Origin of the sequence: Bartonella sp. CL63NXGY (assembly GCF_042194905.1) — a bacterium.
Classification (GTDB): domain Bacteria; phylum Pseudomonadota; class Alphaproteobacteria; order Rhizobiales; family Rhizobiaceae; genus Bartonella.
Genome location: NZ_JBHINK010000007.1, coordinates 1 through 102965, shown reverse-complemented (window position 1 = coordinate 102965; position 102965 = coordinate 1). Strand labels below are relative to the sequence as shown.

78 protein-coding genes, 2 tRNA genes, 2 other RNA genes and 3 pseudogenes are annotated in these 102965 nt (G+C 37.2%); 51 read left to right on the top strand and 34 right to left on the bottom strand.

The features are described 5' to 3' along the window. Window positions 1-89, top strand: a pseudogene (locus ACFIK0_RS05400) (DNA helicase); the annotation flags it as partial. A 187-nt stretch (window positions 90-276) separates the two neighbouring features. Here ACFIK0_RS05400 and ACFIK0_RS05395 read toward each other — a convergent pair. Beyond that, window positions 277-353: transfer RNA gene (locus tag ACFIK0_RS05395), tRNA-Met, on the bottom strand. 163 nt (window positions 354-516) lie between these two features. Here ACFIK0_RS05395 and ACFIK0_RS05390 point away from each other — a divergent pair. Both ACFIK0_RS05390 and ACFIK0_RS05385 read left to right on the top strand, forming a co-directional pair. Further along, window positions 517-1473, top strand: a complete 957-nt coding sequence (locus tag ACFIK0_RS05390; RefSeq protein WP_375643469.1) for a Gfo/Idh/MocA family protein — start codon at window positions 517-519, stop codon at window positions 1471-1473. 49 nt (window positions 1474-1522) lie between these two features. Further along, the gene (locus ACFIK0_RS05385; protein WP_375631199.1) at window positions 1523-2641 is read left to right on the top strand and encodes a DegT/DnrJ/EryC1/StrS family aminotransferase; all 1119 of its coding nucleotides are present in this window, start codon (window positions 1523-1525) and stop codon (window positions 2639-2641) included. 325 nt (window positions 2642-2966) lie between these two features. On the opposite strand, the gene ACFIK0_RS05380 is transcribed toward ACFIK0_RS05385, so the two are convergent. From ACFIK0_RS05380 to ACFIK0_RS05370, 3 genes are read right to left on the bottom strand one after another with little or no spacing between them, the layout of a single operon-like run. Then, a complete protein-coding gene (locus tag ACFIK0_RS05380; protein WP_375660011.1) occupies window positions 2967-3233 on the bottom strand; it encodes a hypothetical protein in 267 nt (88 codons plus the stop codon). Beyond that, complete coding sequence (locus ACFIK0_RS05375; protein WP_375631197.1) at window positions 3223-3609, bottom strand: hypothetical protein; 387 nt, start codon at window positions 3607-3609, stop codon at window positions 3223-3225. Before ACFIK0_RS05375 ends, ACFIK0_RS05380 begins: the two co-directional genes overlap by 11 nt. 27 nt (window positions 3610-3636) lie before the next feature. Continuing rightward, window positions 3637-4233 carry a DUF1134 domain-containing protein gene (locus tag ACFIK0_RS05370; protein ID WP_273790821.1) on the bottom strand — a complete coding sequence of 199 codons (597 nt, stop codon included), beginning with the start codon at window positions 4231-4233 and terminating at the stop codon, window positions 3637-3639. A gap of 213 nt (window positions 4234-4446) precedes the next feature. On the opposite strand from ACFIK0_RS05370, the gene chpT reads away from it, so the two are divergent. Beyond that, a complete protein-coding gene (gene chpT / locus ACFIK0_RS05365; RefSeq protein WP_375663621.1) occupies window positions 4447-5085 on the top strand; it encodes a histidine phosphotransferase ChpT in 639 nt (212 codons plus the stop codon). A 223-nt stretch (window positions 5086-5308) separates the two neighbouring features. On the opposite strand, the gene ctrA is transcribed toward chpT, so the two are convergent. Then, window positions 5309-6010: a response regulator transcription factor CtrA gene (gene ctrA, locus ACFIK0_RS05360; protein ID WP_273790819.1), complete on the bottom strand. Its 702-nt coding sequence runs from the start codon at window positions 6008-6010 to the stop codon at window positions 5309-5311. 564 nt (window positions 6011-6574) lie between these two features. Here ctrA and ACFIK0_RS05355 point away from each other — a divergent pair. After that, complete coding sequence (locus ACFIK0_RS05355) at window positions 6575-6961, top strand: flagellar export protein FliJ (RefSeq protein WP_273790818.1); 387 nt, start codon at window positions 6575-6577, stop codon at window positions 6959-6961. Window positions 6962-7123: 162 nt separating this feature from the next. On the opposite strand, the gene ACFIK0_RS05350 is transcribed toward ACFIK0_RS05355, so the two are convergent. Next, on the bottom strand, window positions 7124-7399 hold the full coding sequence (locus ACFIK0_RS05350; protein WP_273790817.1) for a DUF1153 domain-containing protein: 276 nt from the start codon (window positions 7397-7399) through the stop codon (window positions 7124-7126). Between the two features lie 391 nt (window positions 7400-7790). Here ACFIK0_RS05350 and mnmA point away from each other — a divergent pair, with 391 nt between their 5' ends. Then, a complete protein-coding gene (gene mnmA / locus ACFIK0_RS05345) occupies window positions 7791-9014 on the top strand; it encodes a tRNA 2-thiouridine(34) synthase MnmA (RefSeq protein ID WP_273790816.1) in 1224 nt (407 codons plus the stop codon). A 280-nt stretch (window positions 9015-9294) separates the two neighbouring features. On the opposite strand, the gene ACFIK0_RS05340 is transcribed toward mnmA, so the two are convergent. Continuing rightward, on the bottom strand, window positions 9295-10104 hold the full coding sequence (locus ACFIK0_RS05340) for a TrmH family RNA methyltransferase (RefSeq protein WP_375655117.1): 810 nt from the start codon (window positions 10102-10104) through the stop codon (window positions 9295-9297). Window positions 10105-10873: 769 nt separating this feature from the next. Between ACFIK0_RS05340 and ACFIK0_RS05335 the strand changes: the two genes are divergently transcribed. After that, a complete protein-coding gene (locus ACFIK0_RS05335) occupies window positions 10874-11782 on the top strand; it encodes a cation diffusion facilitator family transporter (RefSeq protein ID WP_375663620.1) in 909 nt (302 codons plus the stop codon). A 1297-nt stretch (window positions 11783-13079) separates the two neighbouring features. Here ACFIK0_RS05335 and ACFIK0_RS05330 read toward each other — a convergent pair. Beyond that, window positions 13080-13919 carry a DUF1460 domain-containing protein gene (locus ACFIK0_RS05330; protein ID WP_375623436.1) on the bottom strand — a complete coding sequence of 280 codons (840 nt, stop codon included), beginning with the start codon at window positions 13917-13919 and terminating at the stop codon, window positions 13080-13082. Between the two features lie 768 nt (window positions 13920-14687). Between ACFIK0_RS05330 and ACFIK0_RS05325 the strand changes: the two genes are divergently transcribed. Continuing rightward, complete coding sequence (locus ACFIK0_RS05325; RefSeq protein WP_273790812.1) at window positions 14688-15908, top strand: MFS transporter; 1221 nt, start codon at window positions 14688-14690, stop codon at window positions 15906-15908. Window positions 15909-16798: 890 nt separating this feature from the next. Here ACFIK0_RS05325 and carA read toward each other — a convergent pair. Next, window positions 16799-17995 carry a glutamine-hydrolyzing carbamoyl-phosphate synthase small subunit gene (carA, locus tag ACFIK0_RS05320; protein ID WP_273790811.1) on the bottom strand — a complete coding sequence of 399 codons (1197 nt, stop codon included), beginning with the start codon at window positions 17993-17995 and terminating at the stop codon, window positions 16799-16801. A 258-nt stretch (window positions 17996-18253) separates the two neighbouring features. Between carA and ACFIK0_RS05315 the strand changes: the two genes are divergently transcribed. Then, complete coding sequence (locus tag ACFIK0_RS05315; protein ID WP_273790810.1) at window positions 18254-18706, top strand: GatB/YqeY domain-containing protein; 453 nt, start codon at window positions 18254-18256, stop codon at window positions 18704-18706. 677 nt (window positions 18707-19383) lie between these two features. Here ACFIK0_RS05315 and ubiC read toward each other — a convergent pair. The 4 genes from ubiC to ACFIK0_RS05295 form a co-directional block, all read right to left on the bottom strand. Next, window positions 19384-19890: a chorismate lyase gene (ubiC, locus tag ACFIK0_RS05310; protein WP_375663619.1), complete on the bottom strand. Its 507-nt coding sequence runs from the start codon at window positions 19888-19890 to the stop codon at window positions 19384-19386. Window positions 19891-20986: 1096 nt separating this feature from the next. After that, window positions 20987-21238, bottom strand: coding sequence for a GlsB/YeaQ/YmgE family stress response membrane protein (locus ACFIK0_RS05305; protein WP_273790808.1), 252 nt, complete (start codon window positions 21236-21238; stop codon window positions 20987-20989). A gap of 858 nt (window positions 21239-22096) precedes the next feature. Further along, entirely contained in the window at window positions 22097-23788 is a 1692-nt protein-coding gene (locus ACFIK0_RS05300) for a Na/Pi cotransporter family protein (protein WP_375663618.1), read from the bottom strand. Window positions 23789-23858: 70 nt separating this feature from the next. Further along, window positions 23859-25076: a mechanosensitive ion channel family protein gene (locus ACFIK0_RS05295; RefSeq protein WP_375631190.1), complete on the bottom strand. Its 1218-nt coding sequence runs from the start codon at window positions 25074-25076 to the stop codon at window positions 23859-23861. A gap of 135 nt (window positions 25077-25211) precedes the next feature. Between ACFIK0_RS05295 and dnaG the strand changes: the two genes are divergently transcribed. The 3 genes from dnaG to ACFIK0_RS05280 all read left to right on the top strand — a co-directional run bounded on the left by dnaG (window position 25212) and on the right by ACFIK0_RS05280 (window position 30630). Beyond that, a complete protein-coding gene (gene dnaG / locus ACFIK0_RS05290; protein WP_375663617.1) occupies window positions 25212-27149 on the top strand; it encodes a DNA primase in 1938 nt (645 codons plus the stop codon). 390 nt (window positions 27150-27539) lie between these two features. Beyond that, window positions 27540-29555, top strand: coding sequence for an RNA polymerase sigma factor RpoD (rpoD, locus tag ACFIK0_RS05285; RefSeq protein WP_273790804.1), 2016 nt, complete (start codon window positions 27540-27542; stop codon window positions 29553-29555). Window positions 29556-30168: 613 nt separating this feature from the next. Beyond that, window positions 30169-30630, top strand: coding sequence for a YcgN family cysteine cluster protein (locus ACFIK0_RS05280; protein ID WP_273790803.1), 462 nt, complete (start codon window positions 30169-30171; stop codon window positions 30628-30630). A gap of 27 nt (window positions 30631-30657) precedes the next feature. On the opposite strand, the gene ACFIK0_RS05275 is transcribed toward ACFIK0_RS05280, so the two are convergent. Beyond that, window positions 30658-31401: an SIMPL domain-containing protein gene (locus ACFIK0_RS05275; protein ID WP_273790802.1), complete on the bottom strand. Its 744-nt coding sequence runs from the start codon at window positions 31399-31401 to the stop codon at window positions 30658-30660. 169 nt (window positions 31402-31570) lie between these two features. Here ACFIK0_RS05275 and ACFIK0_RS05270 point away from each other — a divergent pair. Both ACFIK0_RS05270 and ACFIK0_RS05265 read left to right on the top strand, forming a co-directional pair. After that, window positions 31571-31647, top strand: a tRNA-Ile gene (locus ACFIK0_RS05270). 1699 nt (window positions 31648-33346) lie between these two features. Further along, the gene (locus ACFIK0_RS05265) at window positions 33347-33529 is read left to right on the top strand and encodes a hypothetical protein (protein ID WP_273790801.1); all 183 of its coding nucleotides are present in this window, start codon (window positions 33347-33349) and stop codon (window positions 33527-33529) included. Here the strand turns inward: ACFIK0_RS05265 and ACFIK0_RS05260 are convergent. Next, window positions 33453-33767 (bottom strand): helix-turn-helix domain-containing protein, encoded by a 315-nt coding sequence (locus tag ACFIK0_RS05260; RefSeq protein WP_007347852.1) that lies wholly within the window; start codon window positions 33765-33767, stop codon window positions 33453-33455. The genes ACFIK0_RS05265 and ACFIK0_RS05260 overlap by 77 nt on opposite strands. Before the next feature lie 706 nt (window positions 33768-34473). On the opposite strand from ACFIK0_RS05260, the gene ACFIK0_RS05255 reads away from it, so the two are divergent. Then, the gene (locus tag ACFIK0_RS05255; protein WP_375631187.1) at window positions 34474-34758 is read left to right on the top strand and encodes a hypothetical protein; all 285 of its coding nucleotides are present in this window, start codon (window positions 34474-34476) and stop codon (window positions 34756-34758) included. Window positions 34759-35025: 267 nt separating this feature from the next. Further along, window positions 35026-35337, top strand: coding sequence for a hypothetical protein (locus tag ACFIK0_RS05250; RefSeq protein WP_273790799.1), 312 nt, complete (start codon window positions 35026-35028; stop codon window positions 35335-35337). 754 nt (window positions 35338-36091) lie between these two features. Here the strand turns inward: ACFIK0_RS05250 and ACFIK0_RS05245 are convergent. Then, window positions 36092-36271 carry a DUF1508 domain-containing protein gene (locus ACFIK0_RS05245; protein ID WP_273790798.1) on the bottom strand — a complete coding sequence of 60 codons (180 nt, stop codon included), beginning with the start codon at window positions 36269-36271 and terminating at the stop codon, window positions 36092-36094. Between the two features lie 392 nt (window positions 36272-36663). Further along, complete coding sequence (locus tag ACFIK0_RS05240; protein ID WP_273790797.1) at window positions 36664-37203, bottom strand: helix-turn-helix transcriptional regulator; 540 nt, start codon at window positions 37201-37203, stop codon at window positions 36664-36666. A gap of 360 nt (window positions 37204-37563) precedes the next feature. Here ACFIK0_RS05240 and ACFIK0_RS05235 point away from each other — a divergent pair, with 360 nt between their 5' ends. Further along, window positions 37564-38616 carry a DUF475 domain-containing protein gene (locus ACFIK0_RS05235; protein ID WP_375663616.1) on the top strand — a complete coding sequence of 351 codons (1053 nt, stop codon included), beginning with the start codon at window positions 37564-37566 and terminating at the stop codon, window positions 38614-38616. Between the two features lie 440 nt (window positions 38617-39056). Here the strand turns inward: ACFIK0_RS05235 and pncA are convergent, their stop codons facing one another. Continuing rightward, window positions 39057-39665 carry a bifunctional nicotinamidase/pyrazinamidase gene (gene pncA, locus ACFIK0_RS05230; RefSeq protein ID WP_375663615.1) on the bottom strand — a complete coding sequence of 203 codons (609 nt, stop codon included), beginning with the start codon at window positions 39663-39665 and terminating at the stop codon, window positions 39057-39059. A gap of 46 nt (window positions 39666-39711) precedes the next feature. Further along, the gene (locus tag ACFIK0_RS05225; protein WP_273790794.1) at window positions 39712-40248 is read right to left on the bottom strand and encodes a hypothetical protein; all 537 of its coding nucleotides are present in this window, start codon (window positions 40246-40248) and stop codon (window positions 39712-39714) included. 161 nt (window positions 40249-40409) lie between these two features. On the opposite strand from ACFIK0_RS05225, the gene ettA reads away from it, so the two are divergent. From ettA to ligA, 25 genes are all read left to right on the top strand, one after another. Then, complete coding sequence (gene ettA, locus ACFIK0_RS05220; RefSeq protein WP_375643447.1) at window positions 40410-42059, top strand: energy-dependent translational throttle protein EttA; 1650 nt, start codon at window positions 40410-40412, stop codon at window positions 42057-42059. Window positions 42060-42733: 674 nt separating this feature from the next. Further along, window positions 42734-43672, top strand: a complete 939-nt coding sequence (locus ACFIK0_RS05215; RefSeq protein ID WP_273790792.1) for a methyltransferase domain-containing protein — start codon at window positions 42734-42736, stop codon at window positions 43670-43672. Window positions 43673-44355: 683 nt separating this feature from the next. Continuing rightward, complete coding sequence (locus ACFIK0_RS05210) at window positions 44356-44577, top strand: hypothetical protein (RefSeq protein ID WP_375660735.1); 222 nt, start codon at window positions 44356-44358, stop codon at window positions 44575-44577. Between the two features lie 1697 nt (window positions 44578-46274). Beyond that, complete coding sequence (locus tag ACFIK0_RS05205; protein WP_375631184.1) at window positions 46275-46652, top strand: hypothetical protein; 378 nt, start codon at window positions 46275-46277, stop codon at window positions 46650-46652. Between the two features lie 1357 nt (window positions 46653-48009). Then, the gene (locus ACFIK0_RS05200) at window positions 48010-48519 is read left to right on the top strand and encodes a lytic transglycosylase domain-containing protein (protein ID WP_375631183.1); all 510 of its coding nucleotides are present in this window, start codon (window positions 48010-48012) and stop codon (window positions 48517-48519) included. An 83-nt stretch (window positions 48520-48602) separates the two neighbouring features. Further along, window positions 48603-48993: RNase P RNA component class A (gene rnpB, locus ACFIK0_RS05195), an RNA gene on the top strand. A gap of 264 nt (window positions 48994-49257) precedes the next feature. Beyond that, window positions 49258-50256: a 16S rRNA (cytosine(1402)-N(4))-methyltransferase RsmH gene (rsmH, locus tag ACFIK0_RS05190; RefSeq protein ID WP_273790788.1), complete on the top strand. Its 999-nt coding sequence runs from the start codon at window positions 49258-49260 to the stop codon at window positions 50254-50256. Beyond that, window positions 50253-50657 (top strand): hypothetical protein, encoded by a 405-nt coding sequence (locus ACFIK0_RS05185; RefSeq protein ID WP_273790787.1) that lies wholly within the window; start codon window positions 50253-50255, stop codon window positions 50655-50657. The genes rsmH and ACFIK0_RS05185 overlap by 4 nt, the downstream gene beginning before the upstream one ends. Further along, window positions 50657-52399: a peptidoglycan D,D-transpeptidase FtsI family protein gene (locus ACFIK0_RS05180; RefSeq protein ID WP_375637659.1), complete on the top strand. Its 1743-nt coding sequence runs from the start codon at window positions 50657-50659 to the stop codon at window positions 52397-52399. Before ACFIK0_RS05185 ends, ACFIK0_RS05180 begins: the two co-directional genes overlap by 1 nt. Window positions 52400-52422: 23 nt before the next feature. Then, entirely contained in the window at window positions 52423-53874 is a 1452-nt protein-coding gene (locus ACFIK0_RS05175; RefSeq protein WP_375631181.1) for a UDP-N-acetylmuramoyl-L-alanyl-D-glutamate--2,6-diaminopimelate ligase, read from the top strand. Next, a complete protein-coding gene (gene murF / locus ACFIK0_RS05170; RefSeq protein ID WP_375631180.1) occupies window positions 53871-55292 on the top strand; it encodes a UDP-N-acetylmuramoyl-tripeptide--D-alanyl-D-alanine ligase in 1422 nt (473 codons plus the stop codon). The genes ACFIK0_RS05175 and murF overlap by 4 nt, the downstream gene beginning before the upstream one ends. Before the next feature lie 21 nt (window positions 55293-55313). Next, complete coding sequence (mraY, locus tag ACFIK0_RS05165; protein ID WP_273790783.1) at window positions 55314-56384, top strand: phospho-N-acetylmuramoyl-pentapeptide-transferase; 1071 nt, start codon at window positions 55314-55316, stop codon at window positions 56382-56384. 4 nt (window positions 56385-56388) lie between these two features. Then, complete coding sequence (gene murD / locus ACFIK0_RS05160) at window positions 56389-57783, top strand: UDP-N-acetylmuramoyl-L-alanine--D-glutamate ligase (RefSeq protein WP_375663614.1); 1395 nt, start codon at window positions 56389-56391, stop codon at window positions 57781-57783. A 145-nt stretch (window positions 57784-57928) separates the two neighbouring features. Continuing rightward, window positions 57929-59083: an FtsW/RodA/SpoVE family cell cycle protein gene (locus tag ACFIK0_RS05155; RefSeq protein ID WP_375662970.1), complete on the top strand. Its 1155-nt coding sequence runs from the start codon at window positions 57929-57931 to the stop codon at window positions 59081-59083. Beyond that, a complete protein-coding gene (murG, locus tag ACFIK0_RS05150; protein ID WP_375662971.1) occupies window positions 59076-60212 on the top strand; it encodes an undecaprenyldiphospho-muramoylpentapeptide beta-N-acetylglucosaminyltransferase in 1137 nt (378 codons plus the stop codon). The genes ACFIK0_RS05155 and murG overlap by 8 nt, the downstream gene beginning before the upstream one ends. Then, window positions 60196-61623 carry a UDP-N-acetylmuramate--L-alanine ligase gene (gene murC / locus ACFIK0_RS05145; RefSeq protein WP_273790779.1) on the top strand — a complete coding sequence of 476 codons (1428 nt, stop codon included), beginning with the start codon at window positions 60196-60198 and terminating at the stop codon, window positions 61621-61623. Before murG ends, murC begins: the two co-directional genes overlap by 17 nt. Beyond that, entirely contained in the window at window positions 61601-62578 is a 978-nt protein-coding gene (gene murB / locus ACFIK0_RS05140; protein WP_273790778.1) for a UDP-N-acetylmuramate dehydrogenase, read from the top strand. Before murC ends, murB begins: the two co-directional genes overlap by 23 nt. 237 nt (window positions 62579-62815) lie before the next feature. Further along, on the top strand, window positions 62816-63736 hold the full coding sequence (locus ACFIK0_RS05135) for a D-alanine--D-alanine ligase (RefSeq protein WP_375631176.1): 921 nt from the start codon (window positions 62816-62818) through the stop codon (window positions 63734-63736). Continuing rightward, window positions 63724-64635 (top strand): cell division protein FtsQ/DivIB, encoded by a 912-nt coding sequence (locus tag ACFIK0_RS05130; RefSeq protein WP_375663613.1) that lies wholly within the window; start codon window positions 63724-63726, stop codon window positions 64633-64635. The genes ACFIK0_RS05135 and ACFIK0_RS05130 overlap by 13 nt, the downstream gene beginning before the upstream one ends. Continuing rightward, complete coding sequence (gene ftsA, locus ACFIK0_RS05125; protein ID WP_273790775.1) at window positions 64632-65933, top strand: cell division protein FtsA; 1302 nt, start codon at window positions 64632-64634, stop codon at window positions 65931-65933. The genes ACFIK0_RS05130 and ftsA overlap by 4 nt, the downstream gene beginning before the upstream one ends. Before the next feature lie 63 nt (window positions 65934-65996). Beyond that, window positions 65997-67769, top strand: a complete 1773-nt coding sequence (gene ftsZ / locus ACFIK0_RS05120) for a cell division protein FtsZ (protein ID WP_375660020.1) — start codon at window positions 65997-65999, stop codon at window positions 67767-67769. Window positions 67770-67984: 215 nt separating this feature from the next. Continuing rightward, window positions 67985-68869: a UDP-3-O-acyl-N-acetylglucosamine deacetylase gene (lpxC, locus tag ACFIK0_RS05115; protein WP_375663623.1), complete on the top strand. Its 885-nt coding sequence runs from the start codon at window positions 67985-67987 to the stop codon at window positions 68867-68869. Between the two features lie 158 nt (window positions 68870-69027). Continuing rightward, window positions 69028-69921 (top strand): outer membrane protein assembly factor BamD, encoded by an 894-nt coding sequence (locus tag ACFIK0_RS05110; RefSeq protein ID WP_375663612.1) that lies wholly within the window; start codon window positions 69028-69030, stop codon window positions 69919-69921. Between the two features lie 6 nt (window positions 69922-69927). Then, window positions 69928-71589 carry a DNA repair protein RecN gene (gene recN / locus ACFIK0_RS05105; RefSeq protein WP_375663611.1) on the top strand — a complete coding sequence of 554 codons (1662 nt, stop codon included), beginning with the start codon at window positions 69928-69930 and terminating at the stop codon, window positions 71587-71589. Between the two features lie 112 nt (window positions 71590-71701). Then, window positions 71702-73861, top strand: coding sequence for an NAD-dependent DNA ligase LigA (gene ligA / locus ACFIK0_RS05100; protein WP_375663610.1), 2160 nt, complete (start codon window positions 71702-71704; stop codon window positions 73859-73861). 395 nt (window positions 73862-74256) lie between these two features. On the opposite strand, the gene ACFIK0_RS05095 is transcribed toward ligA, so the two are convergent. The 4 genes from ACFIK0_RS05095 to ACFIK0_RS05080 all read right to left on the bottom strand — a co-directional run bounded on the left by ACFIK0_RS05095 (window position 74257) and on the right by ACFIK0_RS05080 (window position 79191). Further along, the gene (locus ACFIK0_RS05095; protein ID WP_375663609.1) at window positions 74257-74952 is read right to left on the bottom strand and encodes a hypothetical protein; all 696 of its coding nucleotides are present in this window, start codon (window positions 74950-74952) and stop codon (window positions 74257-74259) included. Window positions 74953-75859: 907 nt separating this feature from the next. Continuing rightward, on the bottom strand, window positions 75860-77686 hold the full coding sequence (locus ACFIK0_RS05090) for an aminopeptidase P family protein (RefSeq protein ID WP_375663608.1): 1827 nt from the start codon (window positions 77684-77686) through the stop codon (window positions 75860-75862). Window positions 77687-77713: 27 nt separating this feature from the next. Continuing rightward, a complete protein-coding gene (locus ACFIK0_RS05085; RefSeq protein WP_273790768.1) occupies window positions 77714-78583 on the bottom strand; it encodes a 50S ribosomal protein L11 methyltransferase in 870 nt (289 codons plus the stop codon). Between the two features lie 26 nt (window positions 78584-78609). After that, the gene (locus tag ACFIK0_RS05080) at window positions 78610-79191 is read right to left on the bottom strand and encodes an SCO family protein (protein WP_273790767.1); all 582 of its coding nucleotides are present in this window, start codon (window positions 79189-79191) and stop codon (window positions 78610-78612) included. A 135-nt stretch (window positions 79192-79326) separates the two neighbouring features. Between ACFIK0_RS05080 and ACFIK0_RS05075 the strand changes: the two genes are divergently transcribed. Continuing rightward, window positions 79327-79956 carry a DapH/DapD/GlmU-related protein gene (locus tag ACFIK0_RS05075; RefSeq protein WP_375643457.1) on the top strand — a complete coding sequence of 210 codons (630 nt, stop codon included), beginning with the start codon at window positions 79327-79329 and terminating at the stop codon, window positions 79954-79956. Window positions 79957-80012: 56 nt separating this feature from the next. On the opposite strand, the gene ACFIK0_RS05070 is transcribed toward ACFIK0_RS05075, so the two are convergent. The 5 genes from ACFIK0_RS05070 to ssrA all read right to left on the bottom strand — a co-directional run bounded on the left by ACFIK0_RS05070 (window position 80013) and on the right by ssrA (window position 84013). Continuing rightward, window positions 80013-82352, bottom strand: a complete 2340-nt coding sequence (locus ACFIK0_RS05070) for an ATP-dependent helicase (protein WP_375637651.1) — start codon at window positions 82350-82352, stop codon at window positions 80013-80015. Window positions 82353-82472: 120 nt separating this feature from the next. Next, window positions 82473-82724, bottom strand: a complete 252-nt coding sequence (locus ACFIK0_RS05065) for a ribbon-helix-helix domain-containing protein (RefSeq protein WP_273790764.1) — start codon at window positions 82722-82724, stop codon at window positions 82473-82475. Window positions 82725-82734: 10 nt separating this feature from the next. Beyond that, entirely contained in the window at window positions 82735-82917 is a 183-nt protein-coding gene (locus ACFIK0_RS05060; protein ID WP_273790763.1) for a DUF4169 family protein, read from the bottom strand. Between the two features lie 8 nt (window positions 82918-82925). Continuing rightward, complete coding sequence (locus tag ACFIK0_RS05055) at window positions 82926-83477, bottom strand: SspB family protein (protein WP_375631167.1); 552 nt, start codon at window positions 83475-83477, stop codon at window positions 82926-82928. A gap of 179 nt (window positions 83478-83656) precedes the next feature. Beyond that, window positions 83657-84013, bottom strand: a transfer-messenger RNA (tmRNA) gene (ssrA, locus tag ACFIK0_RS05050). Window positions 84014-84110: 97 nt separating this feature from the next. Here ssrA and ACFIK0_RS05045 point away from each other — a divergent pair. After that, complete coding sequence (locus tag ACFIK0_RS05045) at window positions 84111-84416, top strand: DUF2853 family protein (RefSeq protein ID WP_375660748.1); 306 nt, start codon at window positions 84111-84113, stop codon at window positions 84414-84416. A gap of 68 nt (window positions 84417-84484) precedes the next feature. Here ACFIK0_RS05045 and ACFIK0_RS05040 read toward each other — a convergent pair whose 3' ends face one another. The 3 genes from ACFIK0_RS05040 to ACFIK0_RS05030 all read right to left on the bottom strand — a co-directional run bounded on the left by ACFIK0_RS05040 (window position 84485) and on the right by ACFIK0_RS05030 (window position 90024). Then, window positions 84485-85792 carry an MFS transporter gene (locus ACFIK0_RS05040; protein ID WP_273790760.1) on the bottom strand — a complete coding sequence of 436 codons (1308 nt, stop codon included), beginning with the start codon at window positions 85790-85792 and terminating at the stop codon, window positions 84485-84487. A 654-nt stretch (window positions 85793-86446) separates the two neighbouring features. After that, a complete protein-coding gene (locus ACFIK0_RS05035; RefSeq protein ID WP_273790759.1) occupies window positions 86447-87757 on the bottom strand; it encodes an MFS family transporter in 1311 nt (436 codons plus the stop codon). Between the two features lie 959 nt (window positions 87758-88716). Then, window positions 88717-90024: an MFS family transporter gene (locus ACFIK0_RS05030; protein WP_375643461.1), complete on the bottom strand. Its 1308-nt coding sequence runs from the start codon at window positions 90022-90024 to the stop codon at window positions 88717-88719. 213 nt (window positions 90025-90237) lie between these two features. On the opposite strand from ACFIK0_RS05030, the gene ACFIK0_RS05025 reads away from it, so the two are divergent. The 7 genes from ACFIK0_RS05025 to ACFIK0_RS04995 all read left to right on the top strand — a co-directional run bounded on the left by ACFIK0_RS05025 (window position 90238) and on the right by ACFIK0_RS04995 (window position 99211). Continuing rightward, complete coding sequence (locus ACFIK0_RS05025) at window positions 90238-91032, top strand: thymidylate synthase (protein WP_375663622.1); 795 nt, start codon at window positions 90238-90240, stop codon at window positions 91030-91032. Continuing rightward, entirely contained in the window at window positions 91029-91538 is a 510-nt protein-coding gene (locus ACFIK0_RS05020) for a dihydrofolate reductase (RefSeq protein ID WP_273790757.1), read from the top strand. Before ACFIK0_RS05025 ends, ACFIK0_RS05020 begins: the two co-directional genes overlap by 4 nt. Window positions 91539-91657: 119 nt before the next feature. After that, a complete protein-coding gene (hflK, locus tag ACFIK0_RS05015) occupies window positions 91658-92797 on the top strand; it encodes an FtsH protease activity modulator HflK (protein ID WP_273790756.1) in 1140 nt (379 codons plus the stop codon). A gap of 2 nt (window positions 92798-92799) precedes the next feature. Further along, on the top strand, window positions 92800-93738 hold the full coding sequence (gene hflC, locus ACFIK0_RS05010; RefSeq protein ID WP_273790755.1) for a protease modulator HflC: 939 nt from the start codon (window positions 92800-92802) through the stop codon (window positions 93736-93738). A 151-nt stretch (window positions 93739-93889) separates the two neighbouring features. Next, a complete protein-coding gene (locus ACFIK0_RS05005) occupies window positions 93890-95413 on the top strand; it encodes a Do family serine endopeptidase (RefSeq protein ID WP_273790754.1) in 1524 nt (507 codons plus the stop codon). Window positions 95414-96268: 855 nt separating this feature from the next. After that, entirely contained in the window at window positions 96269-97141 is an 873-nt protein-coding gene (gene miaA, locus ACFIK0_RS05000; protein ID WP_375643463.1) for a tRNA (adenosine(37)-N6)-dimethylallyltransferase MiaA, read from the top strand. A 270-nt stretch (window positions 97142-97411) separates the two neighbouring features. Further along, complete coding sequence (locus ACFIK0_RS04995; protein WP_375643464.1) at window positions 97412-99211, top strand: acetolactate synthase 3 large subunit; 1800 nt, start codon at window positions 97412-97414, stop codon at window positions 99209-99211. A gap of 1153 nt (window positions 99212-100364) precedes the next feature. Here ACFIK0_RS04995 and ACFIK0_RS04990 read toward each other — a convergent pair. The 3 genes and pseudogenes from ACFIK0_RS04990 to ACFIK0_RS04980 all read right to left on the bottom strand — a co-directional run. Further along, window positions 100365-100724, bottom strand: coding sequence for a hypothetical protein (locus tag ACFIK0_RS04990; protein ID WP_375637646.1), 360 nt, complete (start codon window positions 100722-100724; stop codon window positions 100365-100367). Between the two features lie 162 nt (window positions 100725-100886). Beyond that, window positions 100887-100988, bottom strand: a pseudogene (locus tag ACFIK0_RS04985) (integrase); the annotation flags it as partial. A gap of 1764 nt (window positions 100989-102752) precedes the next feature. Further along, window positions 102753-102965 (bottom strand): annotated as a pseudogene (locus tag ACFIK0_RS04980) (hypothetical protein); the annotation flags it as partial.

Genomic DNA, 102965 nt, shown 5'->3' with positions numbered 1-102965 from the left:
TTATAGCAAAACAACGCCATGGTCCGACAGGAATCGTTTCCCTTGCCTTTCAATCCGATTTTACACGCTTTAGTGATCTGGAAAAATAGGAGCAGAAAAACGCGTTAAAGAGAGCTTTAAATATCCTTTGAAAGGCATTTGAAGACCCTTTGAGAACACCTTTAAAACTCTTTGAGAAAAAATAAATTGGTACAAAACCTAGTGTCAAAATATACAAAACCCGCTGGCAAGCTACAGCTACACTGCTGACAAACTAAACACACAATAAAAAAGTAATGGTAGCGGAGGAGGGATTTGAACCCCCGACACAAGGATTATGATTCCTCTGCTCTAACCTACTGAGCTACTCCGCCAAAATAAGCAATCATAATTGTCAATAATTATATCTTTTGCGGATATAAGGGGTAGAATAGTAAGATGTCAAGCATCGTTTTTAAGCTTTTCTCTTGTCATTCTATATTATCCTCGATATGTAAAAGTGTAATTTTATATGATAAAGTAAGGTAAGGCATGAAAATGGTGCCACGTGTAGCGGTTTTAGGATGCGGTCATTGGGGTGAAAATCATATACGGACACTCCACTCTCTCGGAGCTTTAGCAGCAGTTTCTGATATTGATAATGATCGTGCTGCTAGTTTTGCAACACTGTATGGTGTAGAGGTTGTTACACCAGATGATCTTTTTACTCATCGAGATATTGATGCGTTGGTATTAGCGTTGCCGCCACAATTGCATACGCAAAATGTGCTCCGTGCTGTTAAAAATGGTAAAGATGTTTTGGTGGAAAAACCAATAGCCTTGAATGTTTCTGATGCTAAACGCCAAGTTCAGGAGGCTGAGGCCTATGAGCGAGTTTTTATGGTGGGCCATATTTTACGTTTTCATCCGGCTTTTGAAAAAATGTGTGAATTGGTGAAAAACGGAGATGTGGGAGATGTGCGATATATTTATTCTCATAGATTAGGCTTTGGAAAATTTCACACACACAGTGATGCTTTATGGGATCTTGCCCCTCATGATCTCTCAATGATTTTGGCGTTGACAGGATGCGAACCTTCCGAAATTCGCGGTGAGGGGGCTGCTGTCGTTGATCAGATTTCTGATTTTTCTCATATTCATATGATTTTTCCAAATGGTGTGCGTAGTCATCTTTTTACTTCACGCTTAAGTTCTTATCGTGAGAGGCGTTTAACTGTTGTTGGAACAAAGGCTATACTCGTTTTTGATGATATGGAACCGTGGAGTCGTAAATTGGCAATGCACCATTTTGCCGTTTGGAAAGAAAATCAAGAGTGGGCTTTTAGCATGGATGAGCTGAGTTATATTGATGTTTGTGAAGACTTGCCGCTTACTTGCGAATTACGGCATTTCCTTCATTGTATTGAAACGCGTCAATCACCTCGTACAAATGGTGATGATGCTATTGCTGTTTTACGGATTTTAACAGCTGCTGATGTCAATTATGATAGATAAAAGAGATAGGTAGCGCTTTTGCATTCTTGTGATGATCAATGGAGTTAATATGCAATTCATCGACCTTGGGGCGCAGCGTGCGCGTATTGAAGATAAAATTAATTCTGCAATTGCGCATGTAGTCGCTAGTGGTAAGTATATTTTGGGGCCAAAAGTAACAGAATTTGAAGAGAAATTGGCAGAATATCTTGGCGTTAAACATGTGATTGCATGTGCTAATGGAACAGATGCTTTGAAGATGCCTCTTATGGCTAAAAATATTGGTCTAGGGGATGCTGTTTTTTGTCCTAGTTTTACATTTTCAGCAACGGCTGAAGTGGTTGCTTTGGTGGGGGCTGAACCTGTTTTTGTCGATGTTTTACCTGATACATTCAATATTGATGTTGAAAAACTTTCTCACGCTATCGAAATGATAAAAAAAGAAGGACGTCTAAAGCCAAAGGCTATTATTGCTGTTGATTTATTTGGGCTTTCTGCTGACTATGTGCAAATTGCTCAAGTGGCTGCCAAGGAAAATCTTTTTGTAATTGAAGATGCTGCTCAATCTATGGGGGGGAGAAGCGGTAATACTATGTGTGGTGCTTTTGGTGATGTGGCTGCTACAAGTTTTTATCCTGCAAAACCATTAGGATGTTATGGCGATGGAGGCGCTATGATGACCAATGATGATCATTTTGCAAAACTTTTACGCTCTATTTTGTTTCATGGTAAAGGTGAAACGCAATATGACAATGTACGTATTGGTATGAATTCGCGCCTAGATAGCATTCAGGCTGCAATTTTACTAGAAAAGTTTGTGATCTTTGAAGATGAAATGGAAAAGCGTGTAGAAATTGCTCAACGCTATTCCAATGGCTTAAGAGATATTGTTACAGTTCCAGAAATAGGAGAAAATATTCGTTCTGCTTATGCACAATATACGATTAAGGTAAAAGAACGGGATAAATTAAAAGATTTTTTACAAAAAAATTCTATCCCTACAATGATTTATTATAAAACTCCTTTACATCAACAGCCAGCTTATAAACACTTCCCTTATGTAAAAGATTCCCTTTCTGTTTCAGAATCTTTAGGAGAGTGTGTTTTAAGTTTACCAATGCATCCTTACTTGACACAAACGGATCAGGATATGATTATCAAAAAAATAAGAGATTTTTATCACTCTTGAGAGCGTATTTTTATCCTTAAAATTATGGTCAAATCTCTATTGGTGATCCATCTTAGAAGGTATTTTTTGTTAGAGTGTGTGACCAATGTCTTTGGTATTATTTGCTTTCTAGAACCTATGAACTGTTGTTCTTTAGAGCGGAGATATGATTAGCAAGTGAATCTGCTAGACAAGAAGATATTTTTTAACAGAACGGTATGGGCTAAAAAACTTTGTCCTTTAGCTTAGCAGAAAAGTCACGTTTAATAAAAAGGATTTGGGTTATGAAAGTTACAATGAACCTTTGTTGATTTTACTCTTCATTTAAGGTGTTTTAAAAGATAACTTATTTAACAGGGCTTTTGGAGAGAAAAGTTATTTTTTTGCGAATACGTGAGGCTAGGTCATTTTTGTTTTTTGATTTTTGAATCAATGTGTTGATGGGTGATGTATTCCCCTCTTGTAGCGCTATTTGAGCTGCCAATGTTGCTGCAAGTTCTTTTGTTTCTTCACGGAGTTCTTCCAGCAATTGGTGGTTAGCAGTCGGGTCAAGCTCATGAGTTTGGATTTTTTGTAAGCGTTGCTGATAGAGTGCGATTTTTTCACGCATCATTTTTCTTTCCTTTGAAAGTGTGTAGTGTGGCGATATTTTGTTTGATTGCTATCGCTTCTTTGGTGAGAGTATCTTTTGTGGGGAGGCATAGCCGATAAAATTGTTCTGTTACTTGGCTCAGTTGTATTTTTTGTTGGGCATATTTTTTTTGCAAAAATTCATACTTTTGTTGGTTGTTTGCTAATTCTACAGCATGTTGTGCACGAAGAAAATCGTGATTTGCTTCTATTTCCGCGAGTGATAATGGCATTTTCGCACAAACATCTTTATACGCAAAATGAACGGCTTTCCGCCAAATAAAAGGAGATAAAAGCACCAGTAACCAAGAAGTGAAAGCAACTCCGAGTATAAAAAAAAGAAATGATTGAATAAGCATAATACCCCTTTTCAAATAAGAATACGTTTAAAATGGATTCCATGTCGGTTTAGGTGTTAATTTTAAATATCCTACATTGATACCAAGGCGTGCGCCGACTCCTGTGCGTATTGGGATTAACAAGGTATTATGGTATTTTAGGACATGAAAACCAACACCTGCAATTAAATAGGCCGAACCTGAAATACCACCATAGCGTCTCCATAAATTATTTATGCCATTAAGATTGTAAACTAAGATCATTAAACGGGAGCCTTGGCCGCCAAAATCCCATCCTACTGAGGGACCTTGCCAAAAAACTTTATGTTGACCATAGCTTTTGGTAAAAACCCTTCCTTCGCCATAGGTTAATCCAGCAAAAAAGGCACCAGAAGCTTCTTCTCCTAAAATATAGGCATTGGGATAACCGTATTTTGAAAAAATATTTTGAATTGCAACAGCCAAACCACTGGCTGTTTTTCCAAAAAAAATATGACCAGAATCAATAATTTCTTGGAGTGAATAATGAGGCTCGTTTTGCTCTATTGGTTTTAGTTGAGCATGTGTGGTGTTTATGGTGATGAATAAAAGGAAGATTAAAGATATAATATTTTTGTACCAGTATTTGAGCAGAGAGAGAGCCATGGAGTTTTCTCCTTTTATTAGTGATAAACAAAAAGATAATATTAGAATTTTCATGCTATTCAAATAAAAAATAAGATATAAGGTTATTTAAATTCTTGAATTTATTTCTGATTTTTTAGCATGATTGTTAATATTTCCTATTATGCATCAGATGTTAAGAGTTTTTCTTTAAAATAAAGTTTGTTTTTTTGAATCTAGGAGTTTTCAATCATTATGACGTTAGATATTTCTTTGAAGCCTATGGATCTTGCTGCTTTGCTTTGTAGTCGTATTTGCCATGATTTGATTTCACCTGTGGGGGCTATTCAAAATGCAATGGAGCTTTATGATGAAGGAGGAGCTGAAGAAGATGCTTTACAATTGGTGCGTTTATCCGTTGCAAGTGCTGCTGCACGTCTACAATTTGCGCGATTGGCTTTTGGTTTTGCTGGTGCAAGTGGAGGACAAATAGATACACGGGCTGCAGAGCAGGTTGCTCAACAATATATGAAAGAAGAAAAAGCAACATTAAAATGGCAAGCTTCTTCTTTATTGTTAGAAAAAGATGAAGTTAAACTTTTGCTTAATTTATTATTGATTGCAAATGCAACAGTTTCTCGTGGTGGTGAAATTGTTGTTATGATTTTGCAAGAAGAAAATAAACGTTCTTTTCGATTTGAGGTTTTCGGTAGAACTCTCCGTATACCCCCTCATTTTCTTGCGTTATTCCGTGGAGAAGTTCAAGAAAAGCTTGTTGATGCACATGTCATCCAATTTTATTACACAATGTTACTTGCTCAGATGACAGAGATGAAAATAAATATTGATGAAAGTGATGGTTGTATTGTTTTAGAAAGTATAAAAAAGCTTTGAATAAGAGAGAAGCGCTTAAGCTGTGTTGGGAAAAGTGGCTTCGATTGAATTTATGAGCGATAAGGTTATATGTGTAAATTTGGTGTGGTTACTTCTTAAGCTTTAAGCGCTTTCTATATGAGATTTTTGGTGTGCGAGTTTTCTACTTTTAACAGAGAAAAGATCTCGGGAAAAAATCTCGGCCCGCTAGACTCCGAGATTTTACAATGTGCATGTTCACTGCTTAAGCGGTTTTTCGTACGTTCTCTTCAACTGGATCACGTAATACATAACCACGTCCCCAAACTGTATCAATGTAATTTACACTAGAAGAGACTGCTTCCAATTTTTTCCGCAATTTACAGATAAAAACATCGATAATCTTTAGTTCTGGTTCATCCATTCCACCATAGAGATGATTGAGAAACATTTCCTTGGTAAGGGTGGTACCTTTGCGTAAAGAGAGAAGCTCTAACATTTGGTACTCTTTACCGGTTAAATGAACAGGGCGCCCTGCAACTTCGACAGTTTTTGTGTCAAGGTTAACGGTGAGATCTCCGGTAACAATAACCGATTGTGCATGTCCTTTAGAACGACGAACAACTGCATGGATACGTGCAATGAGCTCATCTTTATGAAAAGGCTTCGTCATATAGTCGTCTGCTCCAAAGCCAAAACCACGAACCTTGTCTTCAATGGCATTCATACCAGAAAGGATTAAGACAGGAGTTTTTATTTTTGCCAATCTTAGAGTCCGCAAGACATCATACCCTGACATGTCAGGCAAATTCAGATCAAGCAAAATGATATCATAATCATAGAGTTTTCCTAAATCGATACCTTCTTCACCCAGATCAGTGATATAAACATTAAAGTTAGCCGACTTTAACATCAACTCAATGCTTTGAGTAACTGCTCTATCATCTTCAATTAATAATACGCGCATTTTAGATCCCTCACTTTGCTCCTTCACGAATCATAAGGAGCATTTCTATTTTATATCAGTTAGCAAAACCACTGTTATAAAAACAATTCATTAAATCAAACACTTATGACAAAGTGTTTATGAACATTTCAGTAGTACGCGTAACAATCACTACTAAATTCCCCACTATCCATGATAGTGGTTAACAAAATATTTTTATTTTTGAAAGAGGCTACAAAATTATTTTAGAAAAATCCCATATTTTTTAACATAATAAACAAAGAAGGGCTTTTTCTATAAACTTTAACTTAAAAAAAATTGTAAAAGAGCGTTATAAATTACTTTTTTACAATTTCAGTGTTTATTTACTGAGCTTTAAACCTCTTCATTTATAATGGGGGGAAAAGTTAAAGAAATAGTTATTGCTCTTTAAAGCAGATTGTATTTTCAGATGCTTTAATGCAAGGCAAAAATTATTATAATTTCAAGTTAATAGACTGTTTTTGTCGGATAGACATATAACTAAAAGATATTTATTGGGTGTGAATGCGAGTTTTGAGTTGGCGCAATCAAGGAGTAGTGAGTATGAAGCCACGAGAAAATATGGTGCGATTGAGGATGTTTCAAGTGCGTGGAAAGCGCCGTGAAATTGCACAGCTTGAGATGATGATCGCAGAATTTGAACGAATGGTGTTAGAGTTGGAAGCACAGATTACTCATGAAGAACGTAAATCTGGAAACAATGATGTTCACCATTTTGCTTATTCTGCTTTTGCGCGTGCAGCGCGGCAAAGACGTGATAATCTGATCAATTCAATTCGTGATTTAGAACTTCAAAAAACAAACGCTGAAATTGCTCTCCATGAAGCTAATACAGAGCTGCAACGTGCACAGCTTTTGGAAGCACGAGAAAAGAAGATTGTTGCGGATGATAAGGATATTTTGATTCAATCTAATTCAATGGTTGGCTAATTCAATGGTTGGCTAATGCAATGGTTGGCTAATAAAAGCAATTATTGAAGAATCCATTCTTTCAGGTTTATCTTTTGGATATAGTATAAAACAGCCAAACTTTTATCAAGTTTGGCTGTTTTATAGATTGCTTTATGTTATCAAATCGTAATCAATGGCAACTTAATGCCTGTAGTGTTGAATCTTGGTCGTTCGTAATCCCGCTAAACCGTGTTCATCGATTAAACTTTGCCATGAAAGAAATTCTTCTACAGTCAAAGTATAACGGTGGCACGCTTCGTCAAGACTTAACAATCCACCTCTGACAGCCGCAACAACTTCAGCTTTGCGACGAATCACCCAGCGCCGTGTTGTTTGCGGCGGTAGGTCGGCAATTGTAAGCGGACTTCCATCTGGCCCAATAACATATTTCATTTGTGTTTTTATCAAGTTGCTCATTCGTATCCTCTACCTTTAGTCAAGGACTTGATTCGTTTATAGAGCATGAAATTTAAAAAAGAGCTAAAAGCGCTGAAAGAAAAAATTAATAAAGTGATTGGGTATGTAAAAAGAAGCTCAAGTTGAAGTGTGTAGAAGAGATTCTTGCAATATTTTACCGGATTTTTCAAAAGAGCAAAAAAGGATTTCTCCTAAACGATTGCCATTATGCCTTATTTCCATCATTCTTTTTTTGTTTGCAGCAGCTCTTAAGAAAATAATGCCTATGGTTGTGGAAAGGATAAAAAAATAATATAAAGACAATCAATCGTGTAAAAGTGCTGAAGAGCGTGCATCAGAATGTCAACATATGGGTAGCCATTAAACAGAGCATTAAATAGAGAATGAATACATGTTTTTAAACAGTCTTGATTTACCAGGACAACCTGAGGATTCTCGCATTGTTGTTGCAATGTCGGGGGGGGTTGATTCATCGGTTGTTGCAGGTCTTTTGAAAAAGGAAGGATATAATGTTATTGGCATTACGTTGCAGCTTTATGATCATGGGGAAGCAACGCATCGGGTGGGGGCGTGTTGTGCAGGACAAGATATTGAGGATGCACGCCGCGTTGCAGAAACACTAGGAATTCCTCATTATGTTCTTGATTATGAAAAGCGCTTTCGCGAAGCTGTTATTGATCCTTTTGCAGAAAGTTATGCTCATGGAGAGACCCCAGTACCATGTATTGCATGTAATCAAACGGTTAAGTTTGCTGATTTATTAGCAACGGCACGCGAATTGGGGGCAGATGCTTTGGCTACGGGACATTATATTCGTTCGCGTTCCAACGGAGTGCATCGAGCACTCTTTCGTCCTCTCGATAATGATCGTGATCAGAGTTATTTTCTCTTTGCAACGACACAAGAACAGATTGATTATTTGCGTTTTCCACTTGGTGACCTTCCAAAAGCCCGCGTTCGTGAAATGGCAGCAGAAATGGGCTTTGTGGTTGCCAATAAGCATGATAGTCAGGATATTTGTTTTGTTCCACAAGGAAAATATTCAGATGTTATCGCAAAACTGCGTCCAGAAGCAGCTAATCCTGGCGTTATTGTCCATATTGATGGAAAGATTTTAGGTAAACATTCGGGAATTGTTAATTATACGGTTGGTCAACGTCGTGGTATTGGGGTATCAACGGGTGAAGCGCTTTATGTGGTTTATCTCGATGTGGAAAATGCACGTGTTATTGTTGGACCGCGTGAAATGTTAGAAACGCATAAGCTTTTTTTACGTGATGTGAATTGGCTTGGTGATGAGTCGTTAGATAATTTCCCTTCTCAAGGTATTGAGGTGGCTGTAAAGGTGCGTTCAACGCGTCCTCCTCACCTTGCGCGCTTACATTATAAAGAAGGTATTTTTTCCGTTGATTTATTGGAATGTGAAAATGGTGTGGCACCAGGGCAAGCTTGCGTTCTTTATGATGGAAATGGTCATGAGGCGCGTATTCTTGGGGGAGGATTTGTAACACATTCAGAACGTGCAGCTGATACTGAAATGATGTTGAAGCGCGTTTTATGCAATCTCGAAACAAAAGATCCTGTTTCCTCAGAACTAAAAACAACAGCTTTATAAAGCATAGTAAATTGATTTATAATGATATTTTTTAATCTTAAACTTGAATGAGAGACTTCCGGAAGATTTTCTCATTGAAAGTTTGTTTTATGATTGAATCCATCAAAATTATATCTTCTGCACGTCATAAGCGGGGTTAGGGTGTGGAAAGTGATGATAAAGAAAATGTAAAAATGTTTTTTATCAATGCTTTCAAAGGCTAGGGGACGGCAATATTATTGGAGACTGATAGATAACATACAACATTGGGTATGTTTTATAACTTGAAGTGTTATCATCTTTAGTGGTCAAAGTTGGTAAAATGAGCAAGTGCAATACCTGAGGCTGTGGCAACATTAAGGCTGTCAAAACCGTCAGTCATGGGAATACGTAAGGTGTTTGATTGTTGTAGTATATGGGGTGGTAAGCCATCGCCTTCTGTTCCAAAAATAAGTGCCATTCTTTTGGTTTTGTTGGCTTGCTTGAGAGTGTGTGAGGCAGAAGGGGAGAGTGCATAAAGATGAAAGTTTTCATCGTTTAGAGCAGCTATAATGTCATCTATATCAGCGTTTTGCGTATAGGGTACTTTTAAAGCAGCGCCGGCAGACACTCTTATTGATTTGCGATAAAGTGGATCGCATGAGGTTTTGTCGACAATAATGCCATTACTGGCAAAGGCTGCTGCATTACGAAAAATTGATCCCATATTATCGTGATTCGAGATACCACATAAAACAAGAATCAAAGCTTTTTCAGGAAGATGTTGTAAAAAACTTTGTAAGGATGGCAGTATTTTGCGTTTACCAATACCCAGAACGCCACGATGAACATGGAAGCCGGTGATATTATCCATAACTTTTTGTGGAACGCAATAAATGGGACATAGAGGCTGTGTTTTTTCTAAAAGCGGTAGAAGTCCAGAGAGACGGTTTGCTACGATGAGCAGTGAGATGGCAGAAAACTCTTTCGAATGTAGTAATGCGGACAATGTTACTTTGCCTTCAGCAATAAATTGATGTTGCCGTCCAACAAGATCTTTTTCACGGATATTATGATAGGCTTTTAGGCGTGGATCATCTGTTTCATTGATTGTTGTGATATTCAAATGCATGCGAGATTTTTAGTGCTTTTTTCTTATGATTTCCAGATGTTAGAATTTGTTTTATTTAAAAAAAAGAGATAAAAAAACATTATTTTAAAACTTATGGTAGAATTTGTATTGACAATATGCAACCATAGGTATAATGTAAAAATACTGATACGGAATCATATATTTTTTCTCGTATCGGGTGCAGTGTCTTGGGTCCCCGCTATTTCCCAAGTTCTGTATGCCCTTAATTTCTAAGGGAAAAGAATCTGGGTCCCCAATGCCCAGATTCTTTTTTTTTTGAGGGTAATCATTGTTCTTCTTTTTATATCTAAATTTTTTAGTAAATCATATTTTAAAATCCAGTTGACCTGTAAAGTTACCGTAGAGTGCTAAGATATTTTTTCTAAGGTGCAACGATGGCTTATAAATGGGGTATAATGCACATCATAAGACTGAAAAATAATGCATGATCATGATAGATTTGAGCAAAAACAAGTTTTTCGTTTATGAGAAGTGAGATGGCTTTAAGTTATTCAGAAAACGATTAATAATGAAGGTTATGTGTTTGATTGCTCTTGGGAAAGCTCTTTTTTCTATTATTTTCTCTCTTCTTTATTTATTGGTGCTGTTCGTGTAACTGAGCAGTTTTTACGATAATAATGGTGAGCTGAGGCGTTTATTGTATGATGAAGCTTCTGTAATATTGAGGAAAGATCGTCGTTATGCCAAAAGTATAATGATATGGTTGAAAATATTAATTCCCTATTTCGTGAAGAAAAGGATGAGGTTCATGGATGTAAAAATCAATATACAAAGCTTGACTTTATACTCTATTTTTATTGCGTGTATTGTTTTTGCTTTGAAATATTGGACATATCACATCACAGGTTCGGTTGCACTTTATTCTGATGCATTGGAATCAATTGTTAATATCCTTGCGTCATTGGCAGCATGGTGGGCTGTTAAAGTGAGTATGAAGCCAGCAGATCATGATCATCCCTTTGGGCATCATAAAGCGGAATATTTTTCCGCAATTCTTGAAGGGGTACTCATTATTATTGCCGCAATTGTTATTTTAAGAGAAGCATGGATAGCTCTTTCTACCGTTAAATTGTTGCAGAAACCTGGAATATGGCTTGTTATTCATCTTATTGCAACTGTCATAAATTGTATGTGGGGAATGGTTCTTATTTGGCAGGGAAAACTCCATCGCTCACCGGCTCTTAAAGCTGATGGAGTGCATTTTATAACAGATGTTTTTACGTCGCTTGCAATTTTAATTGGTTTGATTGCTGGTTTTATCGGGGGATGGGGAGCTTTAGATCCAATTTTAGCGATAATCGTTGCCGTTAATATTCTCTTACAGGGCTGGAAGGTGATTAGAAATGCTGTTCAGGGATTAATGGACGTTGGCGTTGAATTGAATGAAAGCATGCGGATTCGGGAACTGATTTCTGCAAATGCATCGGGTGCGCTTGAGGTCCATGATTTACGGACGCGTGTTGCTGGGAGGGTTACTTTTATAGAGTTTCATTTGGTTGTGCCTGCTGTAATGCAGGTAGGAGAAGCACATAAAATTTGTGATAAAATCGAAGCTGTTCTTCAAAAAGAATTTGATAATGTGCGTATTTCTATTCATGTCGAGCCTGAAGATGAGGCAAAATTGCCTCCCGGTACAACGGTGATCCCTTTTATATAAAAAGATTTTTCAAATTGTCTGTTATGTTATGAGGACTGTTTTTTTATGATGGGGTGATTCATACCTCTCGAAAATACAATGATGCTCTTTTGTTGATTTAATTTTTGCATCAATCAAGTATACAAGGTTAAACAGAGTATTTAAGGCAAGATTTATTCTATTTCGTTAAAACACTGTCATTTAAGGTGTGGTGAGATAAGGCATATAAAATTTGATCTATTAAGTGTTTTTAGAGTATGGAGTAAATATTCAAAATAGGACTTGCCGGTGTATTCTTTTGTAAGTGAATCTCATGAAATGGTTAGCAGCTTAAATCCATTTAAGAAAACGGATCGTTTACAGACTGTCGGGAGTAGATGTTTCGTTTCTTAGGGCGAGGAGGAGTGAAGCCTTCGTAATAAGTTTAATGAGATTTAATTATAAATTTTGTATAAAAGTTATGAATAGGGTTTTAAAGTTTGTGATCATAGATTAATCGTCATTATTGTTGCTAATAAATGTGTTGTTTTATCGATACAATGTGTTCTGTTTAGAGTGTTCTTTATTGCATGAAGGATGGGGGACTCATTAAAAGATGAAAAAACAAAAATCATGCTCATAACTCTACTCTTTAAAGGATATTATTGTCGTTACTGTAGAAAATTGTAAAGCTGAACTAAAGAATGATGCTAAAGATAGAAACTGGTTTTTAATTGATGCCTTCATATTTTCATTCCAATCTGGCATCAAAATTTTACAAGGACTCGTACAGTACTGGTGCATCCTAATCATAATATGCTGCTATATCAGGGCTATTTTAATTTATAGATAATAACAAAAAGCAAAGACTTTATAAGGAAAAAAAAGCTATAAAGTCAAAAATTTATATGCAATAAATTAGAGAGGTAGATCGAATTTTTATAGAATACTTTATGAAACAACCACCAAACATATCTGGCTTTACTTTTACTTATTTTTACAAACGTTCGTTTGTGTCTTTTGCGTTATATTCGTAAAGATCAGATTAGCGGTAATCTAAAGATAACTCTTGGTTGAGAATATGAAAGGAAAGCGTGATACTATAATAGAGTTTTTTCTGTCTTTATCGTTCAACCAGTAAAAGTGATTACAAATCCGTAATTTCTCCAAAAATGATTTTGTCATACTTATAAACAAAGTTAGATCAAAACGACTTTTTTCTCTTAAAACTGTAAACAAATATATTGTATCCGTATAGCTTGAACGAAGTTAGATGTTTACCTGAATAACGACAGTATATATTTTAAGAATAGAGAAGATATTTCATATCGCTATGATGTTATTCAAGAGCTCTTAAAACAATGATTCCTGGTGTTTTTTCAACATAATTCATAAAAGGAGAATCAACGACTTTTTCGTTTTCTTTTCGTGAAGAAGCATTTCTTAACATTGGCCCTTTATCTGTCATGATAAAGAAGCCCACATGTGTTACATCCAATCCAGCAAGTTTCGTATAAATACCAATGAAATCACCAGACTGTAAACGACCTATAACCTCCTCATTAATAAAGTTACTTGGAATATACGTTATTGTGCGTTTCACAACTGGCAACCCAGGTAGATAGCTTCCACCATCAGCTTTTTTATTGAGATATTTTTCTATTTTTACCGCATGGGGACTTATTTCAGCGGTAATATCAGTGGCGAGTTTATATTCTCTATAAGCCCAATCCGTAAAAAAATGTTTCCGATTTAAAAAATGAACATTACCGTTAATATAACGCGTTTTTATGACGTTATTTATGAATTCTGTTTGGGATGTTGATTTGCGCAATGCTTCAACATAATCCAGATAAGTGAAGCAATCTAAGCCTCTAAAATCAATAATCAGTTTTTCTGGTGTATTTTCTGAGCCATGTAACATATTTGCTTGGTAAGGTGTCCCTAAAAAAGCTTCAGAAAGAAAGTCAATTAGTGCCCCTTTTTCCTGATAATTTGTTTCTGAACGTTTTTTGAGAAGAGCATTTAATTTATTTAGAGTATAGGGATCTAGGTTTACGTTGGTTGTTTGTTGTGTTTTTATTTTATTTTCTACAGTACTCTCTTGTGAATCAGAATCCTGAACATCACATCCTGTTACCAACATTAATATGAGAATTAATAGGGATATTTTTCGCATTTTATACACCATTTTGAATTAAAAATTCATGACGAACTATTTCTAAAAGTGCTATTTTTTAAATGCTTATCATGATCATCGTTAGATTTAATGCTAGCATACAATCATTAAGAGTATCAATGAATATAAAGATAAAATCATGGTTTTTAAGGTTACACAAATTGCAAACGATATGAATCTTTTCTAAGATTATAGAATTAAAGGATTTTTCTCTATAATATACTTATTTTTTAATCAAAATTATTGTCAAATAAATATTTTTAAAAATATGATGAGCTTTTTACGTTGTTAAGCTATTCTGGTGTTGCTGCTTTAACTTTATAGCATATTCTGAGGGTAAGAAAATTTTTTAAGAGCTTATCTTTTAAAAGGTTTCAATTACTATAGGATATCTAACGTATCCAATGGAATTGAGATTCCTGAAAACGGTGGGATGAGAGGGGAAAATGATGTCTGATAAAATTCATCGTAATGTCTCTAAAACTATTGGAAATACTCTGTGTTTCATGAAATTTTGTTCATGAGTTTGTCGCACAAATATTTTGTTCGTATAATGCAAAAAAAATTTTTATTCTTTGACAATGAGATAGCAACTAAAGATACACCAATTAAAACGTAATTTTACAGTTTTATCTTGACTCTTACTTAAATTTTTACTTTGTTATTATTTTGTATGTGAAAAGTATACGGTATAGAATACTTTTAAAAGGAAAAGGGAGTTAAAAGATAGCGGGGGAGTCATTGTATGCGTAAAATAGTGTGTATGTTATGCAAGACCAAATGCTCAATCCGAAATTTGTTCAGCGTGGGCTCATTTTAGTGTTCATCACTTTATTGTTAGATATTCTTTGTATTGCGATCATTTGTCCTGTTTTGCCTGAATATTTTTCTCAATTAACTGGAAAAGAGGTCAGTACATCTTTTGTAGAAAGAGGAAAATTACTTGCAGCTTATTCAGTGATGCAGTTTTTGTTTGCTCCTGTTATTGGCAATCTCTCTGATCGTTATGGTCGTCGTCCTATTTTGCTTCTCTCTATTATCTGCTTTGCTCTTGATAATCTCATATGTGCTATAGCATGGAGCTATTCTATGTTATTTATCGGGCGTCTTTTGTCAGGGATAAGTGGCGCTAGTTTTGCAACTTGTACAGCTTATCTTGCGGATATATCTGATGATAAAACCCGTACACGCAATTTTGGTTTGTTAGGCATTGCATCCGCATTGGGGTTTATTTTAGGATCGTTTATTGGTGGTTTTTTAGGTCAGTTTGGTCCGCGTATTCCGTTTTATTTTGCTGTTGGTTTTTCACTCATTAATTTTATTTTTTCTTGGGTTATGCTTCCAGAAACCCTTTCTTTATGGAATAGGCGCTTTTTTGATATTAAGCGGGCAAATCCCTTAGGTGCTTTTTGGCACCTGAAACAATATCCGATGGTTCTTTGGGTGTTATTGGTCTTTTTTCTTTATTGGTTTGCGGAATCTGTATGGTTAAGCATTTGGGCGTTCATTGCAAAAGAACGCTATGATTGGAGTTCTTTTTCTATTGGACTCTCCTATAGTGTTTTTGGGATAGGCCAATTTATTGTAGTCGCTCTCTTTTTGCCTTATTTTTCTAAACGATGGAGTGATTGGCATATTGTTATAGTGGGGCTTTTGTTTGCCTCCGTTGCTATGCTGGGCTATACATTCGCGACGCAGGGGTGGATGGTTTATATGGTTTGTATGTGTACAATGCTTGAATATCTTGTTCATGCACCTATACGTGCGATTGCTTCAGCGCAGGTACCGACAAATGTACAAGGAGAACTGCAAGGAGCGATGACATCTGTTATTTCATTAAGTTTAACATTTGGTTCTGTTTTTTATGTGTTTCTTTTTGAATGTTTTACAGATAAAAATGCACTGTTTTATTTTTCAGGTGCTCCTTTTGTTGGAGGCTTTTTTCTTCTTGTCGTTGCGACAGTTATTTTTGCCTTGCGGGTACGTTAATTTGTTGAGAGAGGCCGGTACGTACTATTTTGCTAGAAGAATGCACAAGATAAACAAAATGTATCATTTTATAGGCAGAAAGTTTTTTGTGATATTTGTTTAACAAAGTGTTATATAAAATATCGATATATCCTTCTCATTTAGTGCAAATAATTTTTTTTATTTTGTGATATTGTTTGTATAGGGGAGTCCGTATTTTTTCTATTGCTTGCAAATTAATATCCAGTGCTAATGCAGCAGCATATTGAAAACAAAAGATTAAAACGTATCTGCGTTAGATGTATCAGTATTGTATGAACAATTCCAAATTTTATATGGCAAATTGGAAGTAAATATTGCTTATATTTGTTGGCATAACTTCTGGAATCGAAAGAAAACCTCATTTTGGAAGAATATAAAGTTGTAAAATTGAAAAGATGTTTTCTGTTTTGCTATTACTTTTTTATTCGGCTTTACAGTTTTCAAAACCATCTACGGCAATATCTTTTAAAAAGTAGAGATTTGTTGCATTGTCTCACACTTTAATTTCTTTATTCTTTAGGAGGAGTTATGCTTCTCATGCAAAATAGAATGCTTAAAATTGTATTGTGAATCCAATGCTTATTTGAAGTTTAGGCACTTTTTTGAATGTTAGACACTTTACTCTTTTTAAAAATAGTTTTTATCGATACACTTACCTTGCTTGGGGGGAGAAGCCAATGATTTTGATGGATACGACCTTAAGAGAAGAGGAAGGAGAAAAATTTAAGCTATTCAGTGCGCTCTTTTTAGTTTCAGAATGATAAATAATAATACAACTTCAATAAGTTGTAGGTATAAAAATAATATAATTGTGCGTAGGAAGATGATATAATTTAAAGGAGAGAAGTTAAAAGGTGAGGCTTTTTATTTTAAGATATTTTTTTATAATTCATAATGAGATCACAAAAATGCTGAAAGAGGTAGTGGCTATCTTGTGGTCCAGGAGAAGCTTCGGGGTGATATTGAACAGAAAAAACAGGTTTTCCAATGATTCGAATACCACAGTTTGAACCATCAAAGAGAGAAATATGTGTTTCTTGAACATGTTGTGGTAAAGAGGAAGAATCTACGGTAAAACCGTGATTCATCGATACAATCTCAACTTTTCCAGTGTTAAGGTCTTTAACTGGGTGGTTGGCACCATGATGTCCTTGGTGCATTTTCACGGTTTTTGCACCAACCGTAAGAGCGAGAAGTTGATGACCAAGACATATTCCAAAAATTGGCAAATTATGATCAATTAATGTTTTAATCGTTGGAATGGCATATTGAGCTGTAGCTGCGGGGTCTCCTGGTCCATTAGAAAGAAAAACGCCATCAGGGTTCATTGCCAGAATTTCTTTTGCAGTTGTGTGGGCAGGCACAACAGTAATGCGGGCTTTTTGTGTTGCCATAAGGCGAAGAATATTACGTTTAATACCGTAGTCAATTGCAATGATATGAAGATTGTGCACATTGTTTGTACCGTATCCTTTATTCCAACTCCATGGTTTTTCATTCCATTGCATTGATGATTGAGATGTCACGTCTTTCGTAAGGTCAAGATTGACGAGACCGTGCCATTTTTGCGCACGTTTCTTTAAAGAAGGAATATCAAAGTTTCCATTAGCATCATGTGCAATGACAGCATTTTGTGCACCTTTTTCACGAATAAGAATTGTGAGTGCACGTGTATCAATACCACAAAGTGCAATAATTTTACGCGTTTTAAGCCATTGATGAAGATTTTCATTGGATCGATAATTTGAGGGATGTGTAATATCTGCTTTGAAAATAGCGCCAACAGCACCATGACAATTGAGAGGAGAGAGATCTTCAATATCTTCGCTATTTGCCCCTACATTTCCTATATGAGGAAAAGTAAAATTAACGATTTGTTGTGTGTATGATGGGTCGGTGAGGATTTCTTCATAGCCTGTGATGGCGGTGTTAAAACACACTTCAGCTTCAGCGATACCTGTAGCACCTGCTCCTTTGCCTTCAATAACGGTTCCATCTGCTAAGACTAAGAGGGCTGTCGGTTTTTTGATACTCCAAGGGTGGCTGGGTGAAGTTGCTTGTATCATAGTATGTATCCACAATTTATTCTCTGAAAGGTATAATGACCAACTTTACACAAAAATCATACCTTTAACAGATGCTGTGTATATTATTCTGGTAACGTTTCGCTTGAAATAGGCAGTATAAGTACATTCCATGAAGAGGTAAAGTCTTGTTTTAGCTTTTCGAAGATCGAGTCCTTAATTATTTTTTTATCTTCCATTGCAAGATGGATAAAGATTGGTTAAAAGGCATATTCTTCTTGAACAAAATTGGATAAATTTATGTTGCGTAACCAGATTGATGGGGCTCTTAGGGCTGCTTTGAAAGTGCAAGATAGTGCGCGTCTTGCTACACTTCGTTTAATGAATGCTGCAGTTAGGGATCGTGATATTCTTTATTATGATGAGGGGAAGCTAGAAGTGGATGATCAGCAGATACAGTCTGTTTTCACTAAAATGCTTCAACAGCGTGAAGAATTGATGCGAGCCTATAAAGAGTCTGGTTGCTTGGAATTGGCAGAGAGAGGACAAGCAGAAATAGAAGTTATTCGTGAATTTCTTCCCTATCAACTTAAGGAGATGGAAGTAGAACAGGTTCTTTGTGAAGCTTTAGCACAAACAAAGGCTGAAAAATTACGCGATATAGGTAAGGTGATGGCATGGCTTAAGGAACGGTATGCGGGGCAAATGAATTTTTCTAAAGTGTGCAATAGTCTTCGTAAAAAATTGCAATAGATCTTGTTAATTCAAGGGGATGGGAAAATATTTTTTATTGTGCGTCACCTTTATAAATCAGTAGGATTTTGATAAATATCATTTATTTTTTATATACATACTATTATCAAAAAAATATTTTTTTGAAATCAACGAAGTTTTTTTGGAGCTCATAGAGCAATAAACATTCTTTTATGTATTATATTTTTCTGTTCTTCAAAGCTGTTAGATCATTAAAAAACAAAAAGGTTATAGAGTTTTTACTTTTAAAAAAAGATCTATTATTTGCACTGTTAAAAATTTTAAAACAGGATGATTAAGTTAATTGATACAGATTTCCAATTTTGGGGAGTGTATTATTGTCTTTTTTGCTGTTTCAAAGCATTTGTTTGATAAAGAGTTACCATATTTAGAGTAGTGATTATTCGGTAAGAAATTTAAATATAGATGGTTTTATCAATATGGCGTGTATCTTTTTAATTCAAGTGCTGGTTTTAATGATAAGAAAATCAGAATTTTAGAACGTTTTTTCTAGGGAAGAGATTTTTAAAGCTGAGTTTATGAAATAAAAGGATATTTTGAAAAGAAATCTTTGTTTTTAATGTGTTCTTGAGATAATTTTGAAATTCTTTTCTCTGATTAAATCCCTTATAAGCTATATAAAATCTATAAATTATGCAGAATAAAATGAGTAACCTCTATTTGTGGGGATACAGTGGTGAATCTGTTAAAAATAGTTCAGTTAGCAACAATGGCTTACCCGTTAACCGCAAACGGGAACGGCGTGCCCATAGCGCACCTTGTTGACCAATATGAATGTAATCGCGGGTTAATTTGTCATTGTTAAATAAATAATGTCCTAGAGGTACAGTTCCCAAATGCATCAAGGCTTGATTGTGTAGGAGGGTTTCTTGTGGAATTACAGTGCGTCCAAGGAGCCAAGGTTTATTATCTCCCATTAATATGACTTCGCGTAGCCAATAACGCGCACTTTCGGGGAGATGCTCTGCTTCTTCTGTTAATTTATCTTGCGTAATAAAACATTCGCGTTGTGGTTGAACTTGGAGGCAGGTACAATATTTCTTTAATCGAAGCGTCATCGAGCCCGATTCCATGAGCCAATCGCGAACGTTTTCTGGTATTGGAGGATTTTGATCAGAGAACCACGTTAGAGGCGGTAAGATGGAATCTTCAAGATCAGACATCGTTTTACTCCACAGCTAAAGTCTTATTCCATATGTTATGTTGGGTTAAATAGATAGCTCTATTGTAATACAAGGAGTATAAAAGCAGCAAGATTTTAACAGGAAGATATCAAAGGGAAAGTCGATTGCAAAGGTCTTTAAAAGAAGACATGCGGGAAGTATATATTATAGGATTATTTTCATTAAAAAAGCAAAATAAGGTATTATGTTTTATCCAAGGCGCTTTCACAATGCGTTACGGAAATTTCTTTATCGCATGAGAGCAATGGGAAAAATGTTTCGTACTTTAAAATTCGTTTGTAACGCATATAAAGAAGAGCTAAAAATTCATCTATGCAAGATGATATAAAGAGGAAGTTTTAAGAGGAACAAAACTTTATTTTATACTTTAGAAAGTGAAGAGGTATTCAAATCTTTTGAATTGAGATGTAAAGGGGATCGTATTCTTTATAATCAAGAAATTTATATTAATGCATATATTTTTGAAAACTTTAAAATATATTATATTGTTAAAATTGTTAAAAATTACTTCACATAACATAATTTGTAGTAATTCTATAATAAAGTTACATTAATATTATTTCATATTTATTTTATATACTATTTTCTTTCATAGATTAGAAAAAATTCTTTATCATTTTGTTCTTACCGTCTCTTTTTATTTCTTAAGATGCAAAAAAGCTCTTCGAGTTTTCTTGGTAAAAAGGGTATTGTTGATAGAGTGTATAGGTATTAGCATTATACGGTAGAATTTTTAATCATCGTTAGTGATTTTTGTAACCTTATGAATTGTTATTACAGTGAGATATGCTGGATTTGCGCACGTGGTACAAAAATCAGTTCGTATTTCGTTAAAATAACGCAACATATCTCTCCTGATATGCGTAAGTTTATATAGGTATGAAATGGTGCGTTATAAAGTTCTTTACTGCATTTCGTTTTATAATACGGTGATGGTGTATGCCTAAAATCGCAGCTTAAGCATCTCATCATCATATCAAAATTGGTAACAACAAGTTACAAGGAAATATTTCAAACTCTGCTAGTTGTTTTCTAGTTTTGTATTGAATCCCAAAAGGTGTAAAAAATAAATACTCTATGATCGAATTTTTTGTCCTATCCATATAAGAATACAGGCTCCTATAAAACCTGAAATAAGATAGCCAAGCCAACCAGCAAAACTTACACCTAAAAGACTAAAAAGAAAGCTTGCTAGCGCAGCGCCAATAATCCCTAAGATAATATTTAACAATATTCCTGTTTGGCTTTTCATAATATACTGTGCAGCCCAACCTGCAATCCCGCCAATGACAATAGCTGCAATCCAGCCGATGTTTGCATTTTCCATGATACCCTCCTTTGCCTGAATTTAAATTGTAACTAGAGTAAACTTTGTAAAAATCAAGGTTTATTCCTTTTTTACCCAGTGGAAAGGACATTGCTTTTAGATATTTTACTTATTACTTTCCTTTATATTAAAATAATATTCACATTATGTATCATAATAATACTTAATAAGTATAAATATATAATACATTTTAATTTATAAACAAATTAATTAATTTAGAAATACGAATAAAATAAGAAAATATTAGTGAAAATGTTTTAATAACTCATAAAGTGTATTTATAAGCTTTTTAAAGCTCTCTCTTAAATTGAAAAAAACAACTGTGATTAAAGCAATAAGTAAAATGGATATTTAAAAGTTTGGAGCTTGCCAATTGATATCAATGATGTTTGAAATTAAAACTGCTTTGTTGACACGTTATAGCGTGGCTGTATAGGTTTAACCTCTACAGATCTTGATATAAATATTGCATTTTTGTGGGGTTTTGCATTCCTTATAGAGCATTTCTGTTTTGCTGCTACTGTGAAGCGATCCCCTTTTTACAAGGCGAGTTTAGGTTGGAACTATCATACTCTTGACCTACTCTTTATGTGTTTAACAGTCTTGGCTTTGAGATGGTTAGGCATTTTTATGTCTTTCTTCAAGAGTTCTATTCTACATGCTGCTTTGTTTGTAATGTGCAAGCAAATGACTTTGAGCAATTCATCATGAATAGATTTTAAATGAAAGAAATTTACGATGAAGAAAGCTCATTTAAATTGTCAAATAATAAGATGTTTTGATTAAATCAATATCTTGACCATATTCAAAATTAAATAATCGATGTGATGTGTGTTCTATTCAAGTTATTTGAAAAGTTTAAGTTTTTTCTGTTTGTTCTTCAGCAGGGGTGCGTAGACGAGAACTTTGAAGAAGTCCCTGTTCTTCTAAAATGGGGTAGATCATTGAGGTCAAAAGAGAGTTGATTTGTTTGAGGTCGCGCACAGTGTCGAGATGAAGACTGGATGATTCTACATTTTTGAGATCCCCTTCACGCAGACGTTTAAAATGTTTTAAACTCATCTCTTTTTCTAAGTTTCGTAGTTGATCTTTTTTTTGTACCAATAGGTGTGCAGTATGTGTATCACGTGAGACGAGAACGTTAAATGCTATATGCGCGTTGGCTAGTACAATGGCGTGGAAACGAAGGAGATCACTCCAGCCCTCGCTGCTGAACTGTAAACTTTTTTGTTGTTTCTTTTTAACCAGCATCAGCATATTATGAATAATGATATCGCCTGCTTGGTCTAATTTTATACAGGCGCCTAGAAGTTCTTGCGTTTGAAGAGCTTCTTCGTCAGATAATTTTTGTCCCGCTAATCGTGCAAGATAAAGTTTGATGGCGATATGTTTTTTGTCCAATATGGTGTTGAGTTGGTTGAGTTCACGAATAATATTGGGGTCAGGATTTTCATAAAGTCCCATGATTTTTTCTAGCATGATGTCTACAAGATCACAAATATGAATGACTTCACGCATGACATTTGAGAGAGCGAGAGTTGGGCGTTCAAGAACACTGTCATCAAGAGCTGTTTGATCGGATAAATTGAGCGTTTTGTTAGCTTGCATTTTTTTTGCACTTATATTCACGATCTGAGTGGTTAATTTTAAAACCCATTTTGAAAGTGGTATTCCAGCAAGGAGAATGAAAACATTAAAAATGATATGGGCGTTGATCACTTGAGTAGGGGCGTTATTGCCAAGCCATGTGATGGGAGGGTGAAAGGAGAGAAATAAGATAAGTATAAGGATTGAACCGGCCCCACGCATGAGTAAGTTTCCTAAGGGAACGAGGCGGGTATTAGGAGAGGCGTTGCGCGTTAAAAGTGGTGCTATAAGAGAAGAGCCAAAGTTGACACCAAGAACCATGACAACACAGAGTTGCGTATGAATAAGATCGTAATTGGCAAAATTGACCAGCAAAATGATTCCTGCGATGGATGAATGTAAGAGGTAGGTTAAGCCAGCAGCCAACAAAAAAGAGGAAACAGGATCGGTTGAAAGATAACGAATGATGCTAGGCAAAATTTCGCTTTCACGTAAAGGTTCTGTCGCTGTACTTATCATCTCTAAAGATAAAATCAAAAGACCAATACCGATGACAATACGTCCTATTTGACGCCATTCACGTTTTTCTGTTGTCATGAAGATACAAGTGCCAATTAAAAGACACAAGGGCACAACAAGAGTGAGGTCATAGGTGAGAATTTTTACAACGATTGCTGACCCTAATTCTCCTCCACGTACAGCCATAAGTCCTGCTACTCCAGAGACAAAACCAGATTCAACGAAAGAACCAACGAGGAGCGTTATTGCTGTAGAGCTTTGTAAAATCATTGCTGTAAAAAGTCCAAAACTTACAGCAAACAATGGTTTTAAAATGACGTGGCACATTTTATATTTAAGTCTGTCACCATAGGCGCGTTCAATTCCTGTGCGCACCATGCGTGTGGCCCAGAGAAGTAAAGAAATAGCGCCGGCAAGATGAAGGAGTACCAATGAACCATTCATGATACTTTATTCTTTCTTTGTTGTTGTGAATGTGGTTACTTCAAAATTAATAAATTGAAGTTTATTGTTTTTATTTCACTTTTGCTTTTAATACTTGATTAAAATCATAACCGCTTGGATTTTGAAAAACCTTTAGACCAAAACAGGGCAGAATAGAATAAAGGTGATCAAAAATATCGCCTTGAATTTGTTCATAGTCTATCCAAACGGTGGTGTTCGTAAAGCAATAGATTTCTAAGGGTAAACCATTTTCTGTAGGAGGTAATTGCCTTGCCATATAGGTCATATTAGGGTTGATATTTAGATGCTGTTGTAGATAAGCAAAAACATAAGCACGAAAAGTTCCAATGTTGGTTAAACGGCGCGTATTGGCTAAAACATCATGATTTTTATCTAATTGAGCATTCCATTGATCAATTTCTGCTACTTTTTGCGTGAAATAATTTTCTAATAAATTAAATCGAGAAAGATATTTTTGTTCTTCTTCTGTGAGAAAATGGATACTTGATTGATCAATAAAAAGGGAGCGTTTGATGCGTCTGCCACCTGATTCTTGCATGCCACGCCAATTTTTAAACGGGTCGGTCACAAGTTTACGGATAGGAACTGAGGTGATGGTGTTGTCGAAATTTTGAACTTTAACAGTATGCAAGGCAATTTCAATAACATCACCATCGGCACCGAGATTGGGGATTTCAATCCAATCTCCAACGCGAACCATATCAGTGGATGAAATTTGAATACCGGCAACGAGAGAAAGGAGCGTATCTTGAAAAATTAACATGAGAACCGCGGCCATTGCACCAAGACCGGAGAAGAGAATAAGAGGGGAGCGGTCAATCAATGTAGCAACCATTAAAATTGTTGCAACAGCAAAAAGTGCAATTTTAGCAATTTGAATATAACCTTTTATTGGTTTTAGTCGTGCTGTTGGTCGTTGTTCGTAAAGGATGTTAATGACATTGAGACAGGAAGAAATTGTCAGGACAACAAAAAAGATAATGAAGGCGTTGGCAACATTACCGATGACAGTGCTAAATGCATCGGGCAATGTTGGAATAAAATTAACACCAATTGAAAGAATAAAAGCTGAAGTGATATTTGCCATGTATTGAATAGCATTATTAATATCGATCGTTGTATTTTTGGGGAGAAAAGAAGAGAGTTTTTTTGCTCCGTGAATAAGTAATTTTCGTCCTAGAAAGTTCACTAAAAGGGCAGCTATAGTAAGAATAATAAGCCAAGAAATAGCCTCTAACCACGGATATTGAACAATAAATTCGATCACTTTTTTATTCTCCATTTCTAAAAATATATGCAGTTGAGGGTTTAAAATTTTACAACTGCTTAAGAGGAAGTATTGGAATTATGCTCTAAAGTCGTTAAATATGCAAAAAAGAATTTTCAAACTCTGTGAGAGATAATGCGTTTTCCGCCCGATTTCCTTAATGAACTGCGTACGAGACTCCCAATTTCAACAGTGATTGGGCAACGGGTGGATTTTGATCCTCGAAAAAGTAAGCCTTCACGGGGAGACTTTTGGTGTTGCTGTCCATTTCATGGTGAAAAAACGCCAAGTTTTCATTGTGATGATCATAAAGGGCGCTATTATTGTTTTGGTTGTGGTGTAAGTGGAGATATTTTTACCTTTTTGTGTGAGCTTGATGGATTGCACTTTTCAGAAAGTGTAGAGCGTTTGGCTGATTTTGCGGGAATAAAACTCCCTATTTTGGATTCACAAAGTCATAAACGTCAACTGGAAAAAGCTGACCTTTATGATGTGATGAAAATTGCTACAGATTTTTTCCAATATAATTTACGCGATAAAGAAAGTACGCAAGCACGTCGTTATCTGGATGCACGTGGTGTTACACCAGAGCTTGTAGAGCGTTTCCGCATTGGTTTTGCACCGGTAAGGCGTACAGCTTTGAAAGAAGCTTTGAGTGCACGGGGCATTTCAATAAAGCAAATGGAAGAATGTGGGCTTCTCTCAGTGCATGAGGAGAGCGCGGATTCTTATGACCGATTTAGAAATCGCATTATGTTTCCTATCGAAGATTTGCGCGGACGTGTGGTGGCTTTCGGAGGGCGTGCATTAGAGAAAGAGACACGAGCAAAATATCTCAATAGCCCTGAAACAGTGCTGTTTCATAAAGGAAATATACTTTATAACGCGGCAGCAGCTCGCAAAAATAGTCGCTTTGTTGGCGATGAAAAAATTCATTCACTTCTTGTTGTTGAGGGGTATATGGATGTCATTGCATTGACTAAAGCTGGTTTTGAAGGAGTCGTAGCGCCCTTAGGGACAGCATTAACGGAAGCGCAAATTGAGCTTTTATGGCAGATGGGGAAGGAGCCCATTTTGTGTTTTGATGGTGATGATGCTGGTTTAAAAGCTGCTTTTCGTGTTGCTGATCGTGTGTTGCCTCTTTTAAAGGCTGGGGTTTGTGTACGCTTTGTTTTGTTGCCACAAGGGAAAGATCCTGATGAAATTGTTTGTGCTGGTGGAGCACAGCTTTTTTCTTCTTTTTTGCAAAAGGCAATTCCTTTGAGTGAGCTTTTATGGTGGCGAGCTACCTATGGAAAGCATTTTGAAATTCCAGAGACACGAGCAGCGCTAGAAAAACAACTGAAACAACAAATTTTTACGATTAAGGATGAAGATGTCCGCCGTTATTATTTGCAAGATGTAAAAAAACGCCTTTTTGATTTTTTTCGTCCCTCTTTTTCGAAAAAAAAGGGGGGAGGGCGATATGATCAATCTTCACCAAATAGGACCTTTAAAGATCAAACCTTTTCTCTGTTAGCAAATTCTGAAATAGTACGAAATTCTTCGCAATCTATTCCTTTGCGTGAAGCAGTGATTTTACTCACTTTAGCTTACTATCCTGAGTTGTGGTATGAAAATTTTGAAATTCTTTCTGAGTTAGAATTAAAAAATACTCAATTGATAACTCTTCATCAAGCTATGTTGGAAATTCTTGGGGACCAACAGCTTCATGATAAAGAGACGATGGTTGCATTCTTAGAGAAAAGAGAACAAAAAGCTCTGTTAGAGCGTATGAAACATCTTGTGCAAAATATTGGTATGCGTATTATCCTTGGTGGAGCCCCTATAGAAGATGCACGTGCTATATTAAAACAAGCTGTCTACTTGCATCTTCAAGAACACCACCTACATAAGAGATTACAGGATATTGAAGAGCAACTTGTAGAAAATCCTAAGAGTGAGGTTTTTGATCTGCTTCGTGAGGTAAAAAATGAGCTGGAGCAGATGCAGGCAACAGAAGCGTTAATTGAAGGGTTTGGAAGTTGGTTGGATGAAAAAATAGACGGGAATACACAAGATACGATAAAATGATTCGCTTTTTTAATGCGAATCAGTCACTTAAATTTTAGATGAGGAACTTTATGTGGAGTGACATTTTTGTAAAGATGACAATTAAATTTTAGAAAAAGCGGGTAAATTTTAGGAAAAGCGGGAAATTGGTTCTTACGATAGGGTACAGAGATTATCTCAGAAGGGCTGAGAGGTGTCGGGGAAACTTCTGGAGTTTTCCCGCGTTTTTGTCTGGATGTCGAGTTTGTCTGGATGTCAGGGCATATACAAAATGTATTCTTTCCAATAGTAATCTCTTAAAAGGAAGTATATATGAGTAACTATTGGTAGATTTTAGTGAGAACAAACAAACTGGTCACATGGAAACTATGGTTACATGGAAACTGTGAAGTGATCGAGTGGAGTTATGGTATGGCAACAAAGGTTAAACAGAAAGATAATGCAGAAGTAACAAGCCAAGCGAGTTTGGATAGTCCTCTTCTTGATTTTTCTGATGATGCCATCAAGAAAATGATTAAGCTTGCCAAAAAAAATGGTTACGTAACAATGGATGAACTCAATGCAGTTCTTCCTTCTGACGAGGTTACATCCGAACAAATTGAAGATATCTTGGCGATGTTCTCTGAGATGGGGGTTAATGTTGTGGATGATGAGGATGAAGTTGAGTCTGAAAATTATGAAGAAGAAGTTACGGTAGAGGGTGGTGATTTAGTAGAAGCCTCTAGCCACGCAATTGCAACGACAACGAATAAACGCGAAGTAACAGATCGTACGGATGATCCGGTGCGTATGTATTTGCGTGAGATGGGAGCTGTTGAGCTTCTTTCGCGGGAAGGCGAAATTGCCATTGCTAAGCGTATTGAAGCAGGGCGTGAGACAATGATTGCGGGACTTTGTGAGAGTCCTTTGACTTTTCAGGCTCTTATTATCTGGCGTGACGAGTTAAAAGAGCAGCGTATTCTTCTTCGTGAAATTATTGATCTTGAAACGACTTATGCTGGTCCAGAAGCAAAGCAGGCTCCTATTATTGAGCGAAGTGAAGTTGATAAGACGGTAGAAGAAAAAATGTCTTCTGGTATACGTAATATGGGGGAGAGCGCAGGAGAGAGAAATATTGAAGACGATGATGAAGAAGACGATGACGATGTTAACTTATCGCTTGCTGCAATGGAAAATGAGCTTTGTCCTCAAGTTATGGAAACATTGGATTTTATTGCTCAAACCTATGTGAAATTACGAAAATTACAAGATCAGCATGTTGAAAGCAGTTTGGCAGAGCGTAAAGAGGGGGCCCTTACTTCTTCTCAGAAGAAGAAATATATTCAATTAAAGGGTGAGTTGATTCAAGCAGTAAAATCTCTTTCTTTAAACCAAAATCGTATTGAAGCTTTGGTTGAACAGCTTTATGACATCAATAAGAGATTGATTCATAATGAAGGTAAGCTGAAACGGATTGCCAATAGCTATGGCATTGGCCATGAGGACTTTTTAAAAGAATACCAAGGGCGTGAATTGGACGCAGATTGGATGAATTATATTGCTGCTTTGCCTACACCTGGTTGGAAAGAGTTTTCGGTGCGTGAAGCAAAAGAAATCCAAAAACTGCGAAGTGAGATACAAAATCTTGCGCAAGAAACGGCTATTTCGATTGGTGAATTTCGTCGGATTGTTATGCAGGTGCAGAAAGGTGAACGCGAATCAACTATTGCGAAAAAAGAGATGGTAGAATCTAATTTGCGTCTTGTTATTTCAATTGCAAAAAAATACACTAATCGTGGTTTGCAGTTTCTTGATCTTATTCAAGAAGGCAATATCGGTTTGATGAAGGCTGTGGATAAGTTTGAATATCGGCGCGGCTACAAGTTTTCAACTTATGCAACATGGTGGATTCGTCAGGCTATTACACGTTCAATTGCTGATCAGGCACGTACAATTCGTATCCCTGTTCATATGATTGAAACAATTAATAAAATCGTTCGTACTTCGCGTCAGATTCTCCATGAAATTGGACGAGAACCAACACCAGAAGAATTATCTAGCAAGCTTTCTATGCCGTTAGAAAAAGTACGAAAAGTTCTTAAAATTGCAAAAGAACCTATTTCTCTCGAAACGCCTGTTGGTGATGAAGATGATTCCCATTTGGGTGATTTTATTGAGGATAGGAATGCGTTATTACCAATTGATGCAGCTATCCAAGCTAATCTGCGAGATACGACAACACGCGTTCTTGCTTCATTAACACCGCGGGAAGAACGTGTTTTGCGGATGCGTTTTGGAATAGGGATGAATACAGATCACACGTTGGAAGAAGTAGGACAACAATTTTCAGTTACAAGAGAGCGTATTCGTCAGATTGAAGCAAAGGCACTTCGTAAATTGAAACATCCTAGCCGTTCACGAAAATTGCGCAGTTTTCTCGATTCTTAAATAAAGGAATTCTTGTGCATTTTAATAACTTCCTCTTTCTTCTTAATGAAGGGGGGGAGGTGCGTCATGTTGTACTTGGATACTTTCTTGAGAAAAACATGGGAAGAATTTGAATAATCTAGAAAGTTTGCGATGTTTAATGTTTTTCTTAGCTTTGGGGCTTTATACTTCTCTGTCTCAAAAGAATAGATATAGGGCAAAGGGTGTTTATGGAGTAGAGAGTAGGGGGGCTTTCAAGAAATGAACGATAAAAACATTACTTTGCGTATAGCGCAGCTCGTTTTTTAAGAAATGGGATCTATTAGGAATAAACTTATATTGCAACATACGGACTTTTTGATGAAAAATGTGTATTCTTTTGCGGGATTTTTCTATCATTTTAGGTGACGCATTTTATTCTTTGTCAGTTTATAAAGAGATTTTTCAATAGGTTATGTTCATTTATATGCGCTATTTTTTGAATATTCTCTTTTTATTCAGATAGATTTTAAGAACATGGTTTAAAGTATACATTGAGTTGAATCTTTTTAAGAGACAGAAATAGATGAAATTATAGAAATTAAACGTTTTATTTTTATAGATCGTCTTAATTAAAAAAGGTGTGTCTGAGTTTATGAGTGGAGAACTCCCCTTTTGGAAAGTAAAAAAATTAGAAGAGATTTCCATTTCTGAGTGGGAGAGCCTTTGTGATGGCTGTGGCCGTTGTTGTCTCCATAAAGTTGAGGACGACGATACGGGTGACCTTTATGCAACCAGTATTGCTTGTCGTCTTTTAGATGGGGAAACTTGCAGGTGTCGAGATTATGCTCATCGTAAATCAATTGTACCAGATTGTATGTCGCTAGACATTACGACAGTTAAAACAGCGCGTTGGCTTCCAGAAAGTTGTGCTTATAGATTAATTTATGAGGGAAAAGATCTTCATTGGTGGCATCCATTAGTATCAGGAGATTGTCAGACGGTACATACAGCGCGTATTTCTGCACGCGGACAAATAGAGGTTTACGAAGACGAATTATTATCTGAGGAAGAATATCTTTATCACATTACTGGTCTTCTACGTGAAGGCCAGTAATGTAATTTTTATACAACTGTTTGTGACTTAATCGATCGCAAAGACTACAGTGACGCTCACGTTATAATTTAACTCACCACCTGCAAAATTTGTATTTGCGTAGCTTACATCTGCTGCTCTACTCATGAGACGTGGTGTTGGGTGATAGTAATCATCCTTTTCATTGATTTCAATAATTTTTCCTAATTTTAAATCGGCCGCTTGCGCTATCGTTTGCGCTTTTTCAATGGCTTCAGTAATGGCTTTTTTACGTGCTTCTTGATAAAATGGCTTTGTATCTGCGTTGGTAAAAGTAATGCCGTTAACTGAATTAACACCTAGTGACATCGCTTGATCAAAGATTTTACCAGCATTGGTAAGATCACGAATGCGTACGGTTAAAGAATTTGAAACATGATAGAGTTTTTCATTATTCTTTTTTTCGTGCTGTTTATCAGAGGTTGACTGATAAATGGATAAGCCTGATGTTTGCAAATCATTTGCTTGGATACCATTGTTTTTAAAAGCTTTTATAATATCATTGATGGATTGATTATTGGAAGCTAATGCCTTTTGGGCAGTTTTATCATAGGTAACAACGGCTAGATTAATAATTGCCATATCCGGTGCGGCTTGACTTTCTCCGATTGCTGTCACTGTAATTGTTGCATTTTTCATTTTATTTTCTTCAGCATAAGCACGTACAGTCAACGATGTGGTTAAGAGTGTAAATGCTAATATAACTGTTTTAACCAGAGAACCCTTCAGTGGTTGAATTTTCTTTTCTATCATATCTATACCTTTATATTTGTCAGTTAATTATTCTCTCATTTTTAAGAGTTTTTGTAAAGAAATTAGAGCACTGAAAAAAAACCAATAGAAAAGAGAAAAAGATGGGTTATAATCTTTGTCAGCTCTTGTATCATAGGGCATTTTAGTTTAGAGAGAAACAACCTATGTGGGGCCTGTAGCTCAATTGGTTAGAGCCAGCGGCTCATAACCGCTTGGTTGGGGGTTCGAGTCCCTCCGGGCCCACCAATAGGGAAATATCCAATAGAAAAATGGATCGCTTATATAAAAGTTTTGAGATTCTACCTTTTTCGTTTTTTTTATTTATTTTCCTGTTTGTTCTAAAATCCTTTAGTCGTTGTTTGTTTCATTTTTTTTCTCTCAGTCACTTTAATATAAAGTGAGGGTATATTTTTTTAGTCTCATCAAAGAAGTTCTCTCATTTGCAACATTGTAGCATTTTGATTAACTGATATGTGTCGCTATTTACTTGCTTAATTCATATACTGTTTTGTACTTTTCTTGTGTGATGTGCTTCATAAAATAGAAGGCTAAAAGCTTCATTGGATAAATTTATTTATACTTGTTCTGCAAATAAACAGATCTCAATAAAACCAATTTTAAAGATTGGACCTGTTCAGAACAAATGGCTCAAAAAACATTTAGTGTAAATTTGCTTTTTTCTAAGTGATGTTAATGTCTTTTAGACGTTCGAATAGCATCATCGTGATGAAAGGTTGTATATAAGAGAATGTGATCTATAGGCGTTCATATGTATCATGGGGTCAACGATGATAACATTTGTTGATATTTTCTTTTTCCCAAGAAAGGAGTTCTATTTGATTTTTGAGAAATATTGTTCATAGTGACGGAGGCGTGTTCTTTGAAAAGAATTTCATCAATTGTTCTTTGAAAAATCAATTGAGTGATTGTTTCTATCGCTTTGCATCATCCCGATTTTATTGTAATAAGCATTTTATTATTCTGTAAGAAATGTTTTCTATGATATTAGAAAATTCGTTAAAATGCCATTTTCTGTCTTTGTGTATTTTTTTCTTAATGTCCAAATTATAGAGTTTTCATGTGATCCGAATTATTATTGAAGAGCAGACGTCTTTTTTAATTTTACTCTCATAAGGGATTGGCAATATTGCGGTAAACCTACCACTTTTTTGTATTGCTAACCTTTTTCTCGTATTGATCGTGTTTTATCTTTGTTATGAGTTTTCTCTCTTATGAAAAAGTATTGGCAGGGAGGGTGATTTTTTTTTGTAAAAGTACACTTCTTCTTCAAAATCATACTTTGACAATATAATTCTTCATTTGCATAAGGGAATTTCTCTCTTGTTGTAAATCTGCATACAATTTACCTACAAAGATTGTGCGTGGTGATTCGTTTTATTTTTTAAGAGTATCATTTTTGCTTATGATAGAGACTTATATTAGTATTTACAAAGTGCGTTTAGAGGGGAGGTTACCTGTAAACGTGTTACAGAGTTTTAGGTAGTGTGACTCTGTTTATAAGAATTTATTCCTATAACATTGTTATATTCTTGCTTTGCAATATTGTTAAAAAAACATAGATGGTGCTATGTAGAATAAATTGTGATGTATTTTTTTCAAAAAAGCTTTTTCGTGTTCTCTTATATAGAGTTCAGGAGTGTCTTCAGGGATATTTTCACATTAGTTTTCATTGGTCCGAATCGCAAGATCTGCGTAACATTATTCGCGTTTTTGATAGATTATACCAATTTTCATAAGTAAGGTCTGGATCGTGTGATGCCTTTTATTTCACCATGGTACATGACTAATAGAACTTCATCTGATTTTGTAAAATAAGTTTGTACACAATTGCTTCCATACTGCCTATTGCAAATATTTTTTTCTAAGGTATGAGATATATTTGAACGCTTTAGCGTTATATAGTTTGACTACATGGAGTATGACTATGAAGAATGATAAAAAATTTGAAACAACTTTATCTGATATTATTGTGAAATGGGAGTCTTTATCGACGTCTCAAAAGCAAGCGATATTGGATAAAGTAGAAAATTCTACAGATTCTGCTCATTCAACAGAACATTTAAGGCTTCAATCTTCTTTTTATCTCCAGACGAAATCAAAGTTATGAGTTTTAAATCTTCATCGGAGATGTTGAAACCAGTTATTACATATATGGCACTAGCATTTCCCAGTGTGTTCAAAATAGCCATGAGTTTATCTACAGAAGGCCTCTTTCCCCCATTTATCATTTGTTGGACGTAATTTTGTCCACAGCCTGCAGCTCTGCTTATTTCAATCATTGTTCGTCCGTCACTTTTTATCAATTCAACTAAGCGTTGGAACCAATCTTTTTCAGTCTTTGTCATTTTTAGACCTTTACATATTTACGCTATAGCGTTAATATTGCGTTGCGAATCCAGAATATATGATACAAGGAGCGTGAAAATATCCATGTGTAGCTCTTCGCTAAGGAAGCATATAGAGTTGTTTTTAACTAATAACAAAATGTCCCCATACACTTTCAGATTCGAATCAATAAAAATGGTTGCTTAGTTCCACGGTTGTGAAAAAGTAAATGTGTATACCAGAAAGGGCGATACACACTCGTATGTTTATGAGATTTCACTGTGATAGTATACGTAGCAGCATTATAAATCAAGATATACCCCAACATCAGAATTTGTAAAAAAATTCTGCGTTGAGGTAGTATGTGAATATAACGAAGCTTTAGAGCCTTAAGAGATAGGATAATGGCTGTAGAAAAAATGTAAATTCATAGGCAAAGAATACTGATTTCTCCTTTATTGTAATAAATTAGATCACTATCAGATGGTATATCGTATATATGCATTAAAAAATTGGGAAATATCAAAAAAGTGATCTTGGATATTTTATTAAACAGGAAGGTAATCTGATCCACAAAGGTGGTTGTTTGGTAGAATTATACATTCGATCAATGCCCTTGTTTACAATGATATTGTTATTTATAACAATGCATTAACATATGGTTGTGTAGTCGTTCGTAAGAGTTTGCATGTTTATGAAAAATAAGAACTTTATCGTTATTTGAATATGAGTGGAGATGCATATGTTTACGCTAATGCGGTCTTTTTTGATCAAGTTTTGAATGTTCAATGTATTGAATTTTATGGTGATACTCGTGATTGTAGAAAGGCTCGAGTTTATAATGATGCTTTAGTTTATGGTGATGTAAAGATTTGTGGGAAGGCAAAATTTTACAGAAATGCTGTGCTTTGTGACAGTGAAGATTTTTGTAATAATGAAAAACTTTCATATAGCCGCATTCCACATGGCGTAAAAAGGAAGATAGGAACGATTTGGGCAAGGCTTTTATGATTGCATTGCGTCGTTAGTTTTATTTGACGTTCCTTATTTTTTGTATTTTGTGTCAATAAATGTGTCGCAAATAATTGGTGTGAGTGTAGATTTAGCCGCTTTCAGAGATTTGTTTGCGCCATTGATCAATGCTTTAATGGAGAAAATAAGAATGCCGAGAGTGATTGTTCACACTTGGAACATGCAATTTATTGCATTCTTTTTTTGATTGAGGATGAAATAAATTGGTCAAGATGATCACTTGAGCGACAATTAAGGGAGATCCAAATGAGTGTAAACGAAATTTTATTGGGAGCAATGGTTGTTGTTTTGTTGTGCAGCGGGGTTATATTTCGGTTTTCTTTATATTATCGCAGTCAAGTGAAAATTTTAAAAGAGGAATCTAGAAGAATAAAGCATGAGTTTTTAAGAGATTCTATGAAGATGACTGAAGAACGAGATAGAGCTATTAGAGAGCAAAGTATGGTGATTAAAAGACGTGACCAAGCAATTGAAAAACTGAAAAAACAAATTAAGCAATATGAAAAAAATGAAAAGAAATATAAAAAAATGCTTAAATCTGAAGATGATAAAGAGTGATTGTATTCATATTTTGCATTAAAGGGTTTGAAAATGTGTTAGGAAGATTGGAATGACGAGAGAGATAAACTTTAATGAAGCCAATTATGGTGCTGATGGAGATATTGTATTAGAAGAGAATATTCAAGTTTACTCTGATTTTATGAAAACATTTAAGTTTATAAGACAGAGCGTCGTTGGTCATAAAATAAGAGTTTATGATGATAAACCAGTTTATAGGTAGGCTGGTTATTAAAAAGCGCGTCTATACAATCCAGAAATTTTATATTATTGCTGGAAACAATTTTGCACGTTCCTTTTAGATGTAAGGTATAAATGCTACGATAGTTTCAGCTAATAGGTATAAAAAATTGCATGATAATAGGAAGAAAGAGATATTTGCTTTTTATGAAGATGAAATGGGTAAGTCAGTTATGATTATCAGATACAGAAGAGGAATATGAACGTAAAAGATATTAATATCTTGTAGAGTAATTATATCTCTCATTGATGTTTATCTTCTCTTCATGTGCGTTTATTTTTTATGAAAAATACAAGACTTAAGAGATTTTCTTTTTGATAAAGGCTATAGAGATTTGTGTGTGATTGAAAATAAACACATAATCTGTAAGAATATGACTGTTATTTGTAAGCGTCAGAAATAATACAAAAAACGCCCTCTCATTGAGGGAAAAACAATCACTGTTCATTTATCACAAAAATAACTCAACATACCATTATACAAAATAAACGCTTGTTTTAATGGTAAAGAACGTTAGGATTGTAGTTCTCTAATAAGAGCCTTATGTGTAACTTCTTTTATTTGCTCAATATTGATTAGGATATCTTGTTTTGTTGGATAGCCTTTACTAGAAAAAGCAATTTTTTGTGCATCTCCTGAGATTAAACGCCAGTACCATTGATTGTGAACTCCTTGAAACACCTCAAAATACATGTTTCTCACCTCATAAAATAGCTGATAATTTTCAGGATAAATATTTAACTAATCCGTTTGTAAACATTAATGTATGTCTCTATAGGAAGTCGTCAATATATTCACCTTAAATTTTCTGACTTAAAAAAATAATTTCTATGAGAGCTATTATTCTTTTAACAAGAAAAAATTTCTTGTCAATAAGATATGAATGAGAATTTTATACTATAAAATTATTTTTTTTAATTTAAAGACACTATACTTTCACTTACAACGCAAATATTTTTATTGTCGTTACAGAAACAAAATTTATAAATTATACAAAATTTCACCAGCACGGATAAAGTAAAAAATACTTTTCTCCATACTGGTAGAGTTTAATCATTTCTTGTTTTTTCTTTTGAAATAAACGTTTATTGATTAGCTATAACCTCTTTTTGGGATACGCTTCGAATGAGTAAATCAATGAATAAGCTAAGGGTGTAAGAATTGGCCATTTTAGCTTTCATATCGATAAGAGAGGTTGTAGTTTTAGGGTTAAAACTATTTGATAAACCTTGTCTTGACAAATATTGCTGCAATTTTTCATAAGAACTGTCGATTTTTTCTTGATTTAGTTTTTCGTTACGATCACTATCGGCAAGTGTTTCTTCCAGTCCCTCGATTTTTTTAATAAAATAATTCCAGTCAAAATCACCTTTTGTATATTCGGTGTCAAACATTTTTCCTTGTCCAGTTAAAAGCCAATTAATATTGACACCGTATAACGTGCGGTATGTTTGTAAGACACTAAGATTGGGTTCTCTCTCTCCACGCTCATAAAAAGCAATGGAATTTTTTGTCATGCTAAAACTTTTAGCTAAGGTTTCACGTGATGGATCGCCTAAAGCAAGACGTACATAACGTAAACGTTTTCCAAATATGGTTTTTGATTCAGTTTCAGGACGTGCCACGAATTATCTCCCTCGGTAAATCATCATGGTATAAATCATTAAATAATAAAAGCACACTATGTATTAATATTCTATGATATAATGTCAATATTATAGCTTTAATTTCTTTTTATTTTTTTATTTTCGTGGATAGAAAGCAATCTTTCACTTATTGTATTGACAATTGATATTCACTTCAAAACAAAATTCCTTGTTTGCTACATTTGTCTCTTGCTTTTTTTGAGAGAATTTTCATGTAACTTTACCATATATATTCTATACACCTCTGCATTAATAGATGCAACTTTAAAGAGATGCAAACTTTGGATTTGTACTGGGTGTGCTTTAGATGAAGTAGAAAATAAACTTTGAGGAATGATCATGGCCCTATTACGCTATTTTGGGTTTGCTTTTTTTTTCACGATTATTGGTGTCTTTTTAGGAGGGGTTATTGGTTGGTTTGAGACGGAAAGTATTACTGGTTTTCTTAAATATTTTTTTATTTGCGTTGTTTTAGGAATTTTGGAAATTTCTTTATCTTTTGATAATTCTATTATCAATGCGCGTGTTCTTAGTAGAATGAGTCCATTGTGGCGTCGTCGTTTTCTTATATGGGGCATTTTGATAGCTGTATTTGGGATGCGAATTGTTTTTCCATTATTGGTGGTTGTCGTTGCTGTTGGGATTAATCCAATTGCGGCAGTCAAATTAGCGATATGGGAACCACATCGATATGCTGAAGTTTTAACCGATGCGCATATGGGGATTGCTGCTTTTGGAGGAACTTTCCTTATGATGGTTGGCTTAAAATATTTTTTTGATTCTGAAAAAGAGGTGCATTGGCTTAATGTTATAGAGAGACCTGCTCAAAAGTTTGGGGCGCTTGTTGGAATTGATATTGCAATTGTTTTGATTTTGATCTTATTTGTTTCAGGTCAGATTGACGCAGAAAATAAAATAACTTTTTTATTGGCATCCCTTTATGGACTTTTGACCTTTATCGGTGTTGAAGTTGTTGGTCATCTCTTGGATACTCCTCAAAAGACTTTAACAACAGTAGCTCACGGGGGAGTAGGGGCGTTTCTTTATTTAGAAGTTCTTGATGCTAGTTTTTCTTTCGATGGCGTGGTTGGTGCTTTTGCCTTTTCACATAACCTTTTTATTATTGCGATAGGTCTTGGTATCGGTGCATTTTACGTTCGTTCTATGACAATTATGTTGGTTGAATCGGGAACATTATTGCATTATCGTTATTTAGAGCATGGTGCTTTTTATGCAATTCTAGTTCTTGCAGTGATTATGTATCTGCAAACGATCATATCGGTTCCTGAAGTTTTAACAGGACTTGTGGGAATCTGTATTATTGGAATGGCATTATATTCTTCGATTCGTTTTAAGAATCGTCAATTGTATAAACATGTTGTGTCTAAGTAATGGAGATTTTCACGCTTTTGTTGATCGCATATCTTTGAATAAAAAGAGGTCTTTCATGCAAAATAAAATACTATTTTATTGCTTATTTGCGTTTTTTAAAGTTGAGTTCATTGCATGATACTACCCATGAAGGGAATAATGTACAATCTCTAGGATACTTTTTGACCTAAATATAAGACAGAAAGTTGATGTTATACTTTTTACCAGCTTTCAATATTATGACAAGCTCTTGCATTTAATGGGTCATAAGAAGCATTCTTACTGTTTTCTTGAATGATTTATTCATACATTGATTCTCTTTGTAACGTGTAAGAGAATGTTTTTGAAACAGGTTTGAAATGAGAGAATTTACGATATTCTGGACTCTTACTTAAATATGTGTAAAATAACTTATCCTTTATAAATCAGTGTATTATAATGGTAGATTAGAGAAGGATATTTTAAGAGACCATTAAAAGTTCTATACCAGCTTCGTTCATCGTTTTAAGCATAGTGTTTAGTGATCCGTTTACATCAATACCAGCACAGGCATTTAATGAAACACTGACTTTAAAACCGCATTGTATAGCGTGAAGAGCAGAAAATCCGACACAAAAATCAGTTGCTAAGCCACACATAATGAGCTTAGTAAAACCATGTTCTTTGAGATAAACTTGTAAACCTGTTGGTGTTTTTTGATCATTTTCAAGAAAAGCAGAATAGCTATCCATTTTTTGATTATAGCCTTTTCTAAGGATAAGTTGTGCCTTTTCTACTCTAAGAGATGGATGGAATTCTGCTCCTTGTGTTCCTCGTATGCAATGATCAGGCCAAAGTATTTGAGGACCATAGTCAAGAATGACTGTATCATAGGGCTTTTTTTCAGGATAGCAGGAAGCAAAGCTGCAATGGTTTTTGGGATGCCAGTCTTGGGTTAAGATAACGTGGTCAAAATGATTTATGAGATTATTGACGGCGGGTAAAATAGCATCACCTTGTGGTACGGCAAGTGCTCCACCTAGTAAGAAGTCATTTTGAACATCAATGACGATTAAGGCTTTTTTTTCCATAAATATATTCCTATACGAGATGAGCTTTTATCGTATTTTTAAAAAGCTATATATCGTCTTGAAGTTTTGAAATGATGTGCTGGATATTGATATTATTTTTATAATTATCAAGCCAAAAGAGGGGGATGGATAAGTTTTTACAATTGGTTTTATAGTTTTTTACGAATTGTAACCACGTACCAATGGGAAGTGCACTGTATTCATTTGTTGCTACGTGTTGATGCAAAGCTTTCATGATCATTGGGCTTGGGACGTCAGATCCCATAAGGCGGCGGTCGTTTTGTAAACGTAATTTAAGCCATATCAAGGCAAGGGGTGAGGTCCATTGCTTTCCGTAGCAAAAAATCGATGAAAAAAGAGAAGGATTTTTTACTGCGTAATATAAAGCCCATAAAGCGAGAAAAGAAGGCGCATAGAGAATTGCTTTTCTTTGTGGTACCATATTACATTGATAAGTTGGTTTAATACGATAAAAATACAATGTTATATCTGGTATGGAAAAGAGAGGTAATGTTTGATAACAGGTTTCAGGTACAGCTAAAAAGATTTGCTTTTTGCTTTTTAGGGAGATGTTTTTTTGCATTCAGGACCATACTGGGGCTTGTGAGATTGGAAAAAATGTACCAATATAAAGCGAAAAGCTTTTGATACGATGTAAGTGCTATTTACTGTACAGTTTCAAAAAGCAAAAGCAGTTTTTTCAAAATCCTAATCTTTAATATCGCACAATATAAAGAGAAATTTATGGCACGTCAATTTATCTATCATATGGCTGGGCTTAACAAGTCTTACGGCAATAAAAAAGTTCTAGAAAATATTCATTTGTCTTTTTATCCAGATGCAAAGATCGGTATTTTAGGGCCAAATGGTGCGGGGAAGTCAACTATTTTACGTATTATGGCTGGGCTAGATAAGGAATATACGGGAGAAGCATGGATTTCTGAAGGAGCACGCTGTGGTTATCTACCACAAGAACCTTTGCTTGATGCGAGCAAAGATGTGCGTGGCAATGTAATGGAAGGTGTTGCAGATAAACAGGAAATTCTTGAGCGTTATAACGAATTGATGATGAATTATAGCGAGGAAACGGCTGATGAAAGTGCACAGCTTCAGGACATTATTGACAGTCAAAGTCTTTGGGATTTAGAAAGTCAAGTGGAAATGGCTATGGCTGCTCTTGGTTGTCCGCCAGCCGATGGGGATGTAACAAAACTTTCGGGTGGTGAGAAGCGGCGTGTTGCACTTTGTAAATTGCTTTTGTCAAAACCTGATTTATTACTTTTGGATGAACCGACAAACCATTTAGATGCTGAAACGACGGCTTGGCTTGAGAGGCATCTACGTGAATATCCAGGGGCTGTGCTTTTGATAACCCATGATCGTTATTTTCTCGACAATGTAACGGGTTGGATTTTAGAGTTAGATCGCGGTAGAGGTATTCCTTATGAGGGGAACTATTCTGCTTATTTGGGGGCTAAAGCCAAGCGTTTGGCTCAAGAAGGCCGTGAAGAGGCAGCGCGTCAACGTGCTTTATCACGTGAGCAAGAATGGATCGCTTCTAGTCCAAAGGGGCGACAAGCAAAGTCAAAAGCTCGGATTAAGGCTTATGATGAGTTGGTTCAAGCAGCCCGTGAGCGCCGTCCTGGAGAGGCACAAATTATTATTCCTATTGGAGAAAGATTAGGACAGGTTGTTATTGAGGTTGATAATCTCTCTAAAGCTTATGGTGAACGTGTATTGATTGATTCTCTTTCTTTTAAACTTCCTGCTGGTGGCATTGTCGGCGTTATTGGGGCCAATGGTATGGGAAAGTCGACCTTGTTTAAAATGTTGACGGGACAGGAACAGCCCGATTCAGGTCAAATACGTATCGGTGAAACAGTTCACATGAGTTATGTGGATCAGAGTCGCGATTCTTTGGTGGGGGATAAAACTGTTTGGGAGGAAATTTCTGGTGGAAATGACATTATTAAATTAGGTAAATATGAGATGAATAGCCGCGCTTATTGCGGGGCTTTTAATTTCAAGGGGGCAGATCAGCAGCAGAAGGTGGCAAATTTATCAGGAGGGCAGCGCAATCGCGTACATTTGGCGAAACTTCTAAAAGAGGGGGGGAATGTGCTTCTTCTTGATGAACCGACAAATGATCTTGATACTGAAACATTAGGTGCATTGGAAGATGCATTGGAAAATTTTGCTGGTTGTGCAGTTATCATATCGCATGATCGTATGTTTCTTGATCGATTGGCAACACATATTTTAGCCTTTGAAGGTGATGGTCATGTAGAATGGTTTGAGGGTAATTTTGCTGAATATGAGGCTGATAAAGTTCGTCGTCTTGGGGCGGAATCTCTTAATCCTAAGCATGCAAATTATAAACCTCTTACACGCTAGAAATTTTTTTCTTATCTCAACTTTGTTGGAATAATAGTGTACTTTATTGCGTTTGTTATTTCATAAATAAAGTGTGTGTACTCTGTGTAAGTTTTTATTCATTAAACAAAGAGTAAGAGACACTTTATGAAATTATGACCTAAATAGGGTTATTCTACTCATGATATATAACCGGTTATTGCTTGTAAAATTGAAATGAAAAGGAGGGGATGAAGAGTATAGTACTATTTCTACAAATGCTCTGGTCATTGAGCATTATTATCTTTACTTAATAAAAATGCAAGCTGGCACTATCATGTTATTTATTTTTTCTCAATGGTATGCAGTTCTTGTTTTGAGGTGGGTATAAAAGATATTTTTATCCATATGTCCCCTCCGTTTATGAGCTGTAAGAGAATGATTTGGATTGATTTATCATGAATAGATTTGAAATGAGAAAAATTTACGGTATTCCGGTTTTTTATTCAAGTTAACAATGAATGAATTATTATTATAAATCAATGCATTCTCATTATAACGAGCTGCAGGGAGATAAGATCTGTTCGTTTTTTACATTAGCCTATTTTTTTCATAGTATGATAAAATAGAGAGAACAAAATAGATGAGAATATGCGTTGTATGCTTGACTTTTTTTCCTATAAACAAATGTTTATAGGAATGTTTAGGGGATAATTATGCAAAAAAGTGCAAGTTTAGATGCAATGATTGTGCTGCTGAAAGCGGTCGCAGAAGTAAGCCATTTACGTGTTCTTACGCTCTTGCGTCATGAAGATTTAACAATTCCTGATTTTATTTTTATTCTTGATCAGTCGCAAGCGTGTATATCACGATATTTACGTTTCTTGTACGAAGCTCGATTGATTGAGCGTTATCAGAAGGGAGATAGCCTTTATTTTAAGCTTTGTCATGATTTTTGGGGTAAAGACATTGTGATGGGTGTTCTTTCGGCTTTGCCAAAGCATGATGTGTTGTTAGCGCATGATTTAGAACGTTTGAAGGATGTCAAAAAGCAGCGTCAAAAAACGAGGAAGAAGCATTTCTTACAAAATACGTTGCAATGGGATGTATTACGGTCATCCTATATGGCAGATCAGGGTGTAGAAAACGCTTTACTTGAAATCATTGGCGATAAACCATTTCAGACGATGCTGAATATTGGAAGAGGTGGAGGCTCTATCTTAAAATTGTTTTCTAATCTTTATACGCATGCGGTTGAAGTCGTGCTTGATAGCAATGTTTTGCACTTGTCTGTTGGAGATACAACTTTTGATTTAGTTATTCTTCATTGGGTTTTACATTTTCTTGAAAATCCTGAAATATTCCTTCATGAAATATCAAGAGTTTTGCGTCCTCATGGCCGTTTATTGATTGTGGATTTTGGTTATCATGAAATTGAGCCTTCATATTCCGATCAAGCGCATATGCGTCTTGGATTTTCGGCTTTACAAATAGAACAATGGCTTAAAAATGCGGGACTTGTTCTAGAACAAACGGTTTGTCTTACTCCTATACAAAATGAAAACAGTGAGGAGGGTATGGTTACGCTTTGGCTTGCTCGTGATCCGCGTTTATTGGTTGACGATATCAAAGATAAACAAGTAGATTTTGCATAAATCGCGTTTGTTAACGTGCTTTATTCTCTGATTTTTCTCAAGGAATAGCGTAGAGATAAAACTTTATTCAATCATTGATAAGCTATTGTTTTTTACATTTGTATTATGTTTTTATATGGGAGTATTGGTGTTTTATAGCGGCGTGTAGGCTGTATAATGAAAGCACTTTTTATAGAGTTAAGCCTATGAGGACATTATTTAAGGTGTCTTGATATCATATTTATGTTATTAGCCAATATATTGATTTTAAAAGATCATTGATTTTTTTAGACTCAATGAGAGGTTTGAATACAGGAATATTTTTTCATTTCAAATTTCCTGTTTCAGAATCCAAAAGAGTCTGTTTGTCTGTTACAAAAGAAGGTATTTATCTTAATGATACCGTTTGTAAAAGAAAATACATCTTTGCGGCTGCAATATGATATAATGCCGCACAATATAATATAGTGATGGCTCATACCTTCATAAATGTCAAAGGTGGTGTGTCCAATAGTCTTAAAATATCTCTTTAAAACAGGTTCTTAGATAAGAAATGCCTTGGAACTTTTAGTGAGGAGTGCAAAAAGATGCTCTAAAAAGACGAAAAAGTAAAAAGGTGAGGCAATGCATGATTTTCATTATTTAAAATACAGCGTTATGAGCGTGTTTGAAAGTCGTAAAGGCAAATGAAAGGGATGGTAAAGATGGCAATAGTTTTATCTTTGGGCTTTTATGTTTCTTCCAAAATGAATGATGGCTTTTTTAAGATTTCTCAACCAGACGTAAATATTTTTACTCTAATTGGGCGTATAAAAGCTGGGATTTTTCACATGGCTCTCATTTGCTCTAATCTTTATCTCAAACATATTGCTATGTTTAGAGCAGGTGTTGATTTACAAGTAATAGAAAAAGTAAAAGCTTGGTAGATGACGCCATAAAATTACTCATAAATTGGTAATGGATTGGAGTGATATTCTGAATTTTAAAAACATTTTGTACAACAACGGTTATAATAACGCATCTGGCTTTACGTTTATTTCTTCCTATAAGCATTCATATATGGTGTTCATCTATGTGTTTTGCATTATATTCATAAAAATAAGATCGGCGATGATCTATGGATAGTCCGTGGCTGAAAGTAGGAAAGAAAAGCGTGATATTACACTAAAGTTTCGTATCTCTTTATCATGAGAAGTTATGAAGGTTATTAAATAAGTCCATTGTTCTTGCCAAACGTATTTTTTTCTTTTTATGTTTGCCGCTCATCTTATGACGCAGTCCGTGGGTATAGCGTAAAATTGATAGGGCACCATCGTCTTTAGTTTAAGTGAAAGTTGTAAGCCGGCATTATCGTTTTATGTTTTTTATCCATACGCTTCTTCTTGTTTGTGATGTGCGATAGTATGGCTATTCATTGCTTCAATAGACGAAGATTGAAAATAAGGGAACCTTACGTTCTTGAGATCTCTCATGTAAATTGTAAATGATGAGTTATGATTGTAAATCAATGAATTGTTTACGTTAGAAGAACAGACTATACAATTTTTTATCACAGAAACTACTGTGTGTATTATTTTACGGGATCATTTAAATGATAGAGATTAAGAGAAAATGTCTGCATTGATTTCGGTTTGTTATGTTAAAATGCGTTAGGGACTGTTGGTTATTGTAAAATGATTTATCGTTATTTGGAATGACGATGGGGCGTGATTCGAAACAAATACCTTCAGAGTTCTCATTTTTTCATAAGATTAAGCAGTTTAAATTCTTCATTGATTTTTACATGAGGGATGTAACAATATTTTAATGATCATTTACAGCAATTTTTTATAAAAATAGATAAGATTTTATTTCTCTAATTTATTGTTTTATATGAATAATTCATAGATTTCTTGCAAGAAGATGTTTTTCATTTTTTACGGTTATTTGTGTAAGATTTTAAAAATCTACGTTTTTCTTTTTGTGGTGATTGCTGTTGGAAAAATGATTCTACTTTTACGTAGTTTGATTTTTATAGGGTGGATACGTAGAAATTACTGTTTTTTTTTAAATTATGATCATCAGAGTTATGAAAGAAACTATTTAAAAGTTATAATGATCGTAGATTCTAATTGGTGCTTCTAGAAATAAAATTGCTTCAAATTGGGTCATTTTGAACTTTTTTTGCCTAAATTTAAACATTTTTAAATAATTTATAATTCTTTTATGTTTTTTTGCGTAGAAGATGATAAGAATTTCTTGTTGTTTAAAAAATTTTATTCCATAGCAAGAATATTGCATCGGCTATCTTAGTGGTTGATGTAAGAGGACAATCGGGGAACCTCCTCCCCCCCCCCCCGCGTGGATCCCCTAGATTGTCTGGCCTGACTGAGGATTTCCTCAGTCAGGCTTTTTGTAATTATTTTAGGAAATGTAAAGTGTTATTAGGGGGGAAGTGTAAGATCTGTTATTGTTTCGCCTATAGTACCTAAATACATAGAGGGGCGGGTCTTATTGGGCGGAGAGTGTTAGCGTATTCATTTTTAATAATTTGATTTTTCTTTATTGAGGCATTGTTGAATGCTATAAGGGGAATCATAAAAGGAATCTATGTTTGTATTCTGTGATCTTTAGGTAAGAGATAATGGGATCTTTTTCGCATCGTATTATTTTTATTTTATTCGTATTTTTTATTTTTGGCGCTGTCTTTTTTGCTTCTCGAAGTGGTGTTGTTTATCAGTTTTTTTCCGGTCGTTCTTCTTTTTCTTCTCAGAAGCTTGATGTAACAGAGGAGGAGTTGTTAGAGAGATTGTCCGTGTCTTTTCCAGATATTATCAAGCATCTTTCTAAGATGGACCCTCAACAGCAAGAGTTGTTTATTGCGCAGCTGCGTCGTGATGTAATTGCGCTTGCTGCTAAAAGTGGTCAGAGTCGTGAGCAGGCTCAAAAATCTGGTGAAACTGTTGCTATGGCTCTCTCAAAAGCGATTTCTCGTCCTTCCATTGCTAATGCTTATTTTTAGCTATTTTTTAATTGCGCTTTTGGGTTTTAAAGGAGAAAGAGCTTTTCGTGAAGTTTTGAAAAGTGTGAGGAGATAATCAATTTGTAAGATAATTAACAAATTTATCTTACTCAAAAGGTATGCAGTCGGAGTATAACGGTAATGTTGCAATCATTACAGGAGAGATAGAAAATCTATCAAGGGTATTGGTCAAGTTAATTGCATTATCAATCGCTACAATGACAAAAGCAGTATTGACTATAATAAAATACGTTAATCGCATTTTATATGCCAGTTATTTTTTTATTTGATATGAGAAAATAAAAATTTTTTAAAGGATTTAAGCTTTCTTTGTTCTACGGATTTTAGGATATTTATCCACTTGTATGATTTCTGAAATGAGGTGCAAGGCTGATAAGGTGATAGTCTGTGACAAAGAAAAAATATTTGAATGAAGATGAGAGGTCTATTTTTATTTAAAAAGGCGTTGGGGGTATTGAGTTTTCTAACATTTTTCAAAAAAACAGACACAAGTAATTGTTAGGCTTTATTGTAGAGACAAAGACGGATATAACTTCTTTAGTATATTGTTTTATAATGATAAATTATCATTATTATATTGAATAAGAATCTTAAGAATTGTAAAATTTTCTCATTTTAAATTTATTCATGGTGAAAAAATCAAAATTAGTTTCTAGTACACTACCAGTGGGAGGACTGTGTGGATAACAGCTCTTTTAAAAAGGAATTAAAAAGCTTCTTTGAGACATCTTGAGAGCTAAAAGTCTGTTGCAATATTTTGAATTGGTAAAGAGTATGATGGTTTTAGTATATTTATGAATTTTTTATGTGCGATAATGGGGGATTTGTTTTGTGATTTGTTGAGGTTTTATCGGATATAAAGAGTGCTGTGGGTGTTTTAACCAGAGAGAAGCGTTGATAGCGGTTTATATTTTTATGAAACTTTCTTGATATTGAGCATCTCCGGTAAAAAGATGCTCTTGTCTCTCTTACTTTGTGGGATTGATCCCAATAAAAAAATTAATAATCTTATGTAAAAAATATTACATCTAGTTAAGATGCTATTTTTTTAATATAAAAATTAAGTGATACAATAGCGATAGCAGCAATTTATAGATTATATCATTTTATTTAATACGCTATAAGATTAACCATAGTTTCTTTATTTTTTTATTTTATGATATAGAGAAATCTATGATTTCTGAATAAAGAGATATTCTTTTGTTACATGATTTTATCTTGAAATTGTCTTACTCTTTCCTTTTTCAAGCCGTTCTTTTGCTTTCTTTTTTTGTATAATACGTTTGCAAATTACTTGCGGCTAGAATTTGAGAATGTTTGAGTGAAGAGAAAGAAAATGCAATTTTTGAAAATCTTGTTAAATACAGCGTGTGCTGTATTTTTTGTATTTGACATAAGTTGGACTCATAGTGTCTTAAATGTTTCGGAATCAGGAGAAGCCTCAGTGATTGTTGCTCCTAAGATTCCTGATCGCCCTTATGAGTTTCTTATTCAGAAACTTGCGAATAAATATAATGTTCCCGTTAATTTAGCACATGCTGTTGTAAAAGTTGAAAGTAATTATAAGGCAGGTATAAAGGGGGCTGCTGGCGAAATAGGTTTGATGCAAATTAAACCCTCTACGGCACGAGGGTTGGGCTTTAGTGGTTCTGTACAGGATTTGTACGATCCTGCGACCAATCTTGAATATGGTATGCGTTATTTGGCACGGGCGTATAAACTCAGTGGTGGAAGTACGTGTGGTACAATCCTTAAATATAACGCAGGTCATGCTGCAAAAAAAATGAATTCCATTTCGGCGAAATATTGCGCAAAAGTGAAAACTTATCTGGCTTCATTAAAATAAAAACATCTGTTGAGAGAGGTTTGTCATAAAATATTTTAAGATGCTATTTTCATTGAGCAGAAAATGTTTTATAAATTAATGCGTCAGTCGGCTGGGCAGCCGCGCTTGTCTGATGCTGAAATATGGCAGGTGAGGAAAGTCCGGGCTCCATGGAAAGACGGTGCCGGGTAACACCCGGCGGGGGTGACCCTAGGGAAAGTGCCACAGAAAGTAAACCGCCTATTTTTATAGGTAAGGGTGAAAGGGTGGAGTAAGAGCCCACCGCGCATTCAGTAATGAATGTGGCAAGGTAAACCCCACCGGGAGCAAGACCAAATAGAAATGACGTGCAAAATTTAATTTGCAGCCGATTTCCGGGCGAGTCATTCGGGTAGGTTGCACGAGGCGGATGGTAACATCCGTCCCAGATGAATGGTTGCCATGTAAAGTGTAAGCTTTACTCTACAGAACCCGGCTTATAGGCCGACTGATATTTCATGATGATACGCGATATTTTATAAGATCAATTATATATGATCTTTTATGGAGTCTATGTGTTTGAAATGGACACTTGAGCAAAGAGTGTTTTAAAAAATTATAACATTTCTTTAAGTATAATGCGTTAGGATCTGTTTTGGGATAACTTTAGTTTTTTCGTTCATTGTGATTAATATGAAAGTTGAAGGCTAGGTTATTCTAAGATCAGTTGCCATGAGAGAGCTGTTGATTTGAGACAGCATAACTTCAAGACGGATTATTTTGATAAATCAGGATCAAAGAGCTGAACGCCATATTCCAGTGTTGTTGCAGCCAGTTTTGACTGGGCTTATGCCATTGGTTGGAGCAAAAGTAATTGATGGTACCTTTGGTGCTGGTGGTTACACGCGCGCTTTGTTAAAGGCAGGGGCACAGGTGATCGCTCTTGATCGTGATCCTCATGCTATCAGTGCAGGACAATCGCTTGTTGAAGAATTTTTTCCACGTCTTCGTTTGGTCCATATGGCATTTTCACAGCTCGATCGTGTCGTTGAAGAGAAGGTGGATGCAGTTATTTTGGATATTGGTGTCTCTTCAATGCAGCTGGATGAAGCAGAAAGAGGTTTTTCTTTTCAAAAAGATGGTCCATTGGACATGCGAATGGCTCAGACTGGTTTTACAGCCAGCGATGTTGTCAATCATTTAAAAGCAAGGGATTTGGCACGTATTTTTAAGATATTAGGAGAAGAGCGTTATGCGGGGCGAATTGCACGGATGATTGAAAAGCGTCGTGTTGTACAGCCTTTTTTGCGTACAGGTGATTTGGCGTATGCTATCGAAGCGTTGATAGGACGTAAACCGGGAGATCGTATTCATCCAGCAACACGTGTATTTCAGGCTCTTCGTATCTATGTTAATGATGAAATTGGTGAATTGGCATGTGGTTTATTTGCTGCTGAACGCGTTTTAAAAGCTGGAGGCCGTTTGGGGGTTGTCAGTTTTCATTCTCTTGAAGATCGTATGGTCAAAAGATTTTTTTCGGCTCGTTCTGGAGAATGTATGAGATCACGCTATCTGCCTGAAATGAAGGCTGCTCCAGCAACATTTTTTCCTTTGTTTAAAGGTGGGATCACGGCAACTAAAGAGGAGTTACAGAAAAATCCTCGTTCACGTTCTGCGAGGTTGCGTATTGGTGTACGGACTGAAGCAGAGGCTCTTGCAGCAGATATGAAATTATTTGGTTTAGCAGAGATTGCCAGTTTTGAAGGCAGCAAAAAATGACAGTTTTTCGTACATTTGATATGATTTTAGTGTTGATTATGATTTGTATGGCAGGACTTACTTATAAGGTAAAATATGATGTTCAAAAACGAATGAACGAAGTTCTTCATCTTGAGCATGAAATTGCTGCAGCAAAAAATACGGTAAGTTTGCTTCATGCTGAGTGGGCTGTGATGATAAGGCCTTCACGCATGCAAAAACTTGCGAAACGTTATCAGAAAGAACTTGGGTTAGAGGTTATACAGCCGCGTCAAATCGTGGAGTTTAAAGACATTCCGGTACAGGTACATGATCAAATTGAAGAAGTGATTAAACAAAATATCTTGGAAGATAATCAGGATATTTTGACAAATAATCGAGCTTCTCAGATCAATAGTGTTGTCCAAAAAGGCGCGCAGTAATGAAATCGACTTTTTTATTCTCACAGAAGAAAAAGCGCTTAAAGAATTCGTTGAATAATCATAATGTTTCTGTTCGTCGTCCCTATTCTAGTCGTCCACGTTTGCTTTTTTCGTTGTTCTGCTTTTTAATTTTATATGGAATCATGGGGGCTTGCCTTATTTCTTATGGGTTGGAAGGTGGACAGATTGAAGAAGCAAAGGGGCCAGGAATGCTTCAATTGATGGCACGGCCTGATATCGTTGATCGTAATGGTCGTTTATTGGCAACAGATATTAAAACTTATTCACTTTTTGCTGAGCCACGGCGTATTATTGATGTGGATGAAACAATTGAATTGCTCTCAACAGTTTTGCCTGATCTTAATTGGCAGGAAACCTATAAGCGCTTAAAAAGAAAATCTGGTTTTTCTTGGATACAGCGTGGGTTAACACCAATGCAGAAGACGCAAATTATGGCTCTTGGTATACCAGGAATTGGTTTTCGGACTGAAATTCGTCGTTTTTATCCTGATGGACCTGTAACTTCTCATATTCTCGGTATGGTGAATGTTGATAATCAGGGCATTGCAGGTATGGAAAAATACATTGATGATGCGGGGCTGAGTGCTTTGCGTGCCGCTGGTCTTGCCATGGAAGAATCATTAAAACAAGTTCAGCTTTCGATTGATGTGCGTGTTCAGTCAATTGTTCATGATGAACTTATTCAGGCTATGAAGCGTTATAAGGCAATTGCTGCAGGAGCTGTTATTTTAAATATACATACGGGGGAAGTTTTGGCTTTGGCATCACTACCAGACTTTGATCCTGGAAATCCTGTTGAAGCTTTAAAAAGTGATCGTCTCAATCGGATGACGGCAGGAGCTTTTGAAATGGGATCGATCATTAAAAGTTTTACGACCGCTATGGCTCTTGATTCCGATATTTTTCATTTAAACAGTATTATCGATGCTTCAAAGCCAATAAAAGCAAGTAGTGGCTATACTATTCATGATTTTCATGGAAAAAATCGACCCTTAACGTTATGGGAGGTTTTTATTTATTCTTCTAATATTGGTTCTGCTAAAGAGGCGTTGGCGATAGGGATTGATAAACATCGTGGTTTTTTGCAAAAACTTGGATTACTGGATCGTCTCACAACAGAGTTGCCTGAAGTTGCCCACCCTATTGTGCCAAATCATTGGAAGGATATCCATTCTATGACGATTTCTTTTGGGCATGGTATGGCAACAACACCCTTGCAAACAGCTGTCGGGGCTGCTGCTTTAATGAATGGTGGTTGGTTAATTGCTCCGACATTTTTAAAACGGCCAAAAGAACAAACTTTGCATCATGCAAAACGGGTTTTGCAGGCTAAAACAAGTCAAAATATGCGTTACCTTTATAAATTAAATAGTGATATTGGTTCTGGACGTAATGCAAAAGTTGAAGGTTATCGTGTAGGTGGTAAGACAGGAACAGCTGAAAAAGTTGAAAATGGAAAATATTCTAAAACAAAAAATTTTAATAGTTTTCTTGCTGCTTTTCCTATTGAGGATCCTGCTTATGTTGTTTTAACAATTATTGATGAACCAAAGCCTGCTGAGGGACAGCGTTCAGCAACAGCGGGGATGAATGCTGGACCAATGCTTGCTAATATTGTTCGTCGCACAGCTAGTTTTCTTGGTGTAAAACCCGATTTTAAAAAAGAATATGAGCCTCTTTTAAGTAAAAAGAGCAATTCAAGTTTCGTTAAACAACGGTAAAATGAATATAAAGGTGCGTTATCATGTTGTTGGGAACAGTTTTTACAGAATGCGTTGAAGATGAAAGTCTTTCTTCAATAGAAATAACAGGAATAAGTGCGGATTCTCGACAAGTTTTGCCAGGCTATGTTTTTGTTGCTGTTCAAGGAAAAAAAAGTGATGGAAGACACTATATAGATGATGCGATAAAGCGTGGTGCACGAGCAATCGTTACAGATTGTCATGCTGTTCTTGAGGATTTATCTGTTCCCATTTTACGTGTTTCTAATGTTCGTCATAGTTTAGCGTTGGCAGCAGCACGTTTTTACGGTTCTCAGCCTGAAACGGTCGTTGCTGTGACTGGTACAAGTGGTAAAACATCAGTTGTCTCTTTTCTTCGGCAAATTTGGACTTATGTTGGATTTTGTGCTGCGAGTATAGGAACGGTTGGTGTCGTTTCTCCTAAACGGAATGTTTATGGTTCTCTCACAACACCTGATCCGGTCGTCTTGCACCGTCTTCTTTATGAAATTTCTCATGAAGGTGTGACACATGCAGCTCTTGAAGCTTCTTCGCATGGGCTTGATCAAGGGCGACTTGATGGAGTCCGTTTAACGGCTGGTGCCTTCACCAATTTAGGGCGAGATCACATGGATTATCACACGGGGGTAGAGGATTATTTGCGGGCTAAAATGAGGTTATTTGATACACTTTTGCCTGTATCTGCTCCTGCTTTGATTTTTGCTGATGATGTCTATTCACAAAAGGTTATTGATGTTGTCACACAAGCGCGTCGCCGTGTTTTGACAATTGGTCGTAAGGGGCAATTTATCACGATTAATCGTGTCGAACATCAACGCTCAAAACAGTGTATTGAGTGTCGTGTGGAAAACAATATTTATACATTTGTTTTGCCTTTAGCTGGAGATTTTCAGGTAGCCAATGCGCTTATGGCAGCGGGGTTAGCAATTGCAACGGGTGCTTCACCTCGTAAGGTTTTTTCTGCGCTTGAAACTTTGCAGGGGGCACCTGGGCGATTAGAGTTTGTGGGAAAGACAGAAAATAATGCGCTTGTTTATATTGATTATGCCCATAAACCAGAAGCTTTGGAGCAGGTTTTGCTTTCTGTTCGTCCCTTTACGCAAGGGCGCTTGATCGTTGTTTTTGGTTGTGGAGGAGATCGTGATCAAGGAAAAAGACCTTTGATGGGAAAAATTGCGGCGGATAAAGCGGACATTGTTATTGTAACGGATGATAATCCTCGCACAGAAATGCCAGAAAAAATACGCAAGGATATTTTACAGGCGGTGCCAACAGCAATAGAGATAGCAGATCGTGGTGAGGCTATTTCTTACGCGGTGGAGCTTTTGAAAGTTGGTGACACATTAATCATTGCTGGAAAAGGTCATGAGGATGGCCAAATTATAGGGCAGACAACTTATCCTTTTTCAGATCGTCTGAAAGCGATAGAAGCTTTAGAGGACCGAAAGAAATGACAGCTTTATGGGATAAGCAAGCACTTGTTGCTGCAATTAATGGTGTTGTAATGGGAAGCATGCCAGAAACTTTTTCTGGGGTTTCCATTGATAGCCGTACTCTTGCGGAAGGGGATGTTTTTTTCTGCATTAAGGGGCATCATCTTGATGGTCATGATTTTGCTGCGCAAGCTTATGAACGAGGTGCAGGCGTTCTTATCGTTGCGGAACACCGTTTGAGGGATATGAAAAAGATATCGGCTCCACTCATTGTCGTTCCTGATGTTTTGCAAGCCTTAGAACAACTTGCACAAGCTGCACGCAAACGTTCAAGAGCTAAGATTATCGCGGTAACAGGATCAGTGGGAAAAACAACGACAAAAGAAGCTTTGAAACAAGCTCTTGCAACTGCTGGGAATGTTCATGCGAATCTCGCTTCTTTAAACAATTGCTGGGGGGTTCCACTCACTTTAGCGCGGATGCCTATGGAGAGTGATTATGGTATCTTTGAAATTGGTATGAATCATAGAGATGAAATTCGCCCTCTGGTCAAACTGGTTTGTCCGCATGTTGCTCTCATTACGCATATTTGTGCAGGACATATGGGTTTTTTCAAAGATCTTGAAGAAATAGCAAAGGCAAAAGCTGAAATTTTTGAAGGATTAGATGAAAAAGGAATTGCCATTTTAAATGCGGATAGTGATTTTTTTTCTTATCTCGTTCAAAAAGCAAAGAAATGCGGTGTAAAGAAGATCTTAAGCTTTGGTGAGACTAAAGATGCTGATTATCAAGCGCGAGGTATACGTCTTCTAACTGATAGTACTTCTATGATTGTGCGTATTGGGGGGCGGGATAGGGAGGTTCAAATTGGTGCTCCAGGACGCCATATTGTGCAAAATAGTTTAGGGGTTATTGCTGCTTGTGATGCTATGGGGGTTGAGTTAGAGCCTGTTTTTCTTTCTTTTCGCCATTTTTCTTCTCAAAAGGGGCGAGGTGTTCGTTATCAATTGTCTTTATCAAATGGGGGTGAATTTTATCTCATTGATGAAAGCTATAATGCAAATCCTGCTTCTATGCGTGCTGCACTTGAGCTTCTTGCTACAGGACCTGTAGGGAAAGAGGGGCGGCGAATTGCTATTTTAGGGGATATGCTAGAATTAGGGGAGTATAGTGAAAAGCTTCATCGTGATTTAATAAAACCAATACGTCTTTCCGGTGCTAATCCGGTTTTTCTATTTGGTGAGGCGATGAAATCTTTAGTCAGTGATTTGTCTACTGGTGTTAAGGTTCATTATGCTGAAAATATTGAGAAAATTTTACCGCTTCTTTTAGCAGAAATTTCTTCTGGGGATCTGCTTATGGTTAAATCATCCAATAGCCTTTGTTCATCAAATATTGTGACTGCATTGCTTGATCGCTATAAAGCGGTTTCTTCATAGTTTTAAGAGGTTTTTTGTACAATGATGCTGTTTTTTTCTTCGTTTAGTGATTGGCTTCCAGGTGTGAATGTATTTCGTTATATTACTTTTCGCACGATAGCGGCTATGCTTACTTCGGGACTTATCGTCTTTTTGTTTGGACCTAGCATCATTGCTTCTCTTAAATTGCGGCAGGGTAAGGGACAACCGATTCGTGCTGATGGTCCTCAAACACATTTTAAAAAGGCTGGAACACCTACAATGGGTGGATTGATGATTTTAACCGGCATTGTGGTATCGGCATTTTTGTGGTGTAATTTATCGAATATTTACTTTTGGGTATCGCTATTGGTTATGCTTTCTTTTGGGGCAATTGGATTTTATGACGATTATCTTAAGGTCACAAAACAAACAGACAAAGGATTTTCTGGGAAAGCACGGTTAAGCTTAGAGTTTTGTGTTGCCGCAATTGCGGCTTTTGTTATTCTGAAAATTGGCTCATCTGGATTCGCTTTGCCTTTTTTAAAAGATTATCTTATCAATTTGGGCTGGTTTTTTATTCCTTTTTCTGCGTTTGTCATTGTCGCGACGGGTAATGCGGTTAATTTAACGGATGGACTCGATGGGCTTGCTATTGTTCCTGTGATGGTTGCAGCTTTATCTTTTGCTCTGATTGCTTATCTTTCTGGTAATATGAATTTTGCTGATTATCTCCAAATCCATTATGTATCGGGTACAGGTGAATTGGCTGTTTTATTGGGAGCTGTTGTTGGGGCAGGGCTTGGTTTTTTATGGTTTAATGCACCACCTGCAGCTATTTTTATGGGAGATACTGGTTCATTGGCTCTTGGAGGACTCTTAGGGACTGTTGCGGTTGCTACGAAACACGAAATTGTTTTGGTTCTTATTGGTGGGCTTTTTGTTGTGGAAGCTTTTTCGGTCGTTATTCAGGTTGGTTATTTCAAATTAACAAGAAAACGCGTGTTTCTTATGGCACCGATACATCACCATTTTGAGAAAAAAGGCTGGACTGAAAGCCAAGTCGTGATACGCTTTTGGATTATTTCGATTGTTCTCGCTCTCATAGGTCTTTCAACACTTAAATTGCGGTGAGAATGTGATTTCTGTTGCGTGTTATAAAGGTCAAAAAGTTGCTCTGTTTGGATTGGGACAGTCTGGACTAGCAACGGCACAAGCATTGATGTGTGGTGGTGCAGAAGTGGTGGCGTGGGATGATAGTCCTTCAAGCGTGCAAATGGCTTTTCGGCACAATATTCCAACACGAGATCTCCGTTATGAAGATTGGTCAGAATTTGTTGCATTGATTGTAGCTCCTGGAGTTCCTTTAAGTTATCCTCAACCCCATTGGGTTGTTGAAAAAGCACGAAAAAAAAATATAGAAATTATCGGTGATATTGAATTATTTGTTCGGGCGCGCCATCAATTTTTACAGCATTATGGTTTTTGTGACAAAGACGTTCCTTTCATTGCGATTACGGGGACGAATGGGAAGTCAACCACAACATCTTTACTTGCGCATTTGTTGGAAAAAATGGGCTATGATGTGCAGATGGGGGGAAATATTGGAAAGGCAATATTGACGCTTAAGCCCTTTGTTAAAAAACGTATCTATGTGATTGAATGTTCATCATTTCAAATTGATCTTACTCCCTCTCTTCAGCCGACTATTGGACTTTTATTAAATCTCACACCTGATCATATTGATCGACATGGAAGTTTTGCCTGTTATGTGCAAACCAAAAGGCATCTGATTGCTCAGGCTTCTCAGGCTTTTATTTCAGTTGATGATGCAGCTTGCCGGGTTTTATATCAACAGTTACTTCATGAGGGGAAGCAAATTGAGGCAATTTCCAAGGATCATTTTGTTGAAAATGGTTTTTATGCAGATGGGACCAAGCTCTTTTCTGTTCGTCAAGGACAGCGTCATATGCTTGCAGATCTTGCTCCTATGGCGGTGTTACGTGGGAGTCATAATGCGCAAAATGCCCTTATGGCATTAGCAACGTTGCAGGCTTTAAAAATAACCGATCCTTCTATGAACAAGCATTTAGCAAGTTATAAAGGGTTGGATCATCGTATGCAGCAGGTGCGTAAAATGGGGGCGGTTTTGTTTATCAATGACAGCAAGGCGACTAATGCAGATGCAACAGCTCCTGCGCTTTCCACCTTTAATGATATTTTTTGGATTGTTGGGGGACAGGCAAAAAAGGGAGGAATAGAGTCTCTTAGAGAATTTTTTCCTAAAATTCGTAAAGCCTATTTGATTGGGAGCGCGGCGGAAGAATTTGCTCGCACTATTGGATCTTCTTTTCCCTTTTCTATGAGCTTAACTTTGAAAAATGCGGTGCGTGAAGCAGCTGTTGACGCAATAGGCTGTAAGGCAAAAGAGGTGACGGTTCTTTTGTCACCTGCTTGTGCAAGTTATGACCAATTTAAAAATTATGAAATGCGAGGCGAAGCATTTGTCTCTTTTGTGATGCAGTTACAATAAAAAAAGCATCAATTATAAAAAATATTTTTGCGTTAAGACTCCAGAATCTTTTTTTGTGTAATTTAGTTTTTAAAGTGTTTGTTAAACAGGCTGGGAACTCATATCACTTTGAGACAATTTATAAAATGGATAAGGTGTGTATATCATGGTGACGCGTGCAGATAGAGATCCAATTGCTAATTGGTGGTGGACGATTGATCGCTCTATCTTTGCAGCTTGTTTAATTTTAATGGGAATTGGCATTATGCTGTCTTTTGCTGCCAGCCCCATTATTACAAAAAAAATCGGAATTGCTGATAGTTTTTATTTTGTTCGGTGGCATATTATTTTCAGCATTTTAGCATTTTTTACGATGGTTACCATTTCTTTTTTTTCGCTTTCTAATATTCGTCGTTTATGTGCTCTTTTGCTCATTGTAACGCTTGCTCTTATGGTTGCAACCTTATTTTTGGGTCCAGAGTTAAAGGGAGCACGGCGATGGATTCAGCTATTTGGTTTTTCTGTACAGGCTTCAGAGTTTATGAAGCCAGCTTTTGTGGTTATGTCCGCTTGGCTTTTTTCGGAACAGATACGCAAGAGGGGAATTCTAGGTTATACGTTAGCGATTGTACTTTATGGCATTTGTTGTGTGCTTCTGGTTTTGCAGCCTGATATTGGACAAACAGTTTTAATAAGTGCAACATGGGGGGGGCTGTTTTTTATTGCTGGTGTACCTCTTACTATTATTTTTCTCTTTCTCATTTTAGGCGTTGTAGGAATTATTTTAGCTTATTTTTTTCTGCATCATGTGCGCGAGCGGATCAATGGTTTTTTGACAGGTGAAGGAGATACTTTTCAAGTGGATGTAGGACGTGAGGCTATTTTGAATGGTGGTTGGTTTGGGCAAGGTCCTGGGGAGGGAACAGTAAAACGTATCATTCCTGATAGCCATACAGATTTTGTATTTTCCGTTGCTGCTGAAGAATATGGTATTATTCTTTGTTTATTAATTATGATGCTGTTTGGCTTTATCGTTATGCGTTCATTGTATATAGCCATGAATACACGTGATTCCTTTATACGTCTTGGTATTACTGGCATAGCAATGATGATTGGCTTTCAATCAGCTATTAATATGGCCGTTAATCTTCACTTAATTCCTCCAAAAGGCATGACATTGCCTTTTATTTCTTATGGTGGTTCTTCGATGGTGGCGATTGCGTTTTCAATGGGCATTTTGCTTAGTTTAACACGTCGTTGGCCAGAAGCACGCCTTTCAGCTTTTTCTTCCTCTTCTGTCTTGGATACCCCTTATGAATGATAAAAAAGTTATTGTTTTGGTGGCTGGTGGTACAGGTGGACATCTTTTTCCTGCTGAAGCCCTTTCTGTTGAATTAAGGAAGCGTGGATATGATGTTCATTTAATAACAGATGAAAGAGCACGACCTTTTGTTCGGTGCTTTGATGAAGAGCATATTCATATCGTTTCATCGGCAACGTTTATACGACGTCATCCTTTTGCTCTGATAAAGACGTTTTGGTCTTTGCTAAGGGGAATGGGGCAATCGTTGGCGTTGTTTTATAAATTACGTCCTGTTCTTGTTGGAGGATTTGGGGGGTATCCGAGCTTTCCTCCTCTTTTTATTGCGGCTTTAACGAGGCGTGTGACATTTATTCATGAACAAAATGCTGTTATGGGGCGTGCCAATCGGGTGTTGGCAATTTTTGTGCGTGCAATCGCTGGTGGTTTGTTGTCGCCAAATGGCGCTTATGCTCATAAAATACTTTTGACGGGGAATCCTGTCCGTGAGGCTGTGTTGAAGGCGGCCAAAATTCCTTATCATTCTTCAGAGGGGGAAAAGCCATTTAATTTTTTGATTTTTGGAGGTAGCCAAGGGGCTTCTGCTTTTTCACATATTGTTCCAGAAGCTATTGCTTTATTCGATGATAAGAACCGTAAACGTTTACGAATTGTACAGCAAGTCCGCGGTGAAGCAGGAGGGTTGATCAAAATCTATCGTGATATGGGCGTACAAGCAGAGGTTGCTCCTTTTTTTGATGATATGGCTGAACGTATGGCACATGCTCATTTTATTTTGTCGCGCGCTGGGGCTTCGTCCGTTTGTGAGATAGCGGTGATTGGTAGACCTGCTTTGCTTGTTCCCTATCCCCATGCTTTAGATCATGATCAGGCTGCCAATGCAGCTCTGCTTGCTCGTGTAGGTGGTGCGCAAATTGTATCAGAAAAAGATTTGAATGCACAAAAGCTTTTTTCTCTTTTAATGCACGCTTGTTGTGCACCCCATTTATTGGAAAAACAAGCGCTTGCTGCAAAAAAAGTTGGGCAACCTCATGCAACCCGTTGCCTTGCTGATATGGCTGAATCCTTAATTGCAGGGCGATTGTTGTCAGATATAAAAGAGGAGCTTTTAAATGAAAATGCCACTTGATATAGGCGTTATCCATTTTATCGGAATCGGGGGGATCGGTATGAGTGGAATTGCGGAGGTTTTTTATAATCTTGGCTATAAAGTTCAAGGGTCAGATCAAGTTGAAAGTGCAAATGTTGAACGTTTGCGGAAAAAGGGAATTAACGTTCATATAGGTCATTGTGCTGAAAACTTAGGGAATGCAGAGGTTGTTGTTTTTTCTACTGCCGTTAAAAAAACAAATCCTGAGTATATTGCTGCAAAGGAAAGACATTTACCGCTTGTTAGACGTGCAGAAATGCTGGCGGAGCTGATGCGGTTTCGGCGTGCAATTGCGGTGGGTGGTACACATGGTAAAACAACAACCACATCAATGGTTGCAGCCCTTCTTGATGCTGGTCATTTTGATCCAGTGGTGATTAATGGCGGTATTATTAATGCTTATGGTACGAATTCTCGTACAGGAGATGGCGATTGGATGATTGTTGAAGCTGATGAAAGTGATGGTACATTTTTAAAGCTGCCTGCTGATATTGCTGTTATTACTAATATTGACGCTGAGCATTTGGATCATTATGGAAGTTTTGATGCTGTGCGTGAGGCTTTTCGGCAATTCGTAGAAAATGTTCCTTTTTATGGTTTTGCTGTTTTGTGCCTTGATCATCCAGAGGTTCAGTCATTGGCGGGCCGTATTGATGATCGTTGGGTGATCACTTATGGTGCAAATCCACAAGCAGATGTTCGTTTTCTTAATCTTTCGATGGATGGTCAAAAAACGCATTTTGATGTTCTTGTTCGCTCACGCAAAACAGGAAGAAAGATTGAGTTGAAAAATATGCTTTTGCCTATGGCAGGGCAGCATAATGTTGCCAATGCAACGGCGGCGATTGCTATTGCGCATGAACTTGGCATTTCAAATGAAGCTATAAAAAGGGGCTTAGCAGAATTTGGCGGAGTAAAACGGCGTTTTACGCGAACAGGAAGTTGGCGTGGCATTGAAATATTTGATGATTATGGACATCATCCTGTCGAAATAAAAGCTGTTTTGCGTGCTGCACGTGAGAGTGCAAAAGGGCGTGTTATTGCGATTGCACAACCCCATCGGTATTCACGGTTGTATCATTTATTTGATGATTTTGCTGCTTGTTTTAATGATGCAGATACAGTGTTGATTACGCCCGTTTATGCGGCTGGTGAAGAGCCTATTGTAGGATTTGGTTCTCAAGAATTGGTAGAGCATATTAAGATGGCGGGTCATCGTGATGTGCGCTTGATACATGGTTTGGAAGATGTTGTGTCTCTTGTCTCAAAATTTGCTCAGGCAGAGGATTATGTTGTTTTTCTTGGTGCTGGCAATATCACACAATGGGCTTGTGCGTTGCCTCATCAGTTAGCGGTATTGGATGGTCATGATAAATTTTCAGCACATTGATGGTGAGGCGCTATTGGCGCAATTGCAACCATTGTTGGGTGGCGTGAGAGGAAAACTTACACCTAATGTTGAGATGCGTAAGGTAACGTGGTTTCGCACGGGCGGATTGGCAGAGCTTTTTTATCAGCCTGTTGATGAAGAAGATTTGGCTCTCTTTCTTCAAAATTTGCCTGAATTTGTTCCTGTAACAATTGTCGGTATCGGTTCTAATCTTCTGGTGCGTGATGGGGGGGTTCCTGGTGTTGTGATTCGTCTTTCGCCAAAAAGTTTTGGGCAAGTGAAGCAGGTTTCTCCAAAAGGCTTTTTAGTTGGTGCTGGTGCGGCGGATAAACATTTAGCTGCTGCCGCTTTAGAAGCTGAGATTGCAGGTTTTCATTTTTATCATGGTATTCCTGGAGGTCTTGGAGGAGCTCTCAAAATGAACGCTGGTGCGAATGGTGTTGAAACCGCAGCGCGTGTTGTCGAGGTCTATGCGCTGGATCGTAAAGGGCAACGTCATATCTTGAGTGTGAAAGATATGCATTATTCCTATCGCCATTGTGATGTTCCTAAAGATTTTATTTTTACGGCTGCTTTATTGGAAGGAAAACTCGGCAATAAAGATGATATTCGTGCTGCTATGGATGAAGTTGCCCTCCACAGAGAAACAGTGCAACCTATTCGTGAAAAAACAGGGGGGTCAACTTTCAAAAATCCTGGGAATGGATCTGCGTGGCGCGTGATTGATGAAGCAGGGTGTCGTGGTTTACGGATTGGTGGCGCTCAAATGAGTGAAATGCACTGTAATTTTATGATTAATACAGGGCAAGCAACAGGATATGATCTTGAAGCATTGGGAGAAACAGTGCGTGCACGTGTTTTTGCAAATTCAGCCCACCTTTTACAATGGGAAATAGAGCGTATTGGTCAATTTGAGCGTGGTCGAAGTGTTTCTCCTTTTGATCCATTTCATTGATTTATTGTTCACTAAAAAAGTGAAAATAAAAAATTGAGTCATTTCAAAGAGATAATAAAAAATTCTATTAAGAATCAATAAATTAACAAAGAATCTCTTGCATCAGGCTTTTGAGTCTGATTCATTATGCAAAATGCTAGGTTATTGATTCGCAAGGATAAACTTTGTTTTTCCTGTATATGGTGCTGATGTATTCTATATAGACTACATATAGTATGCGAAAGAGGGTGATTTATTATGAAAGATAAACATATAGCTGTGTTAATGGGAGGTTTTTCTTCTGAGCGGTCTGTAAGTTTATCTTCAGGGGCGGCTTGTGCTGATGTTCTAGAGGTACAGGGGTATCGCGTGAGCCGCGTGGATGTTGATGCTCGTATTGCTTCTGTTCTTGAACAGTTGCAGCCCGATATTGCCTTCAATGCATTGCATGGTCCATTTGGTGAAGATGGCCGGATTCAGGGGATTCTTGAATATTTAAAAATTCCTTATACTCATTCTGGCGTGATGGCATCTGCTTTGGCAATGGATAAGGGACGTGCAAAAATTATCGTTGCAAATGTTGGGGTTTGTGTTGCTCCTTCTCGTATCATGAGCCGCTTTGCTTTGGGCCGAACGCATCCCATGGAGCCTCCTTATGTAATTAAACCTGTGTGTGAAGGATCAAGTTTTGGTGTTGTCATTGTCCAAGGAAATGAAGCTGTACCGCCGCATAATATTGGGGGAGCTGAGTGGGGATATGCCGATGAGGTGATGATTGAAAAATATATTCCTGGTCGTGAATTGACTTGTGCTGTTTTGGGGAATGAAGTGCTGGATGTGTGTGAAATTCTTCCCGATAAACACTTTCCATTCTACGATTATGACTCAAAATATAAAACGGGTGGTTCTCTTCACATTTGTCCTGCACAACTTTCACTAAATATTTACCAAAGTGTGCAAAGAATGTCTTTAGCAGCCCATCAGGCGATAGGGTGTCGAGGTGTTAGCCGTTCTGATTTTCGTTTTGATGAAAAAACGGGAGAGTTGGTTTGGCTTGAAATTAATACGCAACCCGGTATGACATCGACGTCTCTTCTTCCTGATATTGCAAAAGCGAGCGGCCGTACTTACGGCGATATTGTTCAATGGATGGTGGAGGACGCATCATGTATGCGTTGAATGTTAGTAAAATAAATGTTCCGATGGAGGTGCTTTCAGTGCCGGCTTTGCCACGTCTTTATCGTCGTTTTCTTCGGTTTATGTTTGAGTTTGTTTTTGTTAATATTCATATTCCACGCCATTTTGGCTCTTTTGCTGTTGTATGGTTTTTCTTTGTTACGGCTTTTTATGGACTTTCATCAAGTGGTCAGATGGCTGTGATCGTAAACACGATCATATTGGATAGTAGTTTTGTGGTCACTCATGTTGATATAAGCGGTAATAAGCGCTTGGCAAAGCAGGATATTTTTAAAATTTTAAAACTTGATGTTGCGCCTTCTATATTCACTTTTGATGTTGAAAGAGCGCGTTCTCTTTTGGAAAAACAGGCTTGGGTGCAATCGGCTAATGTTCAGAAAATTTATCCTAATAAAATGCGCATTTCCATCGTGGAGCGTGAACCCTATGCCATTTGGCAACATGATGGCATAATGGATATTGTTGATCATACAGGTCGTGTCATTGTGCCTTTTAAAGGGGAAATTGTTCGGGATTTACCTCTTGTGGTTGGGCAGGGGGCACAAAATGCTGCTAAAGTGTTTATTCAAGCGCTGTCAGTCTATCCGGAAGTATATGATCGTATTCGTGCTTTTGTGCGGGTAGGTGATCGACGTTGGGATCTTGTTTTGAATAATGGAATGCGCGTTATGTTGCCTGAAAATGGTGCTCTTGAAAGGCTTTCTTCTCTTTTTTCGTCCGGTACAATGCAAGATCTTTTATCTCGCGATATTCTCAGTGTTGATTTACGTCTTGCTGATCGAATTACTGTTTCTTTATCAGATGAAACGTTGGAGCGTTATCATGCTACTGTAGCAGAAGAAGAACGTATTTTAAAAGCGCGAAAGGCAGGAAGCCTATGATGCTACTCAGATCACATCATTTGAAGGGGCGTAAAACACGTTTTTTAACGGTACTTGATGTCGGTTCAAGTAAGATTGTTTGTCTTATTGCTTGTTTGCGTCCTTTGAAGCATGCACACTATTTACATGGTCGTACACATTCTACGGAAATTCTAGGCTTTGGAGTGCAGCGTTCACGTGGTATTAAATCCGGTGTTGTCATGGATATGTTTGCAGCAGAACAATCAATAAGATTGGCTGTTGATGCGGCAGAAAAAATGGCGGGTTTGGTGGTGGATTCAGTGATTGTGAATTTTTCCTCAAGTCGATTACAAAGTGCTTTGATTAATGGAAAGGTCCATTTGAATGGTCGTGAAGTCACCAAGCGTGATATGCGTATGGCCTTTTCAGATGTTTCGCGTAAAGCCTTTGATGCTGAACGTCATGTTATGCACTCAGTTCCAGTTTCTTATGTATTGGATGGAGATAAAGGAATTTTTGATCCTATTGGCATGGCAGGGGAAACATTTGGTGTCGACGTGCATGTGGTAACAGCAGAAACAGCCTCTTTGCGTAATTTAGAAACTTGTATTAATCGTGCACATTTGAGTGTTGAAGCAATGGTTGCTACTCCCTTTGCAAGTGGTCTTGCTGTCTTGATGAATGATGAGGCGCATTTAGGGGCTGCGTGTATTGATTTTGGTGGTGGAACAACAACATTTTCAGTGTTTTTTGAAGGAAAATTTATTCATGCGGATGCTCTTGCTGTTGGGGGGCATCATGTCACTCTTGATGTTGCGCGCGGATTTTCTATGTCTTTAACAGAGGCGGAACGTTTAAAAGTTGTTTATGGTTCAGCACTTTTAACAAGTGCTGATGAGCGGCAAATGATTAATGTAGCAGAAATTGGGAGTGAACAGCGTGAAACTCAATATCCTCGCGCGGTTCTTGGGCGTATCATTCGTGCGCGTGTTGAAGAAATTTTAGAAATGGTCCGTGATTGTTTAAATCGTTCTGGTTTTGGTCACATCATTGGTAAACGTGTTATTTTGACGGGGGGAGCAAGCCAGTTAACAGGATTGCCAGAAATGGCACGTACTATATTAGGAAGAAATGTTCGTATCGGGCGGCCTTTAGGTATTTCGAGGCTTCCTTCTCTTGCAAAAGGGGCGGCGTTTACATCTGCTGTTGGGTTGTTAATTTATCCGCAATTGGTGGGTTTTGAAGAAAAAACAATGCAGGCGGCAGGAAATCATTTATCGATGGGCACGCGTGGGTATTTTCAGCGTGTTGGTGAGTGGTTGCGTGAGAGTTTTTAGTTAAGTCTAGTTGGATAAATTTCATCGCTTTGGCTTGCGGTGTCTTATGAGAAGGAAAAGAAAATGACGATTAATCTGCATCGGCCAGATATCGCGGAATTGAAGCCACGCATTACCGTTTTTGGTGTTGGAGGTGGTGGCGGGAATGCCGTGAATAATATGATAAATGCTGGTCTTCAGGGAGTTGACTTTGTTGTTGCAAATACGGATGCACAGGCTTTGGCTATGTCAAAGGCTGAACGTGTTATCCAACTTGGGGCAGCTGTGACAGAAGGTTTGGGTGCTGGGGCTTTGCCGGAAGTTGGACAAGCGGCGGCAGAGGAATGTATTGATGAAATTATTGATCATCTTGCAGACTCTCATATGGTTTTCATTACTGCTGGTATGGGGGGAGGAACTGGAACAGGAGCTGCTCCCGTTGTTGCTCGCGCAGCGCGTGAAAAAGGTATTTTGACTGTTGGTGTTGTGACAAAGCCGTTTCAGTTTGAAGGCGCACGTCGTATGAAAACGGCAGAGGCTGGTATTGAAGAATTACAAAAGTCTGTCGATACATTGATTGTTATACCCAATCAAAATCTTTTCCGTATTGCAAATGATAAGACAACGTTTGCTGATGCTTTTGCTATGGCTGACCAAGTGCTTTATTCTGGTGTTGCTTCCATTACGGATTTGATGATTAAAGAGGGTTTAATTAACCTTGATTTTGCTGATGTTCGTTCTGTTATGCACGAAATGGGGCGAGCCATGATGGGAACGGGTGAGGCATCTGGTGATGGGCGTGCTTTGGCTGCGGCTGAAGCTGCTATTGCAAACCCACTGTTGGATGATACCTCTATGCGTGGGGCGCGTGGTTTATTGATTTCTATTACGGGTGGTCGTGATATGACTCTCTTTGAGGTTGATGAAGCTGCTAATCGTATTCGTGAAGAAGTGGATGCTGATGCGAATGTGATCTTTGGCGCTATTGATGATGAGTCATTGGAAGGTGTTATTCGTGTTTCTGTGGTTGCCACCGGTATTGATCGTGAAGTTAGTGATGTTGTTCAGTCCTCTCATCCTCAGATTCAAAGACCTGCTTCTTCAATACGCAAGAGCGATCCTGGAACGTCACACAGTTCTTTTCATGTTCAGTCATCGCCTCTGCGTTCTGAGTCAATGGTAGAAGTGATCGAATCACTTGAAATAGAGAAGGGTAAATCAACCGGAGAACAGTTCCGTCCCAAAAGTCAAATTTTTGCACAACCTGCAGAAGCAATGACGACACGAAGTGCCACGAATGCTGTTGCGTATGGTTCAAATGCTGTTCAGGAACAGAGATCCAATGTGCCTCGTATGCAAGTAAGCCGTGGTTCTCAACAGGCGATGACGGCTCCTGTGAGTATGGAGGCAACAGCACATGTTCTTGATGAGATGACAGGGGTTGTGAAGCAAAAAGAAAAGCCAGTGCAACCAAAACAAATGCAACAAATGCAAGCGCGCGCTCCAATGCGTATGCCTGAGTTAAAGGATTTTCCTCCTGTTGCTCATGGACAAAGTCAAAGAACATTTGTGACTGATCAAGGTCCTCGTAATCTTTGGCAGCGTTTGAAACAGAGCTTGACACATCGTGAAGAAACTGAGCCAGAAGCGAGGCTGGAGCCTGCTGTTAGATCGTCTCAGCAGAAAGAGTCTCATGTTTACAATAAAAATTCTCAGGCGCTTTCTCAAGATGCTTCTGTGTATGTTCCACGTCGTTCTGGTGAGCTGCACCCTCAGGTACCACAAGATCAACGTACTTTTATAAGTGAAGAAGATCAGTTGGAAATACCAGCATTTTTACGTCGCCAGGCAAATTAATTGATGAAAAGTGAGGCAAAGTAAGAAAATTTATTATTTCTTTAATGATCAGTCAAAAATTATACAGTAAAATATATTGCTGTTTTTTGGATAAAATACTTTGTTTTAAAAAAAACCGCTTATTATAAGCGGTTTTTTTTATTATTTACTATGAATATTCTTTATAATTTTATAAATTTTGTTAAAAGATGTACAAGCAATTTAATAAAATGATTATGATGAATTTAGTACCAAAATATCAGTCTACTCTTAAAAAAGCAGTAACATTTAAGGGGATTGGCGTTCACAGTGGCTGTTTGTCAGTGGTAAAGGTTTGTCCAGCGGATGTTGGGTGTGGTATTGTTTTTAAGCGTTGTGGATTAGACGGAACAGAGAAAATATTTCAAGCTCATGCATCGCAAACAGGAGAAACTGAATTATCAACAGTACTTGGAGATGGAGATGTAAGGGTTGAAACAATTGAACATTTGATGGCAGCAATTGCTGCTTATAATTTGGATAATCTTGTTATTGAAGTGTCACATAATGAGATTCCTATTTTGGATGGTTCAGCGTGGCTATATTGCCAAGCTTTTGAAGATGTTGGTATTGTACAGCAAAATGCGTTGCGTTCTTATTTCATTATAAAAAAGCCGGTGCAAGTTGAAGGAGCTCATGGTGTTGCAGAGCTTTTGCCATTCGATGGACGTCGTTTTGATATAACGATCTCTTTTCCTTCTTCTGCTATTGGTAAGCAACATTTCAGTTTTGATCTTACCACACGAGGGTTTAGGGATGATTTGTCACGTGCGCGCACTTTTGGTTTTATCAAAGACGTGGAAGAATTAAGGCTTTCTGGAAAGGTGAGAGGTGCTTCTTTGGAAAATTCTCTTGTTATCGACCTTAATGATAAAATTTTAAATCCCGATGGTCCTTATTGGGAGAATGAATGTGTTCGGCACAAGATGCTTGATGCGATTGGTGATACTGCTTTGCTGGGAGCACCTTTTATTGGATTATTTCGTTCTTATTGTAGTGGGCATAGAATTAATGCGCAATTGGTGAAAGCTGTTTTGGCGGACGAATCATATTACGAAAAAAGCTTTTTAGAGAAAGAGTAAAAAAATTGACAAGATTTTTTTATCGTTTATTTGATTTTTAAGGGGATGATTGACCTAAACTGCTAAATTGGTTATGTGGATTTTAAAGTGATATGGTATAAAAACTTTAATAAATTGTTTTTGCTACAAGGTGATATTCTCTGGAGGCCGGAAAAACTATGAAAAAATCTCATGTGTGCATTGGAAATATGACATATAGAAAATCTAACATTGTACGCAAGATATTGGGGGTGATACTTTTAGGAAGCACCTGTATGTTAGCGGGATGTCTCTTTAAAGAGAAAAATACCCTTGATCCATCTGCTTATGTTTTGAAAATAGAGCCACCAGATGTTCTCTATAATCAGGCGCTTGCTAGCCTTGAAAGTGGGCGGCTTGGGGATGCATCGAAGAAGTTTTTGAAGATTGAAAAACAGTACGCTTATACAGACTGGGGGCGTAAATCTTTGGTCATGGGTGCTTTTACTAATTATCGACTCGGAAAGTATGATGATTCAATTAGTATGGCTCAACGCTATATTACTCTTTATCCAGGGTCGACTGACTCGGCTTATGCGTACTATATTATTGGTCTTTCTTCTTTCCGTCGGATTCCTGATGTTACACGTGATCAACGTGATACGAAACGTGCTATTGCTGCTATGCAGCTTCTTATAGAGCGTTATCCTAATTCTGAGTATGTCAAGGATGCTAAGGATAAAATCCGTTTTGGTCGCGAACAGCTGGCTGGTAAAGAAATGCAGATTGGCCGTTATTATGAAGAGGGTCGGCGTTACCTTGCGGCAAGTAGACGGTTTCGTACCGTGGTTGAAGAGTATTCTGATACAAATCAAATTGAAGAAGCGCTTTTCCGCTTGACTGAGGTTAATCTTGCTCTCGGCTTAACGGCGGAAGCACAGACGGCAGCAGCTATTTTAGGACGTAATTATCCCAAAAGTGAGTGGTATAAATTTTCTTATAATCTCTTGCAGAAGAATAAAATATCGCCACGTGAGCATAAATCTTCTTGGATCTCAAATGCTTTAGGTGGTGATAAGAAGAGGGTACGTTGATTCTCTATGTTGGTACAGCTTTCGATTCATAATATTGTTTTGATCGAAACGCTTGATATTCATTTTACGGCGGGGTTGACGGTTTTAACTGGAGAAACAGGTGCGGGGAAGTCTATTCTCCTTGATGCTTTATCACTTGCTCTAGGGGGGCGGGGTGATGCTTCGCTTGTGCGTCATGGTGCTGACCGCGGGCAGGTCACAGCTGTTTTTGATGTGTCTGTTTCACATCCTGCACGTCAACTTATTCGTGAGAATGGTCTTGATGATGAGGGTGATATTATTTTACGACGTGTGCAATCAAGTGATGGACGTAGCCGTGTTTTTATCAATGATCAGGTGTCTAGTGTTGCATTGATGCGGAGTGTTGGCCGTTTGCTGGTTGAAATCCATGGACAACATGATGATCGTGCGCTTGTTGATGTTGCTACACATCGCCAATTATTAGATGCTTTTGGTGGTCTTGAAGATGAAGTGGAAAATTTGCGTCAGTGTTATCACTCATGGCGTGAATTTGAGGAGCGTTTGCAACGACAGCGTCTTAAAGTAGAGAGTGCCGTACGTGAGGTTGATTATCTTCGTGCGTGTGTAGAAGAGCTTGAAAAGCTTGATTTTAAAGTTGGTGAAGAGGAAGCTCTTTCTCTTCGTCGTGCTGATATGCTTAAATTAGAAAAAATAGCGACAGATATTAAAGAAGCGGATGATCTTTTAACGGGTCAAAAATCACCAATCCCAGTACTTTCTAATTTGGTGAGGCGTTTGGAGCGGAAAATTCCTGAGGCGCAAGAACTTATTGTACCAGTGGTGAAATCTATTGATGAGGCATTGCATGCACTTGCAACAGCACAAGAAGGTATTGAGACGGCAATACGAGCATTAGATTTTGAACCTGATGAATTGGAACGGATAGAAGAGCGTCTTTTTTCTCTTCGGGGTTTTGCTCGTAAATATCAAGTTTCAGCGGATGAATTGATTCAGTTACGCGATAAAATGGATGCAGAACTCGCTGATTTTGAAGAGGCTCAGACTATATTGACACGCTTTGAAGATGAGGCAAGACAAGCACAAAAAAAATATGATATGTTAGCGCAGGCGTTGTCAATAAAACGTCAAGAGGTTGCAAAGTACTTGTCTGAAAGCGTGATGACTGAGCTACCGGCATTGAAATTAGAGAGGGCTGAATTTATTGTTGAAATGCAAAGTGATACGGAGAAGCGGAGTGCAGAGGGATGTGATCGTGTTGAATATTGGGTACGAACAAATCCTGGCACACGGGCCGGTCCCATGCTTAGTGTGGCTTCTGGCGGTGAATTATCTCGTTTTTTGCTGGCATTAAAAGTTGTTTTATCTGATCGAGGATCAGCACCGACGCTGATTTTTGATGAAATTGATACAGGCGTTGGGGGGGCTGTTGCAGCGGCTATTGGGCAACGGTTGCAACGCTTATCAGAACATGTCCAAGTTTTCGCTATTACGCATGCTCCACAGGTTGCATCGAAAGCGCATGGTCATTTTCTTATTTCAAAAATTGAGAGTCATGATAAAGGACGCTTTGTTACTGCGATTCATAAAATGGAAGAGCATGAGCGTGCAGAAGAAATTGCCCGTATGTTGGCTGGAGAACAGATTACTGAAGAAGCGCGTGCAGCGGCTCAAAAGCTTCTAGCATAAAGGTAATTAGTCAGCGATAAAAATACTGGAAAGCTTGAATTTATTGAGATTCACTTGATGAGGATGCGTGTGGAAATCCTTGTGGCAGTGCTTGTAATTTGGAATAGATTTTATGAACAAAGATGCAGATAAAAATCTCACAGCTGTTGAAGCAGAACGTGAATTAGAGTGGTTGGCAAAAGAAATTGCACGTCATGATGTGCTTTATAATCGTGATGATCAGCCTGAAATTTCTGATGCAGAATATGATGCTTTGCGCCGCCGTAATGCAGAAATTGAAGCTCTTTTTCCAGAGCTTATACGTATTGATTCTCCTTCACATAAAATTGGGGCACCAATTTCTGAAAAGTTTGAAAAATCTGTTCATGCACAGCCTATGCTTTCACTTGATAATGCGTTTAGCTCTGAAGATGTTAGTGAATTTGTTGAGCGTATTCGTCGTTTTTTACGGCTTCCAGAAACACAAGTGTTAGAAATAACAGCGGAGCCAAAAATTGATGGTTTATCTTTGTCTTTACGCTACGAAAAGGGGCGGCTTGTGCGTGCGGCAACGCGTGGGGATGGAACTGTCGGTGAAAATGTGACGGCAAATGCCCGAACAATTGCTGATATTCCACAAGTTTTACAAAGTGATTTTCCTGATATCATTGAGGTTCGCGGTGAAGTTTATATGGGGCGGGAAGATTTCCAAGCACTGAATATCAGCCAACAAGAGAAGGGAAAGTTAACTTTTGCCAATCCTCGAAATGCGGCGGCTGGTTCACTCCGTCAGCTTGATTCACGGATAACCGCTAGCAGAAAACTTCAATTTTTTGCTTATGCTTGTGGTGAGGTGAGTGAAATATTGGCAGAAAGTCAAATGGAGATGATGAAAAAGCTAAAAGAATATGGCTTTGTTATCAATCCATTAACAAAAGTCTTTAAGACAGTAAAAGAAATTATTTCGTATTATCACGATATCGAAGAATGCCGTCATTCTTTAAGCTATGATATTGATGGCATTGTTTATAAGGTTAATGATTTGATGCTCCAAAAGCGTTTGGGGTTTGTTTCTCGTTCGCCGCGTTGGGCTATCGCCCATAAATTTCCAGCAGAAAAAGCGATAGCGCTTTTGGAAGATATTGACATTCAAGTTGGTCGCACGGGAGCTTTGACACCTGTTGCACGTCTTACGCCTATTACTGTTGGTGGAGTGGTGGTGACCAATGCTAGTTTGCATAATGAGGATTATATTAAGGGAATTGGTCATAAAGGAGAGCCCATTCGTGAAGGACGTGATATCCGTGTAGGCGATAGCGTGATTGTACAACGTGCTGGTGATGTGATCCCTCAAGTTATTGATGTTATCATTGAAAAACGCCCGAAAGATGCTGCTGTTTTTATTTTTCCTCATTTGTGCCCAGCTTGTGGGAGTCATGCTGTTCGTGAAGTGGGAGAAGCCGTGCGTCGCTGTACAGGGGGGCTTATTTGTCCGGCACAAGCGATTGAACGTATTCGTCATTTTGTTTCACGCAATGCTTTTGATATTGAGGGCTTGGGTAAAAAACAAGTGGAGTTCTTTTTCCATGTTCAAGATGAAGCGCTTTGTATTCATACACCAGCCGATATTTTTACGTTACAACGGCGCCAAGAAAAATCTTTGATACGTTTGGAAAATATGGAAGGTTTTGGTACTGTTTCAGTGCGGAAATTGTATGATGCCATTAATGCGCGCCGAGAAATTCCTTTGAGCCGTTTTTTGTTTGCATTGGGGATTCGTCATGTTGGCGAAGTGAATGCACGCCGCCTTGCACGTGCTTATAAAAATTATACAGCTTTTGAGATCGCGGCTATGGAAGCACTTATGCCATGTGATAAGAAAAATGAAGAAGGAAATGAGGCTTGGATGGAGCTTACCAATATCGAAGGAATTGGACCACAGGTAGGGAGCGCAATTGTTGATTTTTATCAAGAAGCGCATAACCGTGAGATTTTATCTGTTTTGCTTGAAGAAGTAACCCCTCTTGATGAAGAGCCTATCATAGCAGATTCTTCACCAATAGCGGAGAAGATTATTGTTTTTACAGGAACTTTGTCGCATATGTCACGCGATGAAGCAAAAGCATTGGCAGAGCGATTAGGGGCTAAAACATCTGGTTCACTTTCTAAAAAAACAGATCTTCTTGTTGCAGGACCTGGAGCGGGCTCCAAATTGGCTAAAGCTGAAGAATTAGGTGTTGAGGTTATCGATGAAGAGGTTTGGCTACAGCTGATTGAGAAACATAATATTTAAAGGGTGTTTCCCAGAAGATCGTATACTGTTGATATGATTATCTTTCTTACATTTTTTGGGGGGATGAAATCAAAAAGGGGATAATAGGAGCTGTTTTTTGCAAAAATAGAGCGCCATATACTTTGATATTTATTAAGTTATTAAAATAATTAACGTTGAACTTAAATATTAAACTTAAACTATTATGATGAAGAATATGCAAGGTTATTATTAGTAAAAGATATAAATTATTACTGTGAAGAAAGGTAAAATTTTTGAACAAATATGTAGAATTTAATCCAAAATGCCGTAATAGAAATGTAACGCGGAAGATTACAAAATATAATAAAACATTCCGCTATAAATGAATAAGGGATATAAATGCGAGTTGTTTATTATGTTGAATTTATAAAAGATTACTGGTACCTATACTTATCAGGCATTATTAGATGGTACACTTGTCCAATTTCATTACAAAATTTCGGATATTCGCTAATGCGTCTAGCAGCATAATTTTTTTCCTGACTTCCTTCATCTCTCTCAAATTTCTCAGCATAGGAAATTTCGTTTATTAGAGCTAGTATTTGGATTGAGAATATTTCAGAATTAAATACCATTCGTGCGTATCTAAACATTGGATCTGTCGAGTTCATGACCAAATTTTTTGCCCAAATGAAATCGTTTTCTTTCCAATTATATTGAGAACGTAGCTTATGTATGTAGGTAGGTAGGGATAATGCTGGAAATTTTTTATTGTACTCTCCCTGTAATAAGTCCACAAGGCATGCACACCAAACAACTTTCGCATGGATAAGATTTATATTTTCAGGAATTAGTACTACCATCCCACGGCTTAGAACATGATATACACCATAACTCTTATTATCCAGATATTTTTTTGCAATTTCTAGGCGCTCTTCGTATATATTATCAGGATATTGTGTCTTTACGTACTCTTCGTATAATTTATCGTACTGATTTGGAGTAATGACTTGATTTTCAGAAAATAAAGCAATAGGAATTCGCTTAAATTTAGTAATTTCCTTCAATACAGAAGGCCCAATATAGTATCCAAATAATAATATTACGGAACAAAATAAAATTATACGCATTAGGATAGTCACTTTATTTCTAAAATACTGGATAAGGAAAGGATATAGATTACTAAGATCTGTGCTTAAGATTTTGTTAACTAACAAGCTATAAGATACACGTTTTATTGTGTATTTTTCAGAGCATTTGTAAAACTCTGTAGAGAGTTTGAATCTTCTTTATTTACGTGACTGTTTTTGTGTTATCTAGTTTTTCATATCCTCTGTTATTGTTGTTAATTTTTAGCTGAATAACACATTCAGGTCAAAACACATGCCTCCATATATGTTGTTTTTATACTGTGTAGTTGGAAACTATCTATATTGTGGGTAACTTTTTTTCAACAGTAAGTAATAGTCTAGAAAATAATATTTTACTGTTAACTATGCAAATAAATAAAAAACTTTAACGCTGATGTTATCAGTATGCTCCTTCTTTTAATTCTAAATACTTAATTTTATTTCATAGCAGATTCTATTTTATTGTAGCAATATGTATTATAATGAATTACAACTATTGAAAATGATTCAAGAATTAAAATAATATAAATTATCATTGTGAAGCAAACAAAAAGGTAAAATTTATTCGAATAAATTATGCAGAATTTTTGAATCCAAACAGCGTAATAAGCTGGTTATAATAGGTGTTTTAGAAATACGATGCGAAGGATTACAAAATATAACGAGAGTTTCCATATAAAGAAACTAGGGATATGGTAGTGTCTAGATGGTAATACCCAAAATAAGCATTAACCACGTGCAGGCGTATCTCACTCTGCTTCACCTAGGTCAGTGTTTGCCATATCAGAAAAAACGTGAAGTATCTTGTAGAAATATTTTTTGTATTTCCTGACGCAAGTACATATTTTTCTCTAAAAAAAGACGGTGCTGTTTTTGTAGAAAGGGTAAAAGTTATAGGTTGCTTCATTTAAAGGGGCATTGTTGCTTCTTTTGCCCATTTTTTATCTTCTTCATTTAAGTAAGGTGCATTCATCTGATAAACGCGCGCATGGTAATCATTGAGCCATTGCCGTTCTTCTTGTGTCAAAAGCTCTGGAAGGATTAACCGTCGATCAATGGGGCAATGTGTGAGTGTCTCAAACGAAAGCATTTCTATATCTCCACCATCAATTTTTTGTGCTGGCTTTACTATCATCAAATTTTCAAGACGGATACCAAAAGCACCTTCGCGATAATATCCTGGTTCGTTTGAAAGAATCATACCGGAGATGAGTTCTTGGCATCCTTTGCGGGAAATATTTTGTGGTCCTTCATGAACAGAAAGATAAGACCCAACACCATGACCGGTGCCATGAGCATAATCAAAACCAGCTTTCCACAATGCAATGCGTGCTAGAATATCAATGTCTTGTCCACGGGTTCTTTTGGGAAAGCAAGCAGTTGAAAGAGTAATCATGCCCTTGAGAACAAGAGTGAAACAGCGTTTTTCTTCTTCTCCAATATTCCCAATTGCTACTGTACGTGTGACATCTGTCGTTCCATCACGATATTGGCCACCTGAATCAACAAGATAAAGTTCACCAGCATTGAGTTGTTTATTTGTTTGTGTTGTTACACGATAATGAATAATGGCGCCATTTTCTCCTGCTGCTGAAATTGTATCAAAAGAAAGATCTTTAAGTTTTTCTCCCATTTCTTTTGCTGTATTTATGCGAAATTCTTCTAATTTTTGAGCAGCAGAAATTTCACTTATTGACCCTGGTATTTGTTTATCTAACCAAGAAAAAAAACGGGTTAGGGCAACACCATCGCGTAGATGCGCTTTGCGTGCGCCATTGAGTTCTGTGTCATTTTTAATGGCACGTGGTAGAGCAGCAGGATCGGTAAGTGTGATAAAAGAGCTATTTTTTTCTTCAATAACAGTTCGTAATTTTTCGCATGTTAGCTGTGGATCTAAGGCAAACACGGTCCCTTTTTGAACATACTCTTTGATCTTGGGAATAAGCTGTTCTGGTTCATATAATTTTGCATAACGTTTCAGATATTGTTTCTGTTCTACACCAAGTTTTTTGCTGTCAATGAATAAGGCTGGTGTTTCGTTAAGTGGAATGAGAGCAAAACAAAGGGAAAAAGGCGTGTTGGAAACATCATTGCCCCGTATATTGAATGTCCATGCAATGGAAGAGGGGTCTGTAAAAATAAAAGCATTTGCATGAGTTTGCTGTATATCTTTGTAAATCAAAGCGAGTTTTTCATCTGTATCGCACCCAGCATATTTGAGAGGGTGAATTGATAAGGCAGATTGTGGTAACTTTGGTTGATTATGCCAGAGCAAATCAATGGGATTATGTTGAACTTCTACAAGTTTTCCACCTGCTTTCATTTCTAATGCGTTTCTCAATGCATCGGTGGCAGCAATCGTGTGGAGCCATGGATCAAAGCCAATAGAAAGTTTTTGACCATTTTTTTCAAGCCATTGTGAGGGAGGACAAGTTATGAGATCTTCATAATTAAAAATATCAGGATCAGTTTGTTGGCGAACTTGGAGCTTATATCGCCCATCTGTAAATATGATGGCTTTGTTTTTTAAAATCAGTGCAATCCCAGCTGATCCAGTAAAGCCGGTTAACCAGCTAAGGCGTTGAGCATGAGGGGGGACATATTCTCCTTGATGCTCATCGCACCGCGGAACAAGAAAACCATCGAGTCCAAGGTGATCGAGTTCTTTACGAAGGCAAGAAATGCGTTCTGCTGCATAAGCAGGATTTGTTGTCGCCTCAAAAGATTGATACATAACGACGTCCTTTTCTTTTATTTTCTTTTATTTCAGATGTATCGTAACCCATCCTTGCCGGTGGTATGTTTCGATATGCTTCATTCCTTGTTTTATATAAGTCTCCAAAACATGGGCATGTTGTTCTTCAAGAATTCCAGAGAGTATAAGTGATCCCCCTTTTTGAAGTGCCTTTACCACTTCTTGCGCAAGTTCAATAAGCGGATTAGCAAGGATATTGGCAACGATGAGATCAAAAGGGGTTCGTGATGCAATTGCATCATGGGCAAAATCTGTTGCTGTAATAGCTGTAATATATTCCTTGACACCATTGAATTCGATATTGTGTTGTGCAACTTGAACAGCAATTGGGTCAATATCGGATGCAAGAACAGTAATTGGTTTGAGCATTGCTATGCCAATGGCTAGTACACCGCTCCCAGTACCAAGATCAAGGGCATTTTTGGGATTTTCGTGTTTCATGACTTTGGCAATCATTTCTAAACAACCGGCTGTTGTTCCATGATGTCCGGTGCCAAAAGCTTGATTAGCTTCAATTTCAATAGGGAGAACATTTGCTGGAATGGCGTTTCGGTTGTGACTTCCATGAAGGAAAAAAGGACCGGCTTGCACAGGTTTTAGTCCTTCTAGGCTTTTTTGTACCCAATCAATGTTGGGTAAAACTTCCATATTAATTTTATCAAAATCTATAGAAAGGATTTGAGCAAAACGTTTCAATGCGTTCTCTTGATTGTCTTGATCGACATATAGAGAAAGCTCATATACAGCATTTTGTTCATCTATCTCTGTAAGAGCAAGAGGATACCCTTCTTCGTCAAAGGCTGTTTCTATAAGGGTATAGAACCGTTCTGCTTCATTTTTAGAAGCAGTATAATAGAGGCGAATTTGTTGCGACATGCTGTTCTTTCTTTTGATCGGTTTTTTTAGTTTAAGATGAGTTTTTTTAACCGTTCAATGGCGATTTCATCTTTTAATTCGCTATCGCTTTCTTTCGTGTCATAACGGATAACGCCAGCTAATTTTCCACCTTTTTTGAGTAAAAAAATTGCTGCTGTATGGTTATATGTATAGTTTCCATCTGTTTCAGGGACTTTTTCAGCAACGATGTTGAAAGAATTGACCATTTTATGAACTTTTTCAGGATCTCCGCTGATGCCAACAATTTTATTGTTAAAATTACTGAGATAATCATGGAGTACTTTTGGTGTGTCTCGTTCAGGATCAACAGTCACAAACCATATACCTAATTTATCAGCTTCAGGCCCAAGGGCTGTAAGCCATCGATCAAGATTCATCAGTGTGGTAGGGCAGCTTTCAGGACACATAGTGAAGCCGAAAAAAATTATTGAAGGCTTGCTTCGAACATCAGCCTCAGTAATATTTTTTCCATTAGAATCAGTGAGAGTAAAGTTATCACCTAAAGGCTTATTTGTCAGCGTATCATAAATAAAAACACCTGCAAGAAATATGATTGTCAGCCCCAAGATGCGTATTACATTTTTCATAGTTTGACTCTCTTAAATAGATCGAGAAATTGTAACATCGGCAGGTTTGTTTTGCAATGTGTGTTTCATGGTTGATTTTATTGGCTTGATTGGTATGTCTTTCCATATCTATGATGAAACATTGGTGAAAGATGCATGAATATTGAGAACGATCTTCGGTTTCATGAAAGTGAGCCTCGTATCCATACGACGGCACGGCTGCATGGTTGTAAATTAGGGCGCTATGTGGAAATTAATGAGCGGGTGATTTTACGGGATGTAACCGTTGGAGATTTTTCTTATTTAGAACGTAATAGTGAGGCTATTTATAGCGATATTGGGCGTTTTTGTTCTATTGCATCTCATGTACGGATGAATGCGTTGGAGCATCCTATGGAGCGCGTTTCAACGCATAAAATAACCTATCGTCCAAACGAATATTTTCGTTATATGGCATTAGATAGTGGTTTTCGTGAAAGGCGTTGTGCAAAACGTGTTATTATTGGGCATGATGTGTGGATTGGATATGGTGCGGTTATTATGCCTGGGGTGACTATTGGTCATGGCGCTATCATTGGCGCGAACGCTGTTATAACGAAAGATGTTTTGCCTTATACGATTGTCGTTGGGGTGCCTGCTAAACGGTTGCGGATGCGTTTTCCCAATAATGTGATAGAATGCCTTTTAGATATGGCTTGGTGGGATTGGCCGCTTGATAAAATTCACAACGCATTGCCTGATATGCAAAATTTGCCCATTGAAGCCTTTGTTCGTAAATGGAAATGACATTCAGAATAAAATAAAGTGGTTTCTTGAAAAAACTGATCGTGGTTTACTTGTAATTAAGCTTTGTTTACAAAATTGTCTAGTACACGCTTTTCTCCGGCTTTTTCGAACATTATTGTCAATTTATGATCGTCTATTGCTGTAATATGACCATAACCAAATTTTATGTGAAAAATCCGATCATTGACAGAAAAATCTGATGGTGCATGAGAGATTGATTGAGAGATAACTTTCCCTTCAATATTCTTGTTTTTTTGTGCACGCTTTTGTCTTGCTGTTGCATAGTCAGTATAAAAGGAATCGTGATGTTGAAAGGAAGATTTTCCATAACCACCATAGGATGTTTCCATTTCTACAACTTCTATATGTTCTGCTGGTAATTCATCTAGAAAACGGGAGGGAAGAGCAGGTTGCCAAAGTCCATGAATTCTTCGATTAGATACAAACCATATATGCAAATGTTTTTTTGCTCTTGTTAGACCTACGTAAGCAAGGCGCCGTTCTTCTTCTAATCCTGAACGTCCACCTTCATCTAATGAGCGTTGGTGGGGAAAGAGTCCTTCTTCCCAACCTGGAAGAAAAACTGTTTCAAATTCAAGTCCTTTGGCTGAATGAAGTGTCATGATGTTGACTGCATCCATATTTTCATTATTTTCCGTTTCCATAACGAGTGCAACATGTTCCAAAAAACTTTGAAGATTTTCAAATTGTTCCATGGAACGAATCATTTCTTTAAGATTTTCTAGTCTTGTAGGAGCCTCTGGTGAGCGATCTTCTAACCACATGGTTGTATAACCAGAATCATCAAGGACGATCTCGGCAAGTTCTCTATGAGGAGTGTCTTGAAGCATATTTTGCCAGCGGCGGAAGCTTTCAATGAGGCTTCGTAACGCACTGCGCGCCTTAGGCTTTAATTCATCTGTTTCAATGATGTCAGCGGCAGCAGAAAAGAGAGGAACAGCACGTGCACGTGCACTCTCATAAAGAATGCGCAGGGTTGCATCTCCTATGCCGCGTTTTGGTGTATTAATAACACGCTCAAAAGCTAAATCATCAGTAGGTTGGACAACAACGCGTAAATAAGCCATGGCATCACGTATTTCCATTCGTTCATAAAAACGAGGACCACCAATGACGCGATAATTAAGGCCAAGTGTTACAAAGCGATCTTCAAATTCACGCATTTGAAATGATGCGCGTACCAATATAGCCATATGATTTAATGCATGACCGGTTTGTTGTGCGCGTTCGATTTCTTCTCCGATTGCTCGTGCTTCTTCTGCCGAATCCCATGCTGAATGAATTTTTACCTTTTCTTCCTCACTCTTTATTTGAGCAGAAAAAAGGACTTTTCCCAGCCTTTCTTCATTATGAGCAATGAGATGGGAGGCGGTTTTGAGAATATGGGATGTTGAGCGATAATTGCGTTCTAGACGAATAATTTTAGCAGAAGGAAAATCTTTTTCAAAACGTAATATGTTTTCGACTTTTGCACCACGCCATCCATAAATGGATTGATCATCATCGCCAACACAACAAAGATTAACATGTTGACCTTGAGGATGTTGGGCCAAAAGGCGAAGCCAAAGATATTGTGCTGTATTTGTATCTTGATATTCATCGACAAGAATATAACGAAATTGAGAATGATATTCGCGAAGAATATCTGGATTATGTTGGAAGATAGAGATAGAATGAAGTAGAAGGTCACCAAAATCACAAGCATTAAGATCTTTTAATCGATTTTGATAATTGTGATAAAGTTCACGTCCCATGCCGTTACCAAAGGAATGAGCATCACTTTTTGAGATATGTTTTGGTGAAAGTCCTTGATTTTTCCAAGAATCAATCATCATGGCAAGGTTTCGTGCGGGCCAACGCTTATCGTCTAATCCTTCAGCTTGAATAAGCTGTTTTAAAAGTCGAAGAACATCATCGCTATCGAGAATTGTAAAGTTTCTTTTTAAATCAACAAGTTCTGCGTGACGGCGTAAAATTTTAGCGCCAGTGGAATGAAAGGTTCCAAGCCAAGGCATACCTTCAACAACTTCTCCAATAAGTTCACCAATACGTATTTTCATTTCACGTGCTGCTTTGTTGGTGAAAGTGACAGCAAGTATTTGCTGAGGAGAGGCAAGTCCAGAGCGTAAAATGTGAGAAATACGGGTTGTTAAAACGCGCGTTTTTCCTGTACCAGCACCTGCAAGAACTAAAAGAGGTCCCTCAGTATTCATAACAGCTTGTTGCTGTTCTGGATTGAGTTGTTCTAAATAATCTGTGTTATATGATTTTTGTTCTTTTAGAGTATGGGAGAAAAAACCAGAGCTCTTCTTATCATGGTCTGGAGGGGAATCTTCTTCAAAGAAAGGTATGTTGTGATCAGAAAAATTACTCATTATCTCTCTTTTGTAGTCTTTTTTTTATTGAAGTTCTAGATTAAAAGAACTTCTCTTAAAAAGTCACAACAGTTTCAGTTAAACAGACAGAAAGAGAACGTAAAAAAATAAGCACAAACATTAAAGGCGCTGGGTGAGAACGCTTTGAAGGGCATAAACGCGTAACGAAGCCGAAAGATTTACTTGTTGTGGTCTTTTGCTATCAATATCGGTGATAATAAAGGCTAAAGATTGTCCTTTTTGGCGGGCTATATCTTTTAGAATATCTAAAAATGGTGGTTCTAAAGAGACGCTTGTTGCGTGTCCATCAACGCGAACAGATATCTTTCGTGGAATGACTTTTGACCAATCGATAGAATTATTTTCGTGCATTTTTTCACCTTTATTCGTCGTTTCGTAAACGATTTTGATCAAGAAATTTTTGCGTTTTTAAAGATTTTTGTTGCTCAAAATTTTTTTCAGTTTTTGTTCGTCCAAAACGATAACGATTTTGCTCAGCACGAAGAGATTTTTCTGTACGTTTTTTTTGTTTTCGAAATTGGCGAAGATTAATCAATTCAGTCATGAGAAAAATTATTTTTTCCGAAAGGAATCTAAAGAGACAACATCAGCACTTTGACTTTGTTTTGCATCGTTATTTGAAGGTTCTTTGTTTGTACTGAGATTTTGTTCTTTTGTAAGCGTATTTTCTATTTTTTGTTTGTTTGATAAGGTAATGGGCGTAGTTGAGGTATTTTCTGAATTTTCACTTTCTCCAGAGGTCAGATTTGAGGGCAGATCAAATGCTGCTTCAAATGCTGCTACAGGATCATAAAAGACCTGAATGGAAGTAAAAGGAATCACGAGCTTTTCGGTTATTTCCCTGAAAGAGAGGGTTACTTCGAAAGCTGTTTCTGAAACACTGAGATCTCTAAATTGATGTTGTAAGACGATTGTCATTTGCTCGGGATAGCGATTTTTTAGCCGAGGAGAAATTTTAACGCCTGGGGCATTGGTCAAAAAAGTTATAAAAAAATGATGATTTCCCGGAAGACCTGCTTTGGCAACTTCCGATAAAACTTTACGGATAACTCCACGAAGCGCATCCTGAACGAGAATATCGTAACGGATTTGATCTTTAACCATCGAAGTTTATTCCTTTTATTTCACGTAGCAGAATGGGGCGTATTGATATTGTGTGACAGAATATATTTTAAATTAGCAGATTTTTTCTACGATGCACCTCAATAAATCAAATAAATACGAAACTCTATGGTAAATAATGTCTGATAACGTCTGAAAGATCAATCAACAACATTTAAAAAAGTGAAGGCTTCTGTTGCCAGGTGCCTCCGAACCCCGCTTAAACCTGCGACGGTTTAAGGCTCAAATTGAAACATTCACACCACCTTAAGCGGCGAGACGTGCTTCCGCATAGTTGTCATTTGCAACTACTCATTTAGCCCGATAACGGTGGTACAATGCCGAGTAAAAGAGCGATCTTTACACCCTTGTCGATCCTATTTCGCCCCCACCAAAATATAACTTTGGTTTCTTATATTTTGGTGGAGGCGCCGGGTACCGCCCCCGGGTCCAATAGGTTTATTTCACCGTCCATTTATTACCATAGCTGGTAAACCAGCCCTCTAAATATAGATGAAGAACAGTCTTAGGAAAAGGGGGGGTTGTTAATATTTTTAATCCTCTAATTATTTATGGAGCTATATGATGCGGCTGTAAAGTATAGTCCGCTCATTTTTGGAGAGGAGATGATGCAAAATGACAAATAATTTAGCAGATATTAAACTATATGATTCAAATCCCGATGAAGCAGCAGTAGAACGACTTAGCCGTCGTTTAGCTTTGGTGATGAAAAAGCAGGATGCAGCGCTTGTTGCTACATCGGATCCAAAAGAGTTAGAACGTGTTGAAAAATGGGTTCAAGATGTTTTAGAAGCCGATGAGAAGAGTGCTAAAATGGCTGTTTCAAAAGTGGCTGAGATGATGTCTGGAGAGCGTAGAAAAAATCGACTGACTTTTTATTATCTAGTTGCTAAGCACCTTAATGCACTTCATAAAATTTAAACAATATTAAATTTGTGATAATGATAAAAAAAGCCCAATTTCTTGGGCTTTTTCGTTGATAAAAAGGGTTAATGTTTTTCATCCTCTTGGAGGTAGCCTCCTTTACGCATACTCGGGACAAAGAGAAGAGCAATGAATGCCATGATCATCACGACGGTTATATAAAAATAAAAGAGTGATTCATGACCGTACTTTTTTAATCCAAGCGCGACGTATTCAGCAGAACCACCAAATAAGGCGTTGCCAATGGCATGAGAGATGCTAACGCCTAATGCGCGTATTGAAGAGGGAAACATTGCTGATTTGACGACACCAGAGATGGATGTATACATGCTCATAATGAAGAGCAAGCCAATAATGACGGAAAAGGCAACCCATATACTATGCGTATTACCGATTATCCAGAGTCCAGGAAATGTAAAGATGACAGAGAGTATACTCCAAATGATAAGTAAAGTTTTTGTTCCAATTTTATCGGCTATGATACCAGCTATGGGTTGGAATAGGATGAAAATAAATAGTACAGCTGTCATAATCGTTGTTGCGGTATGTTTATCAAAGCCGGTGGTTGTGATTAGATATTTTTGCATATAAGTCGTAAAGGTGTAAAATGTGAGTGATCCTCCTGATGCAAAGCATGCAATTACGACAACGGCTTTTGTATGCTTGGTGAGAAGTTCCTTAAGACTGCCAGAGTGTTTGTGAGAGCGGCTTTCTTTCGTGGTTGTTTCGTGGAGAGAACGACGCAGATAAATCGCAATCACTGCCCCGAAACCACCAATCACAAAAGGAATGCGCCATCCCCATGCTTTTAACTGATCTTCAGAGAGATAAGATGCTAGAATAAATATAATGAAGCTGGCAAGAAGTTGACCTGTAATAAGGGTGGCTGATTGGAAAGAAGCAAAAAGCCCACGATGTTTTTTGAGAGCAACTTCGCTCATATAAGTGGCTGCTGTACCATATTCACCACCCGCTGAAAGTCCTTGCATCATTCGAGCTAAAAGTAAAAGGATTGCTGATGTTATTCCTAAGGTTTCATAGGTGGGAAGTATGGCGATGAAAAAAGAGCCACCACACATCATAAAAATGGATATAAGCATCGAGCGTTTACGTCCATAACGATCGGCGACAAATCCTAAAAACCAAGCTCCAATAGGGCGCATAAGAAAGCCAATAAAAAACACACCCGCGGTTTTTAACAGTGGCGTAATCGTATCACCATCGGAGGGAAAGAATTGTGATGCAAAATAAATTGATGCAAATGAGTAAACGTAAAAATCATACCATTCTACGAGATTTCCTGATGCGCTTGCTATAATAGCAAAAACACGTTTTCTTGCATCCTGTGATGCTGAAGTTGTTTCATTTTTCATGAATTGTTCCCCTTTTGGATTTATATTTTATATTTTCTAAACATAATTGTTTATGATTTCCAGAAAAATTCAATTGTATTATAATAATTTCTTAGGGAAACTCTTTAAGATGATTTATTAGAGTTATGTTGTCATTCGTTTTAAGATTTTTACTTGTGTTATAGAATAAAAAGTTATCACGTTGCATTTAAAGGGAGAGAACATTGAAAAGTAGATCAAGATACCTTTAAACTTTATGAGAAGAATGCAATTATTGGCATACCGGAAGATTATAGAAGAGATGGTCTTTATGAGCAGAAAGCCCAAAAACTGAAGACATTTCATAAAGCTTAAATAATGTAAAAGGGGATTTTTGTGTCTTTGCTTATCTTGTTGTATCACCACACATCATTATTTAGGAGGGGGAGGTAAGGCTCATATAAGGTTTTCCGTATGAGGTGTTTTTCAGATATCATGATAAATATTTAGGGTAGGGCTTGCCTATAGAATCTTATCAAGTAAATTACATAAAGAGGGCAGTAACTATAGACAATTTAAGAGAAACTGAGTTGTTTGTAAGACGAATGCGGGGCAGAATTTTCGTTCTTTGTTAGGATGGAGAGGAGATCCAAAAAAGCCCAATTTCTTGGGCTTTTTTTTATCCAGAAAATAAGTTTAATGAAGTCTATCGTCTTTATCGAGATATCCTCCTTTATCTATATCGGGCATAAGAAGAATAGAGATGAGTGCAATGACCATCATACCAACTATGTAAAAAAAGAAAACAGATTCGTATCCCATATTTTTTAATCCAAGCGCTACATATTCGGCAGAACCGCCAAAGAGTGCGTTGCCAATGGCAAAAGCAAATCCAACACCAATTGCTCGGATTGAAGCAGGGAACAATTCTGCTTTTATGATACCAGCAATGGACGTATAAAAACTCATAACACAGAGTATTCCAATAATGATTAAGAGTGCTGTCCATGGATTATGGGCATTACCGATCATTTTAAGTACAGGGATAGTGCAGATAATGGATAATAGCCCCCAACTAATGAGTGAAGCTCTTGCTCCAATTTTATCGGCTAGGGAACCAAAAAGGGGTTGGAGTAGCACAAAAATAAAGAGGGCGGCAGTCATTATCGTTGTTGCGGTTTGTTTATCAAAGCCGGTGGTTGTGATCAGATATTTTTGCATATAAGTAGTGTATGTATAAAATGTGAGTGATCCACCAGCTGTAAAGCCAACAACCAAAAAGAAAGCTTTTTTATGATTGCGAAAAAGTTCTCGAAGACTACCAGCATGTTTTTCAGAGCGGCTTTTGTGGGTTGTTGTTTCATGGAGCAAACTACGCAGATAAATTGCAACGATTGCTCCAAAGCCACCAATCACAAAAGGAATACGCCATCCCCACGCTTTTAACTGATCTTCAGTAAGGTAAAGGGCTAAAATAAATATTATAAAACTTGCGAGAAGTTGACCTGAGATCGTTGTTGCATATTGAAAAGAAGCAAAGAGCCCGCGACGATTTTTGGGTGCAACTTCGCTCATATAAGTTGCTGCTGTACCATATTCACCTCCAACGGAAAGTCCTTGAAACATACGGACAAAAAGGAGAAGGAATGCTGCTGTTATTCCCAAGGTTTTATAAGTAGGAAGTATGGCAATGAGAAAAGAGCCACCACACATCATAAAAACAGAAATAAGCATTGAGCGTTTACGTCCATAACGATCCGCAATGAATCCAAAGAGCCATGCTCCAATTGGACGCATAAGAAAGCCAATAAAAAAGATTCCTGCTGTTTTTAACAGTTGTGTAACGATATCTTCATCTTCAGGAAAAAATTGTGAGGCAAAATAAACCGATGCAAAGGAGTAAGCATAGAAGTCGTACCATTCTACCAGATTTCCTGATGCGCTGGACATGATAGCAAAAATACGTTTCCTTGTATCATGTGGGTCTAAAGTTGTTTGATTATTCATGAAGTATTCCCCTTTTAGATTTATAACTTTTCTTCTTTTTAAAGCTATTTACGATGTGCATTATAAAAACGCCATTGTACCATGATAATTTTTCAGGGAAACATAAAGATTTTTTCTAGAGCTATCAGTGCTGTTTTGGGCTTATGGTGTTGTTATATTGCGTAAATTATGCGCTTTTTACTATCCTTAAGGAAATATTATTTTTTGTTTGATTGTGAATTATTTGCATATGCAGAGTGCTTATGAAGATATGATACTCTTTAGTTTATATGCTTGATGTTGTTTCGTAAAATGATGTTATTGACTATTGCATGCGAGGTTGGTGTATCAGTTAAAATACTTTTTAGAAATGATCTTAAGTGTTAAGGGGGAGTACAATATTAAGAGTTCCTCAATAGTATAATGATAGCGGCTTGCACTTTTATTAAGTGTAAAGAGAGTGATGCCCATGTTTATACTTTACGGGGCTTTTACGTTATGTCATTCACGGGTGTCGTTGTGAAATGGAGTTAGGTGCATTGAGAAATGTTTCTCAAAAAAGTGTGCGAATTCATAATATAATGGTATTTTCTATTTTTCATGAAAGGATTTGTTTTGCATGAGGGGGTACTATTAAGAACGTATTAAACAAAATCATGAGTGTAATCTTTATTATTGATAAAATTTCTTGAAAGATAATCACTTTTCTTCAACGTTGAGTGGGAATGGGAATATTAAAATAAATCAAAAGTTTTTTATCTTCAGTGAATTAAATTCAGCAAAAGAAGTATTTATTACATAATAATATGAAGCCATTTGTTTTTATAAGCGGCGTGTGTAGGAGGGAACATTGCTTCTTTAGAGTGTTTGAAGGGATAAAAAACTGTGAGCTTTAAACTTCTATTGGAAAGAATATAAAAAAGCCCAGAATACTGGGCTTTGCTTTTTTTGTTGAAACCCTTGTTTGTTAACATTAAAGGTTAATGAATATCGTCTCCTTGTAAATACCCTTTTTTGCGAGCATCTGGCATTAAGAGAACAGCAATGAATGCAATAATCATCATGCCGGTTATATAAAAATAGAAGACAGATTCATATCCAAGATCTTTTAATCCAAGCGCGACATATTCAGCAGAACCGCCAAACAGTGCGTTGGCAATAGCATAAGAGAGCCCAACTCCTATCGCTCGTACTGAAGCGGGAAACATTTCTGATTTTACAATGCCAGAGATAGATGTATAAAAGCTCATAATGCAGAGCATTCCAGTAATGACTGATAAAGCAATCCATGTACTATCAGTATTACCAATCATATTAAGTCCAGGAATGGTAAAGATAATAGATAAGACACTCCAAATAAGGAGAGAAGTTCTTGTTCCAATTTTATCTGCGAGAGAACCAAAGAGGGGTTGGAGTAACATGAAAACAAAGAGTGCAGCAGTCATTATAGTTGTGGCTGTATGTTTATCAAAGCCGGTGGTTGTGATCAGATATTTCTGCATGTAAGTCGTATAGGTGTAAAATGTGAGCGATCCTCCAGCGGTAAAGCCGATAACTAGAAAAAAAGCTTTTCGGTGGTTGCTCAGAAGTCCCCTAATACTACCAGCTTGTGCACTAGAACGACTTTCTTTGGTCGTTGTCTCATGGAGTGTGCGGCGTAGATAAATCGCAACAATTGCGCCGCATCCACCAATAGCAAATGGAATACGCCAGCCCCACGCTTTTAGCTGATCTTCGGTGAGATAAAGCGCTAAAATGAATATAACGAGACTGGCTAGAAGTTGACCACCAATCAGTGTGGTATATTGGAAAGAGCTAAAAAATCCGCGGCGATTTTTGAGGGCGATTTCGCTCATATAAGTTGCTGTTGTACCATATTCACCACCGACAGAAAGCCCCTGAAGCATTCTGAGTAAAAGTAAAAGAATTCCTGCTGCCACTCCAATGGTTTCATAGGTAGGAAGTAGGGCGATTAAGAACGAACCACCACACATCATAAAAACAGAGATAAGCATTGAGCGTTTGCGTCCGTAACGATCGGCAATGAAGCCAAAAAGCCATCCGCCGATTGGGCGCATAAGAAAACCAATAGCAAAGACACCAGCCGCTTTTAAAAGTTGCGTAACGACATTGCCATCTGAGGGAAAGAATTGTGATGCAAAATAAATAGATGTAAAGGAATAAACATAAAAGTCATACCATTCTACTAGATTACCTGATGCACTGGACACGATAGCCCAGATACGTTTTCTTGTATCATGTGGTTTTAAAGCTTCTTGTTTTTCCATAGTCGATCCCTTTATTTGATGTTTATCCATCTTTGTTCATTTATGTCATTTTTTTAGAAGCTGTCTATAGTATTTTATCTTTTGCATCAAAAATTTAGTCAGATCATGATAATTTCTTGTGTAAGATGTTTTTGGAAAAAGATTTGAATTATGTTTGTACGGATTTTACAGTTTTTATTTTCTATAATGAGAAGAATCGGACATAATAGCCCTATGAAGTCATATCTTGCTCTTTTATCTCATGTTTTAAATCAGGGTATTGATCGGACAGATCGAACGGGTGTTGGCACGCGATCTATCTTTGGGTATCAGATGCGCTTTGATTTACAAGCAGGATTTCCGTTGTTGACAACAAAGAAGCTACACTTACGTTCAATTATTTATGAGCTTTTGTGGTTTCTTAAAGGCGATACAAATATCGCTTGGTTGAAAGAGCATGGTGTGTCGATTTGGGACGAATGGGCTGATGAAAAGGGAAATCTTGGTCCTGTTTATGGTTATCAGTGGCGTTCTTGGCCTGCTCCTGATGGACGCCATATTGATCAAATTAACAATCTTTTAACGATGATTAAGGAAACGCCAGATTCTCGTCGCTTGATTGTATCAGCTTGGAATCCTGCATTAATAGAGGAAATGGCGTTACCTCCGTGTCATTGTCTTTTTCAATTTTACATTGCGGAGGGTAAATTATCTTGTCAACTTTATCAGCGTTCGGCGGATATTTTCTTAGGTATTCCATTCAATATTGCATCCTACGCATTGCTAACGATGATGATTGCGCAAGTAAGCGGTCTTAAAGTAGGCGATTTTATTCATACTCTGGGAGATGCTCATCTTTATTCTAATCATTTTGAACAGGCAAAATATCAATTGTCTCGTATACCAAATGCTTTGCCATGTATGCGCATAAATCCAGCGGTAACAGATCTTTTTTCTTTTCAATTTGAGGATTTTGAGTTGTTTAATTATGAAGCACAACCTCATATTAAAGCGCCGGTAGCAATATGACGATTTCCATTTGTTTAATTGCTGCTGTTGCAGAAAATGGTGTTATCGGTCGTGAAGGTGCAATGCCGTGGCATTTATCGACGGATTTGCAACGCTTTAAAGCTTTGACGTTGCGTAAGCCCATTATTATGGGAAGAAAAACTTGGGATTCTATCGGGAGACCTTTATCAGGGCGTACAAATATCGTCATTACGCGTGATTGTACCTTTTGTGCTGAGGGGGCTGTTGTTGCTCACTCTTTATCGCAAGCTTGTTCTCTTGCAACAAGCGTTGCTTCTCAAAATGATGTAGAGGAAATTTTTATTATTGGTGGTGGTGCAATTTTTCAACAAGGGTTGCATATGGCTGATAAAATATTTCTTACAGAAGTTTTAGCTTCTATAGAAGGTGATAGTTTTTTTCCTGTTTTTGATAAAGAAAAGTGGACTATTGTGCAAACACAAGATATTCCAAAAGGGGATAAAGATAGTCATCCGACACGTTTTGTTGTTTATGAGCGGAAATAATTTTTTGTAATATGAAGTGGAAGGGGTTATCAGTTGTATTGTAATGAGGTAAGAGACACCCTATAAGATCAAGCAAATGGTTGGTGTTCGAGTAGTGGTAATCAGTTAAAGAGGTGATAATGCCCTGGACAAATCAAAATGGTGGTGGCCCGTGGAGTGGCGATAAAAACAGTGGTGACAAAAAAACACCAGCTAAGAATCTCTTTGGTTCTGGTGGCGGTAATGGTGGCGAAAATGGTCCTAATCTTAATGATATTTTGCGCAAAGGGCAGGATCAGTTTAAACAATTCGGGAGAAGCAGTTTTTCTGTTTTATTCCTTCTGCTTATTGTGTTTTTTTGGCTATACCAGTCAATTTATATTGTTCAGCAAAATGAACAAGCGGTAGAGTTGCGCTTTGGCATCCCTAAAGAAGGCATTATTGGTGATGGGTTGCATTTTCATTTTTGGCCAATTGAGACCTATATGAAAGTACCTTTAACGGAAAAAACAATTGCGATTGGTGGGAAGCCTGGTCAGGCGCAACAAAGTGATGGCTTAATGCTTTCAAGTGATCAGAATATCGTTAATGTTAATTTTTCCGTTTACTATCGGATTTCATACCCTAGTCAGTTTTTATTCAATGTGAATGATCAAGAGGGAACAGTCCGCCAAGTTGCTGAGAGTGCAATGCGTGAGGTCATTGGTTCGCGGCCGGTTGATGATGTTTTACGTGACAAGAAAGAAGAAGTTGCTAATGACGTCAGAAAGATTATTCAGTTGACTGTAGATAAATATCAACTTGGTGTTGAAATAAGCCGTGTGTCTATCAGTGAGGCTGCTCCTCCGACAAAGGTTGCTGCTGCGTTTAATTCTGTTCAGCAGGCGGAGCAGGAACGTGGAAGAATGATTGAAGAGGGGAATCGTGTGCGTTTTACGAAAATTGGTTTAGCAAATGGTGAAGCTTCACGCACACGGGAAATCGCAAAAGGTGAAAAGGCACAAATGGTTGAAGAGGCAACAGGGCGTGCTGAACGTTTTCAGGCGATAGCTCGTGAGGCTGCGATTTCACCAGAAGCTGCTCGCTATCGTCTCTATATGGAGACGATGGGGCGGATTCTTTCTTCACCAAATAAGCTGGTTCTTGATCAGGCAAATTCTCCAGCGGTGCCTTATTTACCTTTGAACGAATTGTTGCGTAGCAAGTCATCGGAAAAAGTAAAGGCAACATCAGCGCGTCCTGCGTTACTCTTAGATTCTCGTATTTCTGGAGGAGATTAATTATGCAGCAATCTCGCTTTTTGTTTGTTTTTAGTGCTATAGTGTTTGTTTTGATGATTTTGTGGATGTCCGTATTTATCGTCTATCCTCGTCAACAAGTAGCAATTAAGCGTTTTGGACAAATTGTTCAGGTAGAATCTAATCCTGGAATCTATTTCAAGGCGCCCTTTATCGATAAGATGATCATTGTTGATAATCGGTTATTGCGTTACGATGTTCCTACACAATCTGTACAGGTTCGTGGTGGTGCGTATTATGAGGTGGATGCGTTCTTTATTTACCGTATTACAGATCCTAAGTTGTTTTTACAGCGCATTGCTTCTGGGCGTCCACAAATTGCGGCACGTGAAAACCTTGCACCACGGTTTATTGACGCTTTGCGCGCTGTTTATGGTAAGCGAGAATTTAAAGCAGCCTTATCGGATGAACGAGGCGCGATGATGGCTGAAGTACAGAAGCAGTTTTCTGTAGATGCAGGTTCGTTGGGTATTACCATTGTTGATGTGCGTATTCGTAAAACCGATTTGACTGATGCTGTTTCAGAAGATGTCTATCGGCAAATGGCAGCTGAACGTGAAGCTGCTGCGGAAAATATCCGTGCTCGTGGTCAACAAGAGCGAGATCGTATTGTAGCAGAAGCTAATCGTGAATATGAAGAAATTGTAGCAGCGGCAAAGCGTGATGCTGAAATTACTCGTGGTGAAGGTCAGGCTGAAAGTATTCGTCTTTTATTGAATGCGAGGGAGGCTAATCCGTCTTTTTACGATTTTTGGTTGGCGATGGAACAATACAAGAATTTAGAGAAAACACCGATGGTGATTTCTCCAAATGAGGATTTCTTTTTCTATTTTCGTAATCCGCCGCAGGCAAATAAAGCATTCTTACCGACAATGAATACTGGCATTAGTAAAACTGATCCAAAATCGGGAGAGAATAGATAAAATAATGGATTGCAGATACGAGATTTTGCATGAAAAGAATGATCTGTGACCATTTTCTTTTATGGTAAAAGTGGTAGAGAGTATCGAGCCGTGCTGGTTTTATGTAGATAAATTTAGTGGGGCTCTTTGCATCTTTGATTAAAGGCATGTCATGGATAGAAGTGTCGTGAGTAAAAATACGTTTTTAAAGTTTTTTATCACAAGAGTTGTTTTTTGTGTGACTTTGTTTCTATCAGGGTCAGGTTTGTCTTGGGGAGCAGAGACAAGCGAGGCATTGCTTTCTATTCCTGATTTAGCTTCTGAGCTTTTGGAAACAGTTGTGAATATTTCCACGGCACAGACTGTTGAAGGAACAGAACAGGATGAAAATACCTCGGTACCCGTTATCCCAAAAGATTCATTGCTGGAGGAATATTTTAGTGATTTTTTTACACCCAAGGATGCTCAAAAAGATAGTCAATTTCAAAAGGTGCGTTCTTTAGGGTCTGGTTTTGTGATTGATGCGCAAAAAGGGATTATTGTTACAAATTATCATGTTATTGTTGATGCTGATGATATTGAAGTTAATTTTACGGATGGTACAAAACTAAAGGCAAAGCTTCTTGGAAAGGATAGCAAAACTGATTTGGCGTTGCTTCAAGTCGATGCAGGAAGTAAAAAATTAAAAGCTGTGCGTTTTGGTGACTCAGAAAAAGCACGTATTGGTGACTGGGTTATGGCTATTGGTAATCCTTATGGTTTTGGTGGCAGTGTGACGGTTGGTATTATTTCTGCGCGTAACCGTGATCTTAATGCTGGTCCCTATGATAATTTTATTCAAACAGATGCAGCAATTAATCGGGGCAATTCTGGTGGTCCGTTATTTGATAGAAATGGTGAAGTCATTGGCATTAATACAGCAATTGTTTCACCTTCGGGAGGATCTATCGGTATTGGATTTGCTATTCCATCGGATATGGCTCTTTCTGTTATTAATCAATTGCGTGATTTTGGAGAAATAAGACGTGGTTGGTTGGCTATTCGTATTCAGCCGGTAACAGAGGATATTGCAAAAAGTTTAAAATTGGACAATGCTGTGGGAGCATTGGTGGCTGGTAAAATAGAACAGACGGAAGAAAATAATGTAGATAATAGCCAGTTACAAACTGGAGATGTTATTCTTTCTTTTGGTAATTCCAAAATTAAGCATGCACGTGATTTGCCGCGTTTAGTTGCAGAAAGTTCAGAAGGAAAGGTGGTGGATGTTACTGTTTTACGGAATGGGCAAGAAGAAACAGTAAAAGTTAAGCTTGGACGTTTGATTGAAACAGATCCAAATGAAGATACAGAAGAAGAAGTTGATGATAAAAAAAATCAAGATCTGTCGAAAAACGTGACAATGCAATTTATGGGAATGACGTTATCTGAACTGACGGAGGATTTGCGTCATCGTTATTCAATTTCAGATAAACTTCGAGGACTAGTGGTGACATCTGTTGCACAAAATAGCGCAGCGGATAAAAAGCGTATTCGCGTTGGTGAAGTGATTGTTGATATCAATCAGAGTTCTATCACAACAATTGATGAGGCTAAAAAACGTATTCATAAATTACGTGAAGCTGGACGCAAAAATGCTCTATTTATTGTAGCGCGTCCAGATGGAGAGTTACGGTTCGTAACGCTCCTAATGGATTGATCCTTAAAAATTATTTTTTGTTTTTTATCAGCCTTAGTATATGGGATATTTTGCAAGCTAGGCATGTGATGTCCAATATTTCTCAAATTCATTTCACGATAGAGAGCATGGGGTGTGCAATATAAAATTCATTGGGCAGCTCTATTTTTGCGTTAAATAAAAGTACAAGTTGCTACCATCATAGATTTGCTAGATTTCCAACCTTGCAACAGCTTAGGCTTTAAAATAGTGCATAAGAGATCTATGTTTTGTATTTAAGTCAATTATTATTATAAATAATGTTGTATCTAGTGAGAATTTTAGCACTTTGTGATTGTATTTTGTGTGCTATAGAGAACGTTTTTTCACTTCAGTTTGAAAAAAGCTCTCTCAGAGAAAAATCATATTAGACTAAATTAGTTATATATATTTACACCTTTCTTGGTGATGGATGAAAAAATAGTTATAAAAAAAGAGCGTGAAGAAGACAATTTCTGAATCTCCTATTATAAATCAGAGTAGCATGCTGTTTTTATAGGAAAAAATAAAGCTGTTTGATTGTATAGGTTAAACTCAGTATTATTTTTATAAATGATGACAAAGAGTATGTTTTTAATGGCCTTAACGGACAGAATTATTATAGCTGTGGTTTGTTATTGAATTATGATAGCAAAAAATGCTTGGAAATTCCTTTGGTGTTGTTCTTAAGTCTATTTTTTCTTTTTTATAAGTTTCATAGGATTTTCTTTGTATTGAAGAGAATTTGTGTTCGTATTTTTGTTTGAAGTATTTACTCTATGATAATGGAGAGAAGATAGTGGCTTTGGGGGTGTCTGTATGTTGCAATAAGTTATTGATTGGGAGAAATTGCTATTCATGGCACAAAGAACAATTACATTGATAGCAGGGCCAACGGCAAGTGGGAAGTCAGAACTTGCCTTGCAAATGGCTCAAGAAAAGAATGCTCTCATTATTAATACTGATTCAATGCAGGTTTATGATGTTTTAAATATTTTAACGGCACGGCCGGGGGAGGCTGACACCGCGATTGTTCCCCATTATCTTTATGGTCATGTGAGTCCTACTTTGAACTATTCAGTAGGGCAATGGTTGTATGATGTCGAGAAGCTATTGGCTACTTTTTCTTTAAGATCAGTTATTTTTGTTGGTGGAACAGGACTTTATTTTCGTGCTCTTTTAGAGGGGATTTCGGAAGTCCCTCATGTTCCAGATGTTGTGCGGCAGAAGTGGCGTTTGCTGCTTGATAAAGAGGGACCTGAAAGTCTTTATCGCCAGTTGTTGCAGATTGATGCTGTTGTTGCTGAAAAAATTTCTTCGCATGATAGACAGCGTATTGTCCGTGCTTTGGAAGTTTATGATGCAACCGGTAAGACGCTCAGTTGGTGGCAGAAACAAAAAACAACACCTCTCATTGCGCCGAATTTGACCGAAAAAATTCTTCTCATGCCACCACGTCCTTTGCTTTATGAACGTATTCATAAACGCTTGGATTCTATGATTGAAAGAGGAGCTTTAGAAGAAGTGGTGGCTATGAAAAAACTTAAACTTTCCCCTTCATTACCAGCAATGAAGGCTATTGGTATACCTGAGTTTATGGCTTATTTGGATGGATATAGAAGCTTTGAGAGTGCTCTTGAAGCGGTGAAAATACAAACGAGGAGATATGCAAAAAGACAAATGACATGGTTTCGTAATCAATTTGATGAAGAATGGATGCTTACTTTTTGATAAAAGAGCTGGAGCCTTGCAAAGAAACTTTCGAAAGATAAAAGATAATTCGTAAAAAAGAAATTTTTTAGAAAATATAATTTTTTATTGACGAATGGTATCAATGGAATTAGAAATCTGTCTACAAGGAATTTTTTATATATTTTATACGTTGGAATAATGGGGGGTAATCATACAGTATGTGTTGTGTAATGGGCTCCTTTGGGGGCTTTTTTTATGGGCTCCGTTAGGGGCTTTTTTATTGTCCTATAAAGTAGGTGAGTGGGAAAAATGAGAAATGATCCAAGAAAGCAAGAGAGTGCAGATGGAAAAATAATGTCGGGCGCTGAAATAGTGGTTCAGGCTCTTATAGATCAAGGCGTTGAACATATTTTTGGTTATCCTGGTGGGGCTGTTTTGCCTATTTTTGATGTTCTTTATCACCAAGATACACTCCAACATATTTTGGTGCGCCATGAACAAGCTGCAGGGCATGCGGCTGAAGGCTATGCACGCAGCACAGGGAAGGTAGGGGTTATGCTTGTGACTTCTGGTCCAGGGGCAACGAATGCTGTGACACCTTTGCAAGATGCTCTTATGGATTCGATACCTCTTATTTGTTTTTCTGGGCAGGTGTCAACAACGGTAATTGGAACAAATGCTTTTCAAGAGGCTGATACAGTTGGAATTACAAAGCCTTGTACGAAGCGTAATTGGCTGGTTAAAAATGTCAATGATCTTGCGGCTATTATTCATGAAGCTTTTGCTCTTGCTCAATCAGGTCGTCCTGGGCCGGTTTTGATTGATATTCCTAAGGATGTTCAATTTGCTTCAGGACTTTATAGAGCACCTCAAGTTCAGGAGTCTTTACATTCTTTTCCATCGTTGAAAGGGAATATTAAGGCTATTGAATCTGCCGTTTCTCTTTTAGTTGAGGCAAAACGCCCTATTATTTATTCTGGTGGTGGTGTTATTTCATCGGGGATGAAAGCTATACAGCTTTTACGTAATTTGGTTCAATTGGGGGATTTTCCGATTACTTCAACATTAATGGGACTTGGTGCTTATCCTGCTTCCGGTAAAAATTGGCTTGGAATGCTTGGAATGCATGGAACCTATGAGGCTAATATGGCCATGCATGATTGTGATGTCATGTTAGCTGTTGGAGCACGATTTGATGATCGTATCACGGGGCGCCTTGATGCATTTGCACCTCATGCGCGTATTATTCATATTGATATTGATCCTTCTTCCATCAATAAAACTGTAAAAGCAGAAGTTCCAATTATTGGTGATGTGGCTTGTGTTTTAGGAGATATGACGCAACTCTTAAGAATACAGCAACCAGCGTTTAACAGTGAAGTCCGTGAGGCGTGGTGGACGCAAATTAACCGTTGGAAAGCTCGTAATTCATTGGCATATGCGGAGAAAAAAGATGTCATTATGCCGCAATATGCTCTTGAACGACTTTATGCTCTTACCAAAGATGCGAATGCTTATATTACAACGGATGTCGGACAGCATCAGATGTGGGCAGCACAGTATTATCATTTTGATGAACCAAAACATTGGATGACTTCTGGTGGTCTTGGAACGATGGGGTATGGTCTTCCGGCCGCTATCGGTGTTCAAATAGCACATCCTGATGCGCTTGTTGTGTGTATTTCTGGTGATGCCTCCATTCAGATGAATATTCAAGAGCTTGCAACAGCTATTCAGCATGACACACCTGTAAAAATTTTCATTTTAAATAATCAGTATATGGGGATGGTTCGCCAGTGGCAGCAATTGCTGCATGGTAATCGTCTTTCTCATTCTTATACGGAATCTATGCCTGACTTTGTGAAATTGGCACAAGCTTATGGAGCCGTGGGAATTCATTGTTCAAAACCCGATGAACTTGATGATAAAATTCAGCAGATGATTGACTGTGATAAGCCTGTTCTTTTTGATTGTCGTGTTTATCATTTAGAAAACTGTTTTCCTATGATCCCATCGGGATGTGCTCATAATGAGATGTTATTACCCGATGAGGCAAGCGAAGAAGCTATTGCAAATGCTATTTCTTCCGAGGGAAAGATTCTTGTATAAAATTAATATGTTAACAAAATGGTGAAGGATAGTGATGATGAAGTCTTTGGAGTCCTCATCTCTGTCTCTTCTTTGTGGAGAGTTCCTATTATCCTTAGAGATCATTTTATGATTTTCATTCTTTGTTTAAAGACATGGGGTGTATTATTATTTGTTTATCTAAAAAATGTTATAAGTCGTGTGCACAATTATGTTTGAATTTATTTGTACGCGATGTTTATTTTTTTAATTCATATGTTCACATTAATAGCTATTTCGTTGCATTTTTTAGATAATACATTGAATTATCTGTTATAAATTAATTATGTTGTCTCATATATGAAAGATTCCATCGTGCAAGAAAAAAATCCACTATGCTTGAAGGGGGCAACCATGCAAACCGTCATACTTGTGAAAACAATAGAAAAGTTTGTCACTATGTTTTGGTTTCGCATTATGAAATTACTCCAAATCGCTTTTTCAAGGGCTTGATAGGGGAATCCCCCTAGCGGCTTGAAGGAAGGGCAAAAATAACAAAGATCAAATGCAGCCATAGAAAATCAATTGGCCACCATAGCTTATAATTAGGTAGTAACCTCACCTGATTATGCGGGAGAAACCTATACATATGAGATGTATCATCAATATATATAAATCAGAATAATACTCAACATCATATCATTATCAGGATATTAACATTGAAAATTAAATACTCTTTCTTTTATTTGTTCTATATATCTATGATTCCATAAATCTGCAGACACAAACACTCTTTGAATCCACCGCATTGGATTTTCATAACTATCAAATGATCCAAAAAACTTATCTCTAGAGTGTAGAGCCATTCTATTATCAATGTATAATAATCTTCCTTAGTGGTACATCAATTCCAAAAGATACAGCCTTAATAGCTTCATAAAAATGATCTAAAGCTTCCTTGGCTTTTTTGACTGTGGTTCTAACATGCCAGGATAAAAAACAGCGCTGATATCAGGGAATTCACTGTCCCTGTGAACTAGGGGCACTTTACTTGTAGAGGTTACCCCATTTTTTCTCCATCTATAGGGAACATTAATTATATATAAATTATCCCTTAAGCTACTCAAATCCTCCTCACTTAAAAATTTTAAAGCTAGACGTGCATCAGACTATTCTCGTTAACGGGCCATCAACATCATTGCGAACACCAGATAAAAGTATCCCCTTTAAGAGATAAATTTAAACCCGTTATAAATTTTAGTGCAGCATTTTCTGTATGAAAATCTAACTCAACTTCAGATCCTAATTCTGTATAATCTTTTTTATTATCCTCTAAAGGAAGCAGGTTATTTACTATATGTTCGCCTTCAAACTTAATTGAATAAGGCTCTCCGATCACTACAGAAAACATCATAATTAAATTTTCGCTAATATAGTCACTTTTACAAGACGCATCTAAATTATAAGGATTAGGTGACGTATTAATTTGTCTATCAACAGGAAGGTTTTCAAAGATTAAATATGGTCTAGGGGTAATAGACCCCTTTTTGTTCATAAGAATTGTCAATATTCTATGTGGTAGCAGCGAAAATGCTATTTTTTTAACTCAACCGAATATTCAATACCACCGTATGGATACTCAATAATAATTAAGTCAATAAGTTATATTAATAGTGAGGGTTTTATTCGCTATTGATTCTATTACGTTTTTTTGCCTCTATTCCTCATCTTTTTGAAGTTTTTTTATAGCTTCAAGAGCGAGTTTTTTACGGTCTGCGCTCTTTGTGTAAAGAGATGACATGGCGTCATCTGTCCAGCCAATATGTGTCGTGCAAATTTGATATGTAAGATATAATATCAAAAAATACAATAAAGTCAATATGTTAAGCGTAATTATTTTATATGAATCCACTCAAGAATCCACACTTTTATGCATGATTCATTTGACCATTTTTTATATAAGATTGCCATGTATGAATAGACCATAAAAAGCAAATCATGATGTAAATATTATAACGCATGGGTGCATTCAAATGAAATGAAAAGCAGATATTATTCATAACAGTTCATAAATTTTATGATACGTTTTTATCACTCAAAATCGCATTGTTTAAAAATTTAGTCGTTTGGAATTATCGATAACATACGTTTAAAGATCACATCTTGTTTTAATAATTGGTTTGTTAATCACATGATAAAAACATAAAATTACAGTTTTCAAAATTGAGAAGCGTAAAATCTAAAAATGCTATAGCAATATCTTATTACCTATAAGAGGGTAATCGTTTGAAACTGTTATAAGATAAATTGTACCAAAAGATACGCATTTATAGAAAATAGAGATCATATAATTTTTCCCAAAATTGGGAAAAACCTCTAAAATAGCATTAAAGAAATTAACTGTTTGAACCTGTCATAAGCTTATAGGTTTAATTCATAAAGATTGCACAAAGGATTTAAAGACAAGATTGATTTTATAACCACGGTATTTTTTTACCGAGGTAGGAAATAAAGGTCATGAAATTCAAAAAGTTATATCTTATGAAATGAAAAGCCTTTTAATGAATAGATTGCAGGCTAGTCTTTAAGAACGGAACTATTCGCTTCCACAAAAAAATGGAAGCAAATAATGCCATGGCAGTAGAATTACTATCTACTTTAGATTTGGTACTAAAAACGTTTTAAAAGTTATAGTTTAAAAATACGGAACCAAATGAGCTCTTTCCAAATTTGGGGGCAGCTATTTAGACAAGATAAGCAAGTAAAATTTAAAATCGTTGTAACATCATAAGGTATGGGTTTTTACTTAATTTTGAGTCAAAAGCTGTAATATTTAAGAATGCTCTATTCTAAGATAACATCCCCAAAATGGACCGGCTAATATTTAAAGAAATTAGGTTTTAATGAAAAGTACAAATACGCTTATGAGAACCTCTTTAAATGCACGTTTAAACGTTTGAAACATAAAATGAGATCTTTATAAGAAACGTTAAAACTTTTTTTATTACAGTTATAACTTAGTTATCATTTGCTCTTAAGAACGTTTCATTTATGAAAAACGAAGATCTAGATTTCACAGCAGAGCAAAATCTTAAAAACCTTACACTTTATAAAAGCGTTTGTTTATTTATCTTATGAAAAGCTGCTTTTTAAAACCAACGCTTGCAAGCTAAAAAGAACGTTTTTTACAAGACATTCACTTAATATGCATTTGCTTTTGATTGGATTGATAAAGCTACCGAGCGTTTTGATTTGTTTGATACGTTTGATAGCCATAATAAGCGTTTTATAGGCTCTCTCATTCAAATGAGTGATTAAAGATCATACGCATCATTTACGTTTCTTTTGATAAGTTTTCATATCTCTCATAGAGCGCTTGCAATATGATACGTTTTGTATATATGCACTGATTACTCCATTGTGGATGATTCATTTTAATCAATAAGAAACGCTATTTGAAAGCCGCGTCATATCACTTGGCACGGCTTTCTTTTATGAATGCTCTCTTTTATGATATGTTTATAGCAATGCGTTTTATATGCGTTTATACACCATAAAGAAGGCACGCCCCCCACGCCGTTCTTTATTCTGTTTTATCAGTTATATTGACAACATTATCCCTTTCATAAACCTCACAATTTTTTGGAACCAACCTTACTTTGCTTTTTTTATTGATTTTAGCATTGCCATAAACACGCCCCCAGATTGTTGCACAATATGAGATTTTCGCATTACCATAAACAGAGCCATAAACATCAGTATGACAGCCCACGCTAGCATTGCCATAAACCTTGCC

Excerpts from the sequence above, each read along its gene's own strand:
- ACFIK0_RS05390 (WP_375643469.1), top strand. The coding sequence starts at position 517 with ATGGTGCCACGTGTAGCGGTTTTAGGATGCGGTCATTGGGGTGAAAAT.
- ACFIK0_RS05385 (WP_375631199.1), top strand. The coding sequence starts at position 1,523 with ATGCAATTCATCGACCTTGGGGCGCAGCGTGCGCGTATTGAAGATAAA.
- ACFIK0_RS05380 (WP_375660011.1), bottom strand. The coding sequence starts at position 3,233 with ATGATGCGTGAAAAAATCGCACTCTATCAGCAACGCTTACAAAAAATC.
- ACFIK0_RS05375 (WP_375631197.1), bottom strand. The coding sequence starts at position 3,609 with ATGCTTATTCAATCATTTCTTTTTTTTATACTCGGAGTTGCTTTCACT.
- ACFIK0_RS05370 (WP_273790821.1), bottom strand. The coding sequence starts at position 4,233 with ATGGCTCTCTCTCTGCTCAAATACTGGTACAAAAATATTATATCTTTA.
- chpT (WP_375663621.1), top strand. The coding sequence starts at position 4,447 with ATGACGTTAGATATTTCTTTGAAGCCTATGGATCTTGCTGCTTTGCTT.
- ctrA (WP_273790819.1), bottom strand. The coding sequence starts at position 6,010 with ATGCGCGTATTATTAATTGAAGATGATAGAGCAGTTACTCAAAGCATT.
- ACFIK0_RS05355 (WP_273790818.1), top strand. The coding sequence starts at position 6,575 with ATGAAGCCACGAGAAAATATGGTGCGATTGAGGATGTTTCAAGTGCGT.
- ACFIK0_RS05350 (WP_273790817.1), bottom strand. The coding sequence starts at position 7,399 with ATGAGCAACTTGATAAAAACACAAATGAAATATGTTATTGGGCCAGAT.
- mnmA (WP_273790816.1), top strand. The coding sequence starts at position 7,791 with ATGTTTTTAAACAGTCTTGATTTACCAGGACAACCTGAGGATTCTCGC.
- ACFIK0_RS05340 (WP_375655117.1), bottom strand. The coding sequence starts at position 10,104 with ATGCATTTGAATATCACAACAATCAATGAAACAGATGATCCACGCCTA.
- ACFIK0_RS05335 (WP_375663620.1), top strand. The coding sequence starts at position 10,874 with ATGGATGTAAAAATCAATATACAAAGCTTGACTTTATACTCTATTTTT.
- ACFIK0_RS05330 (WP_375623436.1), bottom strand. The coding sequence starts at position 13,919 with ATGCGAAAAATATCCCTATTAATTCTCATATTAATGTTGGTAACAGGA.
- ACFIK0_RS05325 (WP_273790812.1), top strand. The coding sequence starts at position 14,688 with ATGCAAGACCAAATGCTCAATCCGAAATTTGTTCAGCGTGGGCTCATT.
- carA (WP_273790811.1), bottom strand. The coding sequence starts at position 17,995 with ATGATACAAGCAACTTCACCCAGCCACCCTTGGAGTATCAAAAAACCG.
- ACFIK0_RS05315 (WP_273790810.1), top strand. The coding sequence starts at position 18,254 with ATGTTGCGTAACCAGATTGATGGGGCTCTTAGGGCTGCTTTGAAAGTG.
- ubiC (WP_375663619.1), bottom strand. The coding sequence starts at position 19,890 with ATGTCTGATCTTGAAGATTCCATCTTACCGCCTCTAACGTGGTTCTCT.
- ACFIK0_RS05305 (WP_273790808.1), bottom strand. The coding sequence starts at position 21,238 with ATGGAAAATGCAAACATCGGCTGGATTGCAGCTATTGTCATTGGCGGG.
- ACFIK0_RS05300 (WP_375663618.1), bottom strand. The coding sequence starts at position 23,788 with ATGAATGGTTCATTGGTACTCCTTCATCTTGCCGGCGCTATTTCTTTA.
- dnaG (WP_375663617.1), top strand. The coding sequence starts at position 25,212 with ATGCGTTTTCCGCCCGATTTCCTTAATGAACTGCGTACGAGACTCCCA.
- rpoD (WP_273790804.1), top strand. The coding sequence starts at position 27,540 with ATGGCAACAAAGGTTAAACAGAAAGATAATGCAGAAGTAACAAGCCAA.
- ACFIK0_RS05280 (WP_273790803.1), top strand. The coding sequence starts at position 30,169 with ATGAGTGGAGAACTCCCCTTTTGGAAAGTAAAAAAATTAGAAGAGATT.
- ACFIK0_RS05275 (WP_273790802.1), bottom strand. The coding sequence starts at position 31,401 with ATGATAGAAAAGAAAATTCAACCACTGAAGGGTTCTCTGGTTAAAACA.
- ACFIK0_RS05265 (WP_273790801.1), top strand. The coding sequence starts at position 33,347 with ATGAAGAATGATAAAAAATTTGAAACAACTTTATCTGATATTATTGTG.
- ACFIK0_RS05260 (WP_007347852.1), bottom strand. The coding sequence starts at position 33,767 with ATGACAAAGACTGAAAAAGATTGGTTCCAACGCTTAGTTGAATTGATA.
- ACFIK0_RS05255 (WP_375631187.1), top strand. The coding sequence starts at position 34,474 with ATGAGTGGAGATGCATATGTTTACGCTAATGCGGTCTTTTTTGATCAA.
- ACFIK0_RS05250 (WP_273790799.1), top strand. The coding sequence starts at position 35,026 with ATGAGTGTAAACGAAATTTTATTGGGAGCAATGGTTGTTGTTTTGTTG.
- ACFIK0_RS05245 (WP_273790798.1), bottom strand. The coding sequence starts at position 36,271 with ATGTATTTTGAGGTGTTTCAAGGAGTTCACAATCAATGGTACTGGCGT.
- ACFIK0_RS05235 (WP_375663616.1), top strand. The coding sequence starts at position 37,564 with ATGGCCCTATTACGCTATTTTGGGTTTGCTTTTTTTTTCACGATTATT.
- pncA (WP_375663615.1), bottom strand. The coding sequence starts at position 39,665 with ATGGAAAAAAAAGCCTTAATCGTCATTGATGTTCAAAATGACTTCTTA.
- ACFIK0_RS05225 (WP_273790794.1), bottom strand. The coding sequence starts at position 40,248 with ATGCAAAAAAACATCTCCCTAAAAAGCAAAAAGCAAATCTTTTTAGCT.
- ettA (WP_375643447.1), top strand. The coding sequence starts at position 40,410 with ATGGCACGTCAATTTATCTATCATATGGCTGGGCTTAACAAGTCTTAC.
- ACFIK0_RS05215 (WP_273790792.1), top strand. The coding sequence starts at position 42,734 with ATGCAAAAAAGTGCAAGTTTAGATGCAATGATTGTGCTGCTGAAAGCG.
- ACFIK0_RS05210 (WP_375660735.1), top strand. The coding sequence starts at position 44,356 with ATGGCAATAGTTTTATCTTTGGGCTTTTATGTTTCTTCCAAAATGAAT.
- ACFIK0_RS05205 (WP_375631184.1), top strand. The coding sequence starts at position 46,275 with ATGGGATCTTTTTCGCATCGTATTATTTTTATTTTATTCGTATTTTTT.
- ACFIK0_RS05200 (WP_375631183.1), top strand. The coding sequence starts at position 48,010 with ATGCAATTTTTGAAAATCTTGTTAAATACAGCGTGTGCTGTATTTTTT.
- ACFIK0_RS05185 (WP_273790787.1), top strand. The coding sequence starts at position 50,253 with ATGACAGTTTTTCGTACATTTGATATGATTTTAGTGTTGATTATGATT.
- ACFIK0_RS05180 (WP_375637659.1), top strand. The coding sequence starts at position 50,657 with ATGAAATCGACTTTTTTATTCTCACAGAAGAAAAAGCGCTTAAAGAAT.
- ACFIK0_RS05175 (WP_375631181.1), top strand. The coding sequence starts at position 52,423 with ATGTTGTTGGGAACAGTTTTTACAGAATGCGTTGAAGATGAAAGTCTT.
- murF (WP_375631180.1), top strand. The coding sequence starts at position 53,871 with ATGACAGCTTTATGGGATAAGCAAGCACTTGTTGCTGCAATTAATGGT.
- mraY (WP_273790783.1), top strand. The coding sequence starts at position 55,314 with ATGATGCTGTTTTTTTCTTCGTTTAGTGATTGGCTTCCAGGTGTGAAT.
- ACFIK0_RS05155 (WP_375662970.1), top strand. The coding sequence starts at position 57,929 with ATGGTGACGCGTGCAGATAGAGATCCAATTGCTAATTGGTGGTGGACG.
- murG (WP_375662971.1), top strand. The coding sequence starts at position 59,076 with ATGAATGATAAAAAAGTTATTGTTTTGGTGGCTGGTGGTACAGGTGGA.
- murC (WP_273790779.1), top strand. The coding sequence starts at position 60,196 with ATGAAAATGCCACTTGATATAGGCGTTATCCATTTTATCGGAATCGGG.
- murB (WP_273790778.1), top strand. The coding sequence starts at position 61,601 with ATGATAAATTTTCAGCACATTGATGGTGAGGCGCTATTGGCGCAATTG.
- ACFIK0_RS05135 (WP_375631176.1), top strand. The coding sequence starts at position 62,816 with ATGAAAGATAAACATATAGCTGTGTTAATGGGAGGTTTTTCTTCTGAG.
- ACFIK0_RS05130 (WP_375663613.1), top strand. The coding sequence starts at position 63,724 with ATGTATGCGTTGAATGTTAGTAAAATAAATGTTCCGATGGAGGTGCTT.
- ftsA (WP_273790775.1), top strand. The coding sequence starts at position 64,632 with ATGATGCTACTCAGATCACATCATTTGAAGGGGCGTAAAACACGTTTT.
- ftsZ (WP_375660020.1), top strand. The coding sequence starts at position 65,997 with ATGACGATTAATCTGCATCGGCCAGATATCGCGGAATTGAAGCCACGC.
- lpxC (WP_375663623.1), top strand. The coding sequence starts at position 67,985 with ATGATGAATTTAGTACCAAAATATCAGTCTACTCTTAAAAAAGCAGTA.
- ACFIK0_RS05110 (WP_375663612.1), top strand. The coding sequence starts at position 69,028 with ATGAAAAAATCTCATGTGTGCATTGGAAATATGACATATAGAAAATCT.
- recN (WP_375663611.1), top strand. The coding sequence starts at position 69,928 with ATGTTGGTACAGCTTTCGATTCATAATATTGTTTTGATCGAAACGCTT.
- ligA (WP_375663610.1), top strand. The coding sequence starts at position 71,702 with ATGAACAAAGATGCAGATAAAAATCTCACAGCTGTTGAAGCAGAACGT.
- ACFIK0_RS05095 (WP_375663609.1), bottom strand. The coding sequence starts at position 74,952 with ATGCGTATAATTTTATTTTGTTCCGTAATATTATTATTTGGATACTAT.
- ACFIK0_RS05090 (WP_375663608.1), bottom strand. The coding sequence starts at position 77,686 with ATGTATCAATCTTTTGAGGCGACAACAAATCCTGCTTATGCAGCAGAA.
- ACFIK0_RS05085 (WP_273790768.1), bottom strand. The coding sequence starts at position 78,583 with ATGTCGCAACAAATTCGCCTCTATTATACTGCTTCTAAAAATGAAGCA.
- ACFIK0_RS05080 (WP_273790767.1), bottom strand. The coding sequence starts at position 79,191 with ATGAAAAATGTAATACGCATCTTGGGGCTGACAATCATATTTCTTGCA.
- ACFIK0_RS05075 (WP_375643457.1), top strand. The coding sequence starts at position 79,327 with ATGAATATTGAGAACGATCTTCGGTTTCATGAAAGTGAGCCTCGTATC.
- ACFIK0_RS05070 (WP_375637651.1), bottom strand. The coding sequence starts at position 82,352 with ATGAGTAATTTTTCTGATCACAACATACCTTTCTTTGAAGAAGATTCC.
- ACFIK0_RS05065 (WP_273790764.1), bottom strand. The coding sequence starts at position 82,724 with ATGCACGAAAATAATTCTATCGATTGGTCAAAAGTCATTCCACGAAAG.
- ACFIK0_RS05060 (WP_273790763.1), bottom strand. The coding sequence starts at position 82,917 with ATGACTGAATTGATTAATCTTCGCCAATTTCGAAAACAAAAAAAACGT.
- ACFIK0_RS05055 (WP_375631167.1), bottom strand. The coding sequence starts at position 83,477 with ATGGTTAAAGATCAAATCCGTTACGATATTCTCGTTCAGGATGCGCTT.
- ACFIK0_RS05045 (WP_375660748.1), top strand. The coding sequence starts at position 84,111 with ATGACAAATAATTTAGCAGATATTAAACTATATGATTCAAATCCCGAT.
- ACFIK0_RS05040 (WP_273790760.1), bottom strand. The coding sequence starts at position 85,792 with ATGAAAAATGAAACAACTTCAGCATCACAGGATGCAAGAAAACGTGTT.
- ACFIK0_RS05035 (WP_273790759.1), bottom strand. The coding sequence starts at position 87,757 with ATGAATAATCAAACAACTTTAGACCCACATGATACAAGGAAACGTATT.
- ACFIK0_RS05030 (WP_375643461.1), bottom strand. The coding sequence starts at position 90,024 with ATGGAAAAACAAGAAGCTTTAAAACCACATGATACAAGAAAACGTATC.
- ACFIK0_RS05025 (WP_375663622.1), top strand. The coding sequence starts at position 90,238 with ATGAAGTCATATCTTGCTCTTTTATCTCATGTTTTAAATCAGGGTATT.
- ACFIK0_RS05020 (WP_273790757.1), top strand. The coding sequence starts at position 91,029 with ATGACGATTTCCATTTGTTTAATTGCTGCTGTTGCAGAAAATGGTGTT.
- hflK (WP_273790756.1), top strand. The coding sequence starts at position 91,658 with ATGCCCTGGACAAATCAAAATGGTGGTGGCCCGTGGAGTGGCGATAAA.
- hflC (WP_273790755.1), top strand. The coding sequence starts at position 92,800 with ATGCAGCAATCTCGCTTTTTGTTTGTTTTTAGTGCTATAGTGTTTGTT.
- ACFIK0_RS05005 (WP_273790754.1), top strand. The coding sequence starts at position 93,890 with ATGGATAGAAGTGTCGTGAGTAAAAATACGTTTTTAAAGTTTTTTATC.
- miaA (WP_375643463.1), top strand. The coding sequence starts at position 96,269 with ATGGCACAAAGAACAATTACATTGATAGCAGGGCCAACGGCAAGTGGG.
- ACFIK0_RS04995 (WP_375643464.1), top strand. The coding sequence starts at position 97,412 with ATGAGAAATGATCCAAGAAAGCAAGAGAGTGCAGATGGAAAAATAATG.
- ACFIK0_RS04990 (WP_375637646.1), bottom strand. The coding sequence starts at position 100,724 with ATGAACAAAAAGGGGTCTATTACCCCTAGACCATATTTAATCTTTGAA.